91 protein-coding genes and 2 riboswitches (2 of these 93 only partly in view) are annotated in these 115,343 nt (G+C 66.2%); of the genes, 41 read left to right on the forward strand and 50 right to left on the reverse strand.

The genetic code is table 11. From position 1 onward, the window contains the following. Nucleotides 1-623: the 3' portion of a glycoside hydrolase family 68 protein gene (locus C8J44_RS01150; RefSeq protein WP_121903035.1), read on the forward strand. It extends 556 nt beyond the left edge of the window; 623 of the gene's 1,179 nt are visible here — the last part of the coding sequence; the start codon falls outside the window, past its left edge; it ends in the stop codon at nt 621-623. On the opposite strand, the gene C8J44_RS01155 is transcribed toward C8J44_RS01150, so the two are convergent. Next, nucleotides 548-1,573, reverse strand: a complete 1,026-nt coding sequence (locus tag C8J44_RS01155; protein ID WP_121884952.1) for a LacI family DNA-binding transcriptional regulator — start codon at nt 1,571-1,573, stop codon at nt 548-550. The two genes, C8J44_RS01150 and C8J44_RS01155, sit on opposite strands and share 76 nt — an antisense overlap. Nucleotides 1,574-1,757: 184 nt before the next feature. On the opposite strand from C8J44_RS01155, the gene C8J44_RS01160 reads away from it, so the two are divergent. From C8J44_RS01160 to C8J44_RS01175, 4 genes are all read left to right on the forward strand, one after another. Next, nucleotides 1,758-4,445, forward strand: a complete 2,688-nt coding sequence (locus C8J44_RS01160) for a TonB-dependent receptor domain-containing protein (RefSeq protein WP_121903036.1) — start codon at nt 1,758-1,760, stop codon at nt 4,443-4,445. Nucleotides 4,446-4,645: 200 nt separating this feature from the next. Beyond that, nucleotides 4,646-4,867: a hypothetical protein gene (locus C8J44_RS01165; protein ID WP_056049432.1), complete on the forward strand. Its 222-nt coding sequence runs from the start codon at nt 4,646-4,648 to the stop codon at nt 4,865-4,867. A gap of 219 nt (nt 4,868-5,086) precedes the next feature. Beyond that, entirely contained in the window at nt 5,087-5,413 is a 327-nt protein-coding gene (locus tag C8J44_RS01170) for a hypothetical protein (protein WP_121903759.1), read from the forward strand. Between the two features lie 127 nt (nt 5,414-5,540). Next, the gene (locus C8J44_RS01175; protein WP_121903037.1) at nt 5,541-5,825 is read left to right on the forward strand and encodes a CsbD family protein; all 285 of its coding nucleotides are present in this window, start codon (nt 5,541-5,543) and stop codon (nt 5,823-5,825) included. Nucleotides 5,826-6,281: 456 nt separating this feature from the next. On the opposite strand, the gene glpK is transcribed toward C8J44_RS01175, so the two are convergent. After that, complete coding sequence (glpK, locus tag C8J44_RS01180) at nt 6,282-7,766, reverse strand: glycerol kinase GlpK (RefSeq protein WP_121903038.1); 1,485 nt, start codon at nt 7,764-7,766, stop codon at nt 6,282-6,284. A gap of 113 nt (nt 7,767-7,879) precedes the next feature. On the opposite strand from glpK, the gene C8J44_RS01185 reads away from it, so the two are divergent. Together C8J44_RS01185 and C8J44_RS01190 are read left to right on the forward strand one after the other, a co-directional pair. Continuing rightward, a complete protein-coding gene (locus C8J44_RS01185; protein ID WP_121903039.1) occupies nt 7,880-9,394 on the forward strand; it encodes a glycerol-3-phosphate dehydrogenase in 1,515 nt (504 codons plus the stop codon). Continuing rightward, nucleotides 9,391-10,179: a DeoR/GlpR family DNA-binding transcription regulator gene (locus C8J44_RS01190; protein WP_121903040.1), complete on the forward strand. Its 789-nt coding sequence runs from the start codon at nt 9,391-9,393 to the stop codon at nt 10,177-10,179. The genes C8J44_RS01185 and C8J44_RS01190 overlap by 4 nt, the downstream gene beginning before the upstream one ends. 43 nt (nt 10,180-10,222) lie before the next feature. Here the strand turns inward: C8J44_RS01190 and C8J44_RS01195 are convergent, their stop codons facing one another. Beyond that, nucleotides 10,223-10,951, reverse strand: coding sequence for a hypothetical protein (locus C8J44_RS01195; RefSeq protein ID WP_121903041.1), 729 nt, complete (start codon nt 10,949-10,951; stop codon nt 10,223-10,225). Between the two features lie 385 nt (nt 10,952-11,336). Between C8J44_RS01195 and C8J44_RS18365 the strand changes: the two genes are divergently transcribed. Then, nucleotides 11,337-11,492: a hypothetical protein gene (locus tag C8J44_RS18365; RefSeq protein ID WP_183128669.1), complete on the forward strand. Its 156-nt coding sequence runs from the start codon at nt 11,337-11,339 to the stop codon at nt 11,490-11,492. Nucleotides 11,493-11,568: 76 nt separating this feature from the next. After that, complete coding sequence (locus C8J44_RS01200; RefSeq protein WP_121903042.1) at nt 11,569-13,656, forward strand: catalase; 2,088 nt, start codon at nt 11,569-11,571, stop codon at nt 13,654-13,656. Nucleotides 13,657-13,804: 148 nt separating this feature from the next. On the opposite strand, the gene C8J44_RS01205 is transcribed toward C8J44_RS01200, so the two are convergent. Then, on the reverse strand, nt 13,805-14,185 hold the full coding sequence (locus C8J44_RS01205) for a hypothetical protein (protein WP_231420445.1): 381 nt from the start codon (nt 14,183-14,185) through the stop codon (nt 13,805-13,807). 108 nt (nt 14,186-14,293) lie between these two features. Beyond that, the gene (locus C8J44_RS18370; protein WP_183128670.1) at nt 14,294-15,466 is read right to left on the reverse strand and encodes a methyl-accepting chemotaxis protein; all 1,173 of its coding nucleotides are present in this window, start codon (nt 15,464-15,466) and stop codon (nt 14,294-14,296) included. A gap of 234 nt (nt 15,467-15,700) precedes the next feature. On the opposite strand from C8J44_RS18370, the gene C8J44_RS01215 reads away from it, so the two are divergent. The 4 genes from C8J44_RS01215 (at nt 15,701) to C8J44_RS01230 (ending at nt 22,520) form a co-directional block, all read left to right on the forward strand. Beyond that, a complete protein-coding gene (locus C8J44_RS01215; protein WP_121903043.1) occupies nt 15,701-18,286 on the forward strand; it encodes a TonB-dependent receptor in 2,586 nt (861 codons plus the stop codon). A 9-nt stretch (nt 18,287-18,295) separates the two neighbouring features. Further along, complete coding sequence (locus tag C8J44_RS01220; RefSeq protein WP_121903044.1) at nt 18,296-19,540, forward strand: histidine-type phosphatase; 1,245 nt, start codon at nt 18,296-18,298, stop codon at nt 19,538-19,540. A gap of 258 nt (nt 19,541-19,798) precedes the next feature. Continuing rightward, nucleotides 19,799-20,221, forward strand: coding sequence for a DUF2946 family protein (locus C8J44_RS01225; protein WP_147453107.1), 423 nt, complete (start codon nt 19,799-19,801; stop codon nt 20,219-20,221). 100 nt (nt 20,222-20,321) lie between these two features. Then, nucleotides 20,322-22,520, forward strand: coding sequence for a TonB-dependent receptor (locus tag C8J44_RS01230; protein WP_121903046.1), 2,199 nt, complete (start codon nt 20,322-20,324; stop codon nt 22,518-22,520). Nucleotides 22,521-22,690: 170 nt separating this feature from the next. Here the strand turns inward: C8J44_RS01230 and C8J44_RS01235 are convergent, their stop codons facing one another. After that, on the reverse strand, nt 22,691-24,013 hold the full coding sequence (locus tag C8J44_RS01235) for a HAMP domain-containing sensor histidine kinase (protein WP_259466654.1): 1,323 nt from the start codon (nt 24,011-24,013) through the stop codon (nt 22,691-22,693). 20 nt (nt 24,014-24,033) lie between these two features. Beyond that, on the reverse strand, nt 24,034-24,708 hold the full coding sequence (locus tag C8J44_RS01240) for a response regulator (RefSeq protein WP_121903048.1): 675 nt from the start codon (nt 24,706-24,708) through the stop codon (nt 24,034-24,036). 116 nt (nt 24,709-24,824) lie between these two features. On the opposite strand from C8J44_RS01240, the gene C8J44_RS01245 reads away from it, so the two are divergent. From C8J44_RS01245 to C8J44_RS01255, 3 genes are read left to right on the forward strand one after another with little or no spacing between them, the layout of a single operon-like run. After that, nucleotides 24,825-26,087, forward strand: coding sequence for an efflux RND transporter periplasmic adaptor subunit (locus C8J44_RS01245; RefSeq protein ID WP_121903049.1), 1,263 nt, complete (start codon nt 24,825-24,827; stop codon nt 26,085-26,087). Continuing rightward, nucleotides 26,084-29,272, forward strand: a complete 3,189-nt coding sequence (locus tag C8J44_RS01250; RefSeq protein WP_121903050.1) for an efflux RND transporter permease subunit — start codon at nt 26,084-26,086, stop codon at nt 29,270-29,272. The genes C8J44_RS01245 and C8J44_RS01250 overlap by 4 nt, the downstream gene beginning before the upstream one ends. Beyond that, nucleotides 29,269-30,690, forward strand: coding sequence for an efflux transporter outer membrane subunit (locus C8J44_RS01255; protein WP_121903051.1), 1,422 nt, complete (start codon nt 29,269-29,271; stop codon nt 30,688-30,690). Before C8J44_RS01250 ends, C8J44_RS01255 begins: the two co-directional genes overlap by 4 nt. Nucleotides 30,691-30,703: 13 nt before the next feature. Here C8J44_RS01255 and C8J44_RS01260 read toward each other — a convergent pair whose 3' ends face one another. The 5 genes from C8J44_RS01260 to C8J44_RS01280 form a co-directional block, all read right to left on the reverse strand. After that, nucleotides 30,704-31,360 (reverse strand): hypothetical protein, encoded by a 657-nt coding sequence (locus tag C8J44_RS01260; RefSeq protein ID WP_121903052.1) that lies wholly within the window; start codon nt 31,358-31,360, stop codon nt 30,704-30,706. A 230-nt stretch (nt 31,361-31,590) separates the two neighbouring features. Next, entirely contained in the window at nt 31,591-33,978 is a 2,388-nt protein-coding gene (locus C8J44_RS01265; RefSeq protein WP_183128671.1) for a TonB-dependent receptor, read from the reverse strand. Nucleotides 33,979-34,333: 355 nt separating this feature from the next. After that, complete coding sequence (locus tag C8J44_RS01270) at nt 34,334-35,818, reverse strand: glycoside hydrolase (RefSeq protein WP_121903053.1); 1,485 nt, start codon at nt 35,816-35,818, stop codon at nt 34,334-34,336. Further along, nucleotides 35,815-37,161, reverse strand: a complete 1,347-nt coding sequence (locus tag C8J44_RS01275) for a glycoside hydrolase family 27 protein (protein ID WP_121903054.1) — start codon at nt 37,159-37,161, stop codon at nt 35,815-35,817. Before C8J44_RS01275 ends, C8J44_RS01270 begins: the two co-directional genes overlap by 4 nt. Nucleotides 37,162-37,330: 169 nt before the next feature. Next, nucleotides 37,331-38,038, reverse strand: coding sequence for a FadR/GntR family transcriptional regulator (locus C8J44_RS01280; RefSeq protein ID WP_056050470.1), 708 nt, complete (start codon nt 38,036-38,038; stop codon nt 37,331-37,333). A 203-nt stretch (nt 38,039-38,241) separates the two neighbouring features. Between C8J44_RS01280 and C8J44_RS01285 the strand changes: the two genes are divergently transcribed. The 7 genes from C8J44_RS01285 (at nt 38,242) to C8J44_RS01315 (ending at nt 50,171) form a co-directional block, all read left to right on the forward strand. Beyond that, on the forward strand, nt 38,242-41,085 hold the full coding sequence (locus C8J44_RS01285) for a TonB-dependent receptor (protein WP_259466655.1): 2,844 nt from the start codon (nt 38,242-38,244) through the stop codon (nt 41,083-41,085). A gap of 71 nt (nt 41,086-41,156) precedes the next feature. Beyond that, entirely contained in the window at nt 41,157-41,879 is a 723-nt protein-coding gene (locus tag C8J44_RS01290) for a DUF6445 family protein (RefSeq protein WP_147453108.1), read from the forward strand. Further along, nucleotides 41,876-43,399, forward strand: a complete 1,524-nt coding sequence (locus tag C8J44_RS01295) for a tryptophan halogenase family protein (protein ID WP_121903056.1) — start codon at nt 41,876-41,878, stop codon at nt 43,397-43,399. Before C8J44_RS01290 ends, C8J44_RS01295 begins: the two co-directional genes overlap by 4 nt. 84 nt (nt 43,400-43,483) lie before the next feature. Next, nucleotides 43,484-46,684: a glycoside hydrolase family 2 TIM barrel-domain containing protein gene (locus C8J44_RS01300; protein WP_121903763.1), complete on the forward strand. Its 3,201-nt coding sequence runs from the start codon at nt 43,484-43,486 to the stop codon at nt 46,682-46,684. Continuing rightward, complete coding sequence (locus C8J44_RS01305) at nt 46,685-47,794, forward strand: glycoside hydrolase family 43 protein (RefSeq protein ID WP_220683069.1); 1,110 nt, start codon at nt 46,685-46,687, stop codon at nt 47,792-47,794. It begins immediately after the preceding gene. Continuing rightward, nucleotides 47,791-49,137 carry a family 43 glycosylhydrolase gene (locus C8J44_RS01310; protein WP_121903058.1) on the forward strand — a complete coding sequence of 449 codons (1,347 nt, stop codon included), beginning with the start codon at nt 47,791-47,793 and terminating at the stop codon, nt 49,135-49,137. Before C8J44_RS01305 ends, C8J44_RS01310 begins: the two co-directional genes overlap by 4 nt. Beyond that, nucleotides 49,134-50,171 carry a glycoside hydrolase family 43 protein gene (locus tag C8J44_RS01315; protein ID WP_121903059.1) on the forward strand — a complete coding sequence of 346 codons (1,038 nt, stop codon included), beginning with the start codon at nt 49,134-49,136 and terminating at the stop codon, nt 50,169-50,171. The genes C8J44_RS01310 and C8J44_RS01315 overlap by 4 nt, the downstream gene beginning before the upstream one ends. A 70-nt stretch (nt 50,172-50,241) precedes the next feature. Here C8J44_RS01315 and C8J44_RS01320 read toward each other — a convergent pair whose 3' ends face one another. Then, nucleotides 50,242-50,967: a CbtA family protein gene (locus C8J44_RS01320; protein ID WP_121903060.1), complete on the reverse strand. Its 726-nt coding sequence runs from the start codon at nt 50,965-50,967 to the stop codon at nt 50,242-50,244. A gap of 16 nt (nt 50,968-50,983) precedes the next feature. Next, nucleotides 50,984-51,211 (reverse strand): CbtB-domain containing protein, encoded by a 228-nt coding sequence (locus C8J44_RS01325; protein WP_056049342.1) that lies wholly within the window; start codon nt 51,209-51,211, stop codon nt 50,984-50,986. Nucleotides 51,212-51,240: 29 nt separating this feature from the next. Continuing rightward, nucleotides 51,241-51,364: riboswitch (cobalamin riboswitch) on the reverse strand. Between the two features lie 37 nt (nt 51,365-51,401). Between C8J44_RS01325 and C8J44_RS01330 the strand changes: the two genes are divergently transcribed. After that, the gene (locus tag C8J44_RS01330) at nt 51,402-51,962 is read left to right on the forward strand and encodes a histidine phosphatase family protein (RefSeq protein WP_121903061.1); all 561 of its coding nucleotides are present in this window, start codon (nt 51,402-51,404) and stop codon (nt 51,960-51,962) included. Here the strand turns inward: C8J44_RS01330 and cobF are convergent. Genes cobF through cbiE form a run of 5 tightly spaced genes read right to left on the reverse strand, consistent with a single transcriptional unit; the run spans nt 51,951 to nt 56,368 of the window. Further along, a complete protein-coding gene (cobF, locus tag C8J44_RS01335; RefSeq protein ID WP_121903062.1) occupies nt 51,951-52,715 on the reverse strand; it encodes a precorrin-6A synthase (deacetylating) in 765 nt (254 codons plus the stop codon). The genes C8J44_RS01330 and cobF overlap by 12 nt on opposite strands. Continuing rightward, entirely contained in the window at nt 52,712-54,019 is a 1,308-nt protein-coding gene (locus C8J44_RS01340; RefSeq protein ID WP_121903063.1) for a cobyrinate a,c-diamide synthase, read from the reverse strand. The genes cobF and C8J44_RS01340 overlap by 4 nt, the downstream gene beginning before the upstream one ends. Next, nucleotides 54,016-54,801, reverse strand: coding sequence for a precorrin-4 C(11)-methyltransferase (gene cobM / locus C8J44_RS01345; protein ID WP_121903064.1), 786 nt, complete (start codon nt 54,799-54,801; stop codon nt 54,016-54,018). Before cobM ends, C8J44_RS01340 begins: the two co-directional genes overlap by 4 nt. Then, nucleotides 54,798-55,178 (reverse strand): cobalamin biosynthesis protein, encoded by a 381-nt coding sequence (locus C8J44_RS01350; RefSeq protein ID WP_121903065.1) that lies wholly within the window; start codon nt 55,176-55,178, stop codon nt 54,798-54,800. The genes cobM and C8J44_RS01350 overlap by 4 nt, the downstream gene beginning before the upstream one ends. After that, nucleotides 55,160-56,368: a precorrin-6y C5,15-methyltransferase (decarboxylating) subunit CbiE gene (gene cbiE, locus C8J44_RS01355; RefSeq protein ID WP_121903066.1), complete on the reverse strand. Its 1,209-nt coding sequence runs from the start codon at nt 56,366-56,368 to the stop codon at nt 55,160-55,162. Before cbiE ends, C8J44_RS01350 begins: the two co-directional genes overlap by 19 nt. Between cbiE and C8J44_RS01360 the strand changes: the two genes are divergently transcribed. Continuing rightward, the gene (locus C8J44_RS01360; protein ID WP_121903067.1) at nt 56,367-57,116 is read left to right on the forward strand and encodes a cobalt-precorrin-6A reductase; all 750 of its coding nucleotides are present in this window, start codon (nt 56,367-56,369) and stop codon (nt 57,114-57,116) included. The genes cbiE and C8J44_RS01360 overlap by 2 nt on opposite strands. Here the strand turns inward: C8J44_RS01360 and cobJ are convergent. The 7 genes from cobJ to C8J44_RS01395 all read right to left on the reverse strand — a co-directional run bounded on the left by cobJ (nt 57,092) and on the right by C8J44_RS01395 (nt 66,910). Next, nucleotides 57,092-57,850, reverse strand: a complete 759-nt coding sequence (gene cobJ, locus C8J44_RS01365; RefSeq protein WP_121903068.1) for a precorrin-3B C(17)-methyltransferase — start codon at nt 57,848-57,850, stop codon at nt 57,092-57,094. The two genes, C8J44_RS01360 and cobJ, sit on opposite strands and share 25 nt — an antisense overlap. Beyond that, nucleotides 57,847-58,572, reverse strand: a complete 726-nt coding sequence (cobI, locus tag C8J44_RS01370; RefSeq protein ID WP_121903069.1) for a precorrin-2 C(20)-methyltransferase — start codon at nt 58,570-58,572, stop codon at nt 57,847-57,849. Before cobI ends, cobJ begins: the two co-directional genes overlap by 4 nt. After that, nucleotides 58,569-59,198 (reverse strand): precorrin-8X methylmutase, encoded by a 630-nt coding sequence (locus C8J44_RS01375; RefSeq protein ID WP_121903070.1) that lies wholly within the window; start codon nt 59,196-59,198, stop codon nt 58,569-58,571. The genes cobI and C8J44_RS01375 overlap by 4 nt, the downstream gene beginning before the upstream one ends. Beyond that, nucleotides 59,198-60,247 (reverse strand): cobalamin biosynthesis protein CobG, encoded by a 1,050-nt coding sequence (locus C8J44_RS01380; RefSeq protein WP_121903764.1) that lies wholly within the window; start codon nt 60,245-60,247, stop codon nt 59,198-59,200. The genes C8J44_RS01375 and C8J44_RS01380 overlap by 1 nt, the downstream gene beginning before the upstream one ends. 32 nt (nt 60,248-60,279) lie before the next feature. Then, nucleotides 60,280-63,540: a cobaltochelatase subunit CobN gene (gene cobN / locus C8J44_RS01385; RefSeq protein ID WP_121903071.1), complete on the reverse strand. Its 3,261-nt coding sequence runs from the start codon at nt 63,538-63,540 to the stop codon at nt 60,280-60,282. Nucleotides 63,541-63,545: 5 nt separating this feature from the next. Then, complete coding sequence (gene cobW, locus C8J44_RS01390; protein ID WP_121903765.1) at nt 63,546-64,583, reverse strand: cobalamin biosynthesis protein CobW; 1,038 nt, start codon at nt 64,581-64,583, stop codon at nt 63,546-63,548. Between the two features lie 163 nt (nt 64,584-64,746). Continuing rightward, nucleotides 64,747-64,982, reverse strand: a riboswitch (cobalamin riboswitch). Nucleotides 64,983-65,071: 89 nt separating this feature from the next. Beyond that, nucleotides 65,072-66,910, reverse strand: coding sequence for a sensor domain-containing diguanylate cyclase (locus C8J44_RS01395; RefSeq protein ID WP_121903072.1), 1,839 nt, complete (start codon nt 66,908-66,910; stop codon nt 65,072-65,074). A 175-nt stretch (nt 66,911-67,085) separates the two neighbouring features. On the opposite strand from C8J44_RS01395, the gene C8J44_RS01400 reads away from it, so the two are divergent. The 4 genes from C8J44_RS01400 to C8J44_RS01415 are packed head-to-tail and all read left to right on the forward strand — an operon-like array spanning nt 67,086 to nt 71,555. Continuing rightward, nucleotides 67,086-69,377 (forward strand): TonB-dependent siderophore receptor, encoded by a 2,292-nt coding sequence (locus C8J44_RS01400; RefSeq protein WP_121903073.1) that lies wholly within the window; start codon nt 67,086-67,088, stop codon nt 69,375-69,377. Then, nucleotides 69,374-69,688, forward strand: coding sequence for a hypothetical protein (locus C8J44_RS01405; RefSeq protein WP_121903074.1), 315 nt, complete (start codon nt 69,374-69,376; stop codon nt 69,686-69,688). Before C8J44_RS01400 ends, C8J44_RS01405 begins: the two co-directional genes overlap by 4 nt. Further along, the gene (locus C8J44_RS01410) at nt 69,685-71,277 is read left to right on the forward strand and encodes a PepSY domain-containing protein (RefSeq protein ID WP_121903075.1); all 1,593 of its coding nucleotides are present in this window, start codon (nt 69,685-69,687) and stop codon (nt 71,275-71,277) included. Before C8J44_RS01405 ends, C8J44_RS01410 begins: the two co-directional genes overlap by 4 nt. Further along, nucleotides 71,274-71,555, forward strand: coding sequence for a DUF3325 domain-containing protein (locus tag C8J44_RS01415; protein ID WP_121903076.1), 282 nt, complete (start codon nt 71,274-71,276; stop codon nt 71,553-71,555). The genes C8J44_RS01410 and C8J44_RS01415 overlap by 4 nt, the downstream gene beginning before the upstream one ends. A gap of 4 nt (nt 71,556-71,559) precedes the next feature. Here the strand turns inward: C8J44_RS01415 and C8J44_RS01420 are convergent, their stop codons facing one another. Continuing rightward, on the reverse strand, nt 71,560-72,126 hold the full coding sequence (locus C8J44_RS01420) for a cytochrome b (RefSeq protein WP_121903077.1): 567 nt from the start codon (nt 72,124-72,126) through the stop codon (nt 71,560-71,562). Between the two features lie 102 nt (nt 72,127-72,228). Here C8J44_RS01420 and C8J44_RS01425 point away from each other — a divergent pair, with 102 nt between their 5' ends. After that, nucleotides 72,229-73,656 (forward strand): glycosyltransferase, encoded by a 1,428-nt coding sequence (locus tag C8J44_RS01425; RefSeq protein WP_259466656.1) that lies wholly within the window; start codon nt 72,229-72,231, stop codon nt 73,654-73,656. Nucleotides 73,657-73,773: 117 nt separating this feature from the next. Then, nucleotides 73,774-74,835, forward strand: a complete 1,062-nt coding sequence (locus tag C8J44_RS01430; RefSeq protein ID WP_259466657.1) for an SMP-30/gluconolactonase/LRE family protein — start codon at nt 73,774-73,776, stop codon at nt 74,833-74,835. Between the two features lie 2 nt (nt 74,836-74,837). Here the strand turns inward: C8J44_RS01430 and C8J44_RS01435 are convergent, their stop codons facing one another. Further along, nucleotides 74,838-75,308 (reverse strand): cupin domain-containing protein, encoded by a 471-nt coding sequence (locus tag C8J44_RS01435; RefSeq protein WP_121903079.1) that lies wholly within the window; start codon nt 75,306-75,308, stop codon nt 74,838-74,840. Continuing rightward, nucleotides 75,305-76,423, reverse strand: a complete 1,119-nt coding sequence (locus C8J44_RS01440) for a Gfo/Idh/MocA family protein (RefSeq protein WP_121903767.1) — start codon at nt 76,421-76,423, stop codon at nt 75,305-75,307. The genes C8J44_RS01435 and C8J44_RS01440 overlap by 4 nt, the downstream gene beginning before the upstream one ends. A 342-nt stretch (nt 76,424-76,765) precedes the next feature. Between C8J44_RS01440 and C8J44_RS01445 the strand changes: the two genes are divergently transcribed. Then, nucleotides 76,766-77,692 carry a crotonase/enoyl-CoA hydratase family protein gene (locus C8J44_RS01445; protein WP_259466658.1) on the forward strand — a complete coding sequence of 309 codons (927 nt, stop codon included), beginning with the start codon at nt 76,766-76,768 and terminating at the stop codon, nt 77,690-77,692. Between the two features lie 13 nt (nt 77,693-77,705). On the opposite strand, the gene C8J44_RS01450 is transcribed toward C8J44_RS01445, so the two are convergent. Next, the gene (locus tag C8J44_RS01450; RefSeq protein WP_121903081.1) at nt 77,706-79,679 is read right to left on the reverse strand and encodes a bifunctional diguanylate cyclase/phosphodiesterase; all 1,974 of its coding nucleotides are present in this window, start codon (nt 79,677-79,679) and stop codon (nt 77,706-77,708) included. Nucleotides 79,680-79,875: 196 nt separating this feature from the next. Here C8J44_RS01450 and C8J44_RS01455 point away from each other — a divergent pair, with 196 nt between their 5' ends. Beyond that, nucleotides 79,876-81,072, forward strand: a complete 1,197-nt coding sequence (locus C8J44_RS01455; RefSeq protein ID WP_121903768.1) for a multidrug effflux MFS transporter — start codon at nt 79,876-79,878, stop codon at nt 81,070-81,072. Between the two features lie 26 nt (nt 81,073-81,098). Here C8J44_RS01455 and C8J44_RS01460 read toward each other — a convergent pair whose 3' ends face one another. Beyond that, nucleotides 81,099-82,433 (reverse strand): amidohydrolase family protein, encoded by a 1,335-nt coding sequence (locus C8J44_RS01460; RefSeq protein ID WP_121903769.1) that lies wholly within the window; start codon nt 82,431-82,433, stop codon nt 81,099-81,101. 204 nt (nt 82,434-82,637) lie between these two features. Between C8J44_RS01460 and C8J44_RS01465 the strand changes: the two genes are divergently transcribed. Further along, the gene (locus C8J44_RS01465) at nt 82,638-84,149 is read left to right on the forward strand and encodes an ATPase domain-containing protein (RefSeq protein WP_259466659.1); all 1,512 of its coding nucleotides are present in this window, start codon (nt 82,638-82,640) and stop codon (nt 84,147-84,149) included. After that, a complete protein-coding gene (locus tag C8J44_RS01470) occupies nt 84,142-86,130 on the forward strand; it encodes a PAS domain-containing hybrid sensor histidine kinase/response regulator (protein ID WP_121903083.1) in 1,989 nt (662 codons plus the stop codon). The genes C8J44_RS01465 and C8J44_RS01470 overlap by 8 nt, the downstream gene beginning before the upstream one ends. Nucleotides 86,131-86,418: 288 nt before the next feature. On the opposite strand, the gene C8J44_RS01480 is transcribed toward C8J44_RS01470, so the two are convergent. The 11 genes from C8J44_RS01480 to paoA all read right to left on the reverse strand — a co-directional run bounded on the left by C8J44_RS01480 (nt 86,419) and on the right by paoA (nt 98,276). After that, the gene (locus C8J44_RS01480; RefSeq protein ID WP_121903770.1) at nt 86,419-87,204 is read right to left on the reverse strand and encodes a hypothetical protein; all 786 of its coding nucleotides are present in this window, start codon (nt 87,202-87,204) and stop codon (nt 86,419-86,421) included. Nucleotides 87,205-87,277: 73 nt separating this feature from the next. Continuing rightward, nucleotides 87,278-87,706 (reverse strand): Na+/H+ antiporter subunit G, encoded by a 429-nt coding sequence (locus C8J44_RS01485; RefSeq protein WP_121903084.1) that lies wholly within the window; start codon nt 87,704-87,706, stop codon nt 87,278-87,280. Continuing rightward, nucleotides 87,703-87,972 carry a K+/H+ antiporter subunit F gene (locus tag C8J44_RS01490; RefSeq protein ID WP_121903085.1) on the reverse strand — a complete coding sequence of 90 codons (270 nt, stop codon included), beginning with the start codon at nt 87,970-87,972 and terminating at the stop codon, nt 87,703-87,705. Before C8J44_RS01490 ends, C8J44_RS01485 begins: the two co-directional genes overlap by 4 nt. After that, a complete protein-coding gene (locus C8J44_RS01495) occupies nt 87,969-88,460 on the reverse strand; it encodes a Na+/H+ antiporter subunit E (RefSeq protein ID WP_121903086.1) in 492 nt (163 codons plus the stop codon). Before C8J44_RS01495 ends, C8J44_RS01490 begins: the two co-directional genes overlap by 4 nt. Further along, nucleotides 88,457-89,983, reverse strand: coding sequence for a monovalent cation/H+ antiporter subunit D (locus C8J44_RS01500; protein ID WP_121903087.1), 1,527 nt, complete (start codon nt 89,981-89,983; stop codon nt 88,457-88,459). Before C8J44_RS01500 ends, C8J44_RS01495 begins: the two co-directional genes overlap by 4 nt. Then, a complete protein-coding gene (locus C8J44_RS01505) occupies nt 89,980-90,336 on the reverse strand; it encodes a Na+/H+ antiporter subunit C (RefSeq protein ID WP_121903088.1) in 357 nt (118 codons plus the stop codon). The genes C8J44_RS01500 and C8J44_RS01505 overlap by 4 nt, the downstream gene beginning before the upstream one ends. Then, complete coding sequence (locus C8J44_RS01510) at nt 90,333-93,140, reverse strand: monovalent cation/H+ antiporter subunit A (protein ID WP_121903089.1); 2,808 nt, start codon at nt 93,138-93,140, stop codon at nt 90,333-90,335. The genes C8J44_RS01505 and C8J44_RS01510 overlap by 4 nt, the downstream gene beginning before the upstream one ends. A gap of 296 nt (nt 93,141-93,436) precedes the next feature. Beyond that, nucleotides 93,437-94,396 carry a nitronate monooxygenase family protein gene (locus C8J44_RS01515; protein WP_121903090.1) on the reverse strand — a complete coding sequence of 320 codons (960 nt, stop codon included), beginning with the start codon at nt 94,394-94,396 and terminating at the stop codon, nt 93,437-93,439. 90 nt (nt 94,397-94,486) lie between these two features. Further along, nucleotides 94,487-96,679, reverse strand: coding sequence for an aldehyde oxidoreductase molybdenum-binding subunit PaoC (paoC, locus tag C8J44_RS01520; RefSeq protein ID WP_121903091.1), 2,193 nt, complete (start codon nt 96,677-96,679; stop codon nt 94,487-94,489). A gap of 5 nt (nt 96,680-96,684) precedes the next feature. Then, entirely contained in the window at nt 96,685-97,635 is a 951-nt protein-coding gene (locus C8J44_RS01525; protein WP_121903092.1) for a xanthine dehydrogenase family protein subunit M, read from the reverse strand. Next, nucleotides 97,632-98,276 (reverse strand): aldehyde dehydrogenase iron-sulfur subunit PaoA, encoded by a 645-nt coding sequence (gene paoA, locus C8J44_RS01530; protein WP_121903093.1) that lies wholly within the window; start codon nt 98,274-98,276, stop codon nt 97,632-97,634. The genes C8J44_RS01525 and paoA overlap by 4 nt, the downstream gene beginning before the upstream one ends. Nucleotides 98,277-98,374: 98 nt before the next feature. On the opposite strand from paoA, the gene C8J44_RS01535 reads away from it, so the two are divergent. Continuing rightward, nucleotides 98,375-98,575 carry a hypothetical protein gene (locus tag C8J44_RS01535; protein WP_121903094.1) on the forward strand — a complete coding sequence of 67 codons (201 nt, stop codon included), beginning with the start codon at nt 98,375-98,377 and terminating at the stop codon, nt 98,573-98,575. A gap of 185 nt (nt 98,576-98,760) precedes the next feature. On the opposite strand, the gene C8J44_RS01540 is transcribed toward C8J44_RS01535, so the two are convergent. Next, entirely contained in the window at nt 98,761-100,176 is a 1,416-nt protein-coding gene (locus C8J44_RS01540) for a dihydrolipoyl dehydrogenase (RefSeq protein WP_121903095.1), read from the reverse strand. Between the two features lie 102 nt (nt 100,177-100,278). Between C8J44_RS01540 and C8J44_RS01545 the strand changes: the two genes are divergently transcribed. Further along, nucleotides 100,279-100,905 (forward strand): glutathione S-transferase family protein, encoded by a 627-nt coding sequence (locus C8J44_RS01545; RefSeq protein ID WP_121903096.1) that lies wholly within the window; start codon nt 100,279-100,281, stop codon nt 100,903-100,905. Between the two features lie 48 nt (nt 100,906-100,953). Here C8J44_RS01545 and C8J44_RS01550 read toward each other — a convergent pair whose 3' ends face one another. The 4 genes from C8J44_RS01550 to C8J44_RS01565 form a co-directional block, all read right to left on the reverse strand. Continuing rightward, on the reverse strand, nt 100,954-103,032 hold the full coding sequence (locus tag C8J44_RS01550; RefSeq protein ID WP_121903097.1) for a glycoside hydrolase family 97 protein: 2,079 nt from the start codon (nt 103,030-103,032) through the stop codon (nt 100,954-100,956). Next, nucleotides 103,029-104,669 carry an alpha-glucosidase gene (locus C8J44_RS01555; protein WP_121903098.1) on the reverse strand — a complete coding sequence of 547 codons (1,641 nt, stop codon included), beginning with the start codon at nt 104,667-104,669 and terminating at the stop codon, nt 103,029-103,031. The genes C8J44_RS01550 and C8J44_RS01555 overlap by 4 nt, the downstream gene beginning before the upstream one ends. Continuing rightward, complete coding sequence (locus C8J44_RS01560) at nt 104,669-106,486, reverse strand: alpha-amylase family glycosyl hydrolase (protein ID WP_121903099.1); 1,818 nt, start codon at nt 106,484-106,486, stop codon at nt 104,669-104,671. The genes C8J44_RS01555 and C8J44_RS01560 overlap by 1 nt, the downstream gene beginning before the upstream one ends. A gap of 90 nt (nt 106,487-106,576) precedes the next feature. Beyond that, entirely contained in the window at nt 106,577-109,348 is a 2,772-nt protein-coding gene (locus C8J44_RS01565; RefSeq protein WP_121903771.1) for a TonB-dependent receptor, read from the reverse strand. Between the two features lie 258 nt (nt 109,349-109,606). Here C8J44_RS01565 and C8J44_RS01570 point away from each other — a divergent pair, with 258 nt between their 5' ends. Beyond that, on the forward strand, nt 109,607-110,656 hold the full coding sequence (locus tag C8J44_RS01570; RefSeq protein ID WP_121903100.1) for a LacI family DNA-binding transcriptional regulator: 1,050 nt from the start codon (nt 109,607-109,609) through the stop codon (nt 110,654-110,656). Beyond that, nucleotides 110,657-112,147, forward strand: a complete 1,491-nt coding sequence (locus tag C8J44_RS01575) for an MFS transporter (protein ID WP_121903101.1) — start codon at nt 110,657-110,659, stop codon at nt 112,145-112,147. A gap of 108 nt (nt 112,148-112,255) precedes the next feature. Here C8J44_RS01575 and C8J44_RS01580 read toward each other — a convergent pair whose 3' ends face one another. The 3 genes from C8J44_RS01580 to C8J44_RS01590 are packed head-to-tail and all read right to left on the reverse strand — an operon-like array spanning nt 112,256 to nt 113,924. Next, complete coding sequence (locus C8J44_RS01580; RefSeq protein WP_060525419.1) at nt 112,256-112,825, reverse strand: DUF1190 domain-containing protein; 570 nt, start codon at nt 112,823-112,825, stop codon at nt 112,256-112,258. An 11-nt stretch (nt 112,826-112,836) separates the two neighbouring features. After that, nucleotides 112,837-113,250: a DUF350 domain-containing protein gene (locus C8J44_RS01585; RefSeq protein WP_121903102.1), complete on the reverse strand. Its 414-nt coding sequence runs from the start codon at nt 113,248-113,250 to the stop codon at nt 112,837-112,839. Between the two features lie 32 nt (nt 113,251-113,282). Then, entirely contained in the window at nt 113,283-113,924 is a 642-nt protein-coding gene (locus tag C8J44_RS01590; protein WP_121903103.1) for a DUF2491 family protein, read from the reverse strand. 226 nt (nt 113,925-114,150) lie between these two features. Between C8J44_RS01590 and C8J44_RS01595 the strand changes: the two genes are divergently transcribed. Then, on the forward strand, nt 114,151-114,585 hold the full coding sequence (locus tag C8J44_RS01595) for a YjfI family protein (protein ID WP_121903104.1): 435 nt from the start codon (nt 114,151-114,153) through the stop codon (nt 114,583-114,585). Nucleotides 114,586-114,609: 24 nt separating this feature from the next. Beyond that, a protein-coding gene (locus C8J44_RS01600) for a PspA/IM30 family protein (protein ID WP_056049207.1) crosses the window boundary here: on the forward strand, nt 114,610-115,343 show its 5' portion. Its footprint extends 16 nt past the window's final position; 734 of the gene's 750 nt are visible here — the first part of the coding sequence; the start codon lies at nt 114,610-114,612; the stop codon falls past the right edge of the window.

Below are 115,343 nucleotides of genomic sequence, written 5' to 3' on the forward strand. Positions count from 1 at the left end.
AGGGTTTCCGCGACCCCGCCTATTTCCGTGATCCCGCCGACGGGGCCGAATATCTCCTGTTCGCCGGTTCGGCAGGCTGGCTCGACGCGGTCGACGACGGTGTGATCGGCGTGGCGTTGCGCCGCGCCGGTGACACGCACTGGACGATCGCTCCGCCGCTGGTCGAATCGATCGGCGTGAACAGCGAACTCGAGCGACCGCACATCGTGTTGCACGGCGGCCTCTATTATCTGTTCTGGTCGACCCAGGCGAAGCGGTTCGCGCCCGGCATCGTCGCGCCGACCGGGTTGTACGGCATGGTCGCCGATACGATGGCGGGGCCGTGGCGCTCGCTCAACGGATCGGGACTGGTCGCAGCAAACCCGGCAGCCGAGCCGTTCCAGGCCTATTGCTGGTGGGTGACGGGCGAGCTCGACGTCATCAGCTTCGTCGATTTCTGGGGTCTCAAGGGCGCCGCGCCGGATACACCCGAGCGTCGCCGTGCGCATTTCGGCGGCACCGCCGCGCCGTGGTTCCGCCTTCTACTCGACGGAGACCATGCGTCTATTCAGGTAGAGTCGCGCTCCACGAGCACCGGCACCATCTCGACCGACGGTGAATCCTCGCCCGCCAGCCGGGCGTAGAGCGCGGCGACCATCGCCTTCGCGCCGGCAGCGATGTCCTGGCGGATCGTCGTCAGCCGCGGCACGGTCTGCCCGGCGAGCGGAAGGTCGTCGAACCCGACCACGCCGATCGCGTCGGGGACCGACAGGCCGTGATCGGCGAGCACGCGCAACGCGTTCATCGCGATCACGTCCGACGCGCACGCCAGCCCGTCGATGTCGCGGCCGATCCGCGCGACATGCGCGGCGATCTCGTGCTCCATCACGTCCGAAGCGAGATGCGTGTCGAGCTGGAGGGGAGGGGGCAGCCCTGCCGCGGCGGTCGCGGCGACGACGCCCTCATAGCGCTGACGGATTTCAGGCGTGCGCACCTCGCCGAGGAACGCGAGGCGGCGTTTGCCGCGCGCGATCAGATGTTCGCCTGCCATGCGCCCACCGCCGACATTGTCGGTACCGATCGCGCAGTGGACCTGGCCATCCCAGTGGCTGCCCCACGCGACCAGCGGGCGGTATTGCCCTGCAACGCGCTCGATCGCGTCGAACTGCGTCGACTGGCCGATCACCAGAACGCCGTCGAGCATCCCCGAATCGACGATCGCCTCAAGCCAATCCTCGGCATCGGGAATGATCCGGGACAGCATCACATCATACCCGTTTTCGGTCAGCGCATCAGCGAGATGGCCGAGCATCGTCATGAAGAACGGGTCGGAGATGTGCTGGCGGCGTTCGTGGCCGAGCGGCACGACCACGCCGATCACGCCGGTGCGCTGCGTTCGCAGGCGGCGCGCCATCTGGTTCGGACGGAAGTCGTGTTCCGCCGCGAGCGCCTGGATCCGTGCCCGCGTCTCGGCATTGACCAGCGATTTGCCCGCCAGCGCGCGCGATACCGTCCCCGCCGACACACCTGCCAGCTTGGCGAGTTCGGCGATGTTGCGCACCCGCCGTCCCGTCCTGCCCAGTCCCTCGTCCATCGCTCGTTCCGCTCGGTTGATCGCGTGCCTTGTCGGGCGCGTACCATGTTCCGTCAACATCATCGCAAAAACCTCAACAATCGATTGCGAAATGACTGTTGCAATCGATTGTAAGTGGTTTTAGAGGGCGATTATCGAGCGGCTCGGAGAAGGTCGCGTCATTATCCCAAGGAGGGGACCGATCATGCGCCTGCCATCGACGTCACTGGTTTCGCTTGCTGCACTCGCCGTAGCGCTGGGGGCCACTCCCTCGTTCGCGCAGATCGCAACGGTCCCGACGCCAGCGTCCGGTCAGCCCGGCGCGCCTTCGGTGCAGGCGACCACGGCGCAGCCCGGCCAGGCCGCCAACAGCTCGCCGACCGCGACCACCAACACCGCGATCGACGGTTCGCCGGTGGCGGCAGCGACGACCGCGGACGACAGCGGCGCGTCGGGCCAGTTCCTCAACGACATCGTCGTCACCGGCTCGCGCCAGGGTCAGACCAAGTTCCGCAGCTCGACCTCGGTCAGCGACGTCACCGCCGCACAGATCACGCAGTTCACGCCGCGCTCCGAAGCCGATGTCCTCCATCTCATCCCCGGCATCCGCGTCGAATCGACTGCAGGCGCAGGCGGCAATTCGAACATCACCGTACGCGGCCTGCCGCTTGCATCGGGTGGGTCGAAGTATGTCCAGCTGCAGGAAGACGGCCTGCCCAACGTCGAGTTCGGCGACATCGCGTTCGGCAACAACGATTTCTGGCAGCGCTACGATTATACCGTCGATCGGTTGCAGGCGGTCCGCGGCGGCACCTCGTCGACCGGCGCATCGCAGGCGCCCGGCGCGGTCATCAACTATGTGTCCAAGACCGGCGAGACCGCGGGCGGGCGGGTCGGCGTTTCGACCGGCCTCGGCTACAACGACAAGCGGGTCGACTTCGATTACGGTGCGCCGATCAGCGACACGCTGCGCTTCAACGTCGGCGGTTTCTATCGCAACGGCGAGGGGCCGCGCGATCTCAGCTACACCGCGGAGAACGGCTACCAGGTGAAGGCCAATGTCACCAAGACGTTCGACGACAACGCCGGCTATATCCGCCTGAACTTCAAGCGCCTCGACGATCGCGCGCCGACCTACACCTCGATGCCGTTTGGCGTGCGGGTAAAGGGCGACACGATCACCGGCTATTACCCGCTGGACGGTTATGACGCGCGCAAGGACACGTCGTTCTCGAAGAACAACCTGACCTTCCCGGTCGTCAATTCTGATGGCTCGGTATCGCAGGGTAACAACAAGGACGGCATCTCGGTCCGCTCGACCACCGCCGGCGGCGAGCTCCACTACGACTTTGGCAAGAATCTCGCGATCGACAACCGCTTCGCCTATACCTGGAACAATGGCGTGTTCTCGGTACCGTTCTACGGCAGCCTGACGAACGTCAACGCGCTCACCTCGGGCGCCAATCCCTACACCGTCACCACCGCGAACGGCACGATCTATACCGCCGCCAGCGCACGCTATGCGAACGGGCCCAACGCGGGTCAGACCGTCGCGGGCAACGCAGTCGTCAACGGCAACCCGACGCTGCGCACCGCGATGAACAACATGAATCATTGGGCCAACGACTTCGGCGTGACCGGCAAAATCGACGTCGGCGCCGGGAAAGTCACCGCCCGCGCCGCCTATTATCACTATAATCAGACGATCAACATGGATTGGCAGTGGAACGGCAGCCTGACCGCCGCGACCGCGAACGATCCGGCGATGATCGACCTTTACAACGCCGCCGGCGTGCGTCTGACCGACAACGGCATCACGGGCTACAACACCGGCTTTGGCGCGTTCAACCGCCACTACGACCTGAACTATGCCGGCAACGCGCCCTATGCGACGCTGAACTACGAGGACGATCATATCGACCTCGACGCGAGCGGTCGGTATGATTTCCTCCATGCCTCGGGCAATTTCTTCCAGACCGCAGCGACCAAGTCCGCGCTCGACGTCAATGGCGACGGTGCGCTGTCGGTCGCCGAGCAGAACACGTATCTGAACAGCGGCGTGGCGCAGAAGATCGACTACAACGTCAACTATTTCAACTGGTCGCTCGGCGCGAACTACCGCTTCAACGGCAACACCAGCGTGTTCGTCCGCGTCAGCCAGGGCCACCGCGCCAATGCCGACCGGATCGTCTCGGACTTCCCCGGTGCGTTCACCACGGCGGGCAGGCTGACCGACATCGGCCGCTCGGTCGCGGTCAACCCGGTGACGCAGCAGGAACTGGGCATCAAGCAGCGCGGCAATGTCGGCGGGTTCAGCTATGGCGCGTTCCTGACCGGCTTCCGCAGCCAGGCGACCGAATACAATTACGACCTTACGCGCCCGGTGGGCCAGCGGCAGATCTTCCAGCGCTACAAAACCTATGGCGCCGAGCTGGAATCGCAGATGTCGTACGAGCATTTCGCGCTCAACGCGAACATCGTCTACACGCATTCGCGGATCGCGCAGGATCTGATCGGCAACAATTCGGGTAACACGCCGGCGGCGACGCCGGACTTCATGTTCACGATCTCGCCGTCGTTCAACCTGCCGCTCGGCTCGATCGGCTTCACGTATCTGGGCCAGACCAAGACCTATACGGACTCGAGCAATCTGCTGAAGCAGCGCGGGCAGGGGATCTTCAACGCGTTCGTGTACGTGAAGCCGGTCGAGCCGCTGACGATCAGCCTGAACGTCGCCAACCTGTTCAACAGCTGGGATCAGTCCGGTCGTCTCGATCAGGCATCGGTCGGCGACCTTGCTACGACGGGTTCGCTGTACGGCGTCGCCTATGCGGGCACCAACCGCGCTGGGTTCGGACGGACCTTCTCGTTGTCGGCGAGCTACGCGTTCTGATCGTCGATCCCCGGGTCTGACCGAGCGAACGATCACCGCCGCCGGCTTCGAAGTCGGCGGCGGAATGCTGTCGGGTGTCGTGGCCGGACTCGACGAAGCAGGCGCGAACGGATCACGAGGAATGTGACAAAAATCACATGGAACGTTGCGCGATCGTCATCGGTATTTTGCGGGTCTGCTTTAACGAAAAGGAAGTCCGTATGCGTCGCAGTGCTCTGTTCATTCTGCCCATGATGATGCTGTCGGTTTCGCCCGCGCTGGCCAAGGGTTGCATCCGCGGCGCGGCGGCTGGCGGCGTCGGTGGGCACTTCGTCGGCAAGGGCCATGCCGTGATGGGTGCTGCCGCCGGCTGCGTGATCGCGCACCATCACTACGCCAAGCAGGCTCGTGCCCAGAAGGCCGCGGCCCGCTCGCACGGCTGAACCTGAACGCTGCGCTTCGCTGACACTAGCCGGTCAGCGAAGCATAGGCTCCGCAGCCGGTGCGTAAAACAGCTGCTATAGTACAGGAATACCTGAATATATTTTCGCCTTCGTGAGTTTTGTCCAGGGAGTATATGGTTCGGGCTCGATCGAGCTTGAGCGGCATATCCCGACAACACGGGGCTTATGATGATCGATTTCCGAACCACCTTTTGCCTGATGGCTGTCGGCGCCAGCGCATTGTCGCTCGCCGCGTGCGTCAATCCCTCGGCCAAGATCGCCACGTCGCTCGAGGGCTATGGGTTCCAGCCTGTACAGTCGCAGTGCGTCGGCGACCGCCTCGAAGCCAATCTGTCGATCGGGCAGCTCCAGCAGCTCGGCCGCGCGGCAAAGGCGTCGCGCCAGGGCGACACGACGCCGGGTCGCTTGACGATCGGCGATTTCGTCCGCGTGTCGGGGCAGGTGAAGGATCCCAAGGTTCCGCTCGAAGTCGGCAAGGCCGCCGCGGCTTGCGGGCTCCTGACGGACCCGGCGTCCCCGCTTTAAGCCCTTTGGTCGTTAGCGCGACGGACTCGCGGGCGCGATCACCGCCAAATCGAACGGTCGGGATACGGACCGATTTTCAGACGTTTCGCATCCGGTTCATTTTTACACACAACCAAGGAGATACATCATGAACAGCGACACCATCACCGGCACGACCTCGGATCTCAGCGGCAAGCTCAAGGAAGGCCTCGGCAACGCGATCGGAGACAAGTCGCTGCAGACCGAAGGCGCCGCCGACCAGCTGAGCGGAACGGTCCAGAAGACCTATGGCCAGGCCAAGGACGCCGTGGAAGACAATATTCGGCCGGTGATCGACTATGTCCGCCAGTTCTCCAAGGAGCGTCCGTTCACCGCCGCCGCCGTAGCCGGCGTTCTCGGCATCGCGCTGATCAACACGCTGCGCGGCAAGTAAGCTATCCGGCGGGGGCGCCAGTCGCCCCCGCCGTAATCTCGAACCATGACGAACGACATCGATCTCGCGTCCGGCGAACCCAAGCCTCGCCGATGGCCTTACACTTTAGTGGAAGCAGCCTGATATGACGGGCCACACCGACTTCAATGCCCGGTACGATACGCGTTACAACCCCGCGGCCAGGAAAATCCGGTCGGACGAAGAGTGGGAGGGGCTGTGGCATGCCGACGACCACCGCGCTCGTCCCGGTCGTATGGTTGAGCTCTGTATCGCCGCTTTGGGAGCCGCCGTCGCTTTGCTTGTCGTTCAGCGCGGATGGCGCCGCGTCTCGCCGCCCGTAAAGCGATTCGTACCGTCCGCGGCTGACATCCATGTCCGGATGCCGCCACCGCGTTGAATAGAAAACCTGAGAAACGGTTTCCCGGCGTCTTGAAGCTCCGGCGGGTCGGATTGCAGCTACCTGAGTGTCCGTTGCAGCGCATCGTGCCAGCCGGCGACGAGCGTGTTGCGCCGATCATCTGGCATGGCGGGCTCGAAACAGCGGTCCCGCGACCAAAGCGTTTCCAGCTCGTCTAGACCCGACCACACACCGGTTGCGAGCCCCGCGTGAAAGGCCGCTCCCCGTGCGGTCGTCTCCAAATCCTCCGGGCGTTCGATTGGGACTTCGAGAAGGTCTGCAAGGAAACCACAAAGCCAATCGTTGGCCGCCATGCCACCATCGACGCGCACGCTGGCGGGCCTTCCGCCGCCGTCCGCGATCATCGCCGCCACGAGGTCGAGCGTCTGGTAGCCGACCGCCTCTAGTGCCGCGCGTGCGAGATGCGCCTGCGTCGCGCCCAGCGTCAGTCCGAAGATCGCGGCACGTGCGTCGGCATCCCAGTGCGGCGCGCCCAGCCCGACGAAAGCGGGCACCATGTAGACGCCGTGATTGTCGGGCACCTGTGTCGCCATGTCGTCGGTGTCGCGCGCGTGCGTGATGACACCTATGCCGTCGCGTAGCCACTTCACCGCCGCTCCCGCCACGAAGATCGATCCCTCCAGTGCAAAGGTGGTCTTTCCGTCCAGCCGATATGCGGGAGTCGTCAGCAGCCGATGTTTCGAGCGGATCGCCTCGGCCCCGGTGTTGAGCAGCATGAAGCAGCCCGTGCCATAGGTCGACTTGGTCATGCCGCGCGCGAAGCAGGCCTGGCCGAACAGCGCCGCCTGCTGATCGCCGGCGATGCCCGCGACGGGGATCTGCGCGTCGAACAGACCGGGGGCGGTCACGCCGTAGTGATGGGCGTTGTCGTGAACCTCGGGCAGCATCGCGATCGGCACGCCGAGCAGGTCGCACATCGCGGTGTCCCAGCGGTCTTCGCGGATGTTCCAGAGCAGCGTGCGCGACGCGTTGGTGACGTCGGTCGCGTGGACGGTGCCACCGGTCAGCCGCCACAACAGGAAGCTGTCGATCGTTCCGAATGCAAGCAGGCCGCGCTCGGCACGGTCGCGGGCGCCCGCGACGTGATCGAGGATCCACGCGATCTTGGTGCCCGAGAAATAGGGATCGAGCAGCAATCCGGTGCGCTCGCGAACTTCGTCCTCGGCGCCCGCCGCGCGCAGTTCGGCGCAGCGGGCCGCAGTCCGGCGATCCTGCCACACGATCGCGGGATGGATCGGGGTGCCCGTTGCGCGATCCCAGACGACCGTCGTCTCGCGTTGATTGGTGATGCCGATCGCAGCGATATCGCGTGCGGCGACGCCGCTCCTGGCGATCGCCTCGCGCGCCGTCGACAGGACATCGCGCCAGATGTCTTCGGGGTCATGCTCCACCCAGCCCGGCGCAGGATAATGCTGCGCGAACTCGACCTGCGCCGCCGCGACACGCTTGGCTTTGGAATCGAAGACTATGCTCCGCGTCGACGTGGTCCCCTGGTCGATCGCGAGGATGTGCTTGCCGGTCATGTGATCCTTTCCGCTTGCGCCTGACTTGTTCCGGTTTGAAAGGACGGTCAATCCTTTCGTTTGTCTTCGAACTTCGCTAAAGCGCGCGCAATCGAAAGCGGAAGGCTATTCCCGTGCTTGCATCATCGTCTCCGGCCTACGACCTGCTGATCGTCGGTGGTGGCATCAACGGCGCGGGTATCGCGCGCGATGCGGCGGGACGCGGCCTGCGCGTGCTGTTGGTGGAGCAGGACGATCTCGCCAGCCACACCTCGTCCGCCTCGACCAAGCTCATCCATGGCGGGCTGCGCTATCTCGAATATGGCGAGTTCAGGCTGGTGCGGGAATCGCTGATCGAGCGCGAGCGGCTGTGGGGCATGGCGCCGCATATCATCTGGCCGCTGCGCTTCGTCCTGCCGCAGACGCAATCGCCGCGTCCCGCCTGGATGGTGCGGCTCGGCCTGTTTCTCTACGACCATCTCGGCGGGCGGAAGCGGCTGCCGGGAACCGAAACGATCGCGCTCGACCGATCGCCGGTTGGCAACGGGCTTGCCGATCGACAGGGCAGGGCGTTCGTCTATTCGGACTGCTGGGTCGAAGATAGCCGCCTAGTCGTGCTGAACGCGCGCGATGCCGCCGATCGCGGGGCCGAGATTCGCACGCGCACCCGGCTGATCGATGCCCGCCGGGAGGGTTGTGAATGGACGGCGACGATCGTCGATGCGGGGGGCGAGCATCGGATACGCGCAAAAGTCCTGGTGAATGCCGCGGGCCCGTGGGTCAGCGACGTGATCGGTCGCGCGGAGGGTATCAGCAGCGATAGCAAGGTGCGGCTCGTCAAGGGCAGCCATATCGTCGTGCCGCAACTCTACGAGGGCGCGCATGCCTTCATGCTGCAGAACGAGGATCGCCGGATCGTCTTCGCGATTCCCTATGAGGGTAAGTTCACGCTGATCGGCACGACCGACCAGCCATGGGACGCCGCGCCCGGCACGCCGGTCATCAGCGACGCGGAAGCGGCGTACCTCATCGCGACGGTAAACCGCTATTTCACGCGCAAGCTGACGCCGGACGATGTTGCGTGGAGCTACGCCGGGATCCGTCCTTTGCATGACGATCATGCCGGCAACGCCTCCGCCGTGACACGCGATTACGTGCTCGACCTGGATGCGGGCGAGGGCAAGGCGCCCATGCTCAGTATCTTCGGCGGCAAGATCACCACCTATCGCAAGCTCGCCGAACACGCGATGGCCGAACTGGCGAAGGTCATGCCCGCGATCGGCCCGGCCTGGACCGCCGGCGTCGCGCTGCCGGGCGGCGATATGCCGGAGGCGGATTTCGATCGGTTCCTTGGCAGGCTGACGGCCGCGCGGCCCGGGCTGCCTTCGGAGTTGCTCCGTCGGCTGGCGCGTGCCTACGGGACCGACGTCGATGCGCTGCTCGGCGATGCCGTCGATATTGCGGCGCTCGGCGAGGATTTCGGCGGCGGATTGACCGAGAGCGAGGTCGACTATCTGATCGCGCGCGAATGGGCGCAAACTTCCGACGACATCCTGTACCGACGCAGCAAGCTTGGACTGCATGTCCCGTCGGGGACCGCCGACCGACTGACCGCCTATTTCGAAGCCCGACCGTCGACCCGAGCATGACCGCGGCGCCGCTCGAACACGCCGTGCTCCGCCACCGTCGGATTCTCGAACTCGCGCGCCAGACCGGGAGCGTCAGCGTCGAAGCGCTGGCGGCGGAGTTCGGCGTCTCTTCGCAGACGATCCGCAAGGATCTCAACCAACTGTCGAAAACGGCGATGGTGTCGCGTGTGCATGGCGGTGCGGTGGCGACGTCGGGAGTCGACAATCTCGATCATGGTGTACGACGAGCGTTCGCGTCGGAGGCGAAGGCCGCGATCGGCGCGGCGGCGGCGCAGCTTATCCCCGACGGCGCCAGCCTGTTCATCAATATCGGCACGACAACGGAGGAGGTTGCTCGGGCGCTGACCGGCCATCGCAACCTGTTGGTGATCACCAACAACCTCAACGTCGTCGACATCCTGCGCGGCTCGCCGTCGATCGAGATCCTGACAGCAGGCGGCCGCGTCCGCGCCGCCGATCGCGCGGTCGTCGGCGCGTTGGCGATGGATTTTATCCGCGGCTTCAAGACCGATTTCGCGATCATCGGTGCGTCCGGGATCGATCGCGACGGTACGTTGCTCGATTTCGATGTCGACGAGGTGCGCGTATCGCAGACGATCATCGCGCAGGCGCGGAAAGTGATCCTCGTCGCCGATCGCTCCAAGCTCCATCGGCCTGCGCCGATCCGGATCACCGGCCTCGATGCGATCGATTATTTCGTGACCGACCGTCTTGGCGATCCCGCCATCCTTGCGGCCTGCCGATCGGCGAACGCCGAGCTCGTGGAGGCCGCGCCCACCGACTGATCCGAACCTCGGCGAACTGTTGGACGTTGCGTCACCGCCGCCATCACGTACCGCAGTTCGAACGGCAGCGGGTTGCCTGCGCCGCGACCGGAGCGGCGTAGGGGTTCTCGAAAAGCCCGCTGACGAACTTGGCGATCATGATCGGTCGCACGGACGCGTCGATCCTTGCCTGCGCAACGCGGCCGGCACGTCCTGCGGCGATGATCGGTGCCGGCGTGTCACCATCGCCGATCCGGCCACGACCGTTCGTTTGGACGCGGGGGGCCGCGCGCATTGCCTTGTCCGGATCGGTGGTGATGGTGATCGGTATCCCGAGCCGCGATGTCTCGCCGATCGCCTGGAGCGCAGCGTTCTGTTCGGCAAAGCGTCGCGGGGAAAGAGCGGTCCGGCTACCGAAGCTGGTTATGCCATGCAGTCGCACCATCGTGGTGATGCGCGCCAGGTCAGAGCGCTCGAAGGTTCGGCCGATCCCTGGGCCTGCAGCGGTCTCGATCGTCGGCAGCGCCACGTGCAGCATCGTCCCCGCCTTTTCCGTCAGGGTCATGCGACCAAGCAAATCGTCCGTCCGTCGTTCTGGGGAAAGCCGCCAATCCTCATACGCATCGAGCCTGCCATCGCGGTCCAGATCGCGAAAGCGATGCCCGTCCAGCGTCAGGATTGGCCCCGATCGGCTCTCGACCTGTGGATCGGCCTTGATCGACGGCGCCAACAGTAGACCCGCCGGTATCGCGACACCGATCAGCCAGATCGACGAGAGTCGACTGTTGCTCACGGCCGCGACGCCGGATCACGAAAGGAATTTCGTATAATATTCCCGCCGCGATTGCCTGACTCGGATAGTCCTGCCCGCGCCGAACATATTTTTCTCACTCCCGCGTGCGAATCGATCGCAGAGGATGCGGCAACACCGGCCTCGATTGATAGTCCGGTCAAAGCACTCTCCCAAATAGATAGGCGCGATCTCCTCCTGAGACTTTCCGCATATCTACCCGAAGGCCGCTACCAGCTGAAACGTGCTTTTATCAAGATATATCGATTGATCACTCAGCCGATAGGTAACGTATGAACACCTTATAGAGCCAGTTCGGCTCTAAACGAAGATAATTTCAAAACTTTCGATGGAGATACGGGAAAGATAAAGACACTAAGCAAGATCAATGTTCGATCTCGTCAAACGGGCGGGACCGCTGGAATACAACGTGTTTATACGGTTCTATATCGTCGATGCCTCGTATCAGGCGTTTTTCGTCATGAGGGTTGGCAGCGGCGATTTGAACGCTGGGCTGATCGATGTTGAAATTGCAGCTTTTTAACCTCTGTCGCGTAGCGCCGACGCGCAACCTTTATGGTTTCCGAACCGTTCCCCGTCGGCATGACACGAGGATTCCCATGACCGACTTTTCAGATCTCAACGCAGGGACCGGTGGCGAGACGCATCAGGTCACCGATGCCGATCATCCGGTACTGACGACCAACCACGGTACGCCGATTTCCGATAACCAGAACCAGCTCAAGGTCGGTGCGCGCGGGCCCGTCCTGCTGGAGGACGAGAGCTACCGCGAGAAGATCAACCACTTCGACCATGAGCGTATCCCCGAGCGGATCGTCCATGCGCGCGGTAGCGCGGCGCATGGCTATTTCGAGTGCACCGAAAGCCTGTCGGACATCACCGTCGCGGATATGTTCCAGAAGAAGGGGCAGCGTACCGAGGTGTTCACGCGCTTCTCGACCGTCGCTGGCGGCGCAGGCTCGATCGATACGCCGCGCGACGTGCGCGGCTTCGCGGTCAAGTTCTACACGCGCGAAGGCAATTGGGATCTGGTCGGCAACAACATCCCGGTGTTCTTCATTCAGGACGCGATCAAGTTCCCCGACCTGATCCATGCCGCCAAGATGGAGGCCGATCGCGGCTATCCGCAGGCGGCGACCGCACACGACACGTTCTGGGACTTCATCAGCCTGATGCCCGAATCCACCCACATGATCATGTGGGCGATGTCGAACCGCACGTTGCCACGCACCTTCGCGAACATGGAAGGGTTCGGGGTCCACACCTTCCGCCTGATCAACAAGGACGGCAAGTCGACCTTCGTCAAGTTCCACTGGAAGCCCAAGGCCGGGCTGGCGTCGACGATCTGGGACGAGACCGTAAAGATCGCGGGTGCCGATCCCGACTTCCAGCGGCGCGACCTGTTCGAGCGGATCGAGCGCGGCGATTATCCCGAGTGGGAGCTGGGTCTCCAGCTGTTCGACGAGGAATTCGCCAACAGCCAGCCTTACGACGTCCTCGATTCCACCAAGATCATTCCGGAAGAAGTATTGCCGGTGAAGATCGTCGGTCGGATGGTGCTCGACCGGTATCCCGACAATTTCTTTGCCGAGACCGAGCAGGCTGCGTTCGTGCCCAGCCATGTCGTACCCGGCATCGGCTTTTCGAACGATCCGCTGCTGCAGGGGCGGTTGTTCAGCTACACCGATACGCAGCTGTCGCGTCTCGGGTCGGTCAACTTCCACCAGTTGCCGATCAATGCCGCCAAGGGTCGTGCTGCCGCGGCTGGCAGCCCGTTCAATAATCAGCAGCGTGACGGTCACATGCAGATGGCGGTGCCGAAGGGCCGCGCCAACTACGAGCCGAACAGCCTGGCCAAGGCAGGTGAGGAAGCAGGCGCGCGCGAGGATCCGGACAAGGGTTACAAGACCTTCCCGTCGGACGAAGAAGGTCAGAAGCTGCGGATTCGGCCGGAGAGCTTTGCGGACCATTACAGTCAGGCGCGGCTGTTCTTCCGCTCGATGGACCCAGCCGAGCAGGCGCATATCGCATCGGCGATCGTGTTCGAGCTGTCGAAGGTTTCGCTTGATCACATCCGCATCCAGATGATGGCGAACCTGCGCAACGTCGACGAGGATCTGGCCAAGCGCGTCGCTGCCGGCCTCGCGATGGATCTGCCCGAGGCATCGCCGACCGCGGCACCGGTTCTCGATATGGACCTGTCGCCGGCGCTGCGGATCATTCGTGGTCCGCTGGAGAAGCATACGCTGGAAGGTCGAACGGTCGGCATCCTGATCGCCGACGGCACTGACGCCGGCGAGCTGAACACGCTGAAGGACGCGATCAAGAAGGCCGGTGGTCAGGCGAAGACGATCGCGCCCAAGGTCGGCAAGGTCCCGCTGTCGGACGGATCGCCGATCGCCGCGGATGCGCAGCTGTTCGGTCAGCCCTCGGTGACGGTCGACGCGTGCGCGGTCATCCTGAGCAAGGACGCCTGTGCGAATCTCGTCAAGGAAGGCGCGGCGGTACAGTGGGTCATGGATGCGTTCGGGCATCTCAAGGCGATCGGCTACAACGCCGCGGCCAAGCCGTTGCTCGACAAGGCCGGGGTCGAGGCGGACGATGGTGTCGTCGAGCTGGGCGCGTTCGTCGACGCGGCCAAGAAGCGTTACTGGGATCGCGAGCCCAACGTTCGTACGCTGGCGTAATCGTTCGGGTGCCGCTTCGATCTCTCGGGTCGAAGCGGCACCGCGATTTCGGCATTCGGTAGACAGTAAAAAACCACGCTCGGCTTGGCCGGGCGTGGTTTTTTACGTCGTTGATAACACCGGGCCGGCGGACCGGCCCGGTTGTCGGTCAGCTCTTCTTGCGCGCGCGCTTGGGGCTTGCGGCGGCTTCGACGTCCTCGGCTTCGTCGGGCGAATCCTCGCCGGCTTCGGTCAGTGCCTCGCCGAGCGCCTTCAGCTTCTCCTGCGACTTGTCCGCCTTGTCGGCGATCTTGGTGGTCGCCGTACCGAGACGGTGCAGCAGCGCGTGGATGCGATCGGCATCGGGCTCACCCTTTTCGAGCTGCTTGCGCAGCGCGGCGAGGTCCCGCAGGATCCCCTTGGCACCCGGCGTGTCGATCTCGGCGAGCGCGGACTCCCAGTCCTCCACCATGTCGGCACCCTTGGTCGGCTTGGTGGCGTCGAGTCCGCGATTGATCGCGTTCATCGTTCCTGCAAATTTAACAGCCATGTTTCGCTCTCCGCAGCCATGATTTGGCAGATCGAAAACGAAGCGGATCCGCGAATATGTCCGTGTAATCACAGCAACCTTGATCAAGATCGGCGGATTTTTAAGTGATCAGAGCCTGATCGATTGCTGGCCGTAGGTTAGAACATTTGCCGCCGTCGACGTCGCGTCCTTGATCCGGCCCGAGAGCATTTTCACTTCGTTTGCCACCACCGCAAAGCTCTTGCCGCGTTCGCCGGCACGCGCGGCCTCGATCGAGGCATTGAGCGCGAGCATCGACGTCTGCCGCGTGACCGCACCGATGTCGTCAACGATCTCTGCAAGCTTCGACAAGGTGTCTTCGTGAGCCTTGCGGCGCGTTTCCGCCTCCTGACGGAATTGCTGCGCGCGAGCCGATTCTGTTTGCTCTGCTACGCGCATCGCGGTCACGTCGGTCGCCCATTTGACGATCTTCACCACGCTACCGTGCTGATCGAAGATCGGATTGTAGGTTGCCTGCAAATGGACATCGCCGCCGCCTTTGGCCCGCCGGCGATATTCGCGTTGCACGAACCGTCCAGCACGCAGGTTGGCCCACAAATCCACGTAATCCTGGGACGCTCGGTCTTCCGGCGAGCATAACATGCTGTGATGACGCCCCGCCAGTTCACTCATGGTGTAGCCCATGAGCGACAGGAGGTTGCGGTTTGCGGTCACGATCGTCCCGTCGATCGTCATCTCGAGCCAGCATTGCGACCGGTCGATCGCCTCCAGCTTGCTGCGATGTTCGGCGCTGTCGGCCAATTCCTGGTCGGCCCTTTGCAGCGAGGCGCCATTCAACAGGACCGAGGTCTCGAGCGCATAGAGTGTATAGAGCGAATGCGTCAGCCGGGTCAGCGTCGCCGGCTTGCCCGTCAGCGCCGCGGACAGGCGGGCATGACGCGCGTGATAGCTGCGAAGCAGACCGGCGGAGAAGGCGATCTCCGTCGCTCGGTCCATGCTGCTCGCCCGGCCACGGCGGACCATCTTGCCGATCAGCTTCTGGTTCAGGCCGCCGGTGAATTTGAGTTCGGTGTAGTCGATGTCGCGACGAACGAGGTCGTCGATCCGGTCCTGCTCCAGATTGTACGGCGTGGCGTCGCCAGCGAACGGCCGCCAGAACCGGCGTACGTCCTCATCGACGCCGTCCTTGATGACCGCCCAGATTTCACGCAGATCGCTTTCGAGGGTTCCGTCGGGATCGAAGGCCAGACGAAGGTCCCGAACGTCGTCCTCGTTGAAATTTGAAGTCTTGGTGATCGTCATCTCGGCCTCGTTTCGCGGCGTCTGCCTCGCACGATACAGTCAAAATGGTGTTAACCAACGCACAAATAGAGCCTTTTTGGGAACGGGCGGTTTCTTGTCGTTGCGCTGCAAACTAACCGTCGGAGATCACCGACGGGCAGCGCCGCGGGGTGACTTGGATCTGTCACGACATCGTCGCGGAACTGTCGCAGGTGACCGGTAGGCGATCCCCAATTGGGCCGGGGACGATTGCAGATGAACGGGATTTCGAAAGCTGCGCTGGCAGCGAGCGCGTCGCTGTGCGCGATCCTGACGGGGCCGCTCCAAGCGCAGACTGCGCCGGTCGCAGCCTCAGCAGCACCCGATCAGGAAACCCCGCCCGACGACATCGTGGTGACCGGCACCCGCGCTGGCGAACGCAAGGCGATCGAGGAAAAGCGGACCGCGAACAATTTCGTAGAGGCGGTGTTTGCGAACGATGTCGGCAAGCTGCCCGATCAGAACGTCGCCGAAGCGGTCCGCCGGCTGCCGGGCGTGTCGGTCGCCAACGATCAGGGCGAGGGGCGCTACGTCATCGTTCGCGGGATCAACCCGGATCTCGTCAACGTCACGTTGAACGGCATGACCTTGCCCGCGCCCGAGCCAGAGGGTCGGCAGGTCAAGCTCGACGACATTCCGTCTGCCCTGATCAGCGCGGTGGTCGTCACCAAGTCGCTGACCGCGGATCAGGATGCCAACGCGATCGGTGGGTCGGTCGATGTCCGGACGCTGTCGGCGTTCGATCGGAACAAGGCCTATTTCGCCGACGCGCGCGCCGCCTATGGCTGGTCGCGGCTCAACGGCAAGCATCCCTATGAGGGCGATATCCAGGTCGGCGGGCTGTTCGGCCCCGACCGCCAGTTCGGCGCCGTCCTGTCCGTCAATTACTCGAAGCGGCCGATCGAGTCGGAGAACTTCCAGGGCTCGACCAACTGGCGCGTGCCGGTGGCGGCGAACGGTTTCGTCGTGCCCGACCAATATGGCCTGCGCGACTATAACCTGACGCGGACGCGCAAGGGCGCGGTGCTCAATCTCGACTGGCGACCGAGCGATACGACCAAGTTTTTCCTGCGCGGGACGTATTCGGCGTTCGACGACAACGAAACCCGCGACCAGTTCATCATCGACAACGAGTCCGCTTTCTCCAACCAGACCGCCACCACCGGCCGGTTCCGCGGACGTGGCAGCGTCCGCGTCCGGCGGCGCGAGGAGAAGGATAACACCAAGTCGGTGCAGGGCGGGGGCGAATTCGATTTGGGGCCCGGCCATCTGTCGCTGACGGGGGGCTATGCACGCGCCGAAAAGCGCGACCCGCTCCGCTCCGAATATAATTTTCGGACCGGCGGCACCGCGTTGACGGTCGATTACGATGTCGCCGACACGCCCTACACTTTCGTGCCGACGACGACGCTGGCACAGACCGCCTATGCGCTTAATAGCGTCAACTACGACCAGCGCCTCGCCGTCGAGAAGCTGGCGCAAGGCCGGATAGACTACGCCATTCCACTGGGGATCGGGTCCGACTCAGTGGTCAAGATCGGCGCGAAATATCTCGACCGGCACAAGACCAACAACCGCGACTACGTGACCTACGGGCTTACCAGCGGACGGACGTTTACGCTCGCCAACGTCTCGTATCTTGGCGACACCAGCTTCTACGGGAGCGACTACACATACGGCCCGCGGATCGATTACGCCGCCGCGCAAGCGTACCTCGCCGCCAATCCCGGTACCGTCACGCTCAACACAGCGGGGTCGATCGCCAACAGCCTGGCGAACGATTACGACGTGAAGGAGCGGATCATCGCCGGCTATGCGATGGCGACGCTGAAGTTTGACAAGCTGACGCTCGTGCCCGGCGTCCGCGTCGAACAGACCCGCGACCGTAGCCAGGCCAAGCTGATCACCGCCACATCGTCGCTGACCTCGGGCTATAACAGCTTCGGATCGAAGCAATATACCGATGTGTTTCCCGGTCTCAACGCGCGCTACGACCTGACCGACGCGCTTGTCGTACGCGGTGCGGTGACGACCGCGATCGGCCGGCCGAATTATGCGCAGCTCGCGCCGTATGTCTCGGTCGATCAGACGACGTCGCCCAACTCGGTCGCACAAGGCAATCCGAACCTGAAGCCGTACAAGGCGCTCAATTTCGACGGCGCCGTCGAATATTATCTGCCGGGGCAGGGGCTGATCTCGCTCGGCGGCTTTTACAAGAAGCTCGACGATCCGATTTACGCCCAGTCGCTGCTCGGCCAGACCGGCAGCTTCGCCGGGCAGGCGCTGACCAACGCGACCGTTACGACGCCGCTCAACATCGACAAGGCCAAGCTCTACGGGATCGAGGCCAATCTGCAGACGCGCTTCACCTTCCTGCCGTCGCCGCTCGACGGGTTCGGCGTGGCGGCGAACTACACGCAGATCTGGGGCAACGGCAACGGCACGATCCTCGGCACGCCGTCGCGGACCGGCGACATTCCGCTGTTCCAGCAGTCGAAGCATGTCGGCACCGCGCAGATCTTCTACGAGAAATATGGGTTCGCGGTCCGCGCCGCCTATTCGTATCGCTCGGCCTATCTCGACACGCTCGGGGCGACCGCCGCGCTCGACCAATATACCGACAATAACGGCCAGCTTGACGTCAACGCCAGCTATCAGGTCTCGCCGGAACTCACCTTCTTCGCGAGCGCGACGAACCTGACCGACGCGCCGTGGCGTCGCTATATCGGCAGCAAGGCGTTACTGGTCGAGCGCGAGCGCTACGACATGTCGGTTCGCTGGGGCGCGCAACTCCACTTCTAGGATTCTGCCATGCGATCGATCCTTTCCGCCGCCGCGGCGATCCTGCTGGCCTCGACCGGGTCTGCTGCCTTCGCGCAGGCCGCGGTGCCGGCCGGGTTGCACGTCGACCGGGTCGTGATGCTGATGCGCCACGGTGTCCGGCCACCGACCAAGTCGCCGCCGATGCCCGCGGGTACCGCTGCCGAAGCGTGGCCCGCATGGCTGGTCGAGCCGGGCTATCTGACCCCGCACGGCGCCGACGCATTGCGCCTGTTGGCGGCCGCCGATCGCGCCGCCTTCATCGCAGACGGTGTGCTCTCGCGGACCGGATGTGGCACGATGCGGATCATCGCGGACAGCGATCAGCGGACGATCGCGACTGCCCAAACTTGGGGCGCCGCGCTCGCGCCCGGGTGCACGCTCGATATCGCGCATCGCCCACAAGATATCGGCGATCCCGTGTTCTCGCCGATCGACGAGGGGACGGTGCCGTTCGATGCGGCGCAGGCGCGCGCGGCGGTGCTCGACGACATCGGCCCCGCCGGTATCGCGGGCGAGGAGCGTCGCCTGCGCCCCGTGTTGTCGCGGATCGATGCGATCCTGTGCGGCGCGGCGAAATCGGCGTGCGGCGTCACCCGCGAGCCGTCGACGCTGGCGCCGCTCAAGTCCGGCGCACGGCCGAAGCTCGCCGGGGCGCTCGACCGCGCGTCGACCGTCGCGCAGATCCTGTTGCTCGAATATGCGGACGGCAAGCCGATGCGCGAGGTCGGGTGGGGGCGTGCCACCGCCGCCGATATCGGCCGCGCGTCGGAACTGCATGCGGTCGAATTCCGCCTGGTCGCGCGACCGCAATATGTTGCGGCGCGTGGATTGTCGGGGATCGGCGCCTTGATGCGCCAGGCGATCAGCGATCCGCGCAAGGATGCGCCGGCGATCACGATGCTGTCGGGTCATGACACCAACATCGCCAATCTGGGCGGCCTGCTCGACCTGCACTGGCGCGTGCCGGGGCTGGCCGCGGACGATCCTTCGCCGGGTGGTGCGATCGTGCTCGAACGGCTCGCCGATCAACAGGGAAAGCTCTACGTCCGCGCGGTCTATCGCTCGCAGACGCTCGATCAAATTCGCAACCTCACGCCTTTGGGTGGTGCGGCGAAACCGTATCGCACCGTGATGCCGATCGTCGGCTGTTCCGCGCGCGGGGTTCGCGGGCTCTGTACGCTGGCCGCCTTCGAGACGCTGATGAACGAGCGGCTGGTCGGGCAGGTCGGGTAAGGCGGGCAGAATCGGAACGGCGCGAAATCCTGTTGGCCCTTCCCCCTCCATTTCAGGCATGGAGGAAGACTGGCGGGCGCCAATGATGATCGGCTGGACCAGCGGATCGCCACCCCGCCGCATCGATCCTGTACCGCAACGCAACATCGGTTTACGGGGCCCGACAATCCAGATCCGCGAGCGCGCTTGCGGACCAGCGGATTGGCGTATACGGGCCGCTTGAATGTTACACTACAACATCACATGTAAGCACTGACCGTGAGGACGGGGGGATGCGAGATCGGCCAGCGGCCTGAGGGTACGCTGCTCCGGCAGGCGAACGCCCGCGTATTCCGCATCGTCATGCTCGTCGCGGCGCTGTTCGCGATCCTCGTCCAGGGTCTCGTCGTCCAGGTGCATACGCATGTGCACCGGAACATGGCGCCGATCGTCCACGCCGCCGGGGCGCAGGCCGTCGCCGGTGCGGCCGATGACGGCTCGACGCAGCAGGACGAGTCGGATTGTCCGTTATGCTGGGAGCTGGCGCACGCCGACGCCTTCCTCCTGCCCAAAGACACAGTTGTTCTCACCCCCGCGACCAGCACGATCTGGCTCGCCGCGCTGTTGCAATCGGTATCCGTCCGCAACGTGCGCTCGCACGCCTGGCGCAGCCGCGCGCCACCGCTCCCCCTCCAAGCCTGACACTATTTTCGCGGGTGCGGCGTCGACGAACGCCGGTCCGTACTGCGTCGGCGTCGCGCAAGCGCGATCCGTCGCTCTAGGTTCTTGGAGCTCTTCAAAAATGCGACATCTTCTCCTGCTGGGCGTGGCCACGGCTGCACCTTTCGCCCTGCTCGTTCCCGCCAGCGTGTCGGCACAGACCGCGTCCGCCGACACGACCGCCGCACCACAGGCCGATACCCCGGTTCCGCCCGCCGATGCGACTCCTGCTCCAGCTGCCGGCGGCGATATCGTCGTGACCGCGCGGCGGCTCGATGCCGCGCGCGATGCGATCCTCCCCTCGCTGGGGTCGAGCGACTATACGCTCGATCGCGCGCTTCTCGAGCGTCAGCCGGGCGGTCTCAACCGCAGCCTGGCGCAGGTTCTCCTCCAGGCACCGGGCGTGACGCTCGACAGCTACGGCGCGATCCACGTTCGCAACGAGCACGCCAACCTCCAATACCGGCTGAACGGCGTGATCGTGCCGGAGAGCATCTCGGGCTTCGGCTCGACGTTCGATCCGCACATCGCCAAGTCGATCGACCTGCTGACCGGCACGCTGCCCGCGCAATACGGCTATCGGACCTCGGGCGTGATCGATCTGAAGACCGAGAACGGCGCGTTCGAGAATGGCGGCGATCTCGGTTTCTACGGCGGCAGTCGCGGTACGGTCCAGCCGACCGCAAGTGTCCACGGATCAAGCGGCGGGCTCAATTATTTCGCGTCGGGCAGCTATCTCGAGAACGACCTCGGCGTCGAAAACCCGACCGCCTCGCGCGATGCGATCCACGATCATACGCGCCAGTATCGCGGGTTCGGCTATGTCTCCGACATCCTGTCCGAAACGAGCCGGCTGACCGCGTTCGGCGGTACGTCGATCGGGTATTTCCAGATCCCCAACAACCCGGGCCAGGCGCCGGCGTACACGCTCAACGGCCAGTCGACGTACGACTCCGCCAAGCTCGACCAGAACCAGCGCGAGATCACGCATTACGGCGTGCTGGCCTATCAATATGCCGGCGAAGCGTTCAATTTCCAGATCGCGCCGTTCATCCGCTATTCGCAGACCCGGTTCACGCCCGATCCGCAGGGTGGCGACCTGATCCTCGCGGGCGTCGCCGACACGTCGCGCTTGTCGAGCCTGACCGCGGGCGTGCAGGCCGACGGCAGCTACAAGCTGTCCGACAGCCATACCCTGCGCTTCGGCCTGTTCTTCCAGAACGAGCGGACGCGATCGAACGTCACTTCGCGGGTCTTCTCCGTCGACGATTCCGGGGCCCAGACTTCGGACGTCCCGCTGACGATCAACGATCGCGGCGGCCGGACCGGGCAGCTCTACGGCGTGTATCTGCAGGACGAATGGTCGCTGACCCCGTCTCTGACACTCAACTATGGCGCGCGGTTCGATGCGGTTCGCGCCTATTCGGACGAGCAGCAGCTGAGCCCGCGCGCCAATCTGGTGTGGAAGGCGGACAGCAGCACCGTGTTCCATATCGGTTATGCGCGTAACTTCACGCCACCGCCGCAGGAACTGATCGCATCGCCGACGCTGGCGCTGTTTACCGGTACGACCAAGGCGACCGCGATCACGACGGCGGACCCGGTGCGCGCCGAACGCGAGCATTATTTCGACGGCGGGGTCCAGCACACCTTCGGCTCGGCCTTCAAGCTCGGCGTCGACGCCTATTACAAGATCAAGCGCAACCTGCTCGACGAGGGCCAGTTCGGGCCGTCGCTGGTGCTGTCGCCGTTCAACTACGCCAAGGGCTATGCGTGGGGGACCGAGGTCACGGCGAGCTACACCAAGGGGCCGCTCGACCTGTATGCCAACGTCGCGCGCGGGCAGGAGAAGGGCCGGAACATCGTCTCGAGCCAGTATTTCTTCCAGCCCGACGAAATCGCTTACATCGCCAATCACTATATCTTCACCGACCATTCGCAGCGCTGGACCGGCTCGGCGGGTGGCAGCGTGTCGATCCAGGATGGCCTCGGCAAGCTCGTCCCGTCCGTGACGATGCTCTACGGCGACGGCCTGCGCGCGGACGACCCTGCGGGCATCGTGCCCAATGGCGGTAAGCTGCCGTCGTATTTCACGGCAGATTTCGGCATCACGCAGAACATCGATGGGCCGGGCGTGCTGAAGGGCGTCGCGATCAGCTTCAACGTCACCAATATCGCCGACAAGACTTATCTGCTGCGCGACGGATCGGGCGTCGGGGTCGGCGCTCCGCAATATGGCGCGCGACGTGGCTTCTTCGGAGGTATTCGGAAGAGCTTCTGAGACCGGCGGCGATACGGTTCCATCGTGGACTGTGTCGCCGCTTGGCGGTCGACGGCCGGGGTTCGACGAATCCCGGTCGTCGGTAGCGACCATCACCGCAGGGAAACTATCGACGTCGCACGTCATGAACTGGCGACGGCGATACGATCGACACCGGCAGCGCTGACCGGTCAGGCGTCGGCATCTTTCGGCAAGCCCGGTCGATCGAAAATCATCGCGAAACTCAGCCCTTTGCCACAGTGTCCAGGCGAAATTTCGAAGACACCGCGGTGCGCGCGCGCGACCCTATCGACGATCGAAAGGCCGATGCCCGAGCCTTCCGCGCGAACGCCATCCGCGCGCCAGAATCGGTCCTTCAACCGCGCGAGATGCTCGGGCGGCACGCCGTCGCCGTCATCCGACACGCGCAGGCACCGATCCGGTCCGACACGCACGGTGATGGTCGTGCCGACCGGCGTGTGGCGCGCGGCGTTGTCGACGAGGTTCTCGAGCGCAAGCGTGATCGCGCCGGGATAACCGAACACGCTGGCCGTATTACCCGTCCAGCGATCGTCGAGCGCGATGCTGCGGCCGGCGGCGATGATCGCGGGGGCGCGGTCGGTGACGACGGCGATGGCCAACGCGGCCAGATCGAGCGGTTCGCCGCTGTCCTCGATCGGCCGCTCGAGATCGGCCAGCGCGAGAAGCTGGCCAACGACCCGCGCCGCGCGATCGACCGAGGCGAGCATGCCGGCTCTGATCGCATCGTCGTCGATCGCATCGGCGCGCAGCCTGATGACCGCAAGCGGCGTGCGAAGTTCGTGCGCGACGTCCGCTGCGAACGCAGTCTGCGCATTGAAGCCGTGTTCCAGGCGATCGAGCGCTTCGTTTGTCGCGGCGGCGAACGGTTCGACCTCGGACGGTAGCGTGCCGCGTGGCAACCGCGTCCCCAAGGTCCGCGGACCGATCGCGGCGGCAGTAGCCGATACTGCCGCCATGCGCCGGGTCAGGCGTCGGGTCAGCAGCGCGCCGATCAACGGCACCAGCGCGGCGATCGGCAGCACCAGGAGCGCAAAACGTTTGAGGAAGGCGCTGACGATATCGTCGGTAATGACCTCGGGTGCCGCGCCATCCTGCGACGCTACGATCCAGCGCCCCCCGACGACCGGCACGCTGTACGCCTCGATCGCGCCGCGGCGGAAGAAATGCGCCCCGTGGTCCATCGGTACCGCCGCGATGATCCGCGGCCGGGCGGGCCCCTTGGCCATGATCACCGCGCGATTGCGGTCGATGAGCGCGACCGCCATGCCGTCGGTCAAGGCATCGCTGCGCAAAGCGGTCGACGCGGGCAGGGCGCTCGCGACGGTCGCGGCCTGCTGGCGGAGCAGCCGCCGCTGGTAATGGTCGGCGGTGCTGTGGAGCAGCATCGCGACACCGAGCGACAGGGCGATCGTCGCTACCAGCGCAGTGACGATATGGAGCGCGATGAACTGGCCCAGAAGCGAGCGGGGCATTGATCGCGGCAGGCGCAGGCTCATGGCTTGGCGACGATGATGTAGCCGACGCCGCGCACCGTCTCGATCAGCGTGCCGCTCGCCGCCTCGTCGAGCTTCTTCCGCAGCCGGTGGACATAGACTTCGACCGCATTCGAGCCGAGGTCTCCGCCGAGCCCGAACAGATGATCCTCGGCGATCCGCTTGGGCACGACGTTGCCCGCGCGCCGCAGCAGCAGTTCGAGCAACTCGGTCTCGCGTACCGATAGCGCGATCGTCGCACCTTCGACATGCGCGACGCGGATTTCGAGATCGAACGTCAGCCGTCCGCACGTCAGCGACCGGCCGAGATACCCACCCTGGCGGCGCAGCACTGCGAGCAGACGGGCGTGCAATTCGTCGACGTCGAACGGCTTGACCAGATAGTCGTCGGCGCCCTCGTTCAACCCGCGGATCCGTGCGTCGATGGTGCCGCGTGCAGTCAGGATCAGCACCGGGCGGGTATCGCCCCGCGCGCGCATCCGGTGGAGTAGCGCCAGCCCATCCTCGTCCGGCAGGCCAAGGTCTAGCAGGATCGCGGCATAGTCGGCTTGCTGCAGAAAGGCGTCGGCTTCGTCGGCGCTGCGGGCCAGATCGACCGACAGGCCGCGCGGACACAATGCGGCCGAGAGGGCGTCGGCGAGCGCGCGGTCGTCCTCGATCAGCAATATCCGCATCGATCTCCCCCTGTCCGGTGCCCATGTCGCGCCTGTTTCGGTGCAGTGCAGCATCCGTAAGCGCGCTGTAAGCCAGCGACGCTACCGGCTCCAGTCTAATCCCCAAGGGGCTGATTATGCACGCATCGACGACACCCGAAACGCTCCCCCCGACACGCTCGCTGTCCCGCTCCGCGCAGATGCGCTGGCTCGGTATCGCGGCCGGCGTGATCGTCGGGCTGGTGTTGATCGTCGTGCTGATCGGCAAGCTCACGCATCACGAGCCCGCGCCTGCGCCCGTGTCGCCTGCCGGCACGTTCCGGCCGACCAAGGACCAGATGGCCGGGCTGACGACGATGCGCGTCGGCTATGGTGCGTCCGATGCGCGGACGTTGGCGAGCGGCGCGATCACCGTCGACGGCGACCGCAGCACCCCGGTGCTGATGCCCTATTCCGGGCAGGTCGTGCGCGTGCTCATGGATGCGGGGCAGCGCGTGACGCAAGGCCAGCCGCTGATGCTGGTGAAGACGAGCGATTTCGTCGATGCACGTAGCGGGTTGTTCGCGGCGCGTGCCGCTGCACAGAACGCGCAGGCGCAGCTTGCCACCGCGGAGCGGACCGCCGACCGCCAGCGGCAGATCTACGAGACGGCGGGCGGCGCACTGAAGGACTATCAGCAGGCGAAGACCGATCTCGCCGCCGCGCAGGCGACCGCACGCACGGCCGCCGCGTCGCTCGGTGCCGCTCGCGACAAGCTGTCGATCCTCGGCAAGTCGCAGGGCGAGATCGCGCGGCTGGAGAATGTCGGCGAAGTCTCAGGCATCCACGACGTTACGACGCTGCATGCACCGATCTCCGGTCTGATCGCGTCGCGCGACGTATCGGCGGGGCAGTATCTGTCGCAGGGCGGCGACAAGCCGGTGATGACGATCACCGATCCGTCGCGCGTCTGGCTGATCGCGCAGCTCGCCGAGGGCGATGCGAGCGCAGTGCATCTCGGCGACAGCGTTACGGTGACGACGCCCGCGCTGCCGGGGCGCAGCTTCCACGCGACGATCGACCTGGTCGGCGCCGCGCTCGATCCGCAAAGCCACCGCCTGCCGGTGCGTGCGACCATCGCCAATCCCGATGGCGCGCTGAAACCGCAGATGTTCGCGAGCTTCTCGATCCAGCGCCCGCACAGCGGCGACGCGTTGCTGGTGCCGGCGGCGGCCGTGATCCACGAAGGCGACGATGCGCGCGTGTGGGTGGTCCGGCCCAACGGCTTGCTGGTCGCACGGAAAGTCACCGCGGGCGAGGAGCAGGACGGTAAGGTCACGATCACCGCGGGCCTAAAGTCCGGTGAGCGGATCGTCACCGCGGGCGCGCTGTTCGTCAACGAAGCCGGTCTCGGCGAATGAACCGGATCGTCGAATTCGCGCTGCGCCAGCGGCTGCTGATCGTCGGCATCTTCGTCGCCATGCTGGTGGCGGGAGGCGTCGGCTTCTACAACCTCAACATCGAGGCGTATCCCGATCCGGTCCCGCCGATGGTCGAGATCATCACCCAGACCCAAGGCCTGTCGGCCGAGGAGATGGAGCGCAACGTCACCATCCCGATCGAGGTCGGCATGGCGGGCATCCCGCATCTGACCGCGATCCGCGCGATCTCGCTGTTCGGGCTGTCGGACATCAAGATCCAGTTCAGCTACGACCTGACCAACGATCAGGCCAAGCAACAGGTCATCAACCGCCTGTCGCAGCTCCCCCCACTCCAGGGTGGCGCACAGCCAACTTTGTCCCCGACGAGCCCGGTCGGCGAGATCTTCCGCTACAAGATCACCGCGCCGAAGGGCTATTCGGTGATGGACCTCAAGACGTTGCAGGACTGGGTCCTCCAGCGCCGGTTCAAGCGGATTCCGGGCGTGATCGACGTCACCGGCTGGGGCGGCAAGCTGCGCACCTACGACGTGGTGATCGACAATGATCGCCTCGCCGCGCACAATGTGACGGTATCCCAGGTACTGGCCGCGCTCGCCAAGAGCGACGGCAATGTCGGCGGCCAGACGATCAACTTCGGTGCGCAGGCGGCGATCGTCCGCGGCATCGGCCTGATCCAGTCGGTCGGCGGCATCGAGAACGTGCTCGTCGGCACCGGCGGCGGCCAGCCGGTGTTGCTCAAGGACGTCGCGCACGTCCGCATCGGCAACGCACCGCGGCTCGGCATCGCCGGCTACAACGACCAGGACGACATCGTCCAGGGCATCGTCCTGATGCAGCGCGGCGCGCAGTCGATGCCGACGATCCTCGCCGTGCAGAAGGAAGTGTCCGACATCAACGCGTCGGGGATCCTGCCGCCGGGCGTCCATCTGGACCGGATCTACGATCGCTCCGATCTGATCCACCTGACGATCCACACCGTGCTGGAAAACATGGTGGTCGGGATACTGCTGATCTTCGCGCTCCAGTGGATATTCCTGGGCAATCTGCGCAGCGCGATCATCGTCTCGGCGACGATCCCGTTCGCGCTCGCCTTCGCGATCCTGATCCTCGTGTTGCAGGGGGAAAGCGCGAACCTGCTGTCGGTCGGCGCGCTCGATTTCGGGCTCGTGGTCGATGCCTGCGTGATCATGGTCGAGAACATCTTCCGCCACATGGTCGAGCGGTCCGCGCATGTCGAAAGCGGGAAGGGGCATTACACACTCGCCAACCGCTTCTCGGCGGTGCTGGGCGCCAGTTCCGAGGTCAGCCGCGGAATCTTCTTCGCCGCCGCGATCATCATCGCGAGCTTCCTGCCGCTGTTCACGCTGACTGGCGTCGAGGGCCATATCTTCGGGCCGATGGCGAAGACCTATGCCTATGCGATCACCGGCGGCCTGATCGCGACCTTCACGGTCGCGCCGGTGCTGGCGACGATGCTGCTGCCCGACAAATTGTCGGAGGTCGAGACGTGGATCGTCGGCAAGCTGCGCCGCGTCTACGAGCCGGCGGCGGCGTTCGCGCTGGGCAACCGGGTCGTCGCGATCGGTGGCGCGCTGCTGCTGATGGCGGTCGCTCTGGTCGGCGTGCGCTCACTCGGGATCGAGTTCCTGCCGCATCTCGAAGAGGGCAACATGTATATCCGCGCGACGCTGCCCGCGTCGGTCAGCCTCGAGGCGGGGCAGCCGGTGGTCAACGGCGTCCGCCGCATCCTGACGCAATATCCCGAGGTGCAGGCAGTCCTGTCCGCGCATGGCCGCCCCGACGACGGGACCGACTCCACCGGGTTCTTCAATGCCGAGTTCTTCGTGCCACTGAAGCCGTTCGACACATGGCCGAGCGGCGTCACCAAGGAAACGCTGACCGAGGAACTGTCGAAGCGGCTTAGCGCCAAATATCCGGGCGTCGACTTCTCGTTCTCGCAGATCATCGAGGATAACGTCGAGGAGGCAGCCTCGGGCGTGAAGGGCGCGAACTCGATCAAGCTGTTCGGCCCCGACCTGACCACGCTCGAGAAATATGCCAACCAGATCAAGGCGCAGATGGGCAAGGTCCGCGGAATCGAGGACCTTGGCGTGTTCCAGTCGCTCGGCCAGCCGACGGTGCGGATCGACGTCGATCGCGCGCGTGCCTCACGCTACGGCCTGACCCCCGACGACATCAACGCGACCGTCGCCGCGGCGATCGGCGGGCAGTCGAACGTCGACCTGTACGAGAAGGGCACCGATCGCCACTTCCCGATCGTCGTCCGCCTGAAACCCGAGCAGCGCGACACGATCGACGCGATCCGCCGGATCACCATCGGCGCGCCGTCGCCCGATGGCGCGGGCACGATCCAGGTGCCGCTGTCCGAGGTCGCCGACGTCAAGCTGACGACCGGTGCCTCGTTCATCTACCGCGAGCATCAGGAGCGCTACATACCGATCAAGTTCTCGGTCCGCGGCCGTGATCTCGGCGGGGCGGTCGACGAGGCGCATGCGCGGATCGGCCAGACCGTGCACCTGCCGTCGGGCTATCACCTCGAATGGGCGGGCGAGCTCGACAACCTCAACAACGCGGTCGCGCGCTTGGAAGTGGTGGTGCCGATCAGCCTGCTGGTGATCCTGCTGCTGCTCTATGCGAACTTCGGCTCGATCCGCGACAGTCTGCTGGCGTTCTCGGCGATCCCGATGGCGATCATCGGCGGCGTGCTCGCACTCGCGCTGACCGGGACCGCGTTCAGCATCTCGTCGGCGATCGGGTTCGTCGCGCTGTTCGGGATCGCGGTGATGGACGGGATCCTGGTGGTCACGACCTATAATCATGCGGTCGACGAGGGGTTCGCGCGCGAGAATGCGCTCGCGACCACGGTTCGCCACAGCCTTCGCCCTGTCGTGATGACGTGCCTGGTGGCGGCGATCGGCCTGCTCCCCGCCGCGCTGTCGAGCGGGATCGGCAGCCAGGTACAGAAGCCGCTCGCGCTGGTCGTGGTCGGGGGCATGACGCTCGCGCCGATCCTGATCCTGCTGGTGCTGCCGGTGCTGATCGCCCGCTTCTCGAAGCGCGTGCCGCCGGAGGATCGCGGTGCGCACGGGCGCGACGTCGGGCACCATCCCAATACTGACGGCCATACGGAGGCCAGGGCATGAAGCGTCTCGCCATTCTCCTGCTTGCGGGCGTCACCAGCGCTTGCACGATGGGCCCGCGCAATCTCGACGCGCATGCCAGCCTGCCGCCGACTCCCGCCACACAGACCTTCGCACCGTCAAGCGGCGCGACGCAGGCTACTACGCTCGCGGCAGTGCCGGCGGAGTGGTGGCGGACCTTCGGCAGCGCGCAGCTCGACACGCTGGTGAGCGAGGCGCAGGCGCATGCGACCGATATCGCCGTGGCCGAGGCGACGCTGCGCCAGTACCGCGAGCAGGGCTCCGCCACGGCGGGCTCGGCGCTGCCGCAGGCCGACGTGAACTATCAGGCGGAGCGGACGCGGATTTCGAACGCGCTGTCGCCCGCGGTCGCGGACCAGAACCAGCAGCTCTACACGCTGCACACCGCGCAGGTGACGGTGAGCTATGCGCCCGACCTGTTCGGCGGCACCCGCTCGAAGATCCGCTCCGCGCGCGCCGCGACCGAGACGCAGCGCCAGCGGCTCGCGGCGGCGAAAACGACGGTCATCGCCAATCTGGTCGAGGCGGTGATCCAGCGCGCCTCGCTCGCCGATCAGATCGTCGCGGCGCAGACCGGCATCGCGGTCAATCGCGACATCCTGCAGACGTTGATCAAGCGCCAGCAACTCGGCGCAGTCGGTGCCGCCGACGTCTCGACGCAGCAGGCCGCACTGGCGACTGCTGAGGGTGCGCTGCCACCGCTCGTCCGCGCCGAAGCGCATCAGCGCGTCGTGATTGGCACGTTGATCGGGCGATCGGCAGGATCGGACCTGCCGCCGTTGCCGACGCTTGCCTCGCTGACCTTGCCGCGCGACCTGCCGCTGGTCGTACCGTCCGATCTGGTCTCGCGTCGGCCCGACGTGCTGGCGGCACGCGCGCAGCTCGAAGGGGCAGGGGCCGACGTCGGCACCGCGATTGCCGCGCGCCTGCCCGCGATCTCGCTCAGCGGATCGGCGGGCGGGACATCGGAACGGTTCGGCGACATGTTCAAGAGCGGCAACCCGTTCTGGACGCTGATCGGCGGGATTACGCAGCCGATCTTTCATGCGGGCGCGCTTCGTCATCAACAGCGTGCTGCCGAAGCGGCGCTGGAGGGGGCGAAGGCGCAGTATCGGGCGGCAGTGCTCGATGCGTTCGGCGACGTGTCCGATGCGCTGACCGGACTGCGGACCGATGCCGATGCGCTCGACTCCGCGACGCGCGCGACCGATGCGTCGGGTCGTGCGCTCGGTTTCGTGCGGCGTCAGCTGGCGCTCGGCGACGTCGGTACGCCCGCCTTGCTCAACGCGACCGCGACCGACGCGCAGGCGCGATCGCAGGCGGTGCAGGCACGTGCGGCGCGGCTCTCCGATACGGTGGCGTTGTTTCAGGCTGCAGGCGGCGGCGTAGTCGGCGGATGACCGGCCGTCTTCGTCAGCCTCCCGGCTTTTCGATCCAGATCGTGGCGTGCGGCAGGTCGAGGACGATCCGCTTGCCGGCAAACGCATCCCAGCCGATCCAGCGCCCGCCTCGACCATCGTCATGGACGGGAAGCGTCAGCGCGCCGTACGTCACGGTACGAACGACGGTCGCCGGTTGGCGCGCCGCGTCCGCATGGAACGGGATCGGGCTATCACCCCATGCCGCGCTGTAGCCGTCGGTCGTGAGCGTCAGGCGGAGTGGAACGGAGCGGCTGCCCAGCGACGCCATATCCGTCTTGCCGACTGTCGCGATCCGACCGCTTGCGAAATCGAGCCGCAGCATTTCGTGCGTCAAGACATCGCGGCCGACGTCCAGCATTGCGCCATCCGGTGCGACCGCGCCGAACTTCGCCTGCGAGATCGGCCGATACGTCGAGCGCAGCTTGACGTCGATGGCCGGGCGCAGCGGGAGCGCATCGGTCGTCGCGGTTCGCGCGGCGTGATCGGGCATATGCGGTAGCCGCTTGGCGAGCGGCTCGGCGATCGTGGTCGTCTCGGCATCGGGATCGACGACGGCCTTCACGCCGATCGTCCGGACCATCGCGGCGACGTGAAGACCCGATTGCGTGACCACGATCTGGTCGGATTGCAGAGTATGCCAGACGGGCATGGACAACATCCTCGGTGCGGATGTCGCGACGGGGCGAGGTCTTTCGCCTTCCGAAGTGGATACGCCGCCGGTTGGATCCCGGTTGCCGAGGAGCCAGACGACGACGCGTCGCGACGACGCCACCCGATGCCGCGATCGTCTTACAAGCGCCTTACGCGACGCGCGGACGTCATATAATCATACGGTGATTGCGGGCGGATCACGCGGCGAACACGTGATCCGCCCGGTTCTCAGAAGCCCTTCTTCAGCGAGATGAACACCTGACGCGGGGTGCCGGCGAGCAGCGTCTGGTTGTCGCCGCTGGCGGTGAACCCGTTCGTGCCGACCGTCGAGATATACTTCTTGTCGGTCAGGTTGGTCACGCTGCCGAGGATCGACACGCCGTGCAGCGCACCGTCGCCCTCGAAGCGGTAGCCGATGCTCGCATCGACCAGCACGCGGCCCGGCACCGACTGATCGTTGAGATAGGTGAAGTAGCGCTTGCTCATGTAATCCGCGCCGACCCGACCGGTGAAGCCGGACTGTTCGACGACGATCTCGCCCTTGAGCATGTGCTCGGGGCTGTCGACCGCCATCTTGCCATCGGTCGCGACGAGGACCGCGCCGCTCGCCGACAACACGTCGTCGGCGTATTTCGACTTGTTGTACGAGTAGCTGGCGAACAGCGAGAGCGGCGTGAAGATGCGGTAGTTGACCGCGACCTCGGCGCCATAGGTGTGGACGCTGCCGACGTTGTTCAGCGTCGCCGGATTGCCGATGATTCCCGCGCCGTTGGAGAAGCCGAGCAGGCGGTTCGAGAAGTCGATGTAATAGCCGACCGCCGACGCCTGGAACGGGCCTTCGCGGAAGCGAAGCCCGCCCTCTGCCGTCTTCGAACGCTCGGGCTTCAACTGGCCCCGGATCGCGTCGAACCCGGCCTGGGTGGTCGAGAACGGACCGGTCGTCGCGGACGAGACATAGGCGCGGACGTTCTCCTTATAGTCCGCGAACAGCTCGGCACCCGGGGTCAGCTTGAACAGGATCCCGGCCTGTGGCTGGAACCAGTCCTTCGCGCTGATCTTGCCGACCGCCAGTGGCGAGGCGGTCGCGGGCAGCATGATCGCGCGATTGGTGACGTAGAACCCCTTCCACCCAGCGTTGAGGACGAGGCGGTCGTCGGCAAGGCGGATCGTGTCGCCGACATGATACTGGATCGTGTCGGTGGTGTATTTGCCGTCCCACTGCGTGGCATACGGGTTGCTCTGGAACTGCAGCGTATCGCGGTTCGGCGTGGCGCTATCGGTCATCCCGTAGAACCGGCGCGCCTGCGTGAAGGTGTTCGTCTCGTACCAGCCGCCCAGTTCGAGCGTATTGATGCCGTGGACATAGGCGAGGTTGCTGAGAGCACCGCCGCGCTTCATCGCGTATTCGGTGGTGCGGAAGCCGAGCGGGCTGGCTGCCGTGATCGGCGTGCCGTCGGCGTTCGCCGCGCCCGCAGGGGTCGGCGAATAGGGCGTAATCCACGATCCCTGACCCTTGTTGTCGTGATAATAGCCGGTCGTGGTCAGCGTGAGTTCTGGCGTCAGGTTGGCGTCGAACGTGACGCCGCCCAGATAATCGCGCCGCAGACCGCCGGCATCGTAATAGGCATCGTCGACCGTGCCGAAGCCGGCCGGGAAGGTGGTGCCGACGCCGGCCCAGGGTTGCGCGGTGCCGCCTGCGACTGCCGCCTGGTTCTGTGCCACCTTGGCGATCTGCAACGCCAACGGGTAGTTGTCGGCGATGTTGTCGTTGCGCAGCCCGCGGCGGCGGATGATGTCGAGGCTGAGATCCTGATAATCCTGCTCGCGGCGATCCGAGAAGTTGAGGAACGCCGTCAGCGAGCCGAGGCTACCCAGATCCTTGACGATCTTGCCGTTCGCCTGGTGCTGGCGCTGGACGCCATCACCCTTCCACTTGTCGGTCGAGAGAAAGCCGTAGCTCAGATAGCCTTTCAGGCCGCTGCCGAGATCGCCGCTGTCGATGCGGGCGAAGGCGCGGTAGGTGTTGTCCGAGCCATAGGTGCCGCCGCCGGTGACGTTCATGACGTCGCGCGGCTTGTCGCTGAAGAACTCGATCGTGCCGCCGAGATTGCTGGTCGAGGCGGTGCCGAGCGCGCCGGCACCCTGTGCGACGTCGGTCCGCGCGACGTTCTCCGAGATGATCGCGCGGCTGATGTGCAGGCCGTTGACGTTGCCGTAGCTCATGTCGCCGAGCGGCACGCCGTCGAGCGTGAAGCCGAGCTGGTTCTGGTTGAACCCGCGCAGCGAGATGCGGACCGCCCATTCATAGGCGCCGAACGGATCGGCGGCCTGGAAATTGACGCCCGGAAGCTTTTCGATCGCCTTGAGCGGGCTCGATCCCGGCGTCAGGCGCGCGATGTCGGCGGCGTTGACGCTCTGGACCTGGCGGCTCTGGCCGAAGCCGAGCACGACGATGTCCCCGCCCGCGCCGTCCGTTCCAGGTGCCGTCGCCGATGCGTCGGTCGCCAGCGTGGCCGATGGATCGGTGGCGGTCTGTGCCGAGAGCGGTGCGGCGAACGCACACGCTGCGACGGCATATGGGGCGGCGCCCGCGAGCAGGCTGGAAAGACGGTTCATGGTGTGTCCCCAAGCCGCTCTAGTGCAGCTTCGCGTTCGCCATTGCCGTCGGACGTTACGGGCTCGCGACGCTTCGATGACGCTTCGGCGACAATCGTATTTTATCCTGGAAGGGCCGCGGCGGGGGATGTCGGCGGCCGCCTTAGCTCGGAGCGACATTCAGTTTGAGAGCGCTTTTCTCCGTCGAGCCGACGCGCTTCTTTGTTTTCCCGCGAAGGCGGGAGCCCAGGCTGGATCCCCGCCTTCGCGGGGACACACGGCTTGCTTGTTCGAAAGGGATGTCGTCGAAGCCGTCCGGCATGACGGAGAAAGGAGCGGATTGCGCGGTTCGAACCGAAGCTCGATCCGTGCTCGATCAACCGGCGTCGAACAGCAGCGTCGTCACCGATCTCGGCGCTGCATCGACACTGCCGTCGCGCGGAACGCCGATGCTGACCGCCTGATGGCGCGCGTCGGTGACGACGACGTCGCGCAGCGTTGCGTGCGGAAGCGCGACCGCCAGCCGACGCGTGATCGATCCGCCGTTGACGTGGACGAGCACGATCTTGCGTCCATCGGCCGACAACGCGCCGACCGTATCGGGATCGTCGACCGGAACCAGACGATAGCCGGGCCGGATGTAGCGGCTGAACGAGGCCATCGCCCAGTATTTGGGCGAGATCCGGATCGGATGTGGCGCGGACGGGGCGGCCGCGAGGTCCATCTTGACGAGCCCCCAGTTCGACCCGGGCTTGCCGTCCTTCGCACTGAGATTTTCGACCGCCTGCCAGAACACCCAGGCCGCGGGCGCCAGTCGTTTGAGATCGCCGACGACATGCTCGGCAAAGGCTAGAGCCGAGGCCATGTCGGTGAAGGATTCGGGGTCCTTGTCGAGCGGTGTGTCGTCTTCGCTCATCCACAACCGGATACCCGACGCGCGAGCGATATCGCGGACCGCGGTCTGGTGGACGGTGCCATAGCTGTGGACGTTGAGTTGGCCGATCCGGGCGCGGGTCGCGGCTGGATATCCGGCCCAATCGATCACGAAGAGGTGCGAATTCGTCTCGTCGGGGGCGGCGATCCGGGTCTTCAGCCCCGCCGCCTTCAGCGCGTCGTCGGAGGCATCGATCATCGCCGCCTGGCGCGCGGGCGACCAGTGCGCGCCCTCCTGCGTGTTCGCCGCGAACCAATAATCGGTGTTGGGCTCGTTGACCGGCGACAGCGTGCGGAAGCGGATGTGATGGCGTCGCTCGAGTTCGCCGACGACGCGCGCGAGATACTGGGCGAACGGGCGCTCCTGTCCGGCGCGGAGGTTGTCGTCGGTGCCTTTGACCGCGCCGGAGACTCTACCGTTGACCGTCATGAACCAGGGGGGCGAGTTGGAGAACGCCTCGAAGATCGGCGACGGCACGCGGCGGCGGATCGCGTCGAGCCACCAGCGCTGGTTGGCATCCGCGGACCAGTTCCACATCGCCGGATCATCGGGGCGCCACCAGTCGGCTCCGACCGCGCCTGCCGGTTGGCGCCAGAACCCCGGCACCGCCGCGCCGGTGCGGAGATAGGGCTTCGTTGTTGCGGCATTACCGCCGCCGATATTGTACCGTGCGATCGTCCAGCCGAGGCCGTTCTTGCCGTAGAACAGGTCGGCCAGCCGCTCGCGCGTCGCATCGGGATAGCCGCCGGTGACGTTGGCGAACCAGGCGAGCGCGGTACCCCAGCCTTCGAACACGGTGCCGGGGCGATCGACCGCGGGCCGGATCGTTAGTGCGACGGTCGGCTCGGCGGATGGTGGGGACGATACGGTTTGGGCGGCAAGCGGCGTCGCGACGAGCGCGAGGCCTGCGATCAGGTGGCGGATCATGCCGCGGTCAATCGGTACAGCCCGGCACCGTGGGACGGCAGTCGTCGCGTGATGCGCGTTTTGGCGACGCCCGTATCTGTGCGGGTCCACAGATCGCGGACCTTGGCGGGACCGGCGACCCCGAGCATCGTGAGATCGACCGAGACGTCGCGCGCTGCCTTGCCGGTATTGAACAGCGCGAGATACGTGCCCGCACCTGCGGTGGGACGCGCCGACCAGACGCGCGTGTCGTCCGCGACGAAATGCGGCTGGTTGTCGCGGCTTGCCTGATTGACCGCGAGCACTTCGGGATTGGTGAGCAACGCGAGGGTGGGCGCGTCGAGATGACGCAGGTCGCCGCCCATGATCAGCGGCGAGCGCGCGATCGACCAGAGCGTCATCAGCGTCCGCTGTTCGTCGGGCGTGAACTTGGTGTCGCGCTCGCCGAGCGATAGGCGACCGAGCGGCAGCATGTCGGCATCGGGCCAGCCGCCGATCCGCCGGTGCGCGTTCCAGTTTTCGAGCCGGGTGAACTGCGCCTCCAGCATCGGCCAGCTGTCCCAGAAATCGTCGGAAATCCGCCACATCTGCGCATGTTGCGCGACGTGTTCCGCGCGGGGCACGGGGGTTTCACCGGGCGAAAGGCTGAGTATGATCGGACGGCCGGTCTTGCGGATCGCTGCGGCGGCGGCCTCGATCTCGGGGGCGTGTGCATCATAGGGGCGGCTCATGTCGTCCATCTTGACGAAATCGACGCCCCAGGATGCGAACAGTGCAAACACGCTGTCGTAATAGGCCTGCGCGCCGGGTTTGGTCATGTCGACGCCGTACATGTCGGGGTTCCACGGGCAGGTGCTCGACGTGTCGGCGATCGCGCGTGCGGTGGTATTCGTGCCGAGTACGGGCAGGTCGCGCTCGACCGCCAGCCGGGGGATGCCGCGCATCAGGTGGACGCCGAAGCGTAATCCCAGCGCGTGCACCGTGTCGGCGAGTTTGCGGAATCCCTTGCCGTCGGCACTCGACGGAAAGCGGTTTGGTGCGGGGATCAGCCGTCCATGGGCGTCGAGGCTCGGTTTTGGGGCGGCGTTGTACGTGTAGCTCTTGGCCTCGGACTCGTACCACTGGATGTCGACGGTGAAGATGTCGTAGCCCGACGGGAGCAAGGTGCGCGCCATGATCCGTGCGGTCTCGATCGCCTGCGCCTCGGTGATCGTCGTCGCGAAGCTGTTCCAGCTGTTCCAGCCCATCGGCGGGGTCGGCGCGAGCGTCGGTCCTGCGGTCCTGGCGGCGAGGGGGGCTGGAGCGAGCGAGGCGAGGCCAAGTCCAGCGCTGCCGGACAGCATCGTGCGGCGCGTAATCGTCATGCTCTCGTCTCCCGTTCGCAGGTCGCGCGCTTGAGGCTGCGATCCTTTTCATGACTTGTCAGACTAGTGCGTCGATCGGGAAGGTCAACGTGGTCGCGCGTATCTATGAAGGCCGCGGCTTAAGGTCGGCGTGAAGCCGGAGACGACTCTTCAGGCGATTCGCACGGGATCAGCTGCGCAAAGACAATTCGGTATCCGCCTGGGCCTGGGCGATCAGCGCCATCGTCGCGGCGCGCGCGCCCGCGGGATCGCTTTCGGCGATGGCGTCGAACAGCGCGCGATGCTGCGGCATCGAGTCGCTTGGCTTGCGGGTCTGGCGATGCTTGAAGATCGTCGTCCACCGCACGGCAGCGCCGATACTGCCCGCCAGACTGACCAGCAGTTCGTTCTGCGTCGCCTCGAGGATGACGTGGTGGAAGGTCTGGTCCGCCGCCTGGCCGATCGGGCTGGCGAGACCGTGTTCCTGCATCTGCTCCAACGCGTGCCCCATCCGCGATACGTGGCGCGAGGTCCGCAGCGCGGCGGCGAACTCGGCCGCGGCGGGTTCGACGATCAGGCGGAGCTGGAACAGGCTGTGGACGAAGCCGACCGCGGGTTCGCCCTCGAACATCCAGGCAAGCACGTCGGGATCGAGAAGGTTCCACGAGGCACGCTCGCGGATCCGGGTGCCGGCCTTGGGCTTGCTTTCGAGCAGACCCTTGGCGCTGAGCATCCGCAACGCCTCGCGGACGAGGCTGCGCGATACGCCGCGCTGGATCGCGATCTCGTGCTCGCCGGGAAGCACCGACCCGACCGGGTGCACGCCGGTGACGATCGCAATCCCGAGCTCGCGCGCCAATTGCGTGTGCGAGGGCCGTCCCCGTGGTGCGTCAACCATGTCCATCCATCCCCGTTACGCTGTGTCGCACGCTTCGTCACGACACAGCCACCGTTGGTAGCGTGTCTCAACTGCGATGACGCATCGTACAAAAAATAGCACTTGTCCTACAATACCAAGTTGGTAATAAGTCAGACAACAGACCGACAAGCAGGGTTTCGGCCCTCGACGTGACGGCAACACATTGATGGGGAGGATCGTTCATGGTTCCGTTTCGTACGCGCATGCTGATTGGCGGATCGCTGGTCGTGATCGCGGGCATCGCGATGCCTGCCGCCATGCCGGCGTTCGCGCAGACTGCCCCCGCGCCCGTGCCGCCGCCGTTTCCCGCGCAGACCTCCTCCGACCAACAGCGTGGCACGCTCAATGCCGATCAGGCCGCCGCGCAGGGCGTCTCGAACGACGACATCGTCGTGACCGGCGTTCGCGAGAGCCTTCGGTCCGCGCAGGCGATCAAGCGGAAGTCCGACCAGATCGTCGACTCGGTCAACGCGCAGGATATCGGCAAGCTTCCCGATGCCAACACGGTCGAGGCATTGCAGCGGATCACCGGCGTCCAGATCCAGCGCCGCTACGGCGAAGGCGCGACCGATTTCGATCACCGCACGCAGCCGGCGATCACCGTCCGTGGTCTCACACAGGTCAGCAACTTCATCGATGGCCGCGCGGCGATCTCCGCGTCGGGCGGTCGTACGCTCGACCTCGAAGCGGTGCCGCCGGAATTGCTGTCGGGTATCGACGTGTTCAAGAACCCGCCCTCGTCGACGATCGAGGGTGACGTCGCCGGCGTCGTCAACATCCGCACGCGCCTGCCGTTCGATTCGCCGGGCCAGTTGGTCAGCGCCACGCTGAAGGGCAATTATTACGACCGTGCCGACAAGTTCGGTGGGTCGGGGTCGGCGCTATACAGCAACCGCTTCCAGACCGGCGTCGGCGAGATGGGCATCCTGCTCAACGCCAGTTATGCGAAGAGCGCCTATCGCCAGGACGCGTTGCTGATCGGCCAGTTCGGTCCCGTCCCGAAGACCAGCAATATTCCCGGCGCCCCCGCCAATGCGCAGGTGCCGTTCGGCGAGCAGATCTACGACGATGGTGGCAACCGCAATCGACTAGGCATCGCCGGCGCGTTCCAGTGGCAGGCCGCGCCCAACTTCCTGTTGACGGCGCAGGCGCTCTACTCGCGGTACAAGTTCGCCCGTCAGGGCAAATATTATTACTTCAACAACAACGGCAATACGGCAACGACGCCGACCGACGGCGCGGCGTTTACGTTCGATTCGGCCGGCTATGCAACGTCCGGCTCGCTGTCGAACCAGGTGTTCGAATCGGCGCGGTACGATCAGGATCTGACGAACACGACGGGCAACTATACGCTGAATGCTAAGTGGGATGTCACCGACCGGCTGCACATGAAGTTCGATGCGCAGTATTTGAAGTCGTCCTACGATGCCGATCGCAACGGGTTCGTCGTCTCGCTGTACGACCAGACCGGGCAGACCCCGTATTCGGCCAAGAACCAGAGCATCGTCGATTTCGATCTGCGCGGATCTCGTCCGGTGTGGAACGTGCGCAACCCCGCGTTGCTGTCGGATCCGAACAACTATGCCTTCACCTATATCGCGGATTCGATCACGCGGAACGATGCCGACCAGCTCGCGCTGCAATACGACCTTGAATATGACGTCGAGGGCAGCGTGCTGCAAAAGCTGCGCGTTGGCGCGCGGTATGCCGACAGCACCGTCGACCTGCGTGGCACGTGGAATGCCTATTGCCTGCTGCCGACCGGTCCTAATCCGAGCTGCTCGTCGGCTGCTGGCATTCCGTTCGTTCCGGTCTCTGCGCACCCCGAATTGACGATGGGCGGGCCTTCGAAAAACTTCTTCGATGGCAAGACGCTGCCGGGCGGGATCGTGTATCCTAGCTTTGCTGCGGGCAGCGGATTGTTCGACAGCATCACCAAGACCGAAGCGCTGTTCGGCGGCACGTCGAAGACCGCGTTCACCCCCGGCGATCTCAATCACCAGACCGAGCGCAGCGTCGCCGGTTACGTGATGGCGGACTACGAGACTGCGATCGCCGGGCTCAAGATCGACGGCACGGCAGGTGTGCGTGTGGTGCAGACCAAGACCGGATCGCAGGGGACGGTCTTCAACAGCGACGGGACGCTCGCGCCGCTCGAAGTGAACCGCCAATACACCAAGGCGCTGCCGAGCTTCAATTTGCGCGCGCATCTGACCGAGAAGCTGCAGGCGCGTTTCGCCTTCAGCAAATCGTTCGCGCGGCCGAATTTCGATCAGCTGTCGACCAACGTCACGCTTAACGCCGCAACGGTTGTGAGCCCGATCACGGGCCGACCCAGCGGTGGCTCGGGCAATCCGTATCTGAAGCCGATCACCTCGACCAATTTCGACGGCACGCTCGAATGGTATTTCGCGCCGACCGGCTCGTTCACGTTCGGGGCGTTCTACAAGAAGGTCGACGGGTTCCTCGCGGGCGGCACGGTCGTCCAGACGTTCAACGGCACCGCCTACGACATCGGCACGACGGTCAACACGGGCAAGGGTAACATCAAGGGCTTCGAGACCGCCTATCAGCAGTTCTTCGACTTCCTGCCGGGCGCGTTGAAGGGCCTCGGAATCCAGGCCAATTACACCTTCGTCGACAGCAGCGTTTCGAACCCGTTCGCAACCACCGGCTCGGCGATCCCGACGCAGGTGCCGCTCGAGAAGCTCTCGAAGCACAGCTACAATCTGGTCGGTTTGTACGAGAAGGGGCCGATCACCGCGCGTCTGGCGTGGAGCTGGCGCGGCAAGTATCTTGACACGACGTCGGGCAGCGGCGCGAACGGCATACCGCAGTTCCAGAAGCCCTATGCTTCGCTCGACAGCTCGATCAGCTACAACATCAACGAACATTTCGCCTTCTCGGTGGATGCGGTGAACCTGACCAATCGGATGAACGTGACGTACATCGGCACGACCAGCCAACCGCTGCAATACACGCTCAACGATCGCCGCTTCGGCTTCTCGTTGCGCGCCACCTACTGACCTTCCCGTCCCCCTCTGCCGGCGTGGCGTTCCCCTGCCACGCCGGTATTTTTTCGGATATGAATTCGGTCATGACGATCCAGCAAAGGACCGCGGACCACAATGTGTCGGTCCAGTATATCGGAAACGAGCGCGAACCCGTGGTCGTCGTCGATCGCGCGTTGGGAAACGTCGACGGCCTGGTCGACTATGCCGCGACACGCTCGACATTCGCGGGCGCGGCGTCGGTCGGTATCGGCTATCCGGGGCTGCTCGGGCCAGCCCCCGCCGACTATATCGACCGGATGGTGCGCCTCGTCCTGCCGTTGATCGCGGAGTATTTCGGCGTCGGCGCTGTGATGCCGGTGCGGGCGCGCGGCAATTTCTCGCTCGTGACGACCGATCCGACCGCGCTGACGCCGGATCAGCGCGTGCCGCACGTCGATGCGGTCGACCGGCTCCAGTTCGCAACGGTGCATTATCTGTGCGGCGAACGGCACGGCGGTACGGGTTTCTTTCGCCATCGCGACACCGGGTTCGAAACCGTCGATGCGGCGCGGGCGGCGGGGTATCAGTCCGCGCTGGACCGCGAGATGGCCGACCCGGCCAACCTCCCCACCGGCTATCCCGGCGCGATCGACGATTCGTTGTTCGCGCGGATCCACGATGTCGCGGCGAGGCCCGACCGGCTGATCCTCTACCGCGCCGCGCTGCTGCATTCGGGGCTGATCGCTACGGTCGATGCCACTGCGGCGGATCCGCGACGCGGGCGCCTCACCGGCAATCTCTTTCTCACGGGCCGGAGCGCGGCATGAGCGACCGGGCCTTGCGCAGCATCGCGATCATCGGGGGCGGTACCGCGGGATGGATGGCGGCGGCGGCGTTGGCGCGGGTGCTCGGCACGCACAATGTCGCGATCACGCTGGTCGAATCCGAGGAGATCGGCACCGTCGGCGTCGGCGAGGCGACGATCCCGCCGATCCAGGCGTTCAATGCGCTGCTCGGGATCGACGAGGATGCCTTCGTCAAGGCGACGATGGGCAGCTTCAAGCTCGGGATCGAGTTCGTCGACTGGCTGCGGCCGGGCACGCGCTATTTCCATCCGTTCGGCGTCTACGGCACCGATATCGGCGCGGTCCCGTTCGAAGGATTGTGGCACCGGCTTCGCACGCAAGGCCTGGCCGATCCGCTGGAGGCGTACTCGATCTGCGCACAGGCCGCGAAGGACGGCCGGTTCATGCGGCCGCTGACCGATGGCGGGAACACGCCGCTGCACCGGATCGGCTACGCATTCCACTTCGATGCGTCGCTGTATGCGCGGTTTCTCCGCACGCATGCCGAAGCGGCCGGCGTCGTGCGGCGCGAAGGGCGCGTCGTCGACGTTGCGCTAAGAGCAGCCGATGGGTTCATCGAGGCCGTCACGTTAGCATCGGGCGAGCGGATCGAGGCGGACCTGTTCGTCGACTGCTCGGGGTTCCGATCGCTGCTGTTGGGCGTAACGCTCGGCACCGGCTTCGAGGACTGGTCGCACTGGCTGCCCAACGATCGCGCGATCGCGGTGCCGACCGTGTCGAACGGGCCGCCGACGCCGTTCACCCGGTCGACCGCACGCGCGGCGGGCTGGCAGTGGCGGATCCCGCTGCAACACCGCACCGGCAATGGCTATGTGTTCTCCAGCGCTCATCTGTCGGAGGACGAGGCGACCGCGACGTTGCTCGCCAACCTCGACGGCGAACCGCTTGCCGATCCGCGGACGCTGCGGTTTCGCACCGGTCGCCGCGATGCGTTCTGGGTCAAGAACTGCGTCGGGCTCGGCCTGTCGAGCGGGTTCCTCGAGCCGCTCGAATCGACCAGCATCCATCTGATCCAGGCGGGGATCGCGCGGTTGCTGGAGATGCTGCCGACCCGCGATTTCGAGGCGGCCGACATCCGCCGCTACAACCGTCTGATGACCGCGGAATATGACAGCATCCGCGACTTCATCATCCTCCATTTCCATGCGACCGAGCGTGCCGACACGCCCTATTGGGATCATGTCCGGACGATGACGGTCCCGGAGACCCTCGCCGAACGCATCCGGATCTACCAGGCGACCGGACGCGTGTTCCGCGAGTCCGACGACCTATTCAGCAAGACGAGCTGGCTCGCGGTGATGGACGGGCAGGGGCTTCGCGCCAAGGAGTTCGATCCGCTCGCGGCAAGCCTGTCGGTCGACGACGCGCAGGCCCGGCTGGCGCGGATCGCGGCGGTGACCGCGGCGGCGGCGGCGCGGATGCCGCCGCACGCAGAATTTATCGCGCGTCATTGCGCCGGCGCGATTGCGTCGCGGACGTAAAGCGATAATGTCCGACAAATAAGGTGCGAGCGCATCATACAGGAGGAACGGGTGAAGGTTTCGAGCATAGTGATCGGCGCGAGCATGCTTGCGTTGACCGCCGGTGTCGCCGCGCAGGATGCGCCGCGGGTCCAGCCGGTGCAGATCGATCCGGCGCGTCCCGACTGGGAAAACCCCGCGGTCTTCTCGCGCAACAAGATGCCCGCGTCCGCGACCAACTTTCCGTTCGAGACGCGTGCGGCGGCGATGGCGGGCGATCCGGCGAAGTCTGCGCGATTCCTGAGCCTCGACGGACTGTGGAAGTTCGCGCTGTCGCCATCGTCGGATGCTGTGCCTGCCGGGTTCGAACAACCGACCTACGACGTGTCGCGCTGGGTCGATATCAAGGTGCCGGCGGACTGGCAGGCCGAGGGCCATGATCAGGCACGGTATTTCAACATCACCTATCCGTTTCCGGCCAATCGCCCGCTGATCCCGCATGCGACCAATCCGGTCGGGTCGTACCGCCGCGACGTGACGCTGCCGGCGGGCTGGACGGGGCAGGACGTGATCCTGCACATCGGGGCGGCTGGCTCCGCGTACGACGTGTGGGTGAACGGCAAGAAGGTCGGCTATTCCGAGGACTCGAAGCTGCCGAGCGAGTTCGACGTCACGAAATTCATGACCGCGGGCCGCAACGTCGTCGCGATCCAGATCCATCGCTGGTCCGACGGGTCCTATCTGGAGGATCAGGATTTCTGGCGCGTGTCGGGGATCGAACGCGAGGTCTATCTGATGGCGGCGCCCAAGGCGCGCATCCGCGACCTGTTCGTCCATGCCGGGCTCGATGCGGCATACCGCGACGGCGTGCTGTCGACCGAGATCGCGGTCACGCCTGCGACGACCGCACTGGTCGCGCGCATGACGCTGATGGACGGCAATCGCACGCTGCTGACGAAGGCCGTGCGGGTCGCGCGGGGGACGGCGGAACGGACCGTGACTCTCGCCGGCACCATTCCGGGCGTGAAACCTTGGTCGGCGGAGACGCCCAATCTCTACACGCTGCTGGTCGAACTGGTCGGTGCCGATGGCAAGGTCATTCAGGCGACGCCGCAGCGGATCGGCTTCCGCACGGTCGAGATGAAGAACGGGCTGGTCAGCGTCAATGGCAAGCCGATCATCATCCGCGGCGTCAACCGTCACGAGCATGATCCCGAGACGTTCCACGTCATCTCCGAAGCGTCGATGCGCCGCGATATCGAACTGATGAAGCGCAACAACATCAACGCGGTGCGGACGTCGCATTATCCAAACGATCCGCGCTGGTACGCGCTGGCGGACGAATACGGCCTGTACGTGATGGACGAGGCCAATATCGAGAGCCACGCGTACATGGATTACGCGAACAAGCACCCCGAACAGCGCGCCGCGATGCAGGTCGGGTTCGATCCTGCCTGGAAGGACGCGCATGTCAGCCGCGTCGCCAACATGGTCGAGCGCGACAAGAACCATCCCTCGATCATCTTCTGGTCGATGGGCAACGAAGCCGGGATCGGGCCCAATTTCGCCGCCGCCGCGACCGCCGCGAAGACGCGCGATCCGGGCCGGCTGATCAGCTATCTGGGCTGGGGCACCTGGGACGGGGTCAGCGACCACCGGCCCAACTGGTACGCCGACATCTATGCGCCGATGTACGACAGCGCCGAGAAGATGGCCGACTACGCGACCAACTGGAACTTCAAACAGCCGATGATCCAGTGCGAATACGGGCACATGATGGGCAATTCGGGCGGCGATCTCGCCGAATATTGGGACACGATCTACGCGCATCCCGACAAGCTGCAGGGCGGGTTCGTGTGGGACTGGGTCGACCAGTCGATGTATCGCCATACCAAGGATGGCCGCCGCTACTGGGGCGACGGCAGCGAATATGGCCCCAACCCCGGCGGCGAGATCGAGTTCGGCGACGGCCTGCTCCAGTCCGATCGCACGCCCAATCCGGCGCTCTACGAGATCGACAAGGTGTATGCGCCGATCCGGTTCGAGGCGTTCGACGCCACAACCGGGACAGTTACCGTCCGCAACCGACATGATTTCCGCGACCTGTCGGGCTTTGCGTTCGACTGGGAGGTCGAGGAAGACGGCGTAGCGATCGCGCACGGTGCGCTGCCGCCGATGACCACCGCCGCGCATGCGACGCAGGCGGTGGCGCTGCCGCTCGGGCCGATCGTGCGCAAGCCGGGCTCGGAATATTTCGTGACCGTGCGCGCGACGGCGAAGGCCGATGCGGTCCCGCTCGTGCCGGCCGGGCATGTGGTGAGCTGGGAGCAGTTCCCGATGGGCGGTGCGGCCGCGATTGCCGCTGCACCGGCCGCAGGCTCCGACGTCGGGGTGAAGGACGCAGGCGGCGCGATTACGCTGTCGGCGGGGAGCGCCACGCTCGCGATCGACCGGAAAACCGGCCTCGTCCGCAGCTATGCCCGTAACGGCGTGCTGCTCGCGAGCGGTGGCGCGCCGCATTTCTGGCGCGCGGTAACCGACAACGATATCGGCATCGGTACCGACAAGCAGCTGGCGGTCTGGAAGAGCATGAGCGAGATGCGGACGGTGCGCAGCGTCACCCGCGGCAAGGCTGCGGATGGTGCCGCGACGGTGCGGATCGAGTATGGCCTGGGCGACGGCGCGGCCGGGTTCGTGACGACCTATGCGATGGCGCGCGACGGCAGCGTCTCGGTCGAAGGTCAGCTGACCCCGCTCAAGACCGACCTGCCGCCGCCGTTCCGCGTCGGGCTGGCGTTCGCGATGCCGACCGACATCAAGACCGTCGAATGGTATGGCCGGGGCCCGCACGAAAGCTATGTCGACCGCAAGACCTCGGCGCCGATCGGCTTGTGGCGCGGCGCGATCGCGGCGCAGAACCACGACTATATCCGCCCGCAGGAGACCGGCAACAAGGTCGACGTCCGCTGGATGGAACTGAGCGGCGCCGGGCGCGGACTTCGCGTCAGCGGCGAGACGCCGTTGATGATCAACGCGCTCGCCTTCCCCTATGCCGATCTCGATCGTCACGTGCCGGGGACGTGGAAGAGCACCGACGTCGTCCCGCACGGCCAGGTGACGCTGCTGATCGATGGCGCGCAATGGGGCGTCGGCGGCGATACGCAGTGGAGCGAGGTCGGCAAGCCGCTGCCCAAATACCGCGTGCCGCTGGCGCCGACGCGCGTCGCCTTCCGCCTTGCGTCGTTTGCCGGCGAGGGGACGACGCCCGCCAAGGCGCGTCCCGCCACCGCGACTTCTGAGGAATAGGTGAGGACCAGGATGGAGCCGACCCGGCGCAGTCTGATCGTTGGCGGAGCGGCCACGCTGGCGGCCGCCTCGATTCCGGCCTTAGCGCGCGCGCCCGCTCACGCGTTCACACCGGGCGCGCTGTGGCCCGACGATCGCGGCGTGCACATCAACGCGCATGGCGGCGGGCTGCTGCGACAGGGCGATCGCTGGTACTGGTTCGGCGAGCACAAGACGGCGGGCGAAGGCGGCAACGTCGCGCAGGTCGGCGTTCACGTCTATAGCTCGGCAAACCTCTACGACTGGCGCGACGACGGCATCGCGCTCGCCGTCTCGGACGATCCGAAGAGCGATATCGTCCGCGGCTGCGTGATCGAGCGGCCCAAGGTGTTGCGGGATCCGGTGTCGGGCCGGTTCGTGATGTGGTTCCACCTCGAACTGAAAGGGCGGGGTTATGCAGCCGCGCGCGCCGGCGTCGCGGTCGCCGACCGCGTGACCGGGCCGTACCGCTTCCTGCGATCGGGCCGCGTCGATCCGGGGCAGTGGCCGGTCAACGCGACCGACGCGGACAAGGCGGACACCGACAGCCATCTCGTCCGCGACCGGCCGGGCGGGCAGATGGCGCGCGACATGACGCTGTTCGTCGATGCCGACGGCACCGCGTGGCACGTCTATGCGTCCGAGGAAAACCGCACTTTGCAGGCGGCGCGATTGCGGTCCGACCTGACCGCGCATGACGGACGCTATTGGCGGTTGCTGCCCGGCGGCGCGAACGAGGCACCGGCGATTTTTCGTGCGCGGGGGCGCTACTACATGATCACCTCGGGGCTGACCGGTTGGGCGCCCAACCCGGCGCGGTCGTTCGTCGCCGACCGGATCGAGGGACCGTGGACGTCGCTCGGCAACCCGGTGCGGGGCACGCCCGAGCAGGTCGCGACGACGTTCGGCGGGCAAAGCACCTTCGTCCTGCCGCTTCCCGACAAGACCGGACGTGAGCGGTTCGTATTCATGGCGGATATCTGGCGTCCGAAGAACGCGATCGACGGCCGCTATGTCTGGCTGCCGATCGAATGGGAGGGCGACCGGCCGATCCTGCGCTGGCGCGATCGCTGGACACTGGAGGATACATGATCTGCATCGCTCTGCTCGCCGCCGCCGCGCTGCTCGTCGCGGCCGATGCGCCGCCGCCGCGCTGGGACACGGCCGGCGACCGCAATCCCTTGCTACCGGGCTATTTCGCGGACCCCTCGATCGTCCACGACCACGGCCGCTGGTACATCTTCGCGACGATCGACCCTTGGGGCGACGACCGCCTCGCGCTCTGGACCTCGACCAACGGACGCGACTGGAGCTTCTCGACCCCCGCCTGGCCGACCAAGGCCGCCGCGACGAGCCCGAGTTCGGGGGACTCCAAGGTGTGGGCGCCGTCGGTGGTGAAGACGCGCGATGGCCGCTGGTTCATGTACGTCTCGGTCGGCAGCGAGGTCTGGGTCGGTACCGCGCCGTCGCCCGCCGGGCCGTGGCGCGACGCACACGGCGGCAAGCCGCTGATCGCCAAGGCGTTCGACCCCCGCTACCACATGATCGATGCCGAGGCGTTCATCGACGACGACGGCCAGGCCTATCTCTACTGGGGCTCGGGGTGGAACTGGACCAACGGGCATTGCTTCGTCGTCAAGCTCAAGCCCGACATGGTCACGTTCGACGGCATGCCGAGGGACGTGACGCCGCCGCATTATTTCGAGGCGCCGTTCATGGTCCGCGCGGGGAAGCATTATGCGCTGACCTATAGCGACGGGAAGACGACCGAGGACACGTACAAGGTGTGGTACGCGATCGGCGACACGCCGTTCGGGCCGTTCCGCGAGGCTGCCAACAGCCCGATCCTGTCGACCGATCGCGCGCGCGACGTGATCAGTCCGGGGCATCATGCGATCTTCCGGTCGGGCGGACAGGCGTACATCCTGTATCACCGCCAGGGCCTGCCGTTTCCGCCACCCGGCGACGCGGTGCTGCGCCAGGTCGCGGTCGATCCGCTGACGATCCACGACGACGGGACGATCGCGACCGTCGTGCCGAGCCACGGCGGGATCGTCGAGGGGTTCGCCGCGCACCGCGATGCGGGGCTGCACTGGACCGCGCGCGGCGAGGGGGCCGATGCGTTGCACGGTCCTGCCCGCGCCGCCGACGACAATTACGCGACGCTGTGGCGACCCAAGCCGGGTGCGCCCGCGACGCTGGTCGCCGATCTCGGGTCGGCGCGAACGGTGCGCGAGAGCCTGGTGCGGATGGAATATCCGATCCGTCGCTACGCGCTGTCGATCGAGGCCTCCGCGGATGGCCGGACCTGGCGCCGCTTGGCGCGGACGACGGCGAGCGGATCGCCGATCGTGTTGCACCACGCCGCACCGACCCGCTATCTGAGACTGACCGTGCCGGCCGGTGCGGGCGTCTGGGAGTGGACGATCCGATGACGAGATACCGGCCGTTGGCGCTGTCTCTCGCGCTCGCGTTGCCCGCACTCGCATCGAGCGCCCCCGTCGCTAGGGCACAGCCGGCGATGCTGCGGATGCCCGATATGCCGCTCCACGATCCCTGGATCGTCGCGGATCGGGCAACGCGGACCTATCATCTCTATACGCGCAATGAGCCGAAGATGTCGGGCGACCCGCGGATCGGCATCATGGCCTATACCAGCCGCAACCTGCGCGACTGGTCGCGGCCGCGTATCGTGTCGGTGATCCCGCCCGGTGGGTGGGCGAACGACGGGGCTTGGGCGCCCGAGGTGCATCGGTGGCGCGGGCGCTGGTATCTGTTCGCGACCTATCACAATGAATCCGCCGCGCTGAAGGTGCAGGGCGTGCGCAAGCTGCATCGCCGCGGCACGACGCTGGCAGTGGCGGACCGGCTCGAGGGCCCGTTCCTGCCGGTCCGTGGCGGCGCGCCGATCGTCGACCGCGAGACGATGACGCTTGACGGTTCGCTGTACGTCGATCCGGCGAAACGGCCTTGGATGGTCTATGCGCACGAGTGGGTGCAGACCGGCGACGGCACGATCGAGGCTGTGCCGCTGAACGACCGGCTTGCGGCCAGCGGACCGCCGCGCGTGCTGTTCCACGCGTCGGCAGCGCCTTGGGCGGATGGCAAGCCGCAGGCCGAGGGCGACGTGATCCGCGTCACCGATGGGCCCGAACTGTTCCGCACGCGCGCGGGGCGCCTGTTGATGCTGTGGTCGAGCTACGACCGCACCGGCTATGTCCAGGGGCTCGCCCGATCGCGCAGCGGGACGCTTGCGGGTCCGTGGCAGCAACTCGATCCGCTGGTCCGGCGCGACAGCGGCCACGGGATGCTCTTCCGCCGGTTCGACGGGACGCTGATGATGGTGCTGCACCGTCCCTTCAAGAACGCGCGCGGCAAGCTATACGTCATGCGCGACGCCGGCGACCGCGTCGCGATCGTCCGCGAGGCGACCGATCTCGATGGCGAGACCAATCCGACGCATCGCTGAAGCGGTCACCATTACAGGACCAGCAGGCGCTGCGTCGACGGAATAGATCTCGGATGCTTTCGCGATGCGATTACCGCTCGACCGCGTGCCGTTCCCGTAAAGTACGGTCGATCTGCCAGCCGAAGGCGATCCCGATGACGACGAACAACACCGTCTGCGTGGCGATCGAGGCGATCCGGAATTGCCACAGCAGAGTTGCGGGGAACGTTGCGGGGACCTCGTCGATCGTCGGCAGGAGCAATTGCAGCGCTGCGACCAGCGCGACATAGCCGACCACACCGGCCAGGATCGCATCGATCGCGGAGGATCGTCCGCTCAGGCGCCGCCGAATCCAGACGCCCGCGACTGCGGCCAGCACCGAAAAGCCGATCATCCCGAAATAGGCGACGGTTCTCAGTCTGACCGTCTCGTGAAGACCCACCGCGGGGGGCGTCGGCGGATATTTGAGCGCCGGTACGATGACGATCACGACGACCGTCGCGAGCGCGAGCAGCAGCGACAGGCTGCGTGGCCCGATCTGCACGACGCGACCGTAGAGGACCGCGAAGACGATCGCGAACAGGCCGCCGAGCGCGGTCCCGTACATCAACATCGCGGTGTAGAGCCCGGCGGTCTTCTGGATCGTTCGGCTGACGAGCTCTTCGTCCATGCCGGGCATGGCGTGCGCGGCATGGGCCGCTTCGAAGGCGATCGCGGCGTCGATCTTGGGCTCGGCGAACACGAGCGCAAAGGTCGCGGCGATCAGGGCGCCGAGAATGCCCGACAGCATCCCGCGCCACAGCATGTGTTTCATCATGGTCTGGGCCCCCGGCTCAGTGGCAGGGGAAGCCCAGCAGATGGCGCCCGTCATGGACGTATTCATGCACGTACATGCCCTGGAACAGCGCAAACGCGCCCTGTTCGGTGCTGACGAAATACAGCATGATCAGCGCGATGACGGCGCCGAGCACCGCCCACGGCGCGATCTCGTCGAGCGGAATGCCGGGGGTCGTCCCGATCGCGATGTACGGGTCCTGCGGGGAAAGCGCGCGTGCGGCCATGATCAGTCTCCTACCGGGATCTCGCGCCCGGCGAACGTTGAGGCGTCGGGCGGGGTCTGGCTCTCGACAGGATGGAAACCGTCGATCACAGTGGCGCGACCGCGCCGGTATCGCACCGGCTTCCCGCCCGGCTCCGATCGCTCTGCTGTGGAGCGACGGGGCAGGGGCGTCAACCGATTTGGAGTTTTGGATGGCGACGCGTCTCGTCCTGATCTGCGCTGGCGGCACGCCCTCGATGCGCGCGGGTGGTTTCCCCGATCCGGCGGAACCGCTCGACGAGGGGGGAAGGGCCAAAGCGGGGGCGGCAAAGCTGGACGGCCCGAAGCCGGCCAGCGTCTGGACCAGTCCCGCGACCGCGGCGCGCGAGACTGCGATCGCCTTGGGACTGGCCGCTACGCCGAGCGAGGTGTTGCGCGACACCGACCACGGTGCCTGGACCGGGCTGTCGTTCGAGGCGGTCCATATGCGCGCGCCGGAGGCTCTGGCGGCTTGGCTTATGGCGCCCGAAGATGGTGCGCCGAACGGCGAAACGCTCGCCGCCGTCGCGCAACGCGTCGAACCCTGGCTTCACAGCTTGGAGCGGATCGACCAGCCGATCGTGGCGATCACGCACGCGAGCGTGATCCGCGCGACGATTGCCACCGCGCTGGCGATACCGGTCGCGACGACGCTGCGGATCGATATCCCGCCGCTGTCGCAAACGATCCTGTCGTTCAATCGCGTCTGGCGTCTTCAGGAGCTACGCGGCTGACCGGCGGCGGAGCAGGTAGGTGTCCATGATCCAGCCATGTTCGGCACGCAGCGCGGCGCGTTTTGAAACGATTGTCAGCCCGACCTCGGCCAGCGGCCCTGCGACCAGCGCTTCGTGCGGCATGCCGAGATAGGCGCCCCACCATATGTCGATGTCCTGCGCCGCGATCGTCTCGAACGCACAGCCGCCGTCGAGCATGACCGCCAGCGTATCGATTCTGGCCGGCCAGCCCTCGTCGCGCAGCCGTCGTCCGGTGGTGACGAGCACCGGCGCGCCGAGGCTGTTGAGTGGTATCGCGTGCGCAGCGGTCAACGCCTGCAGGCTGGTGATGCCGGGAACGACATGGACCCGCAGCGAAACACCGGCGTGGTGCAAGCGCTCGGCGATCCTCAGGCTGCTGTCGTACAGCGACGGGTCGCCCCAGACGAGCAACGCCAGCCGTCCGCCCTCTGGCAGGTGTCGCGCGACTGCATCCGCCCAGCATTCGGCGATCGCATCGTGCCAGTCGTCGACCTCGGCGAGATAGGCTCCCGCGGTCCCTCGCACGGGCAGGTCGAACTCCACGACCCGCGTGCTGCCGGTCAGCACCGTGGCGCAGATCGTCCGGCGAAGATCGATCAGGTCGGACTTCGCATCGCCCTTGCGCGGCAGGAGGATGACGTCGGCGGCGTTCATAGCAGCCTCCGCCGCACGCGTGAGGTGATCGGGATTGCCCGTCCCGATCCCGATCAGATGCAGGTCGATCGCGCTCATCGGCCGTGCGCGATCAGGTGGAAGAAGGTGCCCGATACGCGGTCGCGATACGATCCGCTTTCGGCCACCAGCGTGCCCTCGGCATCCGTCACTTCGGCGAGTGGCTGATCCGGTTGGTCGAGGATCGTCGAATAATGGAATTCGTGACCGCGCAGATCACTCCCCACCATGACCCCGGCCATCGGTGCGAGCAGCGTCGCCCGGCGATAGCCGAGATGCATGCGACGTTTCTCGTAACTCGTGACCAGGCCGAGCAGTCCCGCCATGCGGTGGCGCGTGCCGTCGGCATCGATCAGCGCCTCGCCAAGCGCCATGTAGCCGCCGCACTCGCCGTGCACAGGCCGCGTGCTCGCGTGCTCGGCCAGCGCCGCGTGGAAAGTGCGCGCCGCCGACAGGCGACCGGCGTGCAATTCGGGATAGCCGCCGGGCAACCAGACGAGATCTGCGTGCGGCGCGGGGGCTTCGTCGGCGAGCGGCGAGAAAGGCAGGATCTCAGCGCCGGCGCTCCGCCATCCGGCCAGCATATGCGGATACGCGAACGAGAACGCGGCATCCTGTGCCAGCGCGATCCGCTGGGCCGGCGGCCTGAAGCTATGCGGTTCGGATTCGGCGCGCGGCGCAGCCGATGCTGCAGCGCGGATCGTGGCGAGATCGACATGCTCGCGCAAAAATGCGGCATAGTCGGCGATCCGGGTCTCGAGGTCGGCGTGCTCCGATGCCTGTACGAGCCCCAGATGCCGCTCGGGCAGCTTCAGGTCGCCGCGCCGTGGCAGCGCGCCGAACACGTGGATTCCGACTGCCGCCATGCCACTGCGCGCCAGCCGTTCGTGACGCGGGCTTGCGACCCGGTTCAGGATCACGCCGGCGATCGGGAGGTCGGGATCGTAGCGCGCAAAGCCGAGCGCCGTCGCCGCGGCCGACTGCGCCTGACCCGAGACGTCAACGACCAGTACCACCGGCCAGCCCATCCGCCGCGCGATGTCCGCGCTGGCGCCATTGCCGGTGGCGCCGGGTTTCGCGACGCCGTCGAACAACCCCATCGACCCTTCCGCCAGCACGAAATCTGCGTCGCTCGCTTGCGCGGCAAGGCCATCGAGCATCGTGCCGCTCATCGCCCAGCTGTCGAGGTTGAACGAGGCCCGCCCGCTGGCCGCGCGGTGGAATGCGGGATCGATATAGTCGGGGCCGCTCTTGAACGGCTGCACGGCCAACCCGTCGTCGCGCAACGCGCGGAGCAGGCCGAGCATGACCGTGGTCTTGCCGGTTCCCGAGGCTGGCGCGGCGATCATCAAGCCGGGGATCATGCCGAGTCCTCCGCAAACCGCGATGTCGAATCCTGCGGTCGGAAGCGCCGGTCATACCCGGGCGCATACAGGCTGCTTTCGTCGAAATCCGCCGCGGCGAGGACGCGCCCGACGAGGATCAACGCCGTCCGGTCGGGGCCATCGGCCGCGGCCTCGACGATCGTCGCCAGCGTCGCCCGGACGATGCGTTGCTCCGGCCAGCTTGCCCGCCAGACGATCGCCGCCGGACAGTCGCTCCCGTACGCCGGCGCTACCGCGGCCACCACCTGCGCAAGGTTATGGATCGACAGATGGATCGCCAGCGTCGATCCGGTGGCGGCGAACGCGGCGAGGTCCTCGGCGGGCGGCATCGCGCTCGCGCGTCCGGGCGTGCGCGTCAGCACGACCGACTGCGTCAGACCGGGAAGCGTCAGTTCGGCTTCGAGCGCCGCCGCCGCCGCGGCGAACGCCGGCACGCCGGGCGTCACGGTGAACGGGATGTCCAGCGCGCGCAGCCGACGGAGTTGCTCGCCCATCGCCGACCAGATCGACAGGTCGCCCGAATGCAGCCGAGCGATGTCGTGGCCCTCGGCATGCGCCTCGGCGATCTCCGCGACGATCTGATCGAGCGACAGCGGCGCGGTGTTGACGATCCGCGCACCGGGCGGGCAATGCTCCAGCAGCGCCGCGGGCACCAGCGATCCGGCGTAGAGGCACACCGGCGACGCCGCGATCAGATCGCGTCCGCGCAACGTCAGCAGATCAGGCGCACCGGGGCCGGCACCGATGAAATGAACGGTCATGCGACGGATCCTTGGGCGATGGCACAGGTCGCCATCCGGTTGGGAGAGACGTGGCGGCAAGTCAGGAGCCGTGCGTCGGGACCTGACGCGGCCAGCGCTGCGGCTTCCGCGACACTGCCCGTGCCGCGTGCTTCGAGGCTGAACCGGGAGCGCGTGGGCGTGGTTATGCTGCGCAGCATTTCCGGCGTCACGGCGATCAGCGGGAGGTCGAGCGCAGTGGCTAGCGGGGCGAGCAGTGCTGTCTTGTCGTGGGGCGCGGCGAGCGCCTTCACCGCAGGATGGCCCCTCTGCGCGAGCGCGAGCGCGGCCTTGCACGCCGCTACATCGGCGGCGGCACGGAAGCCGAAACCGGCGACGATCACAGCGCGACGCTCCATTGCACGACGGGGTAGTGCGCGCGCCACCCGCGTCGCGTGCCGAGCGGGGCGGCGTCCGAAAGCTCGATCCGCTGGAGCGTGCCGCCTTTCTTTGCGTGCCATTGGGTCAGCAGGATTTCGGATTCCAGCGTCACGGCGTTTGCGACCAGACGCGTGCCGGCATCGAGCGTCGCGCATAACCGCTCGAGCAAGGCGTTCGACAATCCGCCGCCAACGAACACGACATCGGGCGAGGGGAGCCCGTCGAGGATTTCGGGCGCACGGCCGTTGATCACCCGCAGCCGGTCGACCCCCAATTTTGCCGCGTTGGCGCGGACCCGATCGGCGCGCACCGGATCGGCCTCGAACGCGACCGCGCTCGTCGACGCATGCGACAGGAGCCACTCGATGCCGATCGAACCCGACCCGGCGCCGATGTCCCACAATGTCTCGCCCGGCTTCGGTGCGAGGGCAGAGAGCGTCAGCGCCCGCACCGCCCGTTTCGTGATCTGTCCATCATGGTCGAACCAGTGATCCGGCCGGCCGGTGGCACTGGGCAACACCGCGCCGTCGCCGGCCACCGTCACACCGACGGCCACGGGATGCGCGATATCGGCGAAGTCGAGCGTGGCGGCGGTGCTGCGGCGAATGCGCTCGGACGGGCCGCCGAGCGCTTCGAGGATCCACAGCACGCTGACGCCGAAACCCAGCTCGTCGAGATAGCGTGCGAGCTGACTTACCGCGGCGCCATCGCGCACCAGGACGATAGCCTGTCGCCCCGGCGCGAGGATCGGACGCAGCCGCGTCAACGGTGCGGCATGGAGTCCCAGGCAGGCGGTATCGTCGATCGGCCAACCCAGCCGCGCGGCGGCAAGCGCGAATGTGGAGACCGCCGGATGCACCACCCATTCGTCGCGATCGAGATAGCGCGTGATCGTCGTCCCTGCGCCGAACCAGAACGGATCGCCCGAGACGAGCAGGACGACGCGCCGCCCGCGCTGTTCGAGCAACCGCGCGATGCCGTCGTCGAACGGGATCGGCCAGGGTGCGACATCGCAGCGAAGATCGGGTAGCAGCGCGAGATGCCGCGTCGCACCGGTCACCAGATCGGCGCGTTCGATCGCGGTGCGACTTGCCGGCGACAGTCCTGCCGGTCCATCCTCGTTGATCCCGACGATCGTCAGCCACGGAACAGTGCGAGCCTCAACCATGCCGTCCATCCTCATTCTCGGCGGCACCACCGAAGCCAGCGCGCTCGCGGCCGTGCTGGCGGATCGCGGTATGCCCGTGGTGCTGAGCTATGCCGGTCGCGTCGCGCACCCGAAGCCACAGCCGGTGCCCGTGCGGATCGGCGGGTTCGGTGGTGTCGACGGCCTTGCGACCTATCTTCGTGAAACGGGCATCACGCATCTGGTCGACTCGACGCATCCTTTCGCGGCGCAGATGAGCCGGCATGCTTTCTCGGCGGCAGCCTTGGCGGGTGTCCTGCATATTGCGCTTACGCGACCGGCCTGGACGCCCGAGAACGGCGATGACTGGCACCGCGTCGGCGATATCGACGCGGCCGTCGCCGCGCTGGCAGGGCCGTCGCGACGCGTCATGCTGGCGCTCGGCCGCCTGCACGTCGAGGCGTTCGCCGCGCAGCCGCAGCACCGCTATCTCCTGCGCTTCGTCGACCGCGCCGATAGTGCGATCGGATTGCCCGATCATCATCTCGTGATCGATCGCGGACCGTTTACCGTCGAGCGCGACCTGACGCTGCTGCGCGAGCACGCGATCGATCTCGTGGTGTGCAAGAATGCCGGTGGTTCGGGCGCGATGGCCAAGCTGGTCGCGGCACGGACGTTGGAACTGCCGGTTATCATGATCGATCGTCCCATCCTCCCTGCGCGTAAGGAAGTCTACGATGTCGCCGGCGTGCTTCGCTGGCTGGGTCACGACGCCGACCTCGGCGTGTAGAGAAACGGCGTACCAGCGCGCGCGATCATCCGCGTCGTGCTCGACCCGATAATAACGACCGTCCGCATGTCCGCCATTTCAGGCCGCGCATCGGGCAGCGGGACGATCCGCAGGTCTTCGTCGGGCGTCGACACGGCGCGGGCGAACAGGACCGGGCGCGCGTCGGCGCAGGTCTCGCGCAGGATCGCCAAGGCGGTGCCGAACCCGTCGGGTCTTGCCTTCGAGCGGGGGTTGTAGAACGCGATCGCGAAATCTGCGTCCGCGGCCAGACGGATGCGACGCTCGATCAGCGCCTGCGGCTTGAGATTGTCGGACAGGTTGATCGCGCAGAAATCATGGCCGAGCGGCGCACCGACGCGTGCGCTGGCCGCGAGCATCGCGGTGATTCCCGGCAGCACGCGGATATCGAGCGCGCGCCAGTCCGCCGGTCCGTTCTCGACCGCTTCGAACACCGCCGCCGCCATCGCGAACACGCCCGGATCGCCTGAGGAAACCACGACCACCTTGTGCCCCGCGGTCGCCAACGCCAGCGCGTGCGCGGCGCGATCGAGTTCGACGCGGTTGTCCGATGCGTGCAGCGTCAGCCCCGAGCGGGGGGCGATGCGTGCGACATAGGGAATGTAGCCGATGACGTCGGTCGCTTCGGCAAGCGCCTGGGTCACTTCCGGCGTGACCAGCGCGGCGTCACCCGGCCCTAGCCCGGCGATCGCGAGCCATCCTGCGGGTGGCGTCACGGCCTGCGTCCCTGGCCGTGGATCAGCACGATCGCGAAATATGGCGCGATGTCGGTCGCATCGGCCAGTCGCGTGACGCGCTGGTCGGGCATCGCGGCGTATTCCACCAGCCACGCGGACTCCTCACGGCCCGCTGCGATGAGCGCCCGGCGCAGCTTGGCGAGATGTCGGCCGATCTTCATCACGACCAGCGCATCGGTGTCGCGAATGCGGCGCGCCAATTCGTCCTCCGGCAAAGTCGCGGTCAGCACCGTCAGGACGTCCTCGCCCCAGGTGATCGGCGTGCCGCTCGCGGTCCACGCGCCCGACATGCCGGTGATCCCCGGCACCACGCAGACCGGCGCGATATCCGAGAGGCGCGAATGCAGGTGCATGAACGATCCGTAGAAAAAGGGATCGCCTTCGCACAGCACGACGACGTCTTCGCCAGCGTGCGCGAGCGCCGCGAGATGTCGCGTGCATTCAGCGTAGAATGTCGAAAGCCAGTCGTTGTAGCGAGGGTCGGAGATCGGGATCTCGGTCGTGACCGGGTATTCCATCGCGTATTCGATCGCATCGGCGCGCAGCATGCCGTCGACGATGCGGCGCGCCTGGCCGGGTTTGCCCGCCTTGCGGAAGAACGCGATATGCCGTGCACCGCGCACCAGGCGATCGGCGCGGACGCTCATCAGGTCCTGCGCGCCGGGGCCCAGACCGACGCCGTGGATCGTCCCGATCGTCATTCGGCGTAGCTTGCGAGCGCGTTGATCGCCGCGACCGTGATCGCGCTGCCGCCCATCCGGCCGTCGACGACGACGCAGGGCACGGGTTGTACGCCCCAGAGCGCGGCCTTCGATTCGACCGCGCCGACGAAGCCGACCGGGCAGCCGATGATCGCGGCGGGACGCGGGCAGTCCGGGTCTTCGAGCATGTTGAGCAGGTGGAACAACGCGGTCGGCGCGTTGCCGATCGCCACCAGCGCGCCGGCCAGATGCGGTCGCCACAGCTCCAGCGCCGCTGCAGACCGCGTGTTGCCCATGGCACGCGCAAGGTCGGGCGTTTCGGCGGCGTTGAGCGTGCAGAGCACCGGGTTCGCCGCGGGGAGCCGGGCGCGCGTAATGCCCTCGGTGACCATCCGCGCGTCGCACAGGATCGGGGCACCGGCGCGCAACGCGGCACGCGCGTCGGCCGCGAACGTGCGCGAGAACCGGATGTGCTGGGCCAGTCCGACCAGTCCGCAGGCGTGGATCATCCGGACGGCGACCGGTTCCTCCTCCGCGGAAAACCGCGCCAGATCGGCTTCGGCGCGGATCGTCGCGAACGATTGACGATAGATCGCCGCGCCGTCGGTCTCGTAGATATGCGGCATCAGGCGGCTCCGAAATGGGCAAGGACGGCGGGGGCATCGAGCCCTGCGAGCGCAGGCAGGTCGCCGGCGCGCGCGACGAAGCCGAGGTCGAACCGACCGGCATTACCGGTGAGGACGACATCGGCGGGGGCGGATCGCGCGCATCCCTTGGCGCAGCCCGAGACGTGGAGGCGACCGACGACATGCGGCGCGAGGCGGATCGCGAGGTCGCGGGTTGCGACGCTCGCCTGCGGACAGGCCGGGGCGCCGACGCACGCATCGACGCGGACCGTCGCAGAGTCTTCGCGGCCGAGCATGACGCCTGGTGCTCCGCCTTCGACGATAAGGGTCCGCCAAGGCGTTACGCGGATCGCGGTTGCGCCGCTCGTCCGCATGAACGCCGCGAGCGCCGCTGCGTCGATCCTACCGAACGGCAGGCCGTGCGCGGTTCCGGCCTGATAGGCGGTCTCTGTGATCGGCGCCCGTGGCCGAATGGTTGCGATCATCGGCAAGACGGCATCGTGGCGCGCCATCCGCCCGACATCGGCGCCGCCGGTGTCTACGAACCAGTGCGCCAGCCCGATCAGCGCGTCGACCTCGCCGCCTGCGATCCGCGCGCCTGTTTCGCGACCTTCCGCGCGCAGGATCAGGTCACCATCGGCACCGCGCTCGATCCGGAAGTCGGCGGGGGCGGCGTGCAGCACGGGCGTATCGCCGGCGTCGATCGCGAAGCCGACCTTGCCGGGCAGATCGGGCAGTTCGGACAGCCGCTGCATCAGTTCGGTCGCGATCCGGTGCGTGTCGTCGCCGGTGCGCCAGTCGGGCGCGACGAGGATCGCGCGCCGGGCCTCGGCGACCGGATCGCGGTCGACGAGGCCCAGATCGCACAGCTTTTCGATCAGTGGTTCCCAGGCGTCGACACCGCGGATCTGGAGGTTGGCGCGATTGGTCGCGTCGATCTGGCCGTTGCCATGAGCGATGGCGGCCTCGCACAGCCCGGTCACCTGCTCGCGGGTCAGCCGGCCAAGTTTCGGGCGGACGCGGACGAGCAGTCCGTCACCCGCGGCCATCGGACGCCACGCGGTCGGGCACCAGCCGCGGATCACGCGTCGATGTCCAGTTGCGCGAGGATCGAGTTGCGGCGCGTCGTCCACAGGCCCGAGGCGTGGAGCGCGGCAAACCGCGCCTCCAGGGCCGCAAGCGCCTGCGGATTGGCGTTCGCCATGAACGCGCGCACATCGTCGCGTGCCAGCGTCGCATCGTAATACAGATCGATCGACTGCGGCGAGACGGCATCCGCGAGATGCGCAAAGGCACCGAGGTGATCGAGCGTCGCGGCAATCTCCGCCGCACCGCGGAAACCGTGTCGCATCATCCCGGCGACCCAGTCCGGGTGCGCGGCGCGGGCGCGAACCACGCGCGCGATCTCCTCGCGTAGTGATCGTGCGCGCGGACGGGCGGGATCGGTGGCGTCGAGATGGTAGAGCGCAGCGTCACCGCCCGAGAGTGTCTTCGCCGCCGCGAACCCGGCTTCGTGCGCGGCATAGTCGGCGGCGAGCAGCAGGTCGGTTTCGGGCAGGTCCTGGATATGGACGAAGCTGTCGGCGGCAGCGACGCGGTCGCGGATCCCGGCGGGGTCGGCCCGCTCGCCGTCGTCGAGTGCGTAGGCCGACGCCGCCAGCCACGCTTCGCCGGCGGCAAGACGCGCCTCGGGCGTGTAGGTTTCGCCGGCATCGTCCATGCCGATCCCGTAGCGTCCGGGGGCGGGGCCATAGACCCTCGGGCTCGCCGGTGCCGCGACGAACGGGTTCAGATCCGCGGGTTCGTCGCGGGCGGCCAGTGCGCGGACGGCTTGGCCGAACATCGTGCAGAGCGTGGAGAACGCGTCGCGGAAGAGCCCCGACACGCGCAACGTCACGTCGATCCTCGGCCGGTCGAGCCGCATCAGCGGCAGGATCTCGACGCCGGTGACGCGCTGCGACGCCATGTCCCAGACCGGTTCGGCGCCCAACAGATGCAGCGCCATCGCGAACTCCTCGCCCGCGGTGCGCATCGTCGCGGATCCCCACAGATCGACGACAAGTCCCTTCGGATATTCCCCCTGGTCCTGGAGATGCCGGCGGATCAGTTCCTCGGCGAGCAGCACGCCCTGCGCATGCGCGGACCGCGACGGTACCGCGCGCGGATCGATCGCATAAAGGTTGCGCCCGGTTGGCAGCACGTCGGATCGCCCCCGCCACGGCGACCCCGCAGGCCCGGACGGGACGCGGCGCCCGGCAAGCGCCGCGAGCAGCCCGTCACGCTCCGCGTGGCCATGAGTGCCGCGTCCGAACACGTGCAGTCCGTCGCCGAACCGGCTGTCCTTGACGTCGCAGACGAACGTATCGATCCGCGTCACGACGTCCGCGGCGGATGCCGCCTGGTCGAGTGCCAGCGTGTCCTCGAGCCCGAGCGCGTTCGCCTCGTCGCGAATGTCCGCCTGCAACCGTTTCCGTCGTGCCGGATCGAGCCCGTCCGCGGTGGAAAATTCGTCGAGCAACGCCTCGAGCCGGTCCATCCCGGTGCCGGTTTTCGTGCCGATCATCGGCGGCGGGACGTGGCCGAGCGTGACGGCGCCGATCCGTCGCTTCGCCTGTGCCGCCTCGCCTGGATCGTTGACGATGAACGGATAGACCACCGGCATCGCACCGGTCAGCGCCTCGGGCCAGCAGGCATCCGACAGCGCGACGGCCTTGCCGGGCAGCCATTCGAGCGTGCCGTGCGCACCGACATGGACCAGGGCATCGGTCCCGCGCGACCGCAACCAGAGATAGAAGGCGACATAGCCGTGGCGTGGACAGCGCGAGAGGTCGTGATATTCTTCGGTTCGGACCGCGGATCGCCCCCGTTCGGGCTGGAGCGCCACCAGCGTGGTGCCAGCCGACAGCGCCGCGAACCGGAACGCACCGGCCTGGACGGCGGGATCGTCTTCCGGCTCCCCCCAGGCGGTGAACAGCTCGGTTCGCAGCGAGGCGGGCAGGGTGGTCAGCGCCGCGCGATAGGCCGCAACTGGCCACGCGATGGGGTGCGATCCGAGCGCGGTCGTGATGTCGTGCGGAGAGTCGATCGCGTACCCCGCGGTCTTCAGGTCCTCCAGCATCGCCTCGACCGAGGCGATCGCGTCCAGACCCACGGCATGCGCCATCTGGTGTGCCTTGCCGGGGTAGGTCGACAGGATGATCGCGAGGTTTCGCTCGGTCGGAGGCTTGGCGGCCAGTGCGCTCCAGCCATCGATGCGCGCGGCGATCGCTTCGATACGCTCTCCATCGGCGCGGTGTTCGCGGCGGGCATATTGCAGATCGGGGTCGGGCGAAGCCGCTTCCTTGAAGCTGGCGACGCCTGCGAAGATTCGTCCGTCGACCTCGGGCAGGACGACGTGCATCGCGAGGTCGGCGGGCGACAGACCGCGTGGCGCATCGACCCAGGCGGCGCGGTCCGACGTCGCCAGTGCGACCTGGAAGACGGGAACGTCCGCGCCGTCGAGCGGTGTCGTGTCGTCGCTGCCGCGGCCGGAGAACGCCGTCGCGTTGACGATCGCGACGGGGGCCAGGGCGACCACCCAACGGTGTAGCCAACCGCTAGCGTCGCCGTCCTTCAACGACGGTACGAACAGCCCCAGGACATCGTACCCGCGCGCGGTGAAGGCCGTGTGCAACGCGGCGATCGGATCGAGATCCGCCGCCGCCAGATACGATCGATAGAAGATCAGCAGGATGCGCGGCCGCGATGCGGTCATGACGGATGCCGCCGGACAGGCGACGCCGGTATCCGGCAGCCACCCGCCGACCGCGGCCAAGGCTGGCGAACCCGTCTTCGGTTCGGCCCGCAACCCCGCGGCCAGGGCGAACTGCGCAAGCGCCTCGCGCGACGCGTCGGCACCGCCGATATCGCAGAGCGCCGACAACTGCCGCAACACCGCCGGAGGAACCGTGGACGCCGCATCCAGCCGGCGGTCGTACCGGCCGTCCGCGGGCAGGACCGCCAAGGCAATCCCGCGCCGCCGCGCGAGTGCTTCGACCTGTTGCAGACCGTAGGACCAATAGGCGGTGCCGCCGATCAGCCGGATCAGGATCGCCTTCGCGCCGACCAGCGTCTGCTCGACATAGGTGTCGACCGACAGCGGATGCGTCAGCTCGGCCAGATTGGCGAGCCGCACGCTCGGCATCGCGTCGCCGGCCGCGATCGCCGCGCGCCAGCCCGTGCTGAACGCCGCGAGATCGCTGTCGGAAAACGAGAGCACGACCAGGTCGGCGGCGCTCTGCCCCAGATCCTGGGGGACAGCGCTCTCTTCCAGACCGTGGGTCTCGCGAAAGACGACGTGCATCGGGATCAGGCTCCCAGCGCTGCTCCGATCGCATCCGGATCGAGCCGGCCGCGCTCGGCGATGACGACCAGTCGGGTGCGGCGCGGCTCGTCGGCACGCCAGGGTCGATCATAGTGCGCGCGGACGCGAGCGCCGACTGCCTGCACGAGCAACCGCATCGGTTTGCCGGCGACCGCGGCATAGCCCTTCACGCGAAGGATCTCGCCGCCCGCGCCCAGCGTCTCGATCCGCGTCGTCAGCGCCGCGGGGTCTTCGACCGTGTCCCATTCGACGACGATGCTGTCGAAATCGTCGTGCTCGTGATCGTCCTCGCCGTCGTGATGCGAGGGACGTGCGGCGATGTCGTCTTCGGCCGCTGCCCCGAGCCCGAGCACGATGCGGGGATCGACGACGCCGTCCACCAGTTCGACGATCGGCAATGGTCGTACCGTCTCTGCGGCGATCACCGCGCGTGCCGCCGCGATGCCGTCCGCGCCGGCGAGGTCGCATTTGGTGAGCAGGATCAGGTCGGCACAGGCGAGCTGGTCCTCGAACACTTCGGACAACGGGGTTTCGTGATCGATGCTCGGATCGGCGGCGCGCTGCGCATCGATCGCGGCGAGATCAGGCGCGAACCGGCCTGCGGCGACGGCGTCGGCATCCGCCAGCGCGATGACCCCGTCGACGGTGATCCGCGACCGGATCGCGGGCCAGTCGAACGCCTTGAGCAAAGGCTTGGGCAGCGCGAGGCCCGACGTCTCGATCAGGATGTGGTCGGGTCGCGGGTCGAGCGCGAGCAGCGTCTCGACGGTCGGGATGAAGTCATCGGCGACGGTGCAGCAGATGCAGCCATTGGCGAGTTCGACGACGTTCTCCGCCGGACAATCGGGGATCGCGCAGCCCTTGAGGATGTCGCCATCGACCCCGAGCGTGCCGAACTCGTTGACGATCACCGCCAGGCGACGCCCGCCGGCGTTGCGGATCAGGTGGCTGATCAGCGTGGTCTTGCCGGAACCGAGAAAGCCGGTGACGATGGTAACGGGGATCTTCGATAGATCGGGCATATCAGTCTCCTCGCGCCGTGCGACGACGGGCGGGAACTGCATGATCACCGGCGCGCGACGATGGACGGGCGCGAATGCCCATGCCACGCACCGATGCAGCCCCAGCCGCATAGGTTCGTCGCTCAGACGGAGAACCGTGCCGCGGCCATCCCCTGGACCAAGGCAAGAGCGACCCATCGCCGGCAGGTCTCCTGGCTCACGGGTCGTCGCTCGAATACGCGGCCTTCCCAGCGTGCGCGACAGGCGCAGCGTCCAGTGGCTGCATCCCCCTTGCGGAAGGATGCGTGGCATTCTCGCTCACCGCTTACAGTTGCAGGGACAGCCGCGGAGTAGGGGACGAACCCCGCACCGCATTCCCATTCAAGCCTCTCGCGAGGCACCGACGCGATCAACGAGGTCCGGCTCAGCCGGTCCTCGCCCGTCGCTTAGCGCAAGCCCGCCGGATTGCCAATTCGCGATCGCGGGCAAAGCGGGAGGCGCGTGATGCTTCACGGCGTCGAGGATGTCGCGATCCGCGTCTGCATGGCGGAGATCAGATCGGCGCGGTTCTTTCGCGCGATCGCGGACAGAACGCGGTCGCGGCCTGCCTGCTTGGCGCGCAGCAAGGCGGCGTCGGCGGTCTGGACGATCGACGCCCAGTCGGTATGCAGCGGCGCACAGGCCAGCCCGATCGATGTCGTGATCCGCCCCAGGTCCTTGCCGTCGTAGCGCACGCGGAGCGCGCCGATGCGCTCTCTGATCTCGTCCGCCCGCACCGCGGCGATGTCCGGCCTCGTGTCGGGCAGCAGCATCAGAAACTCCTCGCCGCCAAATCGGAAGACCAGATCGTCGCGGACGATGTCCTTCAGCAACGTGCCCACCGCGCGCAGCACCGCGTCGCCGGCATCGTGACCATGTTCGTCGTTGAACCGCTTGAAATGATCGATGTCGATCATCGCGCAGCACAGCGACGTTCCGGTGCGCTCGGCCTTGCTCACCTCGCGCGCGAGGACTTCGTCGAGTTGGCGGCGGTTGGGCAGGGTGGTGAGTGCGTCGGCCATCGCGAGCGACCGCAGCGCCTCGCGGAGACGCAGATTGTCCAGCGCCAGGCCGATATTCTCGGCGAGCATCTGAAGATAGACGTCGCTCAGGCCGTCATCGGCGAAACCCGCGCGGCGTTCGAAGTAGAGCAGGCCCAACAGGCCGTGCTGCCCGGTCAGCGGCAGGCACAGGCTGTTCGGGACCACTTCGCCGACCAGATGATCGCACGGCACGTCGAACACCGCGCCCGCCGGACGATGGGGGGCACCCCGCCGCACGCCCCAGCAGGACAAGGGCGAAAACTCGTTGGACGAATGCACCGGGTCCAGCCACGAACATGCTTCGAGCAGCGCGTTGCGAACCGGATCGAGCAGATACAGCCGCCCGGCCAGTTGCGGCGCGAGTTCGGGCACGAAACGACCGACGACGGCTTGAAGCTCGACGACGGTGTCGCAGCCCTGCATCCGCTGCGTCATCCGCGACAGCAGGTCGCGCGCCGCCCGATCGGCATCGCGCTCGTGTTCGAGCCGCTGTCGTTCGATGCCGTTTTCCCGGAAGACGCGCAGCGCCTGCGCCATGTCGCCGATTTCGTCGATCCGCTCATAGAGCGGCGGCTCGGCGTCGTAATCCTGCGCGGCGAGCCGGCCGATCACATCGCTCAGCTTGACCACCGGGTGCAGCACGCGGCGCCTAAACACGAAATACAGGACGAAGAGAAAGAGTAGCCCAGTGATCGCGAGCATCGCTTCCGACGCTGACCGCCAAATCCGCGCGGTGCGTTCGGCAGCGCGCAAGTCGTCGCCGGTGCGCTGGTCGAGGCGGTATTGGAAGCGTTCGACGGCGGCGCGCGAGCGGTCGAGTTCGCGTTCGTATTCGGGCGCGAACAGGATCCGGACGGCGGTGTTTCGATCGTTCCTTCGCCGCGCCACAATCGCTTGCGCCTGTTGCGCCTGCAGCGCGTCGACCCAGCCCAGCGCGTCGTGCAGGCTGCGGAGTTCGTCGCTTGCCGCGCCGGCATCGCGGATATGGCGCGTGCGCGTCTCGACCGGCGCGAGGTCGGCCTGCGCGCGTCGATAGGCGAGCAGGTCCGCGACGTCGCCGTTGATCGCGAACTGTCGGGCCAGTTCGCTCAGCGCCAGCGCATCGTCCTCGATCGTCGCCGTCGCGCGGTCGAGCGCATAGCGCTGATCCACCGCGGCGCGCTCGCGCTGCTGCGCCGACGACGCGAGCAGCATCGTCGTACCGGAGGCAAGCGTCAGCGCGACGGTGACGCCGTAAGCCCAGTTCGTTATCGCAACCAACCGCATGCGATGAATTTACAACGACATACCTAGCGGTTCGTTAATAGCCGGCGACGATCGCCTGCCATTACGAGTTGAATTCCGCCCCAAAACGCGCTCAAGAAACATGACATTTATGTTAGATTGATAGTGACTCGCAAAAGCGTCTCCGCTAGTCGCCCCCGTAACAAAGGGGTTCAGTATGAGTTTGATGAGCATTTTGCTGGCTGGCGCGACGCTGGTTGGAGAGCCTGCACATGCGACGATCGCGACACCGGTGCGATCGGACGTCGCCGACGACCGCAGGGGTGAGGGGGAGCAGAAGTCGGACGAGATCCTCGTGGTCGGCAAGAGCTATGGCCGGGAGGTCGGCAAGACCGTCACGCCGCTCAAGGATACGCCCAATACCGTCACGGTCATCGAGCGCGACCAGATCGAGGCGCAGAACCTGTTCACGCTCGAAGACGCGCTGACCGCGACCAACGGGATCACCGTCAACGGCGTCGGCAGCGAGGACCCGTCGTTCCTGTCGCGCGGCTTCGTCATCAACAACTACCTGATCGACGGCGTGCCGACGTTTTCGCTGAACTTTCCCGCGGTCGTCCCCGACCTGTTCTTTTACGACCGGCTCGAGGTGTTGCGCGGCCCCGCCGGACTGTTCAGCGGATCGGGCAATCCGGCCGGCAGCATCAATTTGGTGCGCAAGCGTCCGCTCGATGCGCTGCGGATGCAGGCGAGCGCGGGGTATGGCAGTTACGACAACGCCCGGTTCGAACTCGACGTCTCGACGCCGGTCGGTTCGAAGGCCGGCATTCGCGTCGGCGCGATGCTGCAGGATCAGGACCAGTTCTTCGACACTGCGCACCGCAACCGGCTTGGCGCATTCGCGGTCGGATCGATCGAGATCGGCGAGCGTACGACGCTGACGGTCGGCGGCAACTACGATCGGTTCCGCCCGGCGGTCCAGTCGGGCCTGCCCGGTATCGCGGGCGGCGCCGACGGCAGCGACGGAGCCTTGCTCGACATCGACCGGTCGACCTATCTCGGCGCGGACTGGAACCGGTTCGAGAGCAAGAGCTGGACGGGGTTCGCCGAACTCACGCACAAGGTCAGCGACCGCTGGACCTTGCGCGCGACCGGACTGTTCACCGATGTCGATCGCGTCGACATCTACAGCTATATCGGCAACCAGCCGGTCACCGCGACCAACGGTAGCACCAACCACATCGCCTATCGCGGCGACAGCAAGCAGCGGACGCGGTCGTTCGATTTCAACGGGATCGGCAGCTTCCCGCTGTTCGGGCGCGACCAGACGCTGATCCTCGGTGGCGATTATCAGGCGAGTTCGGGAACGTCGTTCGCGACCCGGCTATCGAACTATGCGCGGATCGACGTCTATAACCCGGTATCCCCGCTCGAACCGCCGCTCGATCCCTACGGTCCGCTACCTTATTATCCTGTTCAGGGTACTGGGGCGACCTGTCCCACGAGCGGTACCGCGATCACGCCCGCGCCCGCCAATTGCGTGCTTCAGGTCTATGGCGGCTCGGCAACCGACGTCGAACAATATGGTCTGTACGGGCAGATGCGGCTGAGCCCGGTCGCGGGGCTGACGCTGGTCGGGGGCGGGCGTCTGACCTGGTGGGATACCACCGTGACGACTCTCCTTACGCCCAATGGTGCGCTGCCCGCGGCCTCGCGCTACGGTTTCGACAATCGGTTCACGCCCTATGCCGGTATCGTCTGGGACCTGACGCCCGCGCTCAACATCTATGGGAGCTACGCGGACAGCTTCACGCCGCAGGCGGCGCCGGTCGGTCGGTCGCGGCCCGATGGACGGCAGATCGAACCGTTGACCGGCAAGCAGTTCGAGGCGGGGACCAAGCTGTCGCTGATGCACGACCGGCTGTTGCTGTCGGCGGCGGCGTATCAGATCACGCAGTCGAACCGGCTGTACAACGATCCCGACCTGCCGACGAGCGTGCTCCAGATCGGCAAGGTGCGCGCGCGGGGGATCGAGACCGAGGTCAGCGGCGAGATCGTGCCGGGCTGGCGGATCAATGGTGGCTACAGCTACACGCGGACCAAGTATCTCGAGGACGCCAACCCGCTGTTCGAGGGGATCAGCCTGGTGCCGATCGTCCCGAAGCACATGGCGAAGATGTTCACCAACTATGCGCCGGTCGCCGGGCCGCTTGCCGGCCTGAGCCTTGGCGGTGGTCTCACCTGGTTCGGCAGCACGTTCGGCGGCACGGGGGCGGTGTTCAATACCGACGGCACCGTCCGCACCCGGTCGAGCATCGTCCGTCAGGGTAGCTATGCAGTGCTCGACCTGCGCGCGGGCTATGCGCTGACCCCGCGGCTCGGCGTTTCGGTGAACGTCAACAACGTGCTCGATCGGGATTACTATGCGCGGATCAGCTCGACCGGGCGTGGCAATTATTACGGTAGTCCGCGCACCGCGTTCGCGACGCTGCGGTACACCTTCCAGTGACCGCAGGCGACCTCCACGCCCGCGCCCGCTGGGCCCGACGCGGCGATATCGGCCTGCGGGTCGTCGCCGCCGTACCGCTCGGCTATGCGACGGCGAGCCTGTGGGCGATGGCGCTCGCGCGCATCCTGCCGGGCGAGCGGACCGAGGCGACCGTCACCGCGACGCTGATCGCGCTCGCGCTGTGCGCCATGGCGGCGATGTGGGCCTTTGCGGCACGAAGCGGCTGGCGCGCGCTATGGACATTGGGGGTCGCTGCCGGGATCGCGGCGGCGATCGCGTGGGTCTCGATCGATGCGACGGGCCGGCTGTGAGCAAGGGCTTTCGCCAGTCGCAGGCTTTCCTGCATACTTGGTCGGGGATGCTGCTCGGGTGGATCCTGTTCCTCGTCTTCGTCGCGGGCTCGCTGGCGTTCTGGCGCGAGGGGCTGAACCGATGGACACGCCCCGAACTCGCGCGGATCGAACAGCCGATGCGCGTGCTGGCGGGCTCGCAGGCGTTCCTCGCGAAGACCGCGCCCGATGCGAAAAGCTGGTTCATCCCGATCGTGACCGACCGGATGCCCGGCGCGCAACTTTTCTGGGTGCCGCAGCCCAAGCCCGGCGAGCCAGCGGGACGGCGCCGTGGTCGCGGCCGGCGCGATACCCAGGCGCTGATCGGTGCCGATGGGCAGGCCGCGCACGCCCGCGACACGCACGGCGGCGAGTTCTTCTACCGCTTCCATTTCGACCTTCACTACATGCCGGTGATCTGGGCGCGGTGGATCGTCGGATTCGCGACGATGATGATGCTCGTCGCGATCCTGAGCGGGATCGTCACGCACAAGAAGATCTTCAAGGACTTCTTCACGCTGCGCCGCGCCAAGGGCCAGCGATCATGGCTCGACGGGCATAACGCGACCGCGGTGCTGGCGCTGCCGTTCCACCTGCTGATCACCTATACCGGGCTCGTCACGCTGATGGCGCTGCTGATGCCCTGGGCGGTCGTCGCCAACTATACCGACGAACGCGTGGTCGCGGCGGCGTTGTTTCCCAGCGCGGCGGCGGTCGAGCGGACCGGGCGGCCTGCGCCGCTGATCGACCTGCGATGGGTTGCCGCCGATGCCGAACGCCGCCTCGGTGCGCCTGCCAGTTTTATCGAGGTCAGCGAGCCGGGCGATGCCGCGGCGCGCGTGACGGTGAGCCAGAGTTTCGGCTCAATGCTGTCGTCGCGGACGCCACGCCTCGCCTATGACGGCGTGTCGGGTCGGCTGGTCTGGCGTTCGCCGATGCCCGGTGCGGCGGCCGAGACCGCTGGCGTGATGATCGGGCTGCATGCCGGACGGTTCGCCGGCTATGGTGGGCGCTGGCTGTATTTCCTGTGCGGGGTCGCAGGCACGCTGATGGTGGCGAGCGGTCTGGTGCTGTGGACCGTGAAGCGGCGCGAGCGATTGCCCGATCCGACGCGGCCGCATTTCGGCTTCCGGTCGGTCGAGCGTCTCAACGTCGCGGTGATCGGCGGCTTTCCGCTTGGCGTCGCGGCGTTCTTCTGGGCCAACCGCGTGCTGCCGGTCGCTCTCGGTGGCCGCGCCGAGTGGGAGGTGAATACGCTCTTCATCGTCTGGGCGATGTCTGCGGTCCTGGCGTTCGTCGCGAAACCCCGCTTTGTCTGGTCGCTGCTGTTCGCCGGGACGGGCGTGTTGCTGGTGGTGCTCCCGTTCTACGACATCGTCACGACCGATCGCGGCATCGTCGCCATGCTGGCACGCGGCGACCTCGTCATCGCAGGGATCGACGCGACGATGGGCGTATTCGGGATCTCGTTCCTCGCAGTCGCGCACCGCGTCGCGCGCCATCGCCCGAGTGTAAAGCGGGTCCGCAAACCCCGTAGCGCCGAGGCGCGCGTGCTGGAGCCTGCCGAATGACCGTCCTGCCGTTGATCCTGTCGATCGCCGCGTTCCTGTCGCTCGGCCTGTCGACTGATGCGCATCATCGCCGTCGTTTCGGGGCCACTCTGACAGCAGGACGGCGCAGCGCGCTGCGATCGGTCGGATGGACTGGCCTAGGCGCTGCGTTCGTGCCGGCGATACTGGCGCGAGGATGGGTTTTCGGGCCGATCCTGTGGGTTGCGGCGATCATGGCGGGTGCCGGGATCGCCTTTCTAGCCCTCAACCTCGTCCCGGATCCACGGAGCCGAGCCTGAGCCTTCAGTCGCGTCCGGCGCCGGGAACGATCCGGCGCAGTTCGCGGTGGCCGTCGATCCATTCATGCTTGAACGCACCCGCGATGTGCAGGCCGACCAGCGCGTAGAGGACATAGGCCAGCCACGCATGCGCGGCGCCGAACACCGCATGCAGCGTCTCGCGCGTTGCAGGATCGATCGACCCGAACGCGATCCGCGGCCACTGGACCAGGCCGTAGAGATACATCGGATGAGTCGCGGCATCCTTCCAGGCCGAATCCATGATCCAGCCCGATAACGGCATCGCGAAGATGATCGCGTAGAGCAGCCAGTGCGTGACGTGCGATACCGTCACCTCCCAGCGCTGGTAGCGGGTCGGCAGCGCCGGCGGACGGTGCGTCGCCCGCCACAGCAGCCGCATGATCGCCAGCCCCAGCACGGTGATGCCGATCGACTTGTGCAGGTCGATCACGGGGCGGACATGATCGTCGGTGAGATACGGCCAGACCCAGGCAAGCCCGACATTGACGACGATTCCGAGGGCGACCAGCCAATGAAGCGCGATCGCGACCCCGGTGTATTTCCTGACCATCCGCCTCAGCCTCGCTCGTTGTTGCCGGCCCTTCGTCTGCGCGGGCGATTTCCGCAATAGCCCATTCATCCCTGACGCGGTACGCGCGCCGCGATGTTATCGATGACCACCATATTCACCGCGCAATCGCCGCGCCTGTCGCCGCGACCGATCCCGATCGTCAGCCGCCTGATCGGCTTTGCGGTGCCGCTCGTCTTCCTGGCGCTCGTGCTCCAGGCGTTCCTGCGCCAGGGGCTTGCGGTGTGGTCGGTCGGCATCGCCTATATCCTCTACGATACCGCGCTGCTGGTGTTCACCGCGTGGCAGATCCGCGATCTCGCTCATGCGCCGCCACCCGAGCCGAACGGTCGGCCAGCGCCGGGTTTCGGCGTGATCGTTGCGGCGCACAACGAGGCGAGCGTCATTCGCCTGACGATCGACCGGCTGCTGGCGCAGGCGCATCCGCCCGAGACGATCATGATCGCCGACGACGGATCGACCGATGCCACCCCCGCGGTGATGCGGGAGCTCTACGCGCTGGCGCTGCCGGCGCTGGGCGACGTCGCGACGGTCGATCTCGGCGGCACGCGACTCGCATGGCTACGTCTGCCGCATGGCGGCAAGGCCCGCGCGCTCAACGATGCGCTGCTGCGGATCGACACCGCGATCGTCCTGACCGTCGATGCCGATACGCTGCTCGAACCGGGCGCGATCGCGGCGATGCGCGCCGCCTTCGCTGCGGAACCCGAGCTGGTGGCGGCGACCGGCGTGCTCGCGCCGATCTGCGGACCAAGCCTCAGCGGGCGGCTGTTCGAGTGGTTCCAGTCGTACGAATATGTCCGCAATTTCCTGTCGCGCGACGCGTGGATGCGGCTGAACGGCCTGTTGCTGATCTCGGGCGCGTTCGCGGCGTTCCGGCGCGATGCGGTGATCGCGGTCGGCGGCTTCGATCCCGACTGCATGGTCGAAGATTACGAACTGATCCACCGGCTCCATCGCCATGCCCACGACACCGGGCTCGACTGGCGGGTGCGCGTGGTCGGCGGCGCACTGGCGCGCACCGATGCCCCGGCGAGCATCCCAGCGTTCCTGAAACAGCGCCAGCGCTGGTTCGGCGGGTTCCTCCAGACGCAGCACTGGAACCGCGACATGGTCGGCAACCGCGCCTATGGCCGGCTCGGCACGCGGATGTTGCCGGTCAAGGCGCTCGACACGGTGCAACCGATCTACGGGCTGGCCGCGTTCGCGATCCTGATCGGACTGGTGATCACCGGACGGTTCACGCTCGCCCTGCCGATCCTAATCGTGATGATCGTCAAGATCGTGATCGACCTCAGCTTCCACCTCTGGTCGCTCGGCATCTACAAGCGCTGGACCGGTCAGCGCGAAGGACTCGGGCTTGGCCCGGCGATCATCGCCGCGATCGCCGAGCCGTTCACCTTCCAGCTGCTCCGTCATGTCGGTGCGATCTATGGCTGGGTGGCGTTCCTACGTGGCGGACAAAGCTGGGGACGACAGACGCGCACCGCGCTCGAACATCGGGCGTCGTAGACTTTCGATCGAATGATTCCATCTTCGCCCACCAGGATACGGGGGATTTTGTTCACCGCTATTGTCCTGCAGACGTCCCGGCTGTCATGAAGCGTCGGTAGGGTTGGGGAGCGTTCGTTGGATCACAAGGATATCGGCGTGACCGAGGCGTCGCTGACGCCGAACCGGCGGACCGTGATGCTCGGCGCGCTCGCGCTCGCCGCGCTGCCGCGGCGGGCCGGAGCCGCCGACGTTGCGCACATTCAGCGCCTGTCGCCAGCGTTCGACCGGATGGTTGTGCCGGACGCTCGTATCTCGGTCGTCGCGAGCGGGATACGCTGGGCGGAAGGCCCGCTATGGGTCGATGACGGCCGGTATCTCCTGTTCACCGATCCACCGGCGAACATCATTCGTCGATGGCAGACAGGCTGCGTCGTGACACCGTTCCTGTCGCCGTCCGGGACGGCCGGGACCGATCCGAAACTGGTGCGCGAACCAGGGGCCAACGGACTGGCGCTCGACCATCAGGGAAGACTGCTGATCGCGAACAGCGGCGGGCGGTCGATCGACCGGTTCGATCTCGTCACGCGGCGGCGCGAGGTGTTGGTCGACCGGTACAGGGGCAAGCGGTTCAACAGCCCGAACGACCTGCACGTCGCGTGCGACGGCACGATCTATTTCACCGATCCACCCTACGGGCTGACGGACGGCGATGCGTCCCCGCTGAAGGAGATGCCCGTCAACGGCGTCTATCGCTGGACGCCGGGCGGGGCGGTCGACCTGATCGACGGCACGTTGACGCGGCCGAACGGCGTCGCGCTGTCAGCCGACGAGACGCGGCTCTATGTTTCGGTCTCGGACGATGTTGCGCCGCGGATCATGGTCTACGATCTCGACAAGACGGGGCTGCCGCGGCGGTCGCGCGTATTGCTCGATGCCAAGCCGATGCGCGTCGGCGGCGCACCGGGGCTGCCCGACGGCATGAAGGTCGCGCATGACGGCACCTTGGTCTGTTCGGTGCCGGGCGGGATGATGTTCCTGTCGCCCGACGCAGAGCCGCTCGGGCTGATATCCAACGGCGGGCCGATCGCGAACTGCGCGTTCGGCGAGCGCGGCCGTGCGCTGTTCCTGACCGCGAACGACCGCGTGCTCCGCGTGCCGTTGCGCGCAGGCTGGCAGGATCGCGGCCGGCCGGCCTGAGGTCAGCGCCGCTGCGGCAGCTTCATCCCGAGCAGCACCAGTCGGTCGCCGGTGATCCCGAACCAGTGCGGCACGCCGGCTGGAATGAGCATGACGTCGCCGGGCCCCAGCGTACGCGTCTTGCCGCCGACGATCCGCGCACCTTCGGTCAGATCGGGTTTGACGACCACGGCGTCGGCGAGCGTCCCCCCCGAGATCAGCGTACCGGCGCCGGCCACGACGATCGCGTATTCCGCCTGATCGGGGTGCACGGCAGGGCGGCCCGGCTTTTTCCAATATTCGAGCGCGGCGTTGGTCTCACCGTCGCGGACCAGCGGTTGCCAGGCAAATCCCTGTCCCGGCTTCATCGCAGCGCCCATCGCCGCGACCTTCGCCTTCACGTCGGCGTCCGATGCGAAACTCGTCGGATCGACCGTCTGCGCCCCCGCCGACGAGGCCGCGATCAGCGCGGCGACTACGAACGGCAGCTTCATGCGCGACCTTTCCGCGCGCCGTCGAGCCGGATCGTCCGGCCTTCACGGGCCGACCGATAGATCGCCTCGACGATCCGCATGTCGCGCAAGCCTTCCTCGCCCGAGACGATCGGTTCGCGCCCGGTGCGGATGCTCTGGACGAGATGGTCGAGTTGCCCCGCGAACTGCGTCTTGCCGGGGCCGGGCGGTGGCATGACCTCGCGTTCGCGGCCATCCTTGCCCTGCCACATATGGTTGCCCTCGTAGCGGGTCGCGGGTTCGAGTTCGATGCGGCCGGCGTCGCCCATCAGCAGGATATGGTTCTGGTTGGCGCTGTACATCGACTGGCAACCGGCCATCGCCCCCGACGGGAACTCCAGCGTCCAGTCGATGATGTCCTCGACCTCGGTAAAGCGCGGGTCGCGGCGATCGGTCGATTCGCGCGCGGTCACCGCGATCGGTTCCTCGCCGGTCATGTAGCGCGCCGCCTGCAGGCTGTAGATGCCCATGTCCATCAACGAGCCGCCGCCCGACAAGGCGCGCTTCAGCCGCCATTTCGACGGATCACGCTGGACGAAACCGTGTTCCGAGCGCACGTAGCGGATCTTGCCCGCCGCACCCGCGCGCGCCAGCCGCATCGCTTCGAGATTGGTCGGCTCGAAATGGCAACGATAGCCGATCATCAGCTTGCGGTTCGCGGTCTTGCACGCCGCGATCATCGCCTCGCACTCGGCGACCGATATCGCCATCGGCTTCTCGCACATGACGTGCTTGCCCGCCTTCGCCGCCCGGATCGTGTATTCCGCGTGCAGGGAATTTGGCAGGCAGACATAGACGATGTCGACGTCCGGATTATTCCGGATCGTATCGAAGGTGTCGTAGGAATAGATCGACCGCGCCGGCAGTCCGTGATCGGCGGCGACTCGTTTGGCCTTGGCGGGATCGCCGCTGACCACCGCGGCGAGCCGACTGTGCGCGCAGTTCGCGAATTGCGGGATGATGACGTCGAGACCGTAGGAGCCCAGTCCGACGATCGCATAGCCGAGCGGCCGATCGCCCGGTCCCGCGCCGAACGCGCGAGAGGTGAGCGTCAGCGCCGCCGCCGAAATCATCAGGTCGCGTCGTGCAATATCCATGTCGATCATCCCCGTCCTGCGGACCGGTCTGGAGCCGAAAACGACCCGGCGCAAGGTCGGTCCGAACAGGAATGGTTTCACCAGCGGGCAGCCAGCCGGTATTTCCCGCCGACGAACGGACCACATCGATATCTGATCAAAATTTCGCCGACGGTCGATTCCCATCGCGAAACAAGCACCTAGCGTGCGCAGGTGGGATACGGTGCGAAGCCGGCGCCTCCGCCGGCTATGGCGCGGCGAGACGTACCGTGCCGACTCGTGCATTACGCACCCCGCATCTGACGCGAACTCCGCCTAATCTTCTCGGGCAGCAGGCCGCTGCGCGTAAAGAAGGAAGTCGCGATGACTGTCGAATACTCACCCGTCATGTCCTCAAGCCGGAGCCAAGGCCATCATCACAGGCCGATCGAGCTGCCGGCGTCGCTCTTGACCCGGCAACCGTTCGCCTTCGCGGATCTGGAGGTCGCGTTCGATCCCGAACTCGATACCTTGTGGACGTACATGCGGCAAAAGGTCCGTCCGAGCTTCAATCCGGGGCTGCTGGCCGAGTTCGGCCAGTGGCAGAACGATATCGCCGAGGCATGCTCATCGGAGATGATGCCGATCCGCTATCTCGTGCTCGGCTCGCGCTTTCCCGGCGTATTCTCGCTCGGCGGCGATCTCGATCTCTTCGCGGAGCATATTCGTCGTGGCGATCGGCAGGCACTGGTCCGCTATGGCCGCGCCTGCGTCCGAATCCTGCACCGCAACATGCTCAGCCTCGACCATTCGATCATCACGATCGGGCTGGTAGAAGGCGACGCGCTCGGTGGCGGTTTCGAGGCGTTGCTGTCGTTCAACGTCGTCATCGCCGAGCGGGGCACGAACTTCGGGCTGCCGGAAACCAATTTCGGGCTGTTCCCCGGTATGGGCGCGCATTGCTTCCTGTCGCGGCGGCTGGGGTCCGCGCGGGCCGAGCAGATGATCCTGAGCGGGCGGACCTACAGCGCCGAGGAACTGTACGATCTCGGCATCGTCCATGCGCTGGCCGATCCGGGCAAGGGGCGCGCCGAGGTCGAGCACTATATCCGCCAGAACCGCCGTCGCCACAGCGGCCATTGCGCGATCTACGAGGCCTCGCGCTCGGTCAATCCGCTGGCGCTCTCCGAGCTCGAGGCGGTCGTCGATCTCTGGGCCGACGCGGCGCTGCGGCTGAGCGAGTTCGATCTCAAACTGATGCGGCGTCTGGTCGGCGCGCAGACCCGGTTGCTGACCAAGGCGGCGATCTAGGACCTCGGGGATCTCAGGAGCGCGCCTGCGCTTTCTGGGCATTGCCGGCAAGCATGGTCGCGACCATGCTTGCCGGCATCGGCCGGGCCAGCAGATATCCCTGCACCGCATCGCACCGCGTCCGGCGGAGCTGGTTGAGTTGCGCCTGCGTCTCGACGCCCTCGGCAACCGTCCGCATGCCCAGTTTCGCGGCAAGATCGATCACGGTCTGGACGATCGCTACCGAGGCCGGGCTTTGTTCGAGATCGGTGATGAACGAACGATCGATCTTGAGCGTCTGGAACGGGAATTTCGTGAGATAGCTGAGCGACGAATAGCCGGTACCGAAATCGTCGAGCGTGGTCCGCACGTGCAGGCGGTTGATCGCATCGAGCGCGGCCAGCGACGCTTCGATATCCTCGAGCAGCACCGACTCGGTCACTTCGAGCTCGAGCCGCTCCGCTGCGAAGCCGGTGGACGCGAGCGCATTCATGATCACGGTAGTGAGATCGGCCGACCGAAGCTGGATCGGCGACAGGTTGACCGCGATCTTCACCGCTTGCGGCCACGCGCTGGCGATCCGGCACGCCTCGCGGATCACCCAGCCGCCGATCGACACGATCAGCCCGGTATCCTCGGCGATCGGGATGAATTCCGCCGGCGAGATCGCACCATGCTGCCGGTTGGTCCAGCGCAGCAAGGCCTCGCAGGACAGCACGTGTTCGCCGGCGAGATCGAAGATCGGCTGGAACACCAGATGAAACTCGCCGCGTTCCAGCGCGCCCTGCATCTCGGCGGCGAGGTCCCGCGTGCGCGAGATCTTCTCGTCCATCAGCGGTTCGTAGAAGCACATCTGTCCACGACCGCTGTCCTTGGCGCGATACAGTGCCAGGTCGGCGTTCTTCAGCAGGGTGTCGGCATCGCTCCCGTCCGCGGGCGCGATCGCGATACCGATCGATGCGTTCACCTGGAGCAGGCGGCCTTCGTGGAGAACCGGCTTCTCGACGAGCGCCAGGATGGTCTGGCCGATCGTCATCGCGTCCGCTTCGGTCTTCACCGTGCACACGACGGCGAATTCGTCGCCGCCCAGTCGCGCGACGACGCCGTCCTCGCCGAACGCCTGATCGAGCCGCCGCGCGATCTCCGCGAGCAGCGCATTGCCCGCCAGATGGCCGAACGAATCGTTGATCTCCTTGAAGCGATCGAGATCGAGCCAGTTGATCGCGAGTTGATGCTCCTCGACCGACAACCGCTGCAACCGCGCTTCGAACTGCTCGCGGAACGCGGTGCGATTGGCGACCCCGGTCAGGTCGTCGCGGCGCGCGATCGCGGCATGATGTTCGGCGAGCGCCGCCTTCTCGCGCGACGCGACGGTCGCCTTCAGGATGACGCCGTAGGTTTGCAGCGTGATATCCATCATCGCGACGACGAACAGCAGGATCACGATGGCCAGGACGATCTTGAGCGGCTCGAGCGATACGAGCAGACCGATCGCGAGCGGCACCGACGCGAAGCTGAGCTGCGACAGCGCGATCCACGGCCGCCCGGCATTGCGTCCCGCGATCCCCGCCGCGTAGCCGATCGTCGTCGTCACCGCGAGCAACTGCAGCACGCCGTCGTTGGTGTTGACCAGCGTGAGCAGTCCGAACGTGCCGAGCAGCGACGAATAGCCGATCGCGCCGGATCGATAGAGCCTCTCCTGGCGTCGGCCCCACGGGCCCAGCGCGGCCTTCTTGGATGGCTGGCGCTTCGCACTGCGTCGGCTCAGGCGCAGCGCATCGACGATCCGCGAGCCGGCAACCGCGGCGATCGCTATCGCGCACCCCGTCATCCAGGCGTTGCCGCTGACCAGCGCGACGATCATCGTGATCGCACTGCTGGTCACCGCGCCGATCACCAGCGATTGCGGCGATGCGTAGAGCGACTCGACCAGGGTCTCCTGCACGTAGGCCGCGATCGTCTGATCGGAATGGCGCAACTGCCTGAGGCGGGTAATCAGACCGATCATGACGGCCTACATGGGAGAAGAAGGTGTAAAAGAAACGAACAAACACGCGCTGAGCGACTGAAAAAGATATTTTTTATTCGCATGCCGCGCGCAAGAGTTACGGGGCCGTATTGCCGGCATCGTTCGATCTGTCGTGGCATTCCGCGCGCGATCCCCGTACGCGCAGGTCATGAACGTCAAGACCGCTGACCCGTCGATGCAACCACGCGAGTTCGTTGCCTTTATTGCCGCGCTGATGGCCGTGAACGCGCTCGGCGTGGACCTGATGCTGCCCGCGCTGGCGGATATCGGGCATCAGTTGAGCATCGCGACGGCCAACCACCGGCAGTGGATCATCACAGCGTACATGCTGGGGTTCGGGACCGGGCAGCTCGTCTACGGCCCGCTGGCGGATCGCTATGGACGTCGCCCGATCCTGCTCGTCACGCTGGCCGGGTTCGTGCTGGCAAGCATCTTCGCGGCCGGATCCCAGACCTTCGCGGCGCTGCTCGGCGCGCGCGTGCTGCAGGGGCTGATGTCGGCGTCGACCCGCGTGCTGGCGGTTGCGATCGTCCGTGATCGCTATGCCGGGCGACAGATGGCGCGGACGCTGTCGGTGGCGCAGATGATCTTCTTCCTTGTGCCAATCATGGCGCCGAGCCTTGGCCAGATGCTGCTGGCGTTCGGCCCGTGGCGCTTCATCTTCTATGCGCTCGCCGGTTTCGCCACGCTGGTCCTGGCATGGTCGTTCACGCGGTTGCGCGAATCGCTGCCGGTCGCGAACCGCACGCCGCTGTCGCTGGCGGCGCTGCGCAACGGCTACACGCTGACGCTGACGAACCGGTTTTCCGCCGGATACGCGGTCGCGGCATCGATGACGTTCGGCGGCATCATCGCGTTCGTCTCGTCCGCGCAACAGATCTTCGTCGACCAGTTTCACGCCGGCGCGCGGTTCACCATCCTGTTCGCGATCTGCGCGTTCTCGATGGGCTGCGCGTCGTTCGCCAACAGCCGCCTGGTCGAGCGGCTGGGCACGCGGCTGATTTCGCAGAGCGCGGTAATCGGTCTGATCGTGCTCTCCGTCTGCCATATCGCATTGATCGCATCGGGCCTCGAAACCCTGCCGAGCTACATGGTGTTCCAGGCGTTGAGCATGACCTGCATCGGTCTGTGCGGGGCGAACTTCGGGTCGATGGCGATGGAGCCGGTCGGCGCGATCGCCGGCACCGCCTCCTCGATCCAGGGCTTCATCACCAGCGTCGGCGCGGTCATCGTCGGATCGCTGATCGGACAATCTTATGACGGCACGACCTATCCGCTGGCGATCGGCTATCTGGCGATAGGCGTCGCGGTGCTCGCGGTGGTGTACGTCGTCGAGGGCGGCAAGCTGTTCCACGCGCATCACAGCGCGTAAGGAACGAGACGCTGCCGCCCGGCGGGTCAGAGGCTCTTCGGCGCGCCCTTGACGACCTGGCCGCGGTGCATGACGAAATCGACATGCTCGAGGCGCGTGACGTCCTGTAGCGGCGAACCCGTCACGGCGATGATGTCCGCGGTCTTGCCAGGCGCGAGCGTACCGATGTCGTCGCGCCCGAGCAGATCCGCCGCGCTCACCGTCGCCGCGACGATCGCCTGCGTCGGGGTGAGGCCGTTGCGCACCAGCAGGGCGAACTCGGTCGCGTTGTCGCCGTGCTTCGAGACGCCGGTGTCGGTCCCGAATGCGACCTTCACCCCGGCGGCATAGGCGCGACGGTGATTGGCCGCCATCGCGGCCGCGGCGGCCTCGGCCTTGACGATCGTCGCGGGGGGCAGGGCGCCACCGCGCGCCTGCGCGAGCGCGGCAACGGGTGCGATCTCGGTCGGGACGAGATAGGCGCCCTTGGTCTTGAACAGCCGGATCGTCTCGTCGTCGAGGAACGTGCCATGCTCGATCGAGTCGACCCCGGCTTCCAGCGCCGCCTTCGTCCCCTCCGCCGCGTGACTGTGCGCCGCGACCTTGCGGCCCAGACCATGCGCGGTCTCGATGATCGCGCGCATCTCGTCGGGGGTCATCGCCCGGCCGAGCCCGCCGCTGACATTCGACAGCACGCCGCCGGTGGCGGCGAACTTGATGACGCGTGCCCCCAACGCAACCTGCGCGCGGACCGCACGTCGGCATTCGTGGGGACCGTCGCACAGGTTGATTTCCTTGGCGTGCACCGCTTCGGCAAAATCTTCGGCTAGCCCGTTGCTGCCGTCGCCATGCCCGCCGGTCACCGATATCATCTCGCCGGCATTGGTGATCGTCGGCCCATCGACGGTACCGGCATTGATCGCATCGCGCAGCGCGCGGATGCCGCGGGGATCGCCGCCGAGATCGCGCACCGAGGTGAACCCCGCGTTCAACGTGGTCCGCGCGTTCGCGACCGCGGTCATCTCGTCGTCGAACCGATCGCGGGTCATCGCCTCGAGCCGCGCGCGCATCGGGTCGCCGCCGATCCCCCAGAGATGGACGTGCATGTCGACCAGACCCGGCAGCACGAACGCATTGCGCAGGTCGATCAGCGTCGCGCCTTGTTCCGGCGCCACGAACCCGTCGCGCAATTCGGCGACCTTGCCGTCACGGACGATGACGGTGGTATTGCCGCGCGGCGGCTGGCCGGGTCGATCGAGCAGCGCGCCCGCCTGGATATACGTCGTCTTCGACGGTGAAGCCTGGGTCCCGGACGGTGAATTCTGGGCCAGCGCCGGCGCGGATACGGTGGCTGCGAGCGCGATCACACATGCTTTGAACATCGAATTCCCCCCGAGCGGGGCATGCTCGTTCAAGTGCTCGGCTTCGGCAAGTCCTTGCAACCAGTATTTTGCCGCGCATCGAATACGCGCTGATCTTGATCAAATCGGGTTGGCGGCAGGATTGCCAACCGACCGGGGGCGGCTATGGTTCGTCAACCCTAACGCGCTAGCATCGTTGGGAGATACTCGATTTAGGATGCCATATTGCCAACCGATCCGCAGACCACCGCGATCGTATCGACCGGTATAGCCGGGCTCGACGACATTCTGGGCGGTGGCCTGACCCCCCAGCGCATGTACCTGGTCCAGGGTACGCCGGGAACCGGCAAGACGACCTTGGGGCTCGACTTCCTGCTGACCGGGGCCAAGGTCGGCCAGACCGGGCTCTACATCACGCTGGCCGAAACCGAGGTCGAACTGCGCGCCGTCGCGGCGACGCATGGCTGGTCGCTGGATCAGCTCGAGCTGTTCGAAATGGTGCCCGCAGATGGCCTGGGCGAGGATCAGGAGCAGACCTTGCTCCACCCTAGCGAAGTCGAGCTTGGCGAGACGATTCGCGACATCATGACCAAGGTCGATGCGTTCAAGCCTGCGCGGGTCGTCATCGACAGCCTGTCCGAACTGCGGTTGCTCGCGCAGAGCCCGGTCCGGTATCGGCGGCAGATCCTGGCGTTGAAGCATCTGTTCTCGACGCGGCAGGTCACCGTCCTGATCCTCGACGACAAGGGTGCATCGGGCAGCGATCTCCAGCTCCACAGCATCGCGCACGGCGTCATCTCGCTCGAGCAGACGCTGTCCGGGTTCGGATCGCAACGTCGTCGCCTTCACATCGTGAAGATGCGCGGCGTCCGCTACCGTGGCGGCTATCATGATTTCGAGATCGAGCGCGGCGGCCTTCGCGTCTACCCGCGGCTGATCGCGGCCGAACATGGCCGGACCTACAATGATGCGTCGGTGTCGACTGGGTCGGAAGCGCTGGATACGCTGCTCGGCGGCGGCCTCGTTCCCGGCACGGCGACGTTGCTCACCGGTCCGGCCGGCGTCGGCAAGACGACGACGTCGGTCCAGTGCATGGTCGCGGCACTCCAGCGCGGCGACCACGCGGCGTATTTCCTGTTCGACGAGCGCCTGCCGACGCTGATGAAGCGCAGCGCCGCGCTCAACCTCGACATCCAGCCGTTCATCGATTCCGGCCAGCTGAAGATCCGCGCGATCGACCCGGCCGAGATGTCGCCGGGCGAGTTCGCGGATTCGGTCCGCGCCGCGGTCGAGGAGGATGGCGCGCGCGTGGTCGTGATCGACAGCCTGAACGCGTATCTGCAATCGATGCCCAACGAACAGTTCCTGACGCTGCAGATGCACGAGATGCTGACGTATCTGGGGCAGGAGGGGGTCGTCAGCCTGCTGATCCTCGGCCTGCACGGCATGATGGGCGACGTCCGGCAGGACGTCGACTTGAGCTATCTGTCCGATTCCGTCGTCCAGCTCCGCTATTTCGAGGCGCAGGGCGAGGTCCGTCAGGCCATCTCGGTCATCAAAACGCGCACGGCACGGCACGAACGGACGATCCGGGAGTTTCAGATAGGGAGCAACGGTTTGCAGGTCGGCGAGCCGTTGCGCGAGTTCCAGGGCGTCCTGACCGGCGTTCCGACCTTTTCGGGCGAAGGCAAGACGTTGATGGCCAGCAAGATGGGTTCTTTGGAAGAGCATGGCTGACGTGGAAGACCGTGTTCTGATTCTGGCGCCGCGCGGTAGAGATGCCACGATTGCCGCGGACCTGCTCGGCCGTAACACGATCCAATCCTATGTCTGCGCGGACCGGGCGGAGTTGCTGGCGGAAATTCGACGGGGCGCGGGTGCGGTCATGCTGACGGAAGAGGCGCTGGCGGGGCATGACTCGTCGGGTCTGTCGGAATGGGTCGCGACGCAGCCGACCTGGTCGGATATCCCGTTCGTGGTGCTGGCCAACGGCGCGCCTGCGCCGCGAACGACCGCCGCGAGCGATCGCCTGGCAAATCTCGGCAATGTCGTCCTGCTGCAACGGCCTTTGCATGCCGAGGCGATGCTGGGCGCGATCCGATCGTCGCTGAAGGCGCGGCGACGCCAATATGAGGTGCGCGATGCGGCTATGACGCTCGAGCGCGCGGTGGTCGATCGCACCGCAGAGCTGGAAGCGGCGCGGGAAAGTCTCACAATCGCGCTCGACGCCGCCGGCATGGGCAGTTGGGATATCGACTTCACCACCGGCACCGCGCGGCGGACGGCGCGGCACGACGAGATATTCGGCTATCCGACGCGGCGTCCGACGTGGAACATCGATGATTTTCTCGGCTTTGTCGACGTTTCCCAGCGAGGCCGTATCCGGGCGGACTTCGACGCCGCGCTGGACTCCGGCATGCTGGATATCGAGTGCTCGATCACCGCGGCGGACGGCTCGCAGAAGTGGATCGCTGCCAAGGGGCGCGTCACCTACGGCCCCGACGACAAGCCGTTGCGGATGACCGGCGTCGTCTCGGACGTGACCGACAAGAAGGAGGCCGACGCGCAACTCGCGCAGGCGCACAAGATGGATGCGATCGGCCAGCTGACCGGCGGCGTCGCGCATGATTTCAACAATCTGCTGACCCCGATCGTCGGCAGTCTGGATCTCGTCCGCCGTCGGCACAAGGACGACGAGAAGACGCAGCGCATGGTCGCGGGCGCGCTGCAGGCCGCCGAACGCGCGGCGACGCTGACGCAGAGACTGCTCGCGTTCGCGCGAAAGCAGGCGCTGCAGCCCAAGGCGGTTGATATCGGTGCGCTGATCGATGGCATCGTCGATCTCGTCCGGCGTTCGCTCGGGCCGACGATCACCGTGGTTCTCGAAGTGCCGCGCCATCTGTCGTCGGCGCGGGTCGATCCGAACCAGCTCGAGCTCGCGCTGCTCAACCTCGCGATCAACGCGCGTGATGCGATGCCGGGTGGCGGTCGGCTGATCCTGACCGTCGCGGAGATCGTCGTCGACGACCGGAACGCCGTCGGTCTCGACGCCGGCCGTTATATCCGGCTCACCGCGCAGGATACCGGCACCGGCATGGATCGCGCGACGCTCGCGCGCGCGACCGAACCCTTCTTCTCGACCAAGGGCGTCGGCAAGGGAACGGGCTTGGGCCTGTCGATGGTGCACGGTCTGGCCGCGCAATCGGGCGGCATCCTGCACCTCAGGAGCGAGCCCGGCGTCGGGACTGCGGTCGAGCTCTGGCTACCGGCGACCGACGAAGTCGCGAGCGATGCGGCCGATAGTCAGGGCGAGCCGGCACCGGCGCGGCATGCCGCCAAGATCGTGCTGGTCGACGACGAGGAACTGGTCCGATCCGCGACAGCGGAGATGCTGCGCGATCTGGGGTATGTCGTGACCGAGTTCGGGTCGGCGAGCCAGGCGCTGTCGGCGATCCGTTCGGGGATCGATGTCGACATGCTCGTCAGCGATTATCTGATGCCCGGGATGACCGGCGGCCAGCTGATCACCGAAATGCGCGCCAACGGCATCCGGCTGCCGACGCTGCTGGTTACCGGGTATGCGGCGGCGGGCGACGATGTCCCGACCGATGTCATGCGACTGGGGAAGCCGTTCCGACAGGTCGATCTGGCCGACCGCGTCAACCAGTTGCTTCGCGTCCCACCAGCCAAGGGACGCCGGCTGCGCGTCGTCGAATAGGCGGTATTCGTCGAGGTCGGTCGGCCGCAAGGCAGGCGTCAGACGGCCAGGCCGTTCGTCGTGACGTGATCGGCGATCGCTCCCGCCGTCGTCCACCAGATCCGCGGGTCCGCCACCTCCCGTAGCCGGGTCAGCACGCGATCGAGATCGCCAGCCGGCGGCCTTGGGGCCACGAATAGTCGGGCCGTCCGACGATCGGGCGGTACGCGTATCGCCCGTGATGCGGCAGGTCTTTCATCGGTTCGGACATGCGTACGCCTTCGTATGAGCCATCGAATTGCCTTGGCGCTATCCCAAGGCGGCCGGCTTGAGCTGACCGGAGTCGAGATGCCACCGCAACTGGTCGGCCGTCGCGCCGTCGACGTCGTTGACGCGTCGAACGACGTACGTGCCGCGGAAACGCTGGCGTGAGCCGTCGTCCAGCGTCGACTCGACCGTGACGGGGACCGGCTGATAGATCGATCCCGCCCCGCCGTCGCCAGGTTGGAGCGCGCCGATGACCACCTTGGTCGTGCGGGTATGCGCGAAACCCGCCGCGAACGCCGCGAACGTCTGTCCCGGACGGCCGTCGCTACCCCATTGCCGCCACGCGGTGTCGAAATCCCGCGCGTTGACAGCGGCATAGTACCGCCGAACCACCGCTGCCGCTGCCTCCGCGCTCTTAGGCGCAGGCCCGCATCCCGGCATCGGCGCGCCTTTGCCGTCGAACAGCGCACAACTGCGCGCGATCTCGTCGTCGATCATCGCGCAGCTGTTGGCGGCATTGCAGGGCGGGTGGGTCGCCGGCGAGACGTCGCGACAGATCGCTACGCGCCGCGCCGCGGCGGTGGCACCGATATCGGCGAAGCACGATGTCTTCGTCAGGGCCTTTGCCGGAGATGTCTCGGGCGAGATCGAATTGCCCATCGCCGCAGGGGAGGGCGTCGACTGCCGCGCTGCGACGGCGTCGCCACCCGATTGATTCCGCGCTGCGTCAGGCGTGTTCTGCGGCCGATCGTCGGATCGATCGGAGGATGCCCCGCACGCCGCCAGCGCGAACAGCGGAACAGATATCCACGTCGTCAAACTTGGCATGGTCGGACTTGTCCTCTCCTTCGCGGCGGCTTTTGCTGCGCGCAACACCCTTAACCGACCGGACGCCACGCGCTCAATCGCCGGGTAGACGTTTAAGGTCAGCCGTCGACGTTGCGATGCTCGGCTTCGGCGCTTCGAACGTCGCCCAGTCGCCGTTGTCCGGGTTTGGCGCATCTCCAGCGATCCCGGCCGGCTCGGTGATATCGGCCATGCGCTGACGGTGGAGATGGACCTTCGCGATCATGTTGGCGGAGACCGGTGTGGTGATGAACAGGAACAGCACGATCAGCAGTTCGTGCGTACTCCAATTCCCGGTTTGCAGCCGGGTCCGCAGCATCGAGGCGAGCACCAGCGATCCGACGCCGAGCGTCGTCGCCATCGTCGGTCCATGCAGTCGCTCCATCATCGACGGCAACCGGACCAGCCCCCAGCTGCCGAGCAGCAGGAACGCGGCCCCGAGCAGGATCAGTCCGGCAACGAGATAGGCGAAAGCATCGATCATTCGACGATGTCCCCGCGAAGGAGGAACTTGCAATAGGCGACGGTGCTGACGAACCCGACCATCGCGAGCAGCAACGCCGCCTCGAAATACGGGCTGGAGCCACCGATCATGCCGATCAGGAGGATCAGCGCGATGACGTTGATGACCATCGTATCGAGCGCAAGGATACGATCGCCGAGCGCCGGGCCGCGGAACAGGCGCCAACCGTTGCACAGAAGCGCGAGCGCTATGGCGATCGCGGCGATGTTTAGCGCGACAATGATCATGCGAACATCCTCAGCAGCCGCGCTTCGTATCGTCGCTTGATCCGCGCGATCTCGGTCGCTTCGTCCTCGACGTCGAGCGCGTGGACCAGCAATGCGCGACCATCGGCGGACACGTCGGACGAGACGGTCCCCGGCGTCAGGCTGATCGTCGCCGCGAGCACCGTGATCGCCTCGGGCGTCGTGAGCTCGATCGGGATGACGAGCCAGCGCGCGCGCAGATCGCGGTCGCGCCGGAACAGGATCACGCGTGCGACGTGGAAATTGGCGGCCACGATGTCGAACAGCACGACCGCGAGAAACGCGACCAACGCACCGCCGAACCGCAGGCGAGGGCGATCGGGCCAGAACGGCGCGGTGACCTTTGGCAGGATGAGCGAGAGCGTCGCGCCAAGGATGAGGTCGCCCCTAGTGACGCTGTTCGCCAGCAGCAGCCAGACGATCAACAACGTCGCCGAAAGGGCAGGGTGGGGCAGGAGCCACCGGATCATCGCGGGATGCTGCCGAGGACGGCGTCGATATACCGCTGCGGCGCGAAGATCTGCGTGGCGGTCGCCTGGGCTTGCGCGGTCGCCCAGCCCGCGCCGATAGTCAGGGCGGCGAGCAGTCCGATCAGGATCGTGGGGGTGATCAGGTCCGCGTTGGATCGGTTCGGACCGTCGATCGGGCCTGCGCTGCTTGGCGATGCCTTCCAGAAGAGGATGCTGCCGGTGCGGGCGAAGCCGATGACCCCGATCAAGGTGGTACCGAGGACCGTTGCCCACAGAATGATCCAGTTGGAAGTCGTGGCGGTGGTCTGGAGGATGAACAGCTTTCCGATGAAGCCCGATAGCGGCGGCAATCCGACCGCGGCAATCGACGACGCGAGGAACAGCAACCCGGTCGCCTGCTGCCCCGAAAACCGGGGGCTCGGGACCGCTGCGTCGTCATATGGGCCACGGCGACGCATGGTCACGTCGGCGACCAGGAACAGCGCAGCACCGGCAAGCGTCGCGTGCACGAGATAGAAGAGCGCCGCCGCCATCGTCGCCTGGGTCCAGCAGGAGACTGCGAGGACCAGCGTCCCCGTCGATCCGACCAGCGCGAACGCCGCCTGTTCGCGCATCGCCTGCGCCACGAACACTCCGGCAAAGCCGATAACGGCGGTCATCACGGCGGCGGGGAAGAGCCAGGGCGACGGCATCCACGCCAACGCGCCTGCGCCCTCGCCGAAGAGCAACGGTACGATCCGGATCATCGCATAGACCCCGACCTTCGTCAGGATCGCGAACAGCGCCGCGACGACCGGCATCGTCGCGACGTAGGTCCGCGGCAACCAGAGATGCAGCGGGACGATCGCGGCCTTGAGCGCGAAGACGGTCATCAGCAGCACGCCGGCGATCCGCAGCATCCCCTCGTCCGCTGCTCCCGATACCGCAATGCGGCGCGCGAGGTCGGCCATGTTGAGCGTCCCGGTCACGCCGTACAGCACCCCGAGTGCGATCAGGAACAGCGCTGAACCGACGATGTTGACGACGACATAGCCGACCGCCGCCTTCAGCCGTGCCGCGGCCTGGCCGTGGAGCATGAGGCCGTAGGACGCGATCAGCAGGACCTCGAAGAACACGAACAGGTTGAACAGATCGCCGGTCAGGAACGCGCCGTTCAGCCCCAGCAGCTGGAAATGGAAGAGCGGATGGAAATGCGAACCCTGCCGATCGGCGGCGGTAAGAGTCGCGTGCAGCAGGACGATCAGCGCCAATGCCGAGGACAGTACCAGCATCGCCGCCGAAAGGCGGTCGAGCACCAGGACGATGCCGAACGGCGCCGGCCAGCCGCCGACCGCGTAACTGCGGATCGTGTTATCCTGCACCAGCTCGAATAGCGCGACCGCTGCCGCGAGCATGGCTACGCAGCCGGCCAGCGAAAGGCCGACCGCCAAAGCCCGCCGACGGGGCATGGCCAACAGCGTCAGCGGGGCAACCACCGCCGGGATCACCACAGGCGCTATTATCAACTGCTCGGCGAGTGTCATGGCTCACCCTTACCACGGTCGGGGTCCGCCAGACCGTCGACCTGATCCGATCCGCTTTCGAGAAAACTGCGGAGCGACAGAATGACGGCGAGCGCGGTCATGCCGAATGCGATGACGATCGCGGTCAGCACCAGCGCTTGGGGCAGGGGGTCGGCGTGATCGATCACGCCCCCCGCGAAGAGAGGCGGTCGATCGACGACGAGCCGGCCGGTCGCGAACAGGAACAGGTTCACGGCGTGCGACAGCAAGGTCAGCCCGAGCACGACCTGGAAGGTCCGCCCTCGCAGCGACAGGTACACCCCGCCAGCGGTCAGCACGGCGATGGCGCTGGCGATCAGGAACTCGAGGCTCATGGCATGGCCTGCTCGTCGGCAACTGCGCCGATGCGGGCGTGGCGCTGGGTCAGATGGCCGAGTTGCGCCAGTATCATCATCACGGCGCCGACCACGACGCTGGCGACGCCGGCGTCGAACAACGTCGCGGTCGCCAGCTCGACCTCTCCGATGAGCGGTAGATGGACGTACCCGAGGCTGCTCGACAGGAACGGCGCGTCGAAGACGAGCGATCCGAGACCGGTCGCAGTGGCGAGCAAGATACCCACCGCGATCAAGGCATGGTCGACACCGCGTCGCCGTTTGCCGGTCGAACCGACCCCGGACGCTAGGTGCTGCATGAAGATCGCGATCGAAAAGACCAGCGCAGCGACGAACCCGCCACCCGGCGCATTATGGCCGCGCAGGAAGATATGCAGGCCGACCAGCAGCGCCAGCGGCAGCAATGCGCGGGCGGCCATCGCCAGCATCATCGGATGCCGATCGGGAGAATGCGGCATGTTCGACCGCGGTACCCGCACATGCACCGCCGGTTCCAGCAGCGCGTAGATCGCGAGCCCGGCGATCCCCAGCACGATGATCTCGCCCAACGTGTCGAACGCGCGGAAGTCGACCAGCGTGACGTTCACAACGTTCCTACCGCCGGCACCCGCATAGCTGTTCGCCCAGTGGAACGCCGACACCGTCGCCACCGCCGGACGCATCATCACCGACCAGGCCAGCCAGCCGGTTCCGACGCCTGCGACCATGCCGAGGAGCGCATCCCGAGCTCGCCGAGGAATGCTCGATAGCGTGGGTGGCGACCTGGGCAACACAGTAAGCGCCAGGAGCATGAGCAGGATCGTGACGACCTCGACCGTGATCTGCGTCAGCGCGAGATCGGGCGCGGACAGGTGGACGAACGCCAGCGCTATGACGAGCCCGACGACGCCGAGGAAGAGCAGGGCGAGATAGCGGTGACGCTGCACGACGACGACCGCTGCTGTCGCAGCGATCAGGCTCAGCCAGGCGACGATCGCAACGGCCGATGCCGGGATGCGTGGACGCGATCCGGTATATACGCCGCCGCTCGTCAGGCTTGCCTCGGTCGCCAGCACGATCGCGGCTGCGAACAGGACGAAGAGGTAGCGCTGGAGCGAAGCGGCATGGACGACGCCAGAAACGCGGCGCGTGCGGTCGAATGCCGACCGCATCGCCGCGTCGAACATCCGCTTCGCATCGGGCGCGGATCGGGTGGCAAGCCAATCGGCCACTGGCGCCCGCCGCCATAGCACGATCGCGCCACCGACGACCGCGACCGCGCTCAAACCGAAGGCCGGGTTGAGACCGTGCCATAATGCGAGATGCAGGTCGGGCGAGCGGCCGCCGACGACCGAACCGGTCGCCGCGACGACCAGAGGTCCCGCGATCGTCATGGGGATCAGCCCAAGCGCGATCGCGACCATGACCAATATGATCGATGGCGCGAGCATGGCGATACCCGGATCGTGCGGCATGCTTTCTTCGCCAGCGCGCGTCCGTCCGAAGAAAAGACCGATCGCGTAACGGAGTGAATAGGCGACCGACAGGATCGCGGCGAGCGTGGCCAGGATCGGTACCAGCCAGGACTGTCCTGCCAGAACCGCATGCGTGCTCTGCTCGAGCATCATTTCCTTCGAGATGAAACCGCCGAGCGGGGGCAGTCCGGCCATCGATGCGGCGGCGAGCGTGCCGAGCGTGGCGGTGATCGGCATGAGGGCTGCCAAGCCACCAACGCGTCGTATGTCGCGCGTGCCCGTCTCGTGATCGACGATCCCGGCGTTCATGAACAGCGCCGCCTTGAACGCCGCGTGGTTGAGGATGTGGAAGACCGCCGCGGTCGCCGCCGCGGTGGTACCGAACCCGAGCAGCATCACCATCAGCCCTAGTTGGCTGATCGTCGAATAGGCCAAGATCGCCTTCAGATCGTCGCGGAACAGTGCCACGGCGGCGCCGAACAGCATCGTTACGAGTCCGGTCGACGCTACAAGGTAGAACCAGAGATCGGTATCCGACAGCACCGGCCACAGCCGTGCCAGCAGGAAGACGCCCGCCTTCACCATCGTCGCGGAATGCAGATAGGCGCTGACCGGGGTCGGCGCGGCCATCGCGTGCGGCAGCCAGAAGTGGAAGGGGAACTGCGCCGATTTCGTAAACGCGCCGAGCAGTATCAGGATGAGGATCGCTGGATACAGCGGCGAGGCCTGGACGATGTCCGCACGCGCGAGAATGGTCGTTAGTTCGTACGATCCCGCAGCCTGTCCGAGCAGCAGCATCCCTGCGATCAGCGCCAGCCCACCGCCGCCCGTCACCGCCAGCGCCATCCGCGCACCTTGCCGCGCCTCGGGTCGATCTCGCCAAAACCCGATCAGGAGGAACGACGACAGGCTCGTCATTTCCCAGAAAACGAGCACCAGCAGGACGTTGGCCGACAGCGCGATACCGATCATCGCGCCCTGGAACAGCATCAGGAAGGACAGGAACCGTCCGGTGGCCTCGCCCATGGCGAGATATCCGTGCGCATAGACGACGACCAGCAGGCCGATGCCGAGGATCAGTCCGGCGAACAACAGACCGAGCGGGTCGAGCCACAGGCTCGCGTCGAGACCTAGCGCCGGTACCCATGTCAGATGCGCAGTCAACGGTGTCCCCGCCAGAACGGTGGGCGCCGCAACTAGCAGCAGACCGAGGCCTACCGCGCTTGCCCCGCCCGCAATCATCGTCTGCGCGAGGCGACCCGCTCGCGCGCAGAGGCTCAAGATCATGGCGGCGACGAACGGCAACAGGACCAGGGTCGTCAGGACCATCGCGACCGTCTACCCCGTTGTACCATGCACGCACCCTTCGCACGATGCGGCGATCGGGTCGACGTTCCCGGCTGAAATCTCGCCGAATTCCGTTTCGATGTTTACCGTAACGTTGGCGGATGGCCGTAACGAAAGGCCCCACCACGCACGAGAGCCCCAGACGATCTTACCTCTCGCATGAGCGGCTGGATCAGCCCTTCGTGCGCCATCGCCATCACTACCGAGAGCTCCATGTTTTCAGATCGACCTTCTCATGGTCGAACGATAGCACGAATACGCCGTCACGTTGGTCTAGCTCAGACACCGATCCGGACGCGCGCCGCGCGATACTCGCGTTCGAGGCGGTCGACCCTGGCGGAAACGCTCTCGACTTCGGTGACCGCTCCGATGCCTTGGCCCGAACCCCAGATGTCGCGCCACGCCTTGGGCTTCGATCCGTTGCCGCCGCCGAAGTCCATCGTCTTCAGATCACCTTCGGGCAGCGCGTCCGGGTCCATGCCCGCCGCGACGATCGATGCGCGGAGGTAGTTGCCGTGCACGCCGGTGAACAGGTTCGAATAGACGATGTCGGACGCTTTGCCCGCGACGATGCCGTCCTTGTACGCTTGGTCCGCGTTCGCTTCGGTTGTCGCGATGAACGGCGAGCCGATATAGCCGAAGTCCGCACCCATCGCCTGCGCGGCGAGCACCGCGTCGCCGGTTGCGATCGAGCCCGACAGCGCGAGCGGACCGTCGAACCACTGGCGGATCTCCTGGATGATCGCGAACGGCGAAAGGCGGCCCGCATGGCCACCCGCACCGGCGGCAACGGCGATCAGGCCGTCTGCACCCTTTTCGATCGCTTTCCGCGCGAACCGGTCGTCGATCACGTCGTGCAGCGTGATGCCGCCCCAGCCGTGTACCGCGGTGTTGAGGTCCTCGCGTGCGCCGAGCGAGGTGATGACGATCGGCACCTGCCATTTGGCGCAGGTCTCGAGATCGCTCTCGAGCCGGTCATTGGATTTGTGGACGATCTGGTTGACCGCGAACGGTGCCGCCGGGCGATCGGGATTCGCGCGGTTATGCGCGCTGAGCTCCTCGGTGATCCGATGCAGCCACTCGTCGAGCATCGCCTGCGGGCGCGCATTGAGCGCGGGGAACGATCCGACGATGCCCGCCTTGCACTGCGCGATCACCAGCTCGGGGCCGGAAATGATGAACAGCGGCGAGCCGATGACAGGCAGGCGCAGGTTTTTTAGAATAGCGGGTACGGTCATGCCAGTTTCCTAGCGCAACCCATTCGCCCACGCCAGACCCGGTTTGCCCTCCACCCATGCCGGCAACGCGGCAAGGTGGAGGGCAGGGTATCAGGCCATCTTGCCGATGACCTTGTCGAGCGTCAGCGGGTATTCGCGGATGCGGACGCCGCATGCGTTGTATACCGCATTGGCGATCGCGGCGCCGACGCCGCACAGGCCGAGTTCACCGATCCCCTTCGCCTTCATGGGCGACGACTTTTCGTCGAGCTCGTCCATGAAGAACACGTCCTGCATCGGAATGTCGGCGTGCGCGGGCACGTGATATTCGGCGAGGTCGTGGTTGACGAAATAGCCGAACCGCGTGTCGACGATCGCGTCCTCCATCAGTGCCGCGCCGACGCCCATCGTCATCGCGCCGATCACCTGGCTGCGTGCCGATTTCGGGTTGAGGATACGACCCGCGGCGAACGCACCGCTCATCCGGCGGACGCGGATCTCGCCGGTCGCCGAGTCGACGCCGACCTCGACGAAATGCGCGCCGAACGTGGCTTGCGCGTACGTCTTGGTGAGGTCTCCGAACTCGATCGAATCCTCTGCCGACAGCCCAGCATCGCCTGCGGCTTCCGACAGCGAGACGCTGCGGTTGCCCGATTTCACCTTGCCGTCCTCGAACACGACGTCGGTCGAGTTGAAGCCGAGTTTCTGAGAAACCCGCTCGCGCAACGCCATGCACGCCGCATAGACGCCCGCGGTCGAGCTGTTGCCGCCCCACTGGCCGCCTGAACCGGACGAGGCCGGGAAGCTGCTGTCGCCGAGCAGGACGATGACCTTGTCCATCGGTACGCCCATCATCTCGGCAACCGTCTGGCCGATGATCGTGTAGCTGCCGGTGCCGATGTCGGTCATGTCGGTGGCCACGGTGACGACGCCCTTCTTGTCGATCCCGACGCGCGCACCCGACTTCATCGTGACGTTGTCGCGGAACGCCGACGCCATGCCCATGCCGACCAGCCAGCGGCCATCCCGGACTTGCCCCGGGACGGGGTTGCGCTTGTTCCAGCCGAAGCGTTCGGCGCCGGTCTTCAGGCAGCCGACGAGGTCGCGTTGCGAAAACTGGCGCGACGGCTTTTCCGGATCGACCTGCGTGTCGTTGATGATGCGCAGCTGGACTGGATCCATCTTCAGCTTCTCGGCGAGCTCGTCCATCGCCGCTTCGAGCGCGAGCAGGCCGACCGCCTCGCCCGGCGCACGCATCGCGTTGCCCTCGGGAAGGTCGAGCACGGCGAGACGCGTCGCGGTCATGCGGTTGGCGCCGGCGTAGAGCAGGCGGGTCGCGTTCGGCGCGGTCTCGGGGCCACCGCCGGGGAGATCGCCCGACCAGCTCTCATGCGCGATCGCGGTGATCTTGCCGTCCTTCTGCGCACCGATGCGCAGGCGCTGGATCGTCGCGGGGCGATGCGTCGTGTTGTTCATCACCTGCGGCCTCGCAAGCGCGAGCTTCACCGGACGCCCGCCGATCGCACGCGAGCCAAGTGCGGCCATCACCGCATCGCTACGGACCCACAGCTTCGAACCAAACCCGCCGCCGACATAGGGCGACATCACGTGGATGCTTTCCTTCGGCAGGAGCAGCGTTTCGCTCATGTCGCCGACCGCCCAGGCGATCATCTGGTTGGAGGTCCAGAGGGTAAGCTTGCCGTCCTTCCATGCCGCGGTGGTGGAGTGCGGCTCCATCATCATGTGGCTCTGGTCGGGCGTGGTGTAGCGCTCGTCGAGCTTGACCGCTGCCTTGGCGAACGCTCCCGCAAAGTCACCGACGGCGGTGTCGGGGGTGCCACTTTTCGGCTTCGTTGCCGACGCTTTAGAGGCGGCGAGGTCGAAATTGCCCTTGGCCCGCGCGTAGTTGACGCGCAGCAGCTTGGTGGCGGCGCGTGCCTGCTCGAACGTCTCTGCTACGACGACAGCCACGGCCTGGTCGTAATGCTGGACTTCGGGGCCGGCGAGCATCCGTGCGGTGTGGTTCTTCGCCTTGCCGAGCTTGCCGGCGTTTTCATAGGTGACGACCGCGAGCACGCCTGGGGCAGCCTTTGCGTCGGCGGTGTCGATGCTCTCGATGCGGCCCTTGGCGATTGCCGCGCCGAGGATGTAGCCATAGGCGGCGTTGGGCGCGGCATCGTTGCGTTCATAGGCGTAGTGCGCGGTGCCGGTGGTCTTGAGCTTGCCGTCGACGCGGTCGAGCGGCTTGCCGAGCACCTTCATGCGGTCGGTCGGGTTCGCCGTGGCGGGGGTATCGAACTTCATGGCGATCAGGCCTTTGCGTCTTCGAACACGGCGCCGATGGTGCGTTCGACCAACGGCAGCTTGAACGCGTTGTGGGAGGTGGTGCGAGCGCCCGCGAGGACCGCCGATGCGGTCGCCTTGGCGCCGTTGGGCATCTGCGCCTCGGCCGATTCGACGCGCCACGGCTTGTGCGCCAGGCCACCGAAGGCGAGACGGCCGCGACCGCCAGGCTGGATCACGGCAGCAACCGAGATCAGCGCGAACGCGTAGGACGCACGGTCGCGCACCTTCTGGTAGATGTGCGTGCCACCGATCGGCTTCGGCAACGTCACAGCCGTGATCAGCTCGCCATGCGCGAGCGATGTCTCGATGTTCGGCGTCGCGCCAGGAAGACGGTGGAAGTCCGCGATCGGGATCGCGCGGGTCTGGCCAGCGGCGTTCACCGTCTCGACGGTCGCATCCAGCACGCGCATCGCAACGGCCATGTCGCTGGGGTGCGTCGCGATGCACGCCTCGCTCGTGCCCATCACGGCCAGGTTGCGGTTGAACCCGCCGATCGCTGCGCAGCCGCTGCCGGGCTGGCGCTTGTTGCAGGGCTTGGTCGTGTCGTAGAAATACGGGCAGCGCGTCCGCTGGAGCAGATTGCCCGCGGTCGTCGCCTTGTTGCGCAGCTGGCCCGAGGCACCGGACACCAACGCGCGGCTGAGCACGCCGTAATCCTTCCGCACGCGCGCATCGGCGGCGAGGTCGGTATTGCGAACCAGAGCACCGACCCGGAGGCCGCCCTCCGACGTCGGCATGATCTTGTCGAGGCCAAGGCCGTTGACGTCGATCAGGTGCTGCGGCGTCTCGATCTGGAGCTTCATCAGGTCGAGCAGATTGGTGCCGCCTGCGATGAACTTCGCGCCCGGCGTGCGGATGGCGGCGCTGGCCGCCTCCTTGGCCGAAGTGGCGCGCTCGTAGGTGAAGGCCTTCATGCCGTGCGCTCCGTGCCCGCGACGTCGTGGATCGCGTCGATGATGTTCGCATAAGCACCGCAGCGGCAGATGTTGCCGCTCATCCGCTCGCGCAGCTCGTCGGTGGTGACGGCAGGCTTTGCTGCGATGTCGCCGGTGACATGGCTGGGAATGCCCGCCTTGATTTCGCCGAGCGTCGCGACGGCCGAGCAGATCTGGCCGGGGGTGCAATAGCCGCACTGGTAGCCGTCATGCTTGACGAATGCCGCCTGCATCGCGTGCAGCTTCTCGGGCGTGCCGAGACCCTCGATCGTCGTGATCTCTTCGCCCTCGTGCATGACCGCGAGCGTCAGGCAACTGTTGATGCGGCGGCCCTCGACGATCACCGTGCACGCACCGCATTGGCCATGATCACAGCCCTTCTTGGTGCCGGTGAGCTTCAAATTCTCGCGCAGTGCGTCGAGCAGCGTGGTGCGCGTGTCGACGGTTAGCTTGGTGGTTCGGCCGTTGACCTTGAGCGTGACCGGCATGGTCGGCGGGGCCGTTTGCGCGGCGCCCTGTGTCTGCGCCTGAGCGCTAGGTGCCGCCGCCAGCGTGGCCGACGCGACACCGCCGGCGATCACGCCGCGGCGCGATACCGGAAAACCTTCATCCTGATGCATATAAACCCCTGTATATGTTAACCGAACGGACGAACCCCGGCAAAGTTGCGCTCCGTCGTGTCGGTTTTGTTCCGCTGATTTGTCGACAAGGTATTGGAATGCGTACGATCTCTTCCGCCGTTTCGGTGCGGCTGTATCATCTTGATGACAGCGGCGAGGGCGGCGCAGCGACGACGCTGTTCTACGGTCCGCTAGGCGAGGCGCTGATCATCGCCGCGCAACAGGAGGAGGACGTGCAGGCGGGACTGTATCTGGCGACCGAAAACGACGTCGTCGCGTATCTGGATCTGGAGGACTAGCGGCGAGTTAGCGATATAGCGCCGCTCTACCCCAATAGCGCCACCCCGGCGAAGGCCGAGGCCCAGTTGGAAAGGTGGCAATAACGGATCGCGATCCGTCGTTAGCAACACCTCCCAACTGGGCCCCGGCCTTCGCCGGGGTGGTACTCTTTTCTCGGGGTCGTGTACGTTTCTATCGGTTTCAGTTACGTCCCGGGAGTGAACCCGTCATCCCGATCCGGCGGGGTAGGCGCATGCACTTCGGCGCAGATCGAGCGCAGCGCGCCCTTCATCCCCTCCTCGAACGTCGGATGATAGATCGGCAGGTCGAGCACCTCCGTCGCGGTCCAGCCGCTCTGGATCGCCCAGGCGATCAGGTGCGCACTGTGCTCGACCGCCGGCCCCGCCATCGTCGCACCGGTCAGCCGGCCATCGCGACGATCCGCATAGAAGCGCACCAGCCCGGCATTGCACGCCTCGACCTTAGCGCGGCCCTGGTCATCATACGACGCCGTACCGATCACGCTGTCGGCATCATCATCCTCCGCGATCTTGCCGATCACCGCGACGTTGGGGTGCGTGAAGGTGATCGCGAACGGCACGGTGCGCTTGCCCGGCGTCACCTCGGGATAGCTTGTCGCGTTACGCCCGGCGATCGTTCCCTCGACCGACGCTTCGTGCAGCACCGCGCGATCATGGTCCGCGTCGCCGGCGATGAAGATCGGCGCGGTGCCGCACTGCATCGTCTCGCGGTCGAAGTCCGGCATACCGTGGTCATCGAGCGCGAGGCCGGTCGTCTCCAGTCCAATGTCCTTGACCTGAGGCGGCCGTCCGGTCGCGACGAGCAGATAGTCGAAGCGTCGTTCGCCCGACACCGACCCGGTCCAGGCCAGGTTGACGCCGTCGCCATCCGGTTCGACCGTCAGCTCGACGCCGAGCAGGATCGGCATCTCGCGCGACAGGATCGCATGATATGCCTCGGCGACATGCCTGTCCTTCAGCCCGCCGATCGTATCGCCGGTGTCGAACACCATCGTCTCGACACCTAGCCGCGCCATCGCCTGCGCGAGTTCGAGCCCCAGCGCGCCCGCACCGACGACGCCGATCGATCCGGGCAGGTCGGCGAGTTCGAAAATGCTCTCGTTGGTCAGCACGCGGTCGCGCACCGCGTCGAACATCTCTGGGATCGCAGGGCTCGATCCAGTCGCGATCACCACGGACTTCGCGTGGACCTCGCGACCGTCGCTGAGCGACAGGATCGTCGCACCTGCAAATTTCGCTCGCGCCTTGACCTTCACCTCGTCGGGCAGCTTGTCGATCGACTTTTCGACGCCCGCGACGAATGCATCGCGCTCTTTCCGCACGCGCGCCATCACCGCGACGCCATCGACTTTACCCGACGCTTCGATCCCGAACACCGACGCCTGTTCGACCGCATGCATCGCATTTCCCGCCGCGATCAACAGCTTGGAGGGCATGCATCCCACGCTCGCGCAGGTCGTGCCGCCAAAGCCTTCGTCGATCAGCAGCGTGCTGGCGCCGTTGCGACGCGCGCTGCGCTCGGCGGCAAGGCCGGCGGTTCCGGCACCGATGATCGCCACGTCGCAGGTCAGCTTGGTCATAAGGCTCTCCGTTGCCGGAGAATTCCGGGGCTGCGACCGAGGAAACCTTCGATGCCGCCCAGCCGTTCCGCGGTGCAGCACATTCCTAGTCGAAGGACGCTTATGTTAACGCTCCACCACCTGAACTACTCGCGCTCGATCCGCGTGCTGTGGCTGCTCGAAGAGCTCGGCATCGAATACGACCTCGTCAAATACGAGCGTGACGAGAATTTTCGCGCACCGGCCGCGCTGAAGGCGATCCACCCGCTTGGCAAGGCACCGGTGCTGGTCGACGGCGACCTGACGCTGGCCGAGAGCGCGCCGATCCTGTCGTACATCGACGCGCGGTACGGCGACCGCCGCTTCTCACCGCCGATCGACAGCGATGCCGCCGCGATCCACGACGAGTGGCTGCAATATGTCGAAAGCTCGGCCGCGCTGCCGATCATGATGACGATGTTCGGCAAGCGGATGGGCGGGCTTCCCGACGGCCTGACCAAGTTCACCGGCCCCGAGGTTACCAAGACGCTCGACTATATCGGCGCAGGCGTCGGCGACGGTCCGTTTCTGATGGGCGAGCAGCTGATGCTGGCGGATATTCAGATGTGCTACATGCTGGCGATCGCCGAAAGCACGGGCCTGCTCAAGGAACATCCCGACGTCGCCGCGTATCTCGACCGCCTGCGCGCGCGCCCGGCGTTCATCGCCGCGACCGAGATCGGTGGCCCCTTGATGGCACCGCGACGCTGAACGATCCCGGGTCGGTCCGTCGCGAGACGGGGCGACCCGGATACGGGCTCACCGCGCCTTGAAGCGGATCGCCTCGCCACCACCAGGGGCGAGTGGCAGGGTCAAGGTGTCGCCCTTGCGGACGGTCTTCGTCTCGATCGTGATCGCGTGGCGTGCATCGGTCTTGTAGTCCGCGTTCGGACCGTCGCGGTAAATCTGCGCGGTGTAGCTCTTGCCGGCTTCGAGGAAATCGAGTGCGACCGTCAGCGTGCGCGGGTTCTCGTCGGTGACGCTGCCGAGATACCAGTCGTTCGACTTGCGGTCCTTCCGCGCGAAGGTGACGTAGTCGCCGACTTCGCCGTTCAGCACGCGCGTGTCGGACCAGTCGGTCGGCACGTCCTTGATGAACTGGAACGCAGCCGGATACTTCGCATAGTTTTCGGGTGTATCCGCGGCCATCACGACCGGCGAGTACAGCACGACGTACAGCGCAAGCTGCTTGGCGATCGTCGACAGGATGTCGCTGTTGTCCGACCCCTTGAGGCTTAGCACGCCGGGCGTGAAGTCCATCGGCCCTTCGAGCATCCGCGTGAAGGCGAGGTTGGCTTCGTGCTCGGGCGGGTTCTTGCCGGCCCAGCTGTTATATTCCATCCCGCGCGAGCCTTCGCGTGCGATCCAGTTGGGATAGGTGCGGCGCAGGCCGGTGTCCTTGACCGGCTCGTGGCTGTCGATCGCCACCTTGTACTTAGCGGCCGTCGTGACGACGCGGGTATAGTGGTTCACCATCCACTGGCCCTCGTGCCATTCGCGGTGCTGCGAGCCGTCGGGATCGACGCGTTCGATCTGGCCGGCGTCGGTGACGTACCCCGTCTTGACCGCGGGGATGCCGTGATCGCGCGCATACCCGAACGACCGGTCGAGCTGGCTGTCGTAATGGCTCGCCGAGCCACCGGTCTCGTTATGGCCGATCAGGTACACGCCCTTGGCCTTCGCGTATTTGGCGAGGACGTTCGCGTCGAAATCGGGGGTCGGCGTGTCGAACTGCATCGCGTTGCCGTCACCGAACCAGTCACCGTCCCAGCCGACGTTCCAGCCCTCAACCAGAACACCCGGGATCTTGTTGGCGCTGGCGAAGTCGATGTAGCTCTTCACGTGCGCGGTGGTCGCGCCGTGCTGCGGACCGGTCGCCCAGCTCCATTTGCCCGTGATCATGTTCCACCACACGCCGACGAACTTGCCGGGCTTGACCCAGCTGACGTCGCCGAGTTTGTTCGGCTCATTTAGGTTGAGTTCGAGGTGGCTCATGTAGAGGCCAGGCGCATCGTCCGACAGGATCAGCGTGCGCCACGGCGTCGCGAACGGCCCGGTCCGCGTAACCTTCGGCGCGCCGGCACCAGGCGTGAGGACCGCCTTCAATGTGTTGCCCTCTACCTTGGCGACGTTCATCCCGGCATAGTCGGTCAGCGCCGCCTCGTGCAGCGCAACGTGCGTGCCGCTGGCGAGCTTCATCGTGATCGGCGTCGCGGCAGTGCCGACTCCGGTTAGCGGCGTGCGGTTGTAGAGATACTCTTCACGGTTCCATTCGAACGCCGGCTTCCACCACGCGGTCGCGTCCTCGGCGAACGCGAACTGGGTCAGTTCGTCGGCAATGTTGATCGTCTTGAAGTTCGGCTGCTGCGGGAATTCGTAGCGGAAGCCGACGCCGTCGTCCTGCAGGCGGAACACGACATCGATCGCGCGCTTGAGGCGATCGGTCTCGACCAGGCGGACGCGCATCTCGGTGTGGTTGTCGCGGATCGACTTCCACTCGCCCCAGGGCTGCGTCCAGGTCGAGTCCGCCTTGGCGCGCGCGATGCTCTCGATCTTGAGGTGGCGATCGAACTTCGGCGCGTCGGTGAAAAGGAAGCCGAGGCGCGACGGGCTGACGATCAGCTCGCCTTTGCGGGTGATGCTGTAGCTCGCCTTGCCCTCGCCGTCGGTCGCGACAGTGACGACGATGCTGCCGTCGGGCGAGGTCGCGATCGCGCTCGGGATGGCGGAGGCGGGCTGCGGCTTGATCGTCTCGTTCGAGGTCGGCGCGGGCGCGGCGTCCTGCGCGAACGCGGGGGCGGCGATCAGCGCCGCGGAGAGCAGGAGAAGGGTCTTCATGATCGTGCGATCCTTTCGGCGACGAGTGCCGCGTATGAGCCGAGGGTCCAGCCCTCTACAGTGTTGACGGTATCGCGCACGCGCCAGCCGTCGGGCTGGGCAGGGCGCCATTCGGTGGGGTCGGCGGCCATGTTGAACACGCAGAGCATGGTCTCACCGTCGGCATGACGTTCGAACGCGAGCACGCAGGACGAAACCTCGACCAGCGTCAGGTCGCCGATCGCCAGCGCGGGGCTCGCCTTGCGCAGTGCGAGCAGACGACGGGTAAAGTGGAGCAGCGAGTCCGGGTCGCCTTCCTGACGATCGACCGCGAGCGCTGCATGATCGCCGCCGACCGGCAGCCACGGCGTCGCGTTCGAGAAGCCGGCGTTGCGCGCGTCGGCGATCCACGGCATTGGCGTTCGTGCTCCGTCGCGCGACAGAGTCAGCGGCCAGTTGGCGATCGCTTCGGGATCCTGGAGCAGGTCGAACGGCACCTCGACCTGCGTCAGGCCGAGTTCCTCGCCATAATACAGGAAGATGTTGCCGCGCAGGCAGACGAGCAGCAGCATCTTCATCCGCGCGAACGCGTCGCGGTTGCCGATGTCGACCCAACGCGAGACGGCACGGGGGGCGTCGTGGTTCTCGAACGCCCAGCTCGGCCAGCCGAGATCGGCGTCGGCAGGCCAAAGCAGGATCGCGTCCGCCACCGTCTTCGGATCGAGCGCGGACGCGTAGAGGAAATCGAACCCATACGCGCTGTTCAGCCGGGTGTTGCCGCGCGTGAAAAGCTTCATCTCGCGATCGCTGTCCGCGCCGCCGACCTCGGCCACGGTGAAGCGATCGCCATAGCCGTCGATCAGCCGCCGCAGTCGTTCGAGAAACAGCGGGATGTCCGGATGGCTCTGGTTGTGGACGTGCGCCTGGTAATCGAACGGCCGCGTCTTGAGGCTGTTGTCGCTTGCCGGCGGGTTATCCGTCAGCGCCGGATCGTGCATCGTGAAGTTGATCGCATCGAGCCGGAAGCCGTCGACGCCGCGATCGAGCCAGAATTTCGCGGTGTCGACGATCTCGTCCTGCACGTCGGCGTCGTGGACGTGAAGCTGCGGCTGTTCCTTCAGGAAATTGTGCAGGTAATATTGCCGACGGCGCGCGTCCCACGTCCAGGCGGGACCACCAAAGACCGACTGCCAGTTCGACGGCGGACTGCCATCGGGCTTGGCGTCGGCCCAGACGTACCAGTTCGCCTTGGGGTTGGTGCGTGACGAGCGGCTTTCGACGAACCACGGGTGCTCGTCCGAGGTGTGGCTGTAGACCTGGTCGATGATGATCTTCAGGCCGAGCGCGTGGGCGCGGGCGATCAGCGCGTCGAAATCGGCGAGCGTGCCGAAGATCGGGTCGACATCGCGGTAGTTCGCAACGTCATAGCCGAAATCCTTCATCGGCGATGTGAAGAAGGGAGAGAGCCAGACCGCATCGACGCCGAGGCTGGCGACATAGTCGAGATGGCGGGTGATGCCGGGCAGATCGCCGATCCCGTCGTCGTTGGAATCGGCGAAACTGCGCGGATAGATCTGGTAGATCGTCGCGCCCTTCCACCACGGGCGATCTTTGGCGTGGTGATCGGCGGTAACCGGCAACAAGGCAGTGTCAGGCATCAACGAATCTCCGCGGCGCAGACAGCGTAGCCGAACGCAGGCAGCGTCATCATGACACTGCCGGGTGCGGCCGCGCGGGGTGCGCAGATGCCGGCGAGCGTGGTGAAACGGGTCGAGACGGTCTCGACGTGCACCGGCAGCGTGAGCGGCTTGGCCGAAGTGTTGAACGCCAGCAGGATTTCCGCGCCGGTGGTCGGATCGAAGCGCGAGACCGCGAGCAAGCCCGGCGTTTCGCTCCGGCTGCGGATCAGCGTACTACCGCGCGTCAGGGCAGGGTGCGTGATGCGGACCTTCGACAGGGCCGCGATCTCGCGAAAAAGCGGGTTCGTCTCGCCGAAGCTTTCGGTCGCGGTGGTCTTGGTCGTGCCGAGCAAGCGGTTATCGTTGTAGACCGCGACCTTCGACGCAAACATGTCCTCGCGGGCGTCCTGATCGTTGCCATCGCCGACGAAGCCCTGTTCGTCACCCGAATAGATCGTCGGCACGCCGCGCAGCGTCAGCAGCATCGCGTTCGACAGCAGAACGCGCTTGAGCACCTCGTCGTCGGACGCCTGCGGAAACGCTTTCCGCACGAACGTGGCAAAGCGGCCATCGTCGTGATTGCCGGTGAACGTCGGCAGGATCACCGCAGTGGCGGCGCCCTTCGCGTACAACACGTCGCCGTCGAGCAACGCCTCGAACGCGTCGGTCCCACGCGTACCGGCAACGGTCTCCACCACCGCCTGGCGGAACGCGAAGTCGAGCACCGCGGGCAGCTTGTCGACGATCGTGTGCTGCGCGAGGACCGCGGGGTGGATCTCGTGATCGGAGACCTCGCCGAAGATGTGGAAGTTGGGGATGCCGTTCGCCCTTGCGCGCGTCAGCATGGCTGGGATGAACTGCGCCCAGAATTCGGGGTTCACGTGGCGCGCGGTATCGATCCGGAAGCCGTCGACCTTGAAGCGGTCGATCCACGATCCGAAGATGTCGATCATGCCGCTGACGACGCGCGGGTTCTCGGTCATGACGTCGTCGAGACCCGAGAAGTCGCCCATCGTCGAGCTCTCGTTCGTGAAGGTCGAGTCGCCACGATTGTGGTAGTAGATCGGGTCGTTGAGCCAGGCCGGCACCTTCACCGTCCGCTCGGCGGCGGGCACGTAGGGCGTGTAGGCGTAGGTCGCAGCTGTAAGCTTGCTGAAGTTCGCCGCTGTCTCGACGCCGTCGCCGACGAACCCGCCGTTGATCGCCTTGCCGCCGAGACCGCCCTTGCGCTGGTACGGATACGCCGCGCGGTCGCGGTACGGGCAAGGCACGCCGACCGAGCATTCGCGGTACTGAATCACGTCCGCGGTGTGGTTGATGATGATGTCCATATACACCTTCATCCCGCGCGCGTGCGCGGCGTCGACGAACGCGGTCATGTCGGCGTTCGTGCCGAGATGCGGGTCGACCTGCGTGAAGTCGGTGATCCAGTAGCCGTGATAGCCAGCGGACTGGCGGCCCGGCGAACCCTGCACGGCCTTGTTCTTGAAGACCGGCCCGAGCCAGATCGCGGTCGCGCCGAGATGCTGGATATAGTCGAGCCGCCTGGTCAGCCCCTTGAGGTCGCCGCCGTGATAGAAGCCCTTCGCCGTCGGATCATAGCCGGTCTTGAGCCGGTCGCCCGCAATCCCGCCGCGATCGTTGCTCGGATCGGCATTTTCGAACCGGTCTGGCAGGACGAAGTAGATCACCTCGTCCTGCGGCAGGCGCGCGCGATAGTCGGTTTTCGCACTTTGCGCCGTCGCAGGTATCGCGGTGGCGCACAGCAGCGCGGAGAGGATCAGCGACTTGATCATGGAGCGTCCTTTTGCGGGGATGTCGGTACTGCCCCATGATCGACGCACGCCTCACCCGAACCGGGGCGAAGCGCGCGGCGATCGGTCGGATCAGAACTTGAAGGTCGCGCCGGCGAGGAAGCGGCGGCCGTATTTCTGATAGTCGATGATCTCGTTCGTGTTGGTGCCGTTGATCGTCGTGAACGGCTCGTTGGTCAGGTTCTGGCCCTGCACGTAGAGCGAGACGCCCTTCAGCATGCCGGTCGAGATGTCGTAGCCGAGCTGGCCGTCGATGATCATCTCGCCCGCCGCACGACGCCGAACCAGGTTCGCACCGAAGCCCGACAGCTCACCGACGAACGTCGACCGATAGCGCAGGCTGCCGCGTGCCGAGAAACCCCATTTCTCGAAATACGCTGTGCCGTTGGCAACCCAGCGCGAATAGCCCGGGATATCTTCGGCGCGACCGCCCGGGGTCGGGACGATCTCGGTCTTGGTGTACGACCCGCCACCGGTCAGCCCGAACCCGTCGAGCGCGGAGACGATCTCGCCGATCGGCAGCGTGCCCGCCAGCTCGACGCCGTAGATGTTGCCGCCAACGCCGTTGATCGGGACGGTCGCGGTGCCGATCGTCGGAACGGCGCCGGGCGCGTTCGACGGCAGCGGATAGCCCGCGTAATCGAAGCCGGGGTTCGCGATGGTGTACACGAAGCTTTTCAGCTGCTTGTAGAAGCCCTGCACCGCCAGATACCCGCGGTTACCGAAATACTTCTCGACCGTGACGTCGTACGAGTTCGAGCGGATCGGACGCAGATACGGGTTGCCGCCGGTGCCGGTCAGGATGCCCTGCGCCGCGTCATAGCCGTAGGCGAGCGCCACGCGCATGTCGTCGAGACGCGGACGCTGCATCTGGCGCGCCGCGGCCGCGCGGATCACGATATCGCTGGGGAAGCGCAGCGCCAGGTTCACGCTCGGCAGGATGTCGATATACTCGGCACCGCGCGTGACCGGGATCAACCCGCCATTGGCAACGACGTTGCCCGACGACTTCTGGTTGGTGAAGACCCCCTGCACACCGGCGTTGCCGGTCAGTTCGGCCGACCCGATCGACTGTTTGATATTCGCCTGTAGGTACGACGTCATGATCCGTTCCTGGATCGAATAGCCCTTGGCGACGACGTCGAGATTGTTGTTGTTCGACGACAGCCGGTACACGCCGGCATCGAGCAGCGCAGTCGGATCGTAGCTCAGGATCGGGCCGAGCCCCAGATACGCCAGGTTGGTCGGCTTCAGCTGATACTGCGTCGGCAACGTCTGCTCCAGCGCACCGTTCGCGAGCTGCACCAGCGCTTCGTTCGGCGTCAGCGACTTGTTGCGATCGGTGTAGTTGAGGCCGAACTTGACGCTCGAAATCGGGCTTTCGAGCTCGCGCTCGATCTCGACGCGGTACTGCTTCAAGTCGTCGACGATGTGGCGATCGTTGTAATAGCCGGCCTGAACGTTCGCGCCGCCCCAGCCGAGCGGATCGGTCAGCCTGATGAGGCCCGGATCGGAATAGTTGAGCGTCGGGCTGAAGGCGGTCCCGGTGCTGCCCGAGGTGAAGCCGATCGTGTCCTGCGCGCCGACGCCCTGACCATAGCCGGTCCCCGAATAGGTCTCGAGCACGGTCTCGTCGCGGGTCGTGCGCGACAGGCTCAGATCGATCTGTGCGTTCCAGCCGTCGTCGCCTTCGTAGCGGCCGTTATAGCCGAACGAATAGAGCTTGGCCTTGCGTTCGAAGCTGTCGTTGCGGACGACACCCTCGACGCCGCGGAACGATCCGTTGGTGACCAGCCCGTTGGTGACCGTCGTTACCGACGGGATCGTCGTCGCCGCGCCGAAACCGAGCGGCAGTTCGATGCCGCGCTTGATCTGGTCGTCGTTGAAATCGGAGTAGAAGCCGTCGAGCGTGGCGGTGAACTCCGGCACCGGCTTCCATTCCACCGTGCCCTGCAACCCGAGGCGCTTCAGGTTGGTCGAGGTCACGTAGGACTTGGAGCCGCCAATGATGTCGACGGGCTGATTGTTGAAGGTGCCGGTGACTCGGTAGCCCTTGTCCTTCGAGCCCGCGTTGAGCTTGCCGATATCGGCGTAGGTGCCGCGGCCGCCGACCGATATCACGCGCTTGCCGTATTCGATCGGGCGGATCGTGCGAAGGTCGACCGTGCCCGACAGGCCCTGGCCGATCAGCGAGGCGTTGGCGGTCTTGTAGACCAGCACCTGGTTGATGACCTCGGCGGGATACTGGTCATATTCGACCGCGCGGTTGTCGCCGGTCGACGTCTGCTCGCGACCGTTCAGCAGCGTGGTCGAGAAGTCGGGCGAGAAACCGCGGATCGAGATGCTGTTCGAACGGCCGTTGACCCGCTGCGAGGTGAGGCCGGGCAGGCGGGCAATCGACTCCGCGATCGACGCGTCGGGCAGCTTGCCGATGTCTTCCGCCGAGATCGATTCGACGACCTGGTCGCGGGATTTCTTTTCGGCGACGGCGTTTTCGAGGCTGCGGCGGAAACCGGTGACGACGATTGCGGCATCTTCAGGCGTCCCGCCCGCATCCTGCACGGCGCCCGATACGGCCTGTGCGGTCGCTTCGTTCTGCGCCGGCGTTACGTCACCGGTTAAGGCAGCGTTGTCGGCGCGGCGCTGGGCGGCACCGGGGGCCTCGTTGGGATTTGCGGCGGTCGACGAACTCGCGGCCGGGTCGGGAACCTTGGTCCCGGCGTTCACGTCCTGCGCGAACGCGGTACCGGCGAACAAAATCGCCGCGCTGAGCGACGCGCTGCTGACCGAAAGCTTCAGGATGGCGCGTGCGGCAGTAGCCGACGCACGAGTGCGAGCCGTCATGGTATTCCTCCCCTGGTCCCGGTTGGCGTCTTCGAGCGCATCGGGCATGTAACTGTACAGTCATTGGAATTTTGTCCGGTCGAAGGGAAGCCGACTACATACGTATTCAATACGGCCGTTGCGGACGTGTTGCCCTCGCGCCACATGTTCGATGGGGCCGGGGATGAAATGGACCGGCGTTGACGGCGCGCGCGTTCTGCGCTGTGTCTTGCCGGTACCGCCCGCCGATCGAGCGAGCACACCGAGGATGCCCGTCACGTGACCGCCCAGCGAAAGCTTCATGGCAAGCCGACATCGTTCGACATCGCGCAGCTCGCGGGCGTGTCGCAACCGACGGTGTCGCGTGCCTTGCGCGGCAGCCCCAGCGTCAACGCCGCGACCCGGCAGCGGATCGAGGCGATCGCCCGGCAACTGAACTATACCGTCGATCGCAGTGCCTCGAACCTGCGCAGCGGCACGACAAGAACGCTCGCGCTGCTGCTGTTCCGCGATCCGGCACCCGACGAGACCGTCGTGAACCCGTTCTTCCTCGGCATGCTCGGATCGATGATGGGGGCATGTGCGGAACACGGCTACGACCTCCTCGTGTCGTTCCAGCAATTCTCGAGCGACTGGCACATGGATTATGAGGACAGCCACCGCGCCGATGGTCTGATCCTGCTGGGCTACGGCGATTACGCCGATTACGAAGCGCGGCTGGTGCAACTGGTCGAGCAGGGCACGCACTTTATTCGCTGGGGATCGGTGCGGCCGGGTCAGCCGGGGCTGACGATCGGCTGCGACAACGTGGCAGGAGGCGCCGCGGCAGCGCGGCATCTGATCGAACGGGGGCGACGGCGGATCGCGTTTCTCGGCAGCGCGACCGATCATTATCCCGAGTTCAACGATCGCTACAGGGGCTATGCCGCGGCGCTTGGCGAGCATGGGCTGACGGTCGATCCGCGGCTTCAGGTCGAGGCGATCTCGACCGAGGACGACGGTACGCGGGCGGCGCGCGAACTCCTTCAACGCGGCATCGCGTTCGATGCGATCGTCGCGGCCAGCGACCTGATCGCGCTGGCGGCGATGCGCGTGCTGGCGGGGGCGGGACTGAACGTGCCCTACGACGTCGCGATCGTCGGGTTCGACGATATCCCCGCCGCCAGCCTCGCCAACCCGCCGCTCACCACGGTCGCACAGGATACCGCGCTCGCCGGCCGCCGGCTGGTCGAGATGCTGCTCGCGCGGATCGGCGATCGTCCGGTCGCCAGCACCGTGTTGCCGACCCAACTCGTGATCCGGCGCTCGTCGGGCGAAGGACCCAACTGAATGTCGACCGCTGCAAGGCAAAAGCCACGCCAGGGGTTCTGGGGACTGTGGAACATCTCGTTCGGATTCTTCGGGATCCAGATCGGCTTCGCGTTGCAGAACGCCAACGTCAGCCGGATCTTCCAGTCGCTGGGGACGTCGGTCGACGATCTCGCCTTCCTGTGGATCGCCGCGCCGCTGACCGGGCTGCTCGTCCAGCCCGTGATCGGCCATTACAGCGACCGAACCTGGGGGCGGCTCGGGCGGCGGCGGCCGTATTTCCTGGCAGGCGCGATGCTCGCGACGATCGCGCTGCTGGCGATGCCGAACGCGCCGGTGTTGTGGGTGGCCGCGGTGCTGCTGTGGATGCTCGACGGATCGCTCAACGTCGCGATGGAGCCGTTTCGCGCATTCGTCGGCGACATGCTCGGCAGCCGCCAGCGGACCGCCGGGTTCGCGTTCCAGACCGGTTTCATCGGCGCGGGCGCGGTGATCGGCAGCCTTGCGCCGATCATCCTGACCGACGTGTTCCAGGTCGCGAATACCGCGCCGGCGGGCGGCATCCCGCTGTCGGTGCAATACGGCTTCTACATCGGCGCGCTCGCGTTGTTCTTAGCGGTGCTCTGGACCGTGCTGACCACCCGCGAATATTCGCCGGCGCAGATGGCCGCGTTCGAGGACGAAGGCGAGGTCGCGCCGCGCGATGCTATCGTCCGGTCCAGCGCGAAGCTCGCGCCCGTCTGGATCGCCTTGGGCGCTATCGTGATCGCGGCTGTGGCTAAGTTCGGGCTCGACAAGCCGGTCTATCTGCTCGGCGGCGGGCTCATCGCGTTCGGCGCGGCGTTGCTCGTCAGTGCCGCGCTCGTCCGGTCGGGCAGGGGGGGCAACGTCCTCAGCCAGATCGTCGGCGATCTCGGCACCATGCCGAGCACGATGAAGCAACTTGCGCTGGTCCAGTTCTTCACTTGGTCGGCTCTGTTCATCATGTGGATCTACACCACGCCGATCGTTACGCAGCACGTGTTCGGGACGACCGACACCACCAGCGCTGCGTATAACAAGGGTGCGAATTGGGTCGGCGTGCTGTTCGCGGTCTACAACGGTGTGGCGACCTTGTGGGCGTTCGTGATGCCATCGCTGGCAACGCGGATCGGTCGCCGAGATGCGCACATCCTCGGGTTGCTCTGCGGCGCGGCGGGGTTCGCGTCGTTCCTCGTGGTGCGCGACCAGTATCTGCTGATCGGATCGATGGTGCTGATCGGGATAGCCTGGTCGTCGATCCTGACGATGCCCTATGCGATCCTGTCGAACGCGCTGCCGCAGGCCAAGCTCGGCGTGTACATGGGTCTGTTCAACATCTTCATCGTCCTGCCGCAGCTGATCGTGTCGTCCGTGATGGGTCAGGTGGTGCGGACGTTCTTTCCCGGCGATGCGGTCTGGACGATGCTGATCGCTGCGGGCGTGATGGGCGTGGCGGCGCTGGCGATGCTGCGAGTGTCGCGGAACGCCTGACGCCCTCCATGATGCTGGGCCTGTTCCCGCATCCACTGTTCCGCGGGCTCATTGGCCGATGGATGCGCGGAACGGTGGAACCCGGAACTAGTCCGGGGTGAAGGGATGCTAGCCGCCGAAGCTTCGCCCGCCGAAGCCGCCACCAAACCCGCCACGCGAGATGACCGAACTGCGCGACTGGACGCGGGCAGGGGCTCTCGCCGTGGTCGGCGTGAACGCATCCGAGCCTACGCGCGTTCGGCCGGTGACATAGTCCCGGTTGATGCGGCCACCCGCACCACCGTAATAATTGCCGTCGCGATCCCGGTACATCGGCGCACCGCGCGCGCCGAAGCCGCCGTTGAGCGCCTGTCCGACCAGGAACCCGGTCAGCAACGGCGTGAAGAAGCTGCCGCCGCTGCCGTTGTTGCGCGGCTCGCACTGTGCGGCGCCATATTGCTCCTCGCAGGTCTGGCGATCCTCGAACCGAGGCCCGGTCTTCGCCGCGTCGGCCTTGGCCTGCTCGAACGCGGTATCGCACTGGACCGCCGACAACGCACCCGCCGCGCGGCACTCCTGTACCGACGCATAGCTCTGCGCCTCGACGGGCTTGCCACCGACATCGCCGTCGCACGCGGTCAGCGAGATGCCCGAGCCTGCGATCAGGCTGGTGAGGACGATCGATCTGGAACGCTTCATCGCTATGCCTCTCAGTTCGTCATGCAGGCGGCGTTGAGGATGCCGACGCACAGCGAGATGCTGCCCATGTAGGTCGCCGCAGCGATTTCACCGCGGACGATCCGGTCGTTGAAGTCGCGCATCACGAAATGCTGGACCACCAGGAACGTCACGATCTGGATCACGCCAGCAAGCAACGCCCACACCGCGAATTCGACCAGCGAGACGGTATGCGTCAGCGCGGACGCGAGGGGCAGGACATAGCCGAGCAGCGCCGCACCCAGCGTGATCGCCGCGGCGGTGTTGCCTTCTCGGATCAGCGACTTCTCATGATACGGCGTCGCGACCTGATAGACGATCTTGAACAGCATCGTGAACGCCCCCGCCGCGACGAACGCGATCAGGAAGGCGAGCGCGCTGGCGCCGAAGCTGTATTGGTCGATCATGCTGGTTCCCCCGAAGCCGTTAGCGGCAGACGCTAGGCGCGGAACTCGCCGAGTTCCAGTGCCACGCCCAGCATGATCTCGAACGAGACGTCGCCGGACTCGGTCTCCATGTCGATCGCGAGCAGCAGTTCGCGGCCGTCGTCGCCCGGCAGATCGCGGCTGAACAGCATGCAGGTCTGGAAGATGCGGCGGTCGACGATCCCGTCGCGGTCGTCGTGCAGTTCCTCCCAGAACGTCACGGGCTCCTGCTGGCTCGCTTCGGGGCCGAACCATGCGCGGCTGTATTCGGGTAGTCCTTCCGCCGTGAAGGTCCGTGCCTTGAGCCGGCTCTTCCACGCCGGGCGCTCGGCGGCGGATGACGGATAGCTGCTGTCCCAAGGTGCGAACAGCGTGACGTCCGTCACGTCCTGCCCGTCGCGGTCGTTCGACACCGCCTGGAACATGATGTCGTCGTCGGTGTAGAATCGGTGGACGAAGCCGCCTTCGTTGAGGTCGATCAGCCCCTGCGCGACGATCACCAGCGTATCGCGGTCGAACGGGAACAGCAGTTCCGAGCCGAACCGGCGCCACGCCAGCGGATCGACCGTCACCGTGCGCCCCAGCGTGACGTTGCGGACGACGGGCAGGGCGTTACCGTCAAGCGCTGGCTTGCGGCCGAACAGGCGATCGAACATGCAACCCTCGCGTGTATATGGTTGACGTGCCTCTTAGGCCAAAGCGGGCGGGCTCGCAAAGCGCAACCCCCGTCATCCTGACGAAAGTCAGGACCCAGAGCCGTAAACGCCGCGCTTGGTTACCCTGGGTCCTGACTTTCGTCAGGATGACGGAAGTGGGGAGGGTGGCAGGCGCTCGCGAAAAGCCTATGTGTGCGGTCGAGCGACAAGCACGGGAGTTCTTGCATTGACCGACATCTGGACCGTCCGCAGCCTGAAGGCCGCGCTCGACACGTCCGAGCCTGCGAAAGCCGGCGAGTTTTCCGCGCGCATTCTGGAGGGCGCTGACCCGGTGCTGCTGGTGACGATGCACCACCACGGCGACCTCGAATTGTTCGTCAACGTGAGCGAGGCGCAGATCGCGTGCTCGACTTTGCTGTGGCCATGCGACGAGCAGGAGGATCAGTTGGCGTTCAACACGTTCCTGCTGAAATCGCAGAAGCTGGTGCCGCTGTCGAACTTCGGGATCGGCACCGTCGATGACCGCGACTATTACGAGCTGTTCGGCGAACTCGCGACGTCGAGCCGGCTCGATACCGTGATCATCGAACTGCGCACGCTTGCCGAGAATGCGATCGATGCGGCCACCGACCTGCGCCACGCGCAGATTCCCGCCGCCTGAACTGATACAAACGGAGAGACTGGCATGGCCATCTGGAGCAAGCTTTTCACCCTCGGTCGTGCCGGTGCGCACGAAGCGGGCGCGGCGGTCGTCGATGCGAACGCGCTGCGTATCCTAGACCAGGAAATTCGCGATGCCGACAAGGCGCAAGGGAAAGCGCGCGACGATCTCGCGGGGCTGGTAGCGCGGCGCCGCATCCTCGAAACCGAAGTCGAGAGCTTCCGTGCCCAGGCGACGAAGTACGAGGCTTCGGCGCGGATCGCGGTCGAGAAGGGCAATATGGATCTCGCGCGCCAGGTCGCGCAGCGGATCGCAGACCTCGAGCAGGACATCGCGCTGAAGTCCCCGCAGGTCGAGGACATGCGCGCCGCCGAGGAGCAGATCCATACGGCCGTTGCGCAGACCGATCGGAAGATCGAACAGCTCCGCCGCGAGGTCGAGGTCGTCAAGGTCAACGAGTCGGTGCAGAAGGCGCAGGCCTCGGTCGCGTCGGGCAGCATGGGCGCCGGCAACAAGCTTGGCTCGGCGGCGGACAGCCTCGCGCGCATCCGTGAACGCCAGGCGATCCGCGGCGAGCGGATCAAGGCGGCGGGCGAACTGGAAGACCGTCGCACCGGCGCCGATCTCGACGAGAAGCTGCGGCTGGCGGGCATCGGTCCTGGCCAATCGTCCGCGGATGACGTGCTCGCGCGCCTGACCGCGCCGAAGACGCCGCAAGTCGGCCAGACGTTGCAGATCGAGCAGCGCGACGACTCCAA

Source organism: Sphingomonas sp. PP-CE-3A-406 (genome assembly GCF_003688625.1).
Taxonomy (GTDB): domain Bacteria; phylum Pseudomonadota; class Alphaproteobacteria; order Sphingomonadales; family Sphingomonadaceae; genus Sphingomonas.

Excerpts from the sequence above, each read along its gene's own strand:
- paoC (WP_121903091.1), bottom strand. The coding sequence starts at position 96,679 with ATGAAGTTCGATACCCCCGCCACGGCGAACCCGACCGACCGCATGAAG.
- C8J44_RS01175 (WP_121903037.1), top strand. The coding sequence starts at position 5,541 with ATGAACAGCGACACCATCACCGGCACGACCTCGGATCTCAGCGGCAAG.
- C8J44_RS01160 (WP_121903036.1), top strand. The coding sequence starts at position 1,758 with ATGCGCCTGCCATCGACGTCACTGGTTTCGCTTGCTGCACTCGCCGTA.
- C8J44_RS01515 (WP_121903090.1), bottom strand. The coding sequence starts at position 94,396 with ATGACCGTACCCGCTATTCTAAAAAACCTGCGCCTGCCTGTCATCGGC.
- C8J44_RS01155 (WP_121884952.1), bottom strand. The coding sequence starts at position 1,573 with ATGGACGAGGGACTGGGCAGGACGGGACGGCGGGTGCGCAACATCGCC.
- C8J44_RS01170 (WP_121903759.1), top strand. The coding sequence starts at position 5,087 with ATGGCTGTCGGCGCCAGCGCATTGTCGCTCGCCGCGTGCGTCAATCCC.
- C8J44_RS01325 (WP_056049342.1), bottom strand. The coding sequence starts at position 51,211 with ATGGCCGCACGCGCGCTTTCCCCGCAGGACCCGTACATCGCGATCGGG.
- C8J44_RS01440 (WP_121903767.1), bottom strand. The coding sequence starts at position 76,423 with ATGGATATTGCACGACGCGACCTGATGATTTCGGCGGCGGCGCTGACG.
- C8J44_RS01380 (WP_121903764.1), bottom strand. The coding sequence starts at position 60,247 with ATGGCCGCGGGTGACGGACTGCTCGTCCGCGTCCGCCCGAAACTTGGC.
- C8J44_RS01590 (WP_121903103.1), bottom strand. The coding sequence starts at position 113,924 with ATGTTCGATCGCCTGTTCGGCCGCAAGCCAGCGCTTGACGGTAACGCC.
- C8J44_RS01240 (WP_121903048.1), bottom strand. The coding sequence starts at position 24,708 with ATGCGGATATTGCTGATCGAGGACGACCGCGCGCTCGCCGACGCCCTC.
- C8J44_RS01490 (WP_121903085.1), bottom strand. The coding sequence starts at position 87,972 with ATGATCATTGTCGCGCTAAACATCGCCGCGATCGCCATAGCGCTCGCG.
- C8J44_RS01500 (WP_121903087.1), bottom strand. The coding sequence starts at position 89,983 with ATGACACTCGCCGAGCAGTTGATAATAGCGCCTGTGGTGATCCCGGCG.
- C8J44_RS01400 (WP_121903073.1), top strand. The coding sequence starts at position 67,086 with ATGAGTTTGATGAGCATTTTGCTGGCTGGCGCGACGCTGGTTGGAGAG.
- C8J44_RS01300 (WP_121903763.1), top strand. The coding sequence starts at position 43,484 with ATGCTTGCGTTGACCGCCGGTGTCGCCGCGCAGGATGCGCCGCGGGTC.
- C8J44_RS01260 (WP_121903052.1), bottom strand. The coding sequence starts at position 31,360 with ATGCCCGTCTGGCATACTCTGCAATCCGACCAGATCGTGGTCACGCAA.
- C8J44_RS01540 (WP_121903095.1), bottom strand. The coding sequence starts at position 100,176 with ATGACCAAGCTGACCTGCGACGTGGCGATCATCGGTGCCGGAACCGCC.
- C8J44_RS01485 (WP_121903084.1), bottom strand. The coding sequence starts at position 87,706 with ATGATCGATGCTTTCGCCTATCTCGTTGCCGGACTGATCCTGCTCGGG.
- C8J44_RS01255 (WP_121903051.1), top strand. The coding sequence starts at position 29,269 with ATGAAGCGTCTCGCCATTCTCCTGCTTGCGGGCGTCACCAGCGCTTGC.
- cobF (WP_121903062.1), bottom strand. The coding sequence starts at position 52,715 with ATGAGCGCGATCGACCTGCATCTGATCGGGATCGGGACGGGCAATCCC.
- C8J44_RS01315 (WP_121903059.1), top strand. The coding sequence starts at position 49,134 with ATGACGAGATACCGGCCGTTGGCGCTGTCTCTCGCGCTCGCGTTGCCC.
- C8J44_RS01290 (WP_147453108.1), top strand. The coding sequence starts at position 41,157 with ATGACGATCCAGCAAAGGACCGCGGACCACAATGTGTCGGTCCAGTAT.
- C8J44_RS01280 (WP_056050470.1), bottom strand. The coding sequence starts at position 38,038 with ATGGTTGACGCACCACGGGGACGGCCCTCGCACACGCAATTGGCGCGC.
- C8J44_RS01330 (WP_121903061.1), top strand. The coding sequence starts at position 51,402 with ATGGCGACGCGTCTCGTCCTGATCTGCGCTGGCGGCACGCCCTCGATG.
- C8J44_RS01420 (WP_121903077.1), bottom strand. The coding sequence starts at position 72,126 with ATGGTCAGGAAATACACCGGGGTCGCGATCGCGCTTCATTGGCTGGTC.
- C8J44_RS01360 (WP_121903067.1), top strand. The coding sequence starts at position 56,367 with ATGCCGTCCATCCTCATTCTCGGCGGCACCACCGAAGCCAGCGCGCTC.
- C8J44_RS01220 (WP_121903044.1), top strand. The coding sequence starts at position 18,296 with ATGCGATCGATCCTTTCCGCCGCCGCGGCGATCCTGCTGGCCTCGACC.
- C8J44_RS01455 (WP_121903768.1), top strand. The coding sequence starts at position 79,876 with ATGCAACCACGCGAGTTCGTTGCCTTTATTGCCGCGCTGATGGCCGTG.
- C8J44_RS01275 (WP_121903054.1), bottom strand. The coding sequence starts at position 37,161 with ATGACGATTACGCGCCGCACGATGCTGTCCGGCAGCGCTGGACTTGGC.
- C8J44_RS01495 (WP_121903086.1), bottom strand. The coding sequence starts at position 88,460 with ATGATCCGGTGGCTCCTGCCCCACCCTGCCCTTTCGGCGACGTTGTTG.
- C8J44_RS01460 (WP_121903769.1), bottom strand. The coding sequence starts at position 82,433 with ATGTTCAAAGCATGTGTGATCGCGCTCGCAGCCACCGTATCCGCGCCG.
- cobN (WP_121903071.1), bottom strand. The coding sequence starts at position 63,540 with ATGCACGTCGTCTTTCGCGAGACCCACGGTCTGGAAGAGAGCGCTGTC.
- C8J44_RS01545 (WP_121903096.1), top strand. The coding sequence starts at position 100,279 with ATGTTAACGCTCCACCACCTGAACTACTCGCGCTCGATCCGCGTGCTG.
- C8J44_RS01535 (WP_121903094.1), top strand. The coding sequence starts at position 98,375 with ATGCGTACGATCTCTTCCGCCGTTTCGGTGCGGCTGTATCATCTTGAT.
- C8J44_RS01435 (WP_121903079.1), bottom strand. The coding sequence starts at position 75,308 with ATGAAGCTGCCGTTCGTAGTCGCCGCGCTGATCGCGGCCTCGTCGGCG.
- C8J44_RS01235 (WP_259466654.1), bottom strand. The coding sequence starts at position 24,013 with ATGCCCCGCTCGCTTCTGGGCCAGTTCATCGCGCTCCATATCGTCACT.
- C8J44_RS01375 (WP_121903070.1), bottom strand. The coding sequence starts at position 59,198 with ATGCCGCATATCTACGAGACCGACGGCGCGGCGATCTATCGTCAATCG.
- C8J44_RS01215 (WP_121903043.1), top strand. The coding sequence starts at position 15,701 with ATGAACGGGATTTCGAAAGCTGCGCTGGCAGCGAGCGCGTCGCTGTGC.
- C8J44_RS01450 (WP_121903081.1), bottom strand. The coding sequence starts at position 79,679 with ATGATCGGTCTGATTACCCGCCTCAGGCAGTTGCGCCATTCCGATCAG.
- cobI (WP_121903069.1), bottom strand. The coding sequence starts at position 58,572 with ATGACGATCGGGACGATCCACGGCGTCGGTCTGGGCCCCGGCGCGCAG.
- C8J44_RS01510 (WP_121903089.1), bottom strand. The coding sequence starts at position 93,140 with ATGGTCCTGACGACCCTGGTCCTGTTGCCGTTCGTCGCCGCCATGATC.
- C8J44_RS01245 (WP_121903049.1), top strand. The coding sequence starts at position 24,825 with ATGCACGCATCGACGACACCCGAAACGCTCCCCCCGACACGCTCGCTG.
- C8J44_RS01425 (WP_259466656.1), top strand. The coding sequence starts at position 72,229 with ATGACCACCATATTCACCGCGCAATCGCCGCGCCTGTCGCCGCGACCG.
- C8J44_RS01310 (WP_121903058.1), top strand. The coding sequence starts at position 47,791 with ATGATCTGCATCGCTCTGCTCGCCGCCGCCGCGCTGCTCGTCGCGGCC.
- cobM (WP_121903064.1), bottom strand. The coding sequence starts at position 54,801 with ATGACCGTTCATTTCATCGGTGCCGGCCCCGGTGCGCCTGATCTGCTG.
- C8J44_RS01205 (WP_231420445.1), bottom strand. The coding sequence starts at position 14,185 with ATGGCTGTTAAATTTGCAGGAACGATGAACGCGATCAATCGCGGACTC.
- paoA (WP_121903093.1), bottom strand. The coding sequence starts at position 98,276 with ATGCATCAGGATGAAGGTTTTCCGGTATCGCGCCGCGGCGTGATCGCC.
- C8J44_RS18370 (WP_183128670.1), bottom strand. The coding sequence starts at position 15,466 with ATGACGATCACCAAGACTTCAAATTTCAACGAGGACGACGTTCGGGAC.
- C8J44_RS01340 (WP_121903063.1), bottom strand. The coding sequence starts at position 54,019 with ATGATCCCCGGCTTGATGATCGCCGCGCCAGCCTCGGGAACCGGCAAG.
- C8J44_RS01190 (WP_121903040.1), top strand. The coding sequence starts at position 9,391 with ATGACCGCGGCGCCGCTCGAACACGCCGTGCTCCGCCACCGTCGGATT.
- C8J44_RS18365 (WP_183128669.1), top strand. The coding sequence starts at position 11,337 with ATGTTCGATCTCGTCAAACGGGCGGGACCGCTGGAATACAACGTGTTT.
- C8J44_RS01470 (WP_121903083.1), top strand. The coding sequence starts at position 84,142 with ATGGCTGACGTGGAAGACCGTGTTCTGATTCTGGCGCCGCGCGGTAGA.
- cobW (WP_121903765.1), bottom strand. The coding sequence starts at position 64,583 with ATGCCCGATCTATCGAAGATCCCCGTTACCATCGTCACCGGCTTTCTC.
- C8J44_RS01585 (WP_121903102.1), bottom strand. The coding sequence starts at position 113,250 with ATGATCGACCAATACAGCTTCGGCGCCAGCGCGCTCGCCTTCCTGATC.
- C8J44_RS01580 (WP_060525419.1), bottom strand. The coding sequence starts at position 112,825 with ATGAAGCGTTCCAGATCGATCGTCCTCACCAGCCTGATCGCAGGCTCG.
- C8J44_RS01200 (WP_121903042.1), top strand. The coding sequence starts at position 11,569 with ATGACCGACTTTTCAGATCTCAACGCAGGGACCGGTGGCGAGACGCAT.
- C8J44_RS01165 (WP_056049432.1), top strand. The coding sequence starts at position 4,646 with ATGCGTCGCAGTGCTCTGTTCATTCTGCCCATGATGATGCTGTCGGTT.
- C8J44_RS01270 (WP_121903053.1), bottom strand. The coding sequence starts at position 35,818 with ATGATCCGCCACCTGATCGCAGGCCTCGCGCTCGTCGCGACGCCGCTT.
- C8J44_RS01265 (WP_183128671.1), bottom strand. The coding sequence starts at position 33,978 with ATGAACCGTCTTTCCAGCCTGCTCGCGGGCGCCGCCCCATATGCCGTC.
- C8J44_RS01480 (WP_121903770.1), bottom strand. The coding sequence starts at position 87,204 with ATGCCAAGTTTGACGACGTGGATATCTGTTCCGCTGTTCGCGCTGGCG.
- glpK (WP_121903038.1), bottom strand. The coding sequence starts at position 7,766 with ATGACCGGCAAGCACATCCTCGCGATCGACCAGGGGACCACGTCGACG.
- C8J44_RS01505 (WP_121903088.1), bottom strand. The coding sequence starts at position 90,336 with ATGAGCCTCGAGTTCCTGATCGCCAGCGCCATCGCCGTGCTGACCGCT.
- C8J44_RS01350 (WP_121903065.1), bottom strand. The coding sequence starts at position 55,178 with ATGGAGCGTCGCGCTGTGATCGTCGCCGGTTTCGGCTTCCGTGCCGCC.
- C8J44_RS01285 (WP_259466655.1), top strand. The coding sequence starts at position 38,242 with ATGGTTCCGTTTCGTACGCGCATGCTGATTGGCGGATCGCTGGTCGTG.
- C8J44_RS01575 (WP_121903101.1), top strand. The coding sequence starts at position 110,657 with ATGTCGACCGCTGCAAGGCAAAAGCCACGCCAGGGGTTCTGGGGACTG.
- C8J44_RS01415 (WP_121903076.1), top strand. The coding sequence starts at position 71,274 with ATGACCGTCCTGCCGTTGATCCTGTCGATCGCCGCGTTCCTGTCGCTC.
- C8J44_RS01395 (WP_121903072.1), bottom strand. The coding sequence starts at position 66,910 with ATGCGGTTGGTTGCGATAACGAACTGGGCTTACGGCGTCACCGTCGCG.
- C8J44_RS01560 (WP_121903099.1), bottom strand. The coding sequence starts at position 106,486 with ATGATCAAGTCGCTGATCCTCTCCGCGCTGCTGTGCGCCACCGCGATA.
- C8J44_RS01295 (WP_121903056.1), top strand. The coding sequence starts at position 41,876 with ATGAGCGACCGGGCCTTGCGCAGCATCGCGATCATCGGGGGCGGTACC.
- C8J44_RS01550 (WP_121903097.1), bottom strand. The coding sequence starts at position 103,032 with ATGAAGACCCTTCTCCTGCTCTCCGCGGCGCTGATCGCCGCCCCCGCG.
- C8J44_RS01230 (WP_121903046.1), top strand. The coding sequence starts at position 20,322 with ATGCGACATCTTCTCCTGCTGGGCGTGGCCACGGCTGCACCTTTCGCC.
- C8J44_RS01445 (WP_259466658.1), top strand. The coding sequence starts at position 76,766 with ATGACTGTCGAATACTCACCCGTCATGTCCTCAAGCCGGAGCCAAGGC.
- C8J44_RS01525 (WP_121903092.1), bottom strand. The coding sequence starts at position 97,635 with ATGAAGGCCTTCACCTACGAGCGCGCCACTTCGGCCAAGGAGGCGGCC.
- C8J44_RS01565 (WP_121903771.1), bottom strand. The coding sequence starts at position 109,348 with ATGACGGCTCGCACTCGTGCGTCGGCTACTGCCGCACGCGCCATCCTG.
- C8J44_RS01555 (WP_121903098.1), bottom strand. The coding sequence starts at position 104,669 with ATGCCTGACACTGCCTTGTTGCCGGTTACCGCCGATCACCACGCCAAA.
- C8J44_RS01320 (WP_121903060.1), bottom strand. The coding sequence starts at position 50,967 with ATGATGAAACACATGCTGTGGCGCGGGATGCTGTCGGGCATTCTCGGC.
- cbiE (WP_121903066.1), bottom strand. The coding sequence starts at position 56,368 with ATGGTTGAGGCTCGCACTGTTCCGTGGCTGACGATCGTCGGGATCAAC.
- C8J44_RS01250 (WP_121903050.1), top strand. The coding sequence starts at position 26,084 with ATGAACCGGATCGTCGAATTCGCGCTGCGCCAGCGGCTGCTGATCGTC.